This window comes from Fictibacillus phosphorivorans (assembly GCF_007673525.1).
GTDB lineage: Bacteria > Bacillota > Bacilli > Bacillales > Fictibacillaceae > Fictibacillus > Fictibacillus phosphorivorans_C.
On sequence record NZ_VDZU01000001.1, the window covers coordinates 2,008,040 to 2,123,382 of the forward strand.

Below are 115,343 nucleotides of genomic sequence, written 5' to 3' on the forward strand. Positions count from 1 at the left end.
TGCCTAGAATAGTAGTTATTAAGGACATGAAGAAAATCATAACAGAAGATGTCGAGGTTATTCGTAACTGTGATACAGATCCAGAACAATTGGCATCTATTGAGAAACAAATCCAATTGGAAAAAGCAATAAAAGAAGAGTGGAAAGAAAATAGACCTTCTAATGAAGATTTAAAGAAACTTCCTTACTTCGATTGGATGAGTTTTGATACACATAAAAGTAAAAACGCATGGTATAAGGAAAGACGAAGAATAAAACTGGATCAAATTTCGAAACCTGCTGGATACGGTGAAAGTTACAATGTTGTTTATCCTGTTTACGAAGAAAGCCAAACTGAAGAAATTGAGTTTCCGAAGATTTCTAGTGAAACAATTGGTAAGAAAGTAGAGTACATTCCCAATCACCAAGTACCTATGACAATGTTTGATGGGCAATCATTAGGTAGTTTTGAATGGTTTGAAAAAGTAAGTAAAGAATTAAACCTAAAGTATGTAACTAATGGTATTCAAGGAAGGTTACCATACTTTAAATCATTAATTGTTCGATTTGATTTTAAGAAGTGGTGTAAAGAAAACGGTGTAACAGTAATTGTTGATTGCTTTAATGTGTCTCACAAAGTTTCAGAAATTGATATTATTGCAACTGAATCATGCTGGAAAGCTTTTCAAGACTATAGCTCAGGTAAAAAGGAATGCCTGTTTTCTTCAATTGATGAATGGTATGAGTTGATGAATCAATACAGGGTTAATCAGTTCGGAGTAGCAAACTATGCAAAAGATGAATTATTGATGAATGAATTTACTCCATTAAACTACCAGTTCATTTATGCTTTGCCGAAACTTAGTTTTGAAGATTTGAAGGAACTTAGTAAACCTTATGAAAAGCTTCTTTATAAAGTTAAGGAAGGTAAGGATATAGGTTATATTAAAGCGTTCTTGAAGATGATGGATAGCTCAGAAGGAACAGATTACTTCTCTGATAAATGTTTAGACATGATTAGCATTGATGAGAGATTAATACATGATAAAAAGATTGAAAAATTCTTACGTTACCGTGTATCTGATGAGTTAAAGAATTTGATGAAAGGGCGTATTCCTATTCGTGGAGGATACCGATATATTACACAGTGTCCGATAGCGTTTATGGAATGGGCTGTACATCGTAAAGAAGATAGGGTAAAAGGATTTTTGGATACTCCGTATACAGTTTATAAGAATGGTACTACTGGTGAGTATTTGTTGATGAGAAACCCTACTACAAGTCCAAAAGAAACCGTTAGAGCAACTTTTATCGAGTCTGATAATGAGTATGTGAAACATTTAAATTCAATCATAGTGACAGGCATTAATGACTTGCATCTTCCTAAATATACGGCAGACGTAGATGGTGACACCGTTTTGTATACAAAAGAAAAAATTCTCTTGAATGCAATGCTTGATAATGTGCCTCTTATTCATGAAGGAGATAAACAGTTTAGTTCTAATGATAAGGCGGAATACACTGAGTACAATTTAGAGGAGATCATTAATTATGAAAAGCACAATACCTCTTCGATGATCGGCATTCTGACTAACTGGAATACTAAACTTCAAGATCTTGCATTAGCTTATGAAGATTATAAGAAAGCAGATTTAGTTGTAAGTGTTAATAAAATTTATCAGATGCAATTAATTGATGCTGCCAAAACTGGAGAAAAAGTTGAAATAGCTTACCCGATTCAGATGCACGGAAAAAGAATAAAAAAGCCGTATTTCATGATTAATGTATATGGTGGTAAGCGTGAAGACTACAGCACAGATATAAGATCACCTTTAAATCAATATGTGCACTGGATGCAAGGTAAAAAGGAAAAGATTGAATCTACTTTCCTTAAAGACATTGACCCTGAATACTACCAATCAATTGATAATCCAGTGGAACTGTTCCAGTATAGAAAGCAACTGCCTCATAGCGATTACATTAATGAAATAGTGGAAAAGTTAAAGCCTTTGTATGAAGAGTATTCAAATCAAAGAAACAAAGTTAGGAAAGAACTGTTGGACTATGATAAGAAAGCAAAGATGAAACAAAATGCAGAAGAAAGAGATTTGATTCGGTCAAAGTATGCAACGATAAGAAATGATTATAAATTCAAGTGTCGCAAAGTCGAACCGAACTTAAGTATTTTAGCGTCTGCTGCAGTAGAACTTTCATACCGATTAAAAGGGACTTATGACTTTGCTTGGGATGTAGCTTATGAGGGTATGAGATTTAACGCTCTAGAGAATAGGGTAAATCAAAAAACTACGTTATATGATTTGGGTTCAATTGATACTGAATTCGGGATTACAGGTATCGCCCATGTAATTGATGGTGAGATGGTAATTAAACAGGCTGAGTTAAACAGATCTGATGTTAAGTTACTTGAATATCCATTAGTTATTGATACTGGTTTAGAAGATGGTAAGTATTCTGTCCTATCAATAATGGGGAGACATTTTGCTGTTATGGAGATTGAAAATAATCACCCTGAATACATGTGTCATTATTGGTATGAGGTTAAAGAAGAGAAGACCGTGGGTATTGTTGATAGCAAAAACATTCGTTTCTTAACTAGAGGGAAACCGGCTAAAGATGTAATAGGTGATGTACTAGATAATGAATTCACACTAATTACAGTCCCTGAAAAAGGTTATGCTAATGTATATAAGGGTGAGGAAATGCTTTGTAGTATTGCACCTGATTTTATTTCAAAAAAAGGAATTAAGATGGGTATGAATGGGTGGAAGGTTGTTTTCCATTCTGTAAATCCGCCTAAAGAAAATCAGAAAAGTTTCACTGCAAATGTAACTATAAGTGCCTGCTAACCGCAGTCACTGGTGATAGATATTGTCAATTAAATTGTCATTATTTATTACTCCTAATAATTGTTATTGGACACTAACTTAATTGTTGGTGTCCTTTTTTTATTTTCCAATTAACGTTTATTTATTGAATGTTAACTGGAGTATAAAAATTAAGTTCATGTCGTGATGACACAACTTTCAAATTAAATTAAATGACCCGAGAAAAAGAAGCCGCCTTTACTCCAAAGGTTGAAGGCTTCTTTTTGCTTGTGGCTAACACTATAAAATTTGAAGGAATGATATATAGATGATTAATGAAGAAGTAATTTTAACACCAGTTCCAGGATTTAAAGATTACTTAGCGGATACGTTAAACGGCAAAGTATTCAGCAAGAAGTCAAATAAATATTTGTTGCAAAATGCAAAAGGCACTGGCGATGACAACAAGTATCTTATGACTGCCTTAATTGATTCAGAAGGTATCTCACATCCAATGTATTTGCATGAAATTATCATATCTAGCCATACAGGACTATTGAAGTCGCAATGGCGTGCAATTGGACTTGAAGTAAATCATCTTACGAAGGATACCAAAGACTGTAGTATCAGTAATTTAGAGCTTACTTCAAGTAAAGGTAACAAAGCTTCTAAAGATAAATTTATTAATGCTGTTCGTTTATCCATAGTAGTTGCTGAGCAGCTTAGAAAAGAGTTTATCAATTGGACTGGTAGTAAAGTTGAATGGTATAAGATGAAAGCTGAAGAGAACGGTGTAACAGCAAGATCTATCCAGAATATTGTACTTGGCTACACATATAAGGAAGAAACTGAATGATTGATGCTATCGTAAACCGCCTTGTTAAGCTGCCACATATCATCGGTTTGTTTCAAGGTGATATTCAAGATGCAGAAGAACAAATTAGATTTATGCTGACAAATAGCTCGTTGGATGAATCAGAAGTTGACGACTACTTTTTAACTTTACATAATAAGAAATAATCAATTATTGCGTAATTTACTTAAGAATGAAATAATTCTGAAAATGTGCTATGCTGTCTCTTCATCTTAGAATTAACAACGAGGAGACAGGTAGTATGATACGCAATATTCCGAAAGACGGTAAGATTACTTATAAAGATTCATGTGATTTAGAGAAGAAGAGTAATCTAGATCAAGCAATAGCTAAACTTATTTTAGAAGTACACAATAAAACTAAGAATACCGACTTATTGGGTAAAGGTAAATAAATTATGAATAACAACAAGACCGATCAGAACGAAATTAAGAAGAAGCGTAGATCGATTGTACGTACAGACAGAGTTAAGGACTTCTCTTCTATAGAGAGGCTATTGAACAATGAAGAGTTCATGAACAGGTTGCTTAATGGGATTAATGAAGCATATTTAGGTGATAAGAAATAACAAATTTTTACATTAAACAAAGGACATCTGTCATATCCTGTCAAATATATAATGTATTCGTCAGGAAGGGAGGTGTTAAGAATGAAAGAGACATTAAAAGTAAATATCTTGTTTTATGACTTAGATAATAAAGTTGAAATGGATTTAAATGAAGCTCAAATTAAAGCAATAAATCCCGAATTTAGTATCAAATATTTAATTGAAGAAGCACATAATCTCAATGGTACATTATTGAAATTTAATGATGGTATGAAACGAATTGTAAATACTGATATTAACTATGAGGATAAAGATAATCCTATAAGAACAATCATTTTTAAATTCCAGAACGAAGAAAAGGCAATATATTAATAACCTTTTTGTATGAACAAGCATCCCGTTAATCGGGGTGCTTTTTTAAATTTTCCAATCTTCCCACCGATATATTTAAGTGGGGGTGTATGAAATTAACATTTTTAGTGAAATTATACTGGGTCAAAATTATAAGGAATTTTATTCTTTCGCGAAAAAATTTAGAGAAGAAAAAGATATTGAAAAACAAATGGATAGGCTCATTATGCTTAAGGAACTGGAAGATGATGTATTGTTATTGGCAATCGCTAAAACCGAAGCTATAGAATCACATTATGATCATTCTAAATATCTTGCTGCATATGTTGCTTTAATGGCTACATACTTATTAGCGTTTTCTAGAGTTGTTCATCCTATGATAGCGTTCCTTTTAACTGCTGGAATCTTAGCAGGTATTTTATATGGATCAGTTTTAGAAAAGAAAAAAAGAGTAGAAGCTGTTTTTTTAAAGAGTTTACTTACCCAAATAAAAAATGAAAGAAATAAAAAATGACACAAGGAATTAATTATTCCCTACAAGCTGATGAATTGCTCATATTAGCTAGCTGGTCTTTAGAGGGTTTTGAGAAGGGTTATAAACAAAGGTTAGCTCCGGTTCAGAAAGAGTTATTTATGATTGGATTTATAACAGGTGTAATTTACAAACGTTTCACTGAAGAAGAAGCAAATGAAATAATGGATATAGTTATGGAAAGATTAGAATTTTATACAAAATAACTTAAATTTCAGCAGGAATCTCCAATATTTGTATGGAATATATATACAAACGAAATTGGAGGGATATTAATGAAAATAAGCTATGAATACTTTGTAGAAGATCTTGCTGGAGAAGAAGATGTTTCAATAATATATTTCATAAATAAGTTTGTTGAAAAAGAAAATATCAAGTTGTTTTATCCTAAAAATTTGTTTACGGATAAGAAACTAATAGCTCATCTTTTTCTGGATAACCAAATATTTATTTTTGAGAATAATCAAGATTTAAAAATACGAGTTTTTTATTATGATCAAGTGAAAAACTTTGAACTGATTACAGAAGGAAGATATAAGCCTCTAAATTTAAATGTTTTTCTTTCTACTGGAGAAACACTTGAATTTAATAGTGTGAATGACACTAATCAACATTGGGGAAGATCATTTTCGGAAGAAGTTGAAGACATCTTTAAGCTTCTTATTCAGAAAACATCACAACCTAAATCAATCGTAGAACAATGATTAAGCTAAATTTAAAGCTCTTAAATGAGTTGAAACAAATAGCTAATCAACAAGGTGAGTTTCATGTTGAGTATAGTTATAACACATTAAAAATAAGTAATGAGTTTGATAAGCTACGCAGTAAAGGATTAATTAAGATAGAGAAAAATAAGTTTAATGCCACAGGAAATGGCGTTGTTTTAGAGGTTAAAGGTAAAATTCTGAAGGATATATTCACAGTAGTATAGCATCTTCCTGTTTCATTTATTATTTGATGAGAAGGGAGGTATGGAGAATGAGTGATGTAATACAGATTAGACAACAACTAAGAAAATCAGTTTTAAATGAATTATATGATTACCATTTCGAAAATAATGGTGCCTATAAAGATGTAGCACAAGAAATAAGTAGTCATGAAACAAATCTTGCTTATGAGTATTTGTCAGGTAAAGGCTACATTATATTTAAAGCAGCTAATAAAACAATTGCAAATGCTAAAATCACATCTCAAGGAATTGATATTATTGAAAGTGGTTATCCCCTGTCATACAGCTTAAATGAAGCTATAGATCAATTAGCAAGAGATATAGTTAATACAAGAAGTTATAGATAATATTATTAGCATCCGTTGATTCGGGTGCTTTTTATATTGCCATTTATACCACCTTTTGACAGAATAATGTCAAGGGGGGAATTTATGAAAAAGCTACTCATCATTTTAGGAATACTAATAATCATGGCTATTACAAATCCTGATAAAGCTGAGTTTATAAGTTTTGCAGAAGGTTTAGCTCTTCATCAAAGTGAAGGTTTTATTGAAGAAGTTTCTGCTTATTTATTTGCAGAGAAAACCGCAGAAATAGTTACAGAATCACAGAATTATGTAATCTTTTCAATCTATACTTTACCAGGTGTAGATGGTAAGGATATTAATTTTATTGGTCTATTTGATAACTTCTTTCCAATTGGCTCAGTTAATATAAATTTAGATACTGTTGTGGGATTCTGTGGGACTATTTTGCTTATGTTAATCCTTCTTAGAGTGGTTAGGAAGATGATTTCTAAAGATGAAATTGATGAAGAGAAGAATGAAATACAATCTTAATAAATATTTAGCTGTCCTTTGTGGCGGCTTTTTATTATGAATTGGAGTTGATTAAGTGTTTATTATTACTATTATCACTTTAATTGCATTTTCTCTTGTTTGCAGCTTGTGTATTGATTTACATGAAGAGAATAAGCGTTTAAGAAAGTGGCAGCAATCTAGGGTTGAGCATGATCAGAGGTTAAGTGAAGAAGTATTTGATAGTATTCGTGAGAGCTGTGAAGAGATTCAAAAGAATTTAGAAGGACAATTTAAGTATTTTGAAGAAAGAATTGTGCACTTAGATGATGAGATCATAGATGATACTGTAACACTTTTGGAAAGATAAATGATGAAACCTCTAATCGATAATATTCGTAGGTAGATAAAAAGGATAATGGGGGTTATTGGTATGTTTAAAAAGAAATGTAAACAGTGTAAGGTTGTATTGGAAAAAGGTTAAAAGGAATTCTGTAGTGATGAACATAAGGAACAATGGAGGACTGAGAATCTTAGACCGTTCCAGAAGGCTATATTGGATAAAACAGAAAAGTGGGCAAGTAAGCCTAGTAAGTAATTAGGACACCTGTGAGGGTGTTTTTTAATGGTTACAAAACAAAGTAGTAATAAAGGATAAACGTGAATTTTGTAGAATTTTTCACTTTAACGAAATCCTAATAAAGTGAGTGAAAGAATATGCCTTACATGTATAATGTTCAAATTGATTTTTATAATGATTGGGTCTCTTTTTTAAAAAGGAGACTTATTGAAATGGGATATGAACCAAGAGGTACTTCTGAACAAATTAGTCACCAATATTTTAATCTTCATAAAAGATTAGTAAATCCAATTAAACGAAAAGTAATGTATTCTAAAGAATTTTCTTGTCCAGAGGACTTAAAAAAAGGTCTTCGCCTTGTAACAGATAAGATAGAGAGAGGGGAAGATATCCGACTGCACCTAAGTAAGGAAATTTTTAATTTGGATTACAATGATTACTTATTAAATGACTGGGGTATTCATCACATACATCTTGGAACTAAACTGAACAAATATGGCTATATAGAAAGAACTGGTCCCGTATTATTCGTACGTTTTACTGATCAATTTGCTTACTATATAAATGTAATGGGACATGGTAGTTGGGGAAAACAAGAGCTAGTAAGAATATTATCTAGGAACTGGCCAGAATCTATTTCTCAATTTCGTTTAATTGGTATAAGTGGGAGAAATCCCAAAATTAAAGATAGTGATGTTGTAAAGCTAAGGGAAATGCATGTTATGACATTTACTGAGGGACAAGAAGGTGAAATATATGCACCATTTGGAATGGGAATAACGAGCAGTGGAATGAGCGTAGATGCTGTTAGAACATCTGACTACTATTTAAACCGTATTAAAACTATAGAACATTACATAGTGCAGAATTGTTCAAAACTTATTAATCAGGCAAAGAAAATCGGTTACAACTTCAATCATAATATTCACATGGTTTTGGGAATTGAAGGAGAAAATATATATGCTCTTGAAGTTAATTCTAGGGTATTTTTCAATTTAGGGAAGTTATAGAAGTTGATAGCATTTAGAATTAGAATATTGTAAAATTGTAAGGTGGTCGAAACAGTGATTATCGATGATAAAAAAATATTAGCAATTGAATTATTAGCTGATGGAGAATTAACTAAAACTGCAGTATCAGAACGTGTAGGTATTGCTAGGCAAACTTTATATGATTGGTTAGGTAATGAGGAATTTATTGCAGCATTGGACGAACGACTACACAATCGCAAGAAGTTCGTAGAAAAAATGTTCGATGGAAAGTTGGAGTTTGTAGTTGATAAGTTGTATGAACTGGCTACAGATGATAGCAACAAACGTGTTCAAGCTCAAATCCTTTGTTATCTTGCAGATCGAAGTTTAGGTAGAATCCCATCTAAGCATGAATTGACAACTAAAATAGATGCAGGTAAGCCTAATGTATCCACTGATATTCTTGAAGAAGAACACGCTAAGTGGGAGCGAAATATCATAGATGTGGAAGCAGAAGAACTCTAGATAAAATGTTTATTTTACTTGTTTAACTTTATGCATAAAATAAGCGGGAAATAAAATCTATACATACTGTAAAATGTTGTTATATCAACGATGTATAAAATATTGCATAACAAATAAAAAACGACATCACACAAACCTATTGTTAACAAGGGTTTTGGAATTATTTGATTCCCTATAATTAACATTATGTCAACCGATTTTGAATACCGTATTCATAAATTGTATACAAATGTAGGGATACATGGGGGCATTCTAAATTTTGAATTCTCCATTCCCATTGCATTCACCTACACAATTTTTTATATAATTTTTATAAGTTTGGGGGTGTAAACTATAACTCAATTTGATACTCAAGAAAATCGCGATCTACTGCGTAAATATCTATTTAAAGACTTTCTAAAACGTGGATACGATAAGAAGTTAGCAATCGAACGTACTGGTGAATTAATGAAACAACATAATAGAAACTTATTCGGCTCAAATGGTCTTGCCTATTCACTAGGTAAACGATCATTTGAGTTTTTCTGTTTATATTTCCTTCAAGATTTCTTTGTACCTAAATCAACTAACTTGTCTCGTCCTCTCGCACCTGTTCATTATGAAGTGTGGAAAGAACTAGAGAATATATTCATTCATAATACTCACGATAAGCAAGAATTTATTCTCCCTCGTGGATGTGCTAAGACAACTATTATTGATATGGCTTTAAGTTGTTTTTTACATTGCTATAAAGTCAGTACTTTTACAATTGTAATGGCAAATAGAGAACTAGATGCAGTCAACTTTGTAGATCAAACGAAGAAAGCATTACAGACTCCATACATTGTTCATACTTTTGGTACTTTAGTTAATCCACGTAATCGAACAGTTAATAAATTGGAACTTGAATTAGATAACGATACCAAAATACAAGCATATTCATCTGGTTCATCTGTTCGTGGAGCTGCTTATATCTCACCTAATGGAATCTTTAGACCAATGGTTTATATAGCAGATGACTATATTTCTGAGGCTGATATCCTGACAGATGAAAGTAAAGCTAAAAAGTATCTGAAATGGCAAAAGGAAGTAGAAGAAGGTGGAGATGAGGCAGTATATCGTGAAGGTAAACTCATTAAACCTGCTACTAAGTTTCTTGTGTTAGGTACTCCATTAGCTCCTGGTGATTTTATTGATTCAATTAAGAAGAATCCTGAATATAAAGTATTTCACCGTTCTGTTGTAGATTTTGATATAGATAAATACTTTGATGAACATGAAAAATGGCAAGAGTTTAAAAACATTCTATACAATGACAAGTTAGAAGATCCACTTCAATCTGCTATGGATTTCTACAATGAAAATAAAGAGGATATGGACTTTACAACCGTTTGGAATGGTAAGTATGAGTGTTATAAGATGGCTATCAAGTATTTTGAGAAGCGAATAGCATTCATGCAAGAACTTATGTGTATATCTGAAAACATTGGTGATAAGTGGTTTAAATCAAATGCGACACAATCAAAAGAAGATATTGAGAATCATACTTTCACTAAGACAATGCTATGTATAGATACAGCAGGTGTAAAGAATAAAGATAAGAAACGTTCTGACTCATTTGCTTTTGCTGTTGGTTCATCCTCTGATAATGGATTTAAGTATATTCGTTCTGGTCAGTTAAGGAAGTTTAATGAATTTGACGAGTATATTGACCATGTCCTTTATTTGTTAAAGGAATTTAAAGATATTGTTCATTGCTATATAGAAAAGAATACATACAACGGCTTGGACGTTGAAAATATCAAGAAAAAGATTGAAAAAGACAAAGAATTATCATCTAGAGACATTACTTTTATCAATGAGATGCAACGTAAGAATAAAGATGAAAAAATATCAACGATTGTATCTGATGTGAACAATGGTCGTATAATCTTCTGTGAAAATAGAGTAGAAAAAGAGTTTCTTTCTCGAATTATGGACTTTGCTGGCCAGAAATTTAGTTTACACGATGATAGTCCAGACGTTGTAGCAGAATTTGCGAATAGAATTGATGAAATCCAAGTAATCAAGCCTATAAAACTATTCAGCAGATCAGCTTTAGGCTTATAAGGAAGGGGTGAATTAATGGAAATTACACAAGATTTATTAAATAAATGCTTTGAAGCATTTAGATTGCAACAAAAAGAGAAAGAAAAGTATCAACGTTATTATGATGGTAAACACGATATCTTATCTAACTACACTTTCTCTAAAAATCGCGCTAATACTAAAATTGTAGTGAACTGGTTTAAGAAGTTTCTACACGATGAACTAGCTTATTCTCTGAGTAATCCTGTTAATTACATAGATAAGAATGGGAATAAAAATTATAAAGATCGGATTGATACCGATTTCTCAACGTGGGAGAAAGTTCATAACCAAAAACTAATGCTTAAAACAAATACATTTGGTCATGCGTATGAATTACGGTATCTAAAGGATAATGAGTTTAAATCTACGGTCTTAACACCATTGAATTGCTATGTGTTAGAGGGAAATGATGCTGATAGAACTGTCCAACTTGCATTACATCACTATACGGAAAGTCAATTCTCTAAGAAAGAACTTGTTGATGTGTACTTACCGAATAAAGTTGTTTGGCATTTTGAAGTTGATGGCAAGCAACTAAAGAAAATCGGAGATAGTGAGCATGCTTTCTTATCAGTTCCAGTAAGAGTTGTTGAAGCTAATACTGAACGTAAGAGTATGTTAGATGATATTAAAGATTTAATTGATTCTTATAACATTACTATTTCAAATATGGTCAATGAGCTATCTGACTTTAGAATGGCACTTCTTAAGGTAATCGGTACTAAATTTGAAAATGATGAAGATGTTTCTAAGGTTATGGAAAAAGGTGTTATTCAACTTCAAACAGGTACGGAAATTGATTATTTAATTAAGAACTTACCTGATCAGTTTGCTAATAGTACTTTAGGAGAAATCAAAGAGAATCTGTACAAACAAGCATCACATATAGATACAAATGAGAAACTTCAATCTAATACAAGTGGTTCAGCATTACGTGGGCGATTGATTACATTAGAAAATAAGTGTACAACAATCCATACCATGCTTGAACAGTGTATTAAATCAAGATTGAAGGACTATTTCTACATACTGAAGATTAAAGAGAATATTGATTATGATTACAGATTAATCAAGCAGAAATTCACGATGAATGTCCCTACTGACTTGTTACATTTAGCTGATATTGCATCAAAACTAAAGGACATCTTTGCTTTAGAGACACTGTATTCACTATTCCCATTTGTTGAGAATCCTTCTTTAGAGTACCAAAAGTATTTGAAGGAAAGAGAATCAATGATGGATAGAGAAGTTGATTTAGATGCGGTTGAATAAGTATTTACAACTATTACGTACATTAATTGAACAGTTAGTAACTGGTAATATTAATGATCTATTAAGATTGTTTAAGTCTTCGCTTGGAACTGTACAAAAGGATATTAATTCTTTGTTATTACCTTATATTGTTGATGGTAAATTATCAGTATCGAAGAAGCAGCGTTATAAATTGCTTAAGAAACTTGATAAAACTCTTCTTAAACAAGTAAAAGCATTAGGGAAGAAGGATATTGATTTAACAACCAAGATACTTAATGAAGTTACTTCAGAGTCATATTATCGTACTGCTTTTTTGATGGAATCTGGTCAGGATAAACCGATTGATGTTGTAGCACTCCAATCTAACGAAATGAAAGCAATCGTTGATACTCCTGTTAAGGAAGAAATGTTTTCTGATCGTATTTGGAAGAACAAAAAGAAGTTAGTCAAACAAGTTAGATATAGTGTTGAACAAGCTTTAATAAATGGTACCGACCCTAAGAAACTTGCTAAAGAAGTAAAGCGGATATTTGGAGTATCTACATACGATTCTGAAAGACTGATATTTAATGAAGTTGCAAGAGTTCATAGACAAGCTCAAGATCAAGTATATGAGCAGATGAAAGTTAAAAAGGTAATGTTCGATGCAACCTTAGATAAAGTTACAAGTAAATACTGTCGTGAACATGACGGTAGGATTTATGAGTTCGGAAAACATCCTAACATTCCTGCAGATTCTCATGTTGGTTGTAGGTCTGATATTATTCCTGTTGTTGATGGGTGGAAACCTACCGTTAAAAAGGAAAATATCAAGAATGAAGATGGAGTAAAGCCGATTATTGATTACTCCAATTATGAAGAATGGATGAAGAATAAAGGATTTAAGTAAACACCTAATTTAAGGTGTATTTTTTATGGTTAAAAATCAACTTGCACTCATTGGGCATTAGCGTTTTGAGGGCAAAAAGGAGAAAAGAAAGATGAATTTAGAAGATATTAAGAAGTTTTTAGATGAGAACAAAGGGCAAGAAGAAGTAAGTGCATATCTTCAGGGCTTTAAGAAATTTGGTGTTGATGAGGTGCAAAAGTTTGTAAGTGAAAATGAAGAGGCTCGTAAATGGTTTGATTCTGAAAAGGATAAGCATTTTTCAAAAGGTTTGGATACGTGGAGAACTAATAATCTTGAAAAGATTATTTCTGAAGAGATTAAGAAGCGTAATCCTGATAAAACTCCAGAACAATTAGAACTGGATAAATTAAGAGCTGATCTTGAGAAAATGCAAAATGAAAAAGTAAGAGAGACGCTTAAAAATAAAGCTTTAACTGTAGCTGGTGATAAGAAAATTCCTACATCTTTGATTGATTTCTTTATTGGTCAAGATGAAGAAGGGACACTTGCAAATCTAGGACAGTTTGAAACAGCTATGAATGAGTATGTGAAATCTCAAGTTGAAGATAGATTGAAAGGTTCTTATACACCTCCAGGTGGCGGCAATCCAAGTGTTATTACTATGGATCAATTAAAGAACATGTCTACTGAAGAAATTGCAAAACTAGATCCAAAATTATTAGACGATTTGTTAAAAGGATAAGTATTTGTCTTTCAGGCTAGACGTAAAAGAAGCACTATAAATATAAAAAATGATAAGGTATAGGTGATTTAATATGGCAGTAACATCTTTTATTCCACAAGTTTGGGAAGCAAAACTATTAACAAAATACAACAAAGGAGCAATTGCAGAACTTATTACTACTCGTCCTACTAAAATTGCAGGTAATACAATTACTTTCAACAAAGCTACTGACGTAACAATTAAGGACTATGCTGGTTCTGTTGCATGGGATACTGTTAACACAACTTCTGTTGATATCCTTATGAATCAAAAGAAATATTTCTCAATTCAAGTTGACGATGTCGATGCAGTTCAAGCTGCTGGCGAATTAATGCAACCACATGTAAACGGTGCAGCAGTTAGCCTACAAGAAACAACTGATAGCTATGTTCTTGGTTTGTTCACTGGTGCTCACGCTGACAATGTTATCGGTAACGATACTACTCCAATCGCATTGACTAAAGCAAATGTTTATGACTCTATCGTTGATCTTGGTACTAAATTGAACAAGAAGAAAGTTCCAAAAGCTGACCGTTTCTGTGTTATTGATTCTGATGTTCTAGGACTTCTTTCTAAAGATGACCGTTTCACTCGTTCACCAGTTGTTCTTGAAAATGGTGTTGTTGAAGGTCAAAAGATCAATGGGATGCAGATTGTTGTATCTGAAGAGTTGTCTCAAGCTGCTGGTAAGAAGAAGATCATGGCACTACACAAAGAAGCAATCGGTTTCGGCAAGCAAATCGATCAAGTAGAAGCTATGCGTCTTGAAAATGCTTTTGCTGACGGTGTACGTGGTCTTACTGTTTACGGTTCTTCTGTACTTCGTCCTGAGGCACTTGCAGTACTTACTGCAACAGTAGCATAAATACATACTTGGAGAAGGGTTAAATCCCTTCTCTTTTTTTAATGAGGTGATTTGATGTTTTTTAAAAATAAAGAAACAGGTCTAATTTGGGAAGTTACTGATGTAGATCATATTAAACGGTGTAATGCTGACTCTAATTATGAGGAAGTTCCTGAGCCTAAGAAGACAAAGGAAAAGGAAGATAAAACAGAACAACCAAAAAAGAAACCTGTTAAGAAATAGGTGATGAAATGGATACACAAGAAGTAAAAGATATTCTAGGTATCACTAATTCCAAACATGATATATACATTCAAACTTCTATCCCTTTGTTTATAGAATTCATTCAAGAGTACAGTAACAATAGCTTTCTTGATGAAAGTGGAAATGTTGTATTAAAAGGCGGGGCAAAAATTGCACTTGCTAAAATGATTGAATACAACATGAATAAATCAGGTCAATCTTCTCGTTCATTTGGAGAAGTCTCATACTCTTTTGATACAGACTTTCCGCAATCAATACTCAAGTTACTACAGCCTTATTTGAGGATAAAAGTATGAATGAGTATCCTCACACAATAACATTCCAACAAAAAACAAAAATTCCAGATGGTTCAGGCGGATATACAGAAGATTGGGCTACATTCAAAGTAGCCGATGCTTTTGTTCAACCTTTAACAGGGAACAAACTTTTAATAGCACAACAATTACAATCCAAAATAAATTACAAAGTATTCATGGACTTTGATAGTGAAATCAATTCTAAATTAAGGATTGATTATAACGGGAATATCTTAAAAATAGATGCTCCAATAGATCAAGGTGGATTAGAAGAAGTTTTATGTCTGTTGTGTGTTAGTGAGGTAAGTCAATGAAGCTCGATTTTGAATTAAAAGGACTTGAGGCTTTAATCAACAACATCAAAGATTACGAGATAAACAAAAAGACAGATGTTAGTAAGATTGTTAAAGATACAGCGATGAAAATTCAAGCCAATGCGAAACAAAAAACTCCTGTAAAGTCAGGTACTTTAAAGAGAAGTATTTGTGTTGATCTCTCGACAGATGAAATGAGTGCAGAGATTGGAACCTCGCTTGAATATGCTGCTCATGTTGAATTTGGGACAGCACCTAGAACGATTTCAGTTAATGAAGCCAATGTTCTTAGTGACGGGAAACAATTCTTTGGGAAAGAAGTTAAACATCCGGGTAGTAAATCCCAACCATTTCTTTTTCCTGCTTATGAACAAGAAATCCCTGAATATAAGAGTAAACTAGCTGAAGCTTTGAGGGATGTAAAATGAAGACTGCAATACTAAGCTTGCAAACCGCCATTTATAATAGACTGTCTAATGATGCACAATTAGCTGCAAAAATTACTGGTGTTTATGATGCGGTAGATGAAAATACTGTCTTTCCATACGTAACGGTTGGAAATGGGGATACAGTTAACAACTGGTCTACTTCTACTTGGTATGGAGAAGAGTTAACACATACATTACATGTTTGGTCACGTTATAAAGGTAAAAAAGAAGCAGTAGAAATCATGAATTTGATAATAAACGCTCTTTCTCAACCACTATCCATTGATGGTGGTTTTTTAGTGGAGTTTACACAATTAGAGTTTATGGAAGTGCTTAGTGATCCTGATGATATTACAAGGCATGGAGTAATGCGGTACAGATTTAAGATAAGAAACCAATAGGGGGCTATATAATGCGTGGAGTAGATATTTTATTAATGGTTAATACAGGAACAGATGCAGTACCAGTTTGGACTGCTGTAGCTGGTCAACGTAATGCAACTCTGGCAGAAGAAAGCGAAACAATTGACATTACGTCAAAAGATTCTCAAGGTGCTTTTGAATACGATTATGGATTTTATGGATGGACTATTGATGCAGATGGGGTCTATGTCAAAGATGACGCAGGATATCAAGAGCTTAAGGATGCTATCCGTAATAAACAAAAGATAAAAGTTCGTATTCAAGAAGAAGGCGTTGCTACTGAAGAAGGAATGGCTTTAGTTACATCAGCAGAATTTGAAGGTGCTTATGATGCTGAAGTTACATACTCAGTCTCACTTCAAGGAACAGGAAAACTAGAAACGCCAAGTGCGTAATAATTGGAGGAAATAAATAATGAGTTTACAAAAATATGTTGAAGTACAACTTGATGGTAAAACAAAGCTTCTTAGATTTGACTATAATTCGGTTTCCGATCTCGAAGCATTTTATGGAAAAGGTATCAGTTCAATTCTTACTGAGGAGCAAATGGGATTTAATACACTTCGTATTTTCTACACATTTGGATTGAAATGGAAAGATCATGGAATTACTCCTCAAAGAGTAGGAAATATGCTTGGTGATGCAATTGACAATGGAGAATCGTTAGAATCACTTTTCAAACCAATTATGAAAGGCTTAAAACTCTCTAAACTTCTTGGAGATGACTTTGATGTTCCCGAAGATGAGGAAGTAAAGAACCCAAACTAAATAAAGGGATGGATTGGAAAGGGATCAAACAATTAGCGTTTGGTCCCTTAAATTTATCCCATGATATTTTAGGAAAATTAACTCATGGCGAATTCATGGAGCTAGTTGAAGGGTTTGAATGGCGAGATAAATATCAACGTTCAATGATGGCTATCCATGCGAGAACAATAATGTCCGCTCAAGGTAGGAAACCTCTAGATCCTGTTAAGACATTTGATTTAAAGCAGAAGAAAGAGAAAAAGAAAACTACTGCTGAAGAGAGTAAAGGTATTGTTCAAGAATTAGAAAGAGAAATGGGGTGAGTAAGTAATGGCAACTATTGCTGAAATGATGGTAAAAATCGGTGCTGACACCTCTGGTTTAGAAATGAGTACAAAACAAGTTCAAACAGACTTTAAAAAGATGGGTTCAAATGTTTCAATTGCTGCAAAAGATATGGGACAAAGTGTTACTGGATTATCTGGTAAATGGAAACTCATGTCTGACGAAATGAAATCAGCGTACACTCAAGCAAGTGCAAGTTTACAACCGTTTAAGCAAGATATGGTAGAAGTCGAATATGGATTCTTCAAACTTGGTAAAAGTATGAATGATTACAAGGGTACAAATCAAGAATTTATGTCTGAAGTTGAAGAACTGGGGAAACGACATAAAAAAGTAACTGAAAACATGCTAAAAAACAATGATTTCATGAAACAATCCTTTATACAAGGTGTAGGACAAATGTTAGCAAGAAGTGGTCAAAGTGAGAAGATCGCAGCTAATTTTGAACGAATGGGAAATCCCCTTTACACAGTTAATAATGGATTATTAAAGATTGGTAGTAGTTTAGAGGGTGTTGCAAGACAAGGTAATGCAACTGTATTGGCATTGAAACAACTGGGTCCCAATGCAAACATGAAAGAGTTATTAGATATGACTCGTATGATTAATATTGGTTTGTTACGTACTGCATCTTTAGCTTTATTAGCTGGAATTGCATTTGTTGGAATTAATGTAGGTTTAGCTAAGATGGCAGAAAATAATGGATTTACAGAACTTAGTACATCACTAAGCACTTTAGGAAGTACTCTAAATACAGCATTACTACCATTCATTGAATCTTGGGATAAAGTAATTGGTGCAATTGTATTGGGAATAAATAAGGTTGCTGAGTTATGGGCTACTTTTAGTCAGTTGAATCCAGAATTAAGTGCAGCTGTATCTTGGTTTGCTTATCTGTTCGTTGGACTTCTAATATTGCTTGCACCTCTTGCGGTAGGAATCGGGTTGACTGGCGGGCTTACAGCAGCCTTCTCGGCTTTATGGCTTGTAATTAGTCCTTTTGTAATAGGGTTCCTTTCTGTTGCAGCTACAGCAGCAGTTGTAGCTGCAGCAATTGTAGCAGTTGGAGGAGCATTATACATGCTCTGGACTAAGACTACTTGGTTCAAAGATGCGGTAATTTCTGTTTGGGAAGGTATAAAAAGTGCCACACTTACTGCATGGAATTATGTTTACAATAACGCAATTAAACCAGCAATCGATGCAATTTATAAATTTATACAGAGTAAAATGGCACAAGTTAAAGCTTTTTGGGATCAAAACGGACAACAGATATTACAAGCTGGGAAAAACGTTTGGTCAGTCATTTCTAAGGTAGTAGAGGTTGCAGTTAAAGCAATCGGAGCAATTCTACAAGTTGTTTTCCCAGTTGCAAAGGCACTGGTAATTTCAACGTGGAATGCTATAAAAATGACTATATCAGGTGCAATAGACATTATCCTTGGAGTAATTAAGTTTTTCTCTGCATTGTTTACTGGGGATTGGAAAGGTGTTTGGGAGGCTTCTAAACAAATTCTTTCAGGAGCTGTTCAGTTTATTCTTGGCTTTGTGCAAATTACCTTTATCGGTGGTATCACAAGAGGAATTACTGCATTCGGTTCGACTTTGAGAACATTGTTTTCGGGTATCTGGAATACAGCAAAATCTATCTTTACTACTGGAATAAATGGAGTGAAAAATGTAGTTACATCTGGTTTCGATAACGTAGTTTCATTTATTACAGGATTGGGAACTACTTTCTTTAATGCAGGAAAAGGGTTAATTGATATGATGGCTAGTGGAATTAAAGCAGCAGCAGGTAAAGTGCTTAAAGAGATGGAAGAAATTGCATCAAAAGCAAGAGATTTCTTACCGTTTTCACCTGCAAAAACGGGTCCATTGAGTGACTTAGATAAACTAGATTTTGCGGGTCCGATTGGAGATAGTATTTCCAAAGGTATGCCAATTATTAAAGGTTTATTAACTGATGTCCTTCAATTACCAAACATACAAGGTGGTTCATCTGATTCTTCAAGTTCGTCATCAGGTAGAAGCGGTATAGTTCAAAACATCACCATTAACAGTCCAAAAGCTCTTTCTCCATCCGAGACAGCACGTAAACAATTACAAGCAAGTAAACGTTTAGCAATGGACTGGGGGATTTAAATGGAAACATTAACTTTTATAAATGCTAATGGAGACTCTATTACATTCGATGGAGTCTCTTTTTCATTGGTTTCAGTAAATGGATTAGGTGATGTAGGAGCAGATAATCAAACTCAAAAATCACCTTTCCAAGATGGAAGTACTCTAATTCAAACAATCCTAAATGAAAGATTTGTAGAAATTGAATTCATTATCAAAGGATTAGATTATAAACAACTCTCTGAGAGACGAAGAGAGTTTTCAAGGGTAACAAATCCGAAGCTTGGAAAAGGTACTTTAAGATATGACAATGGATACTTAATTAGAGAAATTGAAGCTGTAGCTGAAAGTGTTCCTGTTTTTCCTGATGGTGAAAATCGAGGAAATCGTCATCAAAGAGGGATGCTTACTTTTCTGTGTCCTTCACCTTATTGGAAATCAACATCAATTACTGAAGAACCTACATTTGAACCGTTATTCCAATTTCCGTTTGAGGGTATTTTTGAAATGGGTATTCAACGTGATCAAAGAACTATAATAAACGATGGTGATGCTCCTGCACCTATTTATGTAGAGTTCTATGGAGCAGCTACAAATCCAATCATTACAAATATAACTACTGGTGAGTTTATTAAAGTAAATCAGACTTTAAATGAAGGCGAATTCATGAGGGTTGATACTACTGATGGAAGGAAAACGGTTGAGTTTGTTTCACCTGATGGAACAGTTACAAATGTATTTAACTGGATTGATCTAGATAGTACATTCTTTAAACTCGCTATTGGCGAGAATGTCATTGAATATTCTGCAGACAGTGATATACAAGGGGCAATTGTTAATATAAGATACAGCAAATTATATAACGCTGTATAGAAAGGATGAAAAAATGGCTGAAATATCAAAGTTTTTTAACTCTGCACCTGGAGATTTAAGAACATATCAAGCTAGTGATTTTGCTGATTATTTCGGCAACGTTTTAAGCTCAGGACTGTTACATACTGACAATGTTCCTGCATTAGAAGTTAAATGTGAAGGAACAGATTTGAGGACGTACGTTGAAGTAGGGAAAGCCATTATAGATGGATATGGATATGAGAATACAAGTAATTTGTATCTCACACATGCATTACCAGAAGCGAATTTAGACCGTATTGACCGTATTGTATTGCGATTGGATAAACGGAATCAGAGTCGCTTTATTAAATTGTTTGTTTTGCAGGGAACAGCATCTGCAACTCCAGTTGCTCCAACATTACAACGTGATGAGTTCATTTATGAATTATCACTTGCGCAAATTAGGGTAAGAGCAAATACTTCAACTTTAAATCCTGCTGATTTAATTGATGAGAGATTGGATGAAAATCTTTGTGGTTTAGTCTATTCATTGATTAGTATTCCTACCAGTCAATTTCAAGCTGAATGGGATGCTTTTATGGCAGATATACAATCAGATGGGTTCGCTTCTGCAAGCGAGCTTGCTGCACATAAGGCGGATTGTGTGTCACATATCACCGCACAGGAACGGGCAGACTGGAACGCCAAAGAAACACCGGATGGCGCAAGGAAGAAAGTTGAACAGACAGATTTTAAAGTCTATAAGACTAATAAAGATTCTAACGGCATTTTTACAACAATCGAACACAAACGGCAGGATGATACTTTAGCGGTAAAATCAGTCTTGAGTGGTGGCACCTCTCCCAGTTACACTACACGAACCATCACATATTACGGTTTAAACGGAACAACAGTGGAAAAAACAAGAGTCCTTACACTGTCTTATGATGCTGATGGTGTTTTGATAAGTGAGGTGTAAATATGATCGATATACGTGAGCATGGAGGTATTTTTGGTGAAGGTAAATATAGAAAGGGTAGTGAGATTTTTGCTGGCTACTTAAAACCGGCGAGTTTACCGAAAACAAAGGCGAATTTCCAAATCTATATACAAAGTTCAACCGGGTTGAGTGGGAGTTATGACAATGCTGAGGATATTTTATTAATAACGAATAGTTCTTATTCAAGTTCAAATTTGCGGTTTGTCAATTCTAAAACACTAGAACAAATAAAGGTTTTAAGCCCCTCAACAGATTATAGTGGTAACATCCCTTCAAAACGTTTTTGGCAAACTAGAGTCTATCGAGCAGCAAGGGCAAGGTATTACGCAACTTATAATACTTATAGTAGTGGAATTGAGGAAGTACAAATACAAAGAGATACTGATGCAGCATTAATTGCAACTCTCACCGGAACTGGAATTGATATCGTATTAAAATTAGTAAACGATTATGTTGTTTATTACCATGACTATGCCAATAAAATAGAGAAAATAGACTTAATCAACGATATAAAAACAACGATTAAGCAATTAAACAGTGGAGATGTTATTCAAAAAGTTTTTGGTTGGGATAAATTTATCGTTAAAAATGGAAGTACATCTTATTTACACAATTTAGAAGGGATACAAGTTGGTACAATTTCGTCAGCAATCTCTCTTAATAACGGCCTTTTCTACCATGCTCCAACAAATACTATAAAAGCAATTGGTTTTGAATACGGATCTTCTGGAGGACATTTTTTTTACACGTGGAACGCCGACACATTTGTATTAGTATCAAGGGTTAGGCTGTCAACATATGCATCAGTGTCGGTTGGCATGGGGCAAGCGTATTTTCACAGTAAAACCGGTGGATTGGCTGTGGAAATGGGAGATGCAAATGGCGTTTATTATACAGTTACTTTTAGAGTTAAAAGTGATGGGACATTAGACGACATAGCAAATCTTGTTACAACTGGATGGTTTAATTTCAATAAGATTCCAAGTATAAGATGCGGTACTGCTATTACAAGCATAGCCAATGATGGTTTAGTTAACTATGAGGGCGAAACTAGCAATCAGTATTACTATTTCCCACAAAAAATTTCACCATACTTTACATTGGAGGGTTAGAAATGATTTTCATAAAATTAGACGAATTGAATCATATTCAGTTAATACATCATATGCCATTTGACGAAAAATACGGATTAGGTAAAACAAAAACAGAATTAGAAAGTGAAGGAATCTTTGTTGATTCGATTCCAACCCCAGATACCTCAAACCCAAAGATGATTCCAGAGCTAAAGTACAACGGTAGTGCTCTATATTATGAATATATTGAAAGGCCACTCACACCAGAGGATAAAATACAGCAATTAGAATCTGAACTCGCTATATCAAAAGAGGATAATGTTTCAAATATGTTAGCAATAACTGAGTTGTATGAATTGATTCTAGGAGGAACCGCCTAATGGTAATCGTAAATATATACTATAAACTCATTAAAGCTGGAGCAAAGACAATTGAGCAAGTTCCAGAGATCCACAAAGCAGAGGTTCAGGAGTTATTAGACAATGAATCTGCTACACAAAATTAGAATGATCGTTTACCTTCTCTGAAAGGGGGTGGACAAGGATATGGTAACTGTATACGTGACTTTAATCGTACGAGGGTATAAAACATATAGCCAAGTACCAGTAACACTACAACCGCAAGTAAAATCTGAACTTGAAGCTCTTGAGCTTGGAGAATTAGCACAATAACGCCAATGAGGGCGTATTTTTTATGCCTTCATAATGCGGTTTTGGATCATTATGCGTAATACATAAGTATTTTTAAATATTAGTGTGTATTAAGATAAATTAATGAGTAGCCGGCAGGATATAAAACCAAAAATGTAGAATTTTTATGGGAAATTTATGCTTGAACTAGATTAACAAATACCTCCTCTCTAATTTTTGAGTTATAATTTTAAAGGGGAGGTTAATAATGTTAGATGTTAGAGTAACTGAGTTGGAAAGTAAGTATGAAAGTTTGCAAGACATGGTGAGTATGGTAGATGAATATTCTAGACACATGACATCTCAAATGTGGACGATGTTAGGGGTTTTTTTAACTGTTTTAATTTTTGTGCTGAGCGGAGCTGCTTATTTCCTAATTAGAAATATTGTTAACGACAAAGTCAATAAGGAAATTGATAAACGTCTAATTAATTTAATAAAAAATAATCCACCTGTATTTAATGCTTCAGGTTCGTCCATACCAGACGATAAAAATAAAATTCATCTTAACTCCAATATCCCTGGAATTGAGCAGCTTATACCAGATCAGGTTTTAATATTTGAAGCTACTTCTGAAAAAGCAACATGGAATAGCTTATCAGGAGGTTTAATACCTATATTGCGGTTGAATGAGAACGGAATAGTAGAAATAGAAATTCCCAATTATCATGAAAACAATGGACTAGTACACTGGAAAATTCTGTGGTCAAGAATTGAATATTCTAATAAGTAACAGCAATTAATCATACCAAGAAGAGGGCGATAATTCGTTCTCTTTTTTATTGGAAGGAAGGATTACTTGAAACCAATTAGGATTTTAAACAGCCAATTAGATTTGTTAGCTGAAATAGATGACTATGAATCACTTATTTTTATAAGTAGGTTTCATAAAATTGGCGAGTTTGAGTTTCGTATTAATATCAATAAGAAACACACTGAAAAACTTATCAAAAACAATATCATTTTGCTTGGTGGATCTAAACATAGAGCAGGTATAATAAAGCACCGTCAAATCGAACTGAATGAAGATGGGCAAGAACAATGGTTTATTAAAGGTTATTCATTGCAGCATATTGCAAGTCAAAGAATAAGTGTTCCTTCAATTAATACATCACATGATCGTAAAAGCGGAAATGCTGAAACTGTAATGAAACATTACATTGATAATCATTTCATTAATCCAGTTGACCCTTCTAGAAAGATTGGTTTAATTAGATTGTCTCCAAACTTAAATCGTGGTACTCAGTTATCTTTACAGAGCAGATTTAAGAACATTGCTGAAGAGTTAGAAATTTTATCAATATCTTCAGGTCTTGGATGGGACATAAAAATTAACACACAGACAAAGAAGTTTGATTTTGATGTAATCGAAGGGAAGGACTTAACAACTAATCAATCTATGAATCCACCTGTAATATTTAGTGTAGACTTTGACAATATTCAATCTGCTGAGTATGTGGACTCTGATTTGAATTATAAAAATGTTGCCTACTCAGCAGGACAAGGAGAAGGGGTAGACCGCAGAGTAATTGAAGTTGGATCTGGAAGTGGTCTGGATAGAATTGAAACCTTCATTGATGCAAGAGATGTAAATGAAGTTGGTGAAAATGAAGTTCCAATTCCTGAATCTGAAATTATTGCTCAACTCACTGAAAGAGCTGAACAAGACTTATTAGAGTTCTCTAATGAATCTACTTTTGAAGCTCAAATATTAACCAATGGTCCCTTTGTTTATGAGGAAGATTGGAACCTAGGTGACATAGTAACCATTCAAAATAGAAAATGGGGAGTAACTTTAAATTCTAGGATTACTGAGGTTAAAGAAGTGTTAGAACCTTCTGGCTATCAATTAGAAGCAACTTTTGGTCAATCCCGTCCTACTCTAATAGATCGTATCAAACAAGAATTAAAACAAACTTCAGCAGAAGTTAGGAAATAATTTCGTTATACTTTTAAATGTAGTTGTTTTATGTTACACATTAAGTAACTTTTAAAAGATGGTGATATTATGTTCAAATGGATATTAGGGTTTCTCTTAATTTTAGTGGGATTAGGTTTTGTAGGTTATAACTATGCAATGGATTATGCGTCAGATAAAGTAATGAATCAAGTTTCTAATACATTAGTTGGAAATGAAGAAGAGGTAAATAAGTTACTTAGTGACCCTCAGATTAAGAATTATATCGAAGCTAACGAAGAACCTCCTGAAAACCTGCCATTTACAACCAAGGAAGAAGCAATGAAAGTTGTTTCTAAGAAATACTCTGTAAATGAAATGGTAGAAATGCGTGATAAGGTAAGGGAAGGTTTAACTACTTTTGAGAAAGAAGAAATATACCAAGATTTAAAATCAAAACTCTCTAAAGAAGAACTAGAAGCTTTAAAGATAGTCGCTTTAAAAGAAATGAAAAAGACTCAATAAGAATTTTGAAAGTCCTAATTTAATTCGGGCTTTTTTATTTGTAGAAAGAAGGTAAAAGAATTGGAACCATTAGAAAAATTAGAAGATCGTATGGTGAAAATTGAAGAACGTCAAGCTGCTATTGAAACTCGTGTAGCACTTACTGAAAGTTCAGTGAAAGTTTTAACTGATAACGTTATTGATATTAGAAGCGATACTAAATGGATTATTAAGTTGATAATTGGAGCTGTAGTATTAGCTGTTTTAGGAACAGTATTATCTAAGACTGGAGTGGTATAAATGAAAAATAAACTCAAAAGCCGTCCTTTATGGATAGCTTTTTTTGCGTTAATTGGACTGTTTGTGAATGACGTGGGGCTGCTTACGCCTGAGAAATACAATCAGTATGTAAATGCAATTCTATCGGTCTTAATTGCAGGAGGAATTATTACGAATCCAAGTCTAGGCAAAGGTTATGGTGATAAATAATGATTAAAACATTAACAGTAAAACAATTAGGAAAAGCTCAAGTCATCGTAGACATTGTTGATAAAGGTAATCCTGAAATTCGCCCAGGCGGAGTCATGAATCCGACTGAAATCGCTATTCATAACACTGGAAACAGTGGTCGTGGAGCAAATGCAAAAGCACATAATACATACATTCATAACCATTCTAAATTACCTGTTGCTAAAACTGGTTATGCTTCATGGCATTTCTCAGTAGATGAAGACTTTATCTATCAGCATATTCCACTTGATGAACCTGCATGGCATACAGGAGATGGCTCAGGAGCAAAGTCAGGTAACAAGAATGCACTTGGTATCGAGATTTGTGAACACGTTGATCAAAAAGACTATGCTCAAGCAGAAGAGAACGCAATTGCTTTGACAGTTCACTTAATGGAGTTAATTAAAATTGATGTAATGAAAGTTAAGCCTCACCAATCTTATTCAGGTAAATTTTGTCCACGTGTAATATTGAAACGTGATGGTTCGTTTACGAAGTTCCACAACAGAATTAAAACCGCAGCTCAACCAATTAAGAAAGCAGTTGTTAAGAAACAAGTTAAATTGATTATTGAAACAAATGATGTTAACGCTGAATCTTTGGCTAAAGACTTTAAAGAACGTGGATACAAGGTAAGTATTGAGAATTTGTAATATATAAAAGCCTACTCCATTCGATTAAAGTAGGCTTTTATTCTGTATATTACATTTATTTTTGATTCATTTGCTTATTAGTTTTTTGGTACTCTTTTATTAATTCGACAAAGTTAAAAGCAAAACCAATATTGCGAGGTAATTCAAGATTCGCTAATAAGTCGAGTATGAAATTTAGTCTCTTTCTTTTATTGGTAAGCCCTCTAAAGACATCTGTGTCTTTTATTCTATTTAAAAGTAATTCAGCAACTTCTTTGTCTGAGTCATTTTTAAATATTGGTTTATCCAATATATTCCCTGGATTTCTGTTATAGCCATTTGGAATTAACGAGTTGTAAGCTCTTATAGCATTATCTTCTAAATCATTTAAAGTTTTAAATGAAGTATCTTCCAAAGGAATAAAACTAATATTAAATCTATCTTTCTTTTTATAATCCTCGAATATTATTGGATTCCCTTTTTCAAAAACAAAATGGTTGAATGCCCTCTCAAAAACCCTTTCTGCTTGTCCAATATAGTAAATGTTTTTCGAGCTATTATAAATAATATAAATCCCTTTTAAATTTGCTATTCCTTTACTTTCCCTAGCGGTTTTATTTTTTAATTCAATTAACTCTTCAGGAGTTACAGTTATCATTTTTTTTCTTAACCCATCTAATTCTTTTCTCACAATTTCTTTATTTTTGTTTCTTTCGAATTCAGTTTTTTTCTTATGAAAATATGATGGAGAGATTTCAAAAGGGTCATTATCGCTCAAAATCTGACTTGCCCAATTTCGTTCTTCTTCTGTTAGCATATATAATCACCTTTCAATAAATCAATGAGTGCCAGTATAATCATAATAACCTGAATTAATCTTTTCCATGTTTTTTAAAATTACATCTTTAAGTTCTTTATCAATTTCTTCAGATTCTAATTCAGTAGGAATTTCTATTGTAACCATCCTAGCTTTAGAAAATTGCATTAATGTTACTTTTCTTACTCCATTATTTTTAACCGCGAACATAATGTCATACTCCATAAGATAACCAACCTTTCAAATTTCAGGAACATTCGTTCTTATGTTAACATATTAAGATACTCTTAATATATCTCACCTTACTCAAATATCGCCCATTCAATATCACTCACTCTTGTATCAACTTCTTCTAAGAAACTTGTATGTTCTTCTATTGATTCCCTCAACTCATCATTCTCTGATGATAAAAAGTCATATTCTGATTTAGTTTCCTCAAGTTCTGCTTCTAGATCAATTATTCGATCCTCTAGTTCTTCAATACTTATCTTAGGTTCTGTATCTGCGGGTTCTGCATTCTTCTTAAAGTAATCAATAGTACTGGTTACGATAAAATACGCACCCACAAAGGCAACAATCCACACACCTTTAAGTAACACTTTCTGCCACATATTCATTTGTCCCTTCTAATTTACATTTTTAAGTAAGATTCATCCAACATCTTTGTACCAAATAAAACAAATTATGTAAATATTTTTAAGTGTGTATCCAGTACTTTAACATATTTGAATAAACCTACCTCATATATATCAAGAAAACGAGGAGGTTTATTATGAAAACAGATGATCTTAAAGACAATAAAGTCAGCAGAGTAGCAAGAATGCACTTTTCTAATAAAGAAAAAGTTGAATTATCATCCGATTATTCTCAGAAGCTATGGGAAGACTTAAATGATGGTAAAATTCACGTTAATGGATTTTTAACAATAGGTAAAACAACATACTCTTTATTTCAAGTTACAAAAATTGAATGGGAAGAAGAACCTTTTGAATATAGTTACAATGAATTTCAATTGTTTCCAGAGGGTGAAGAAATTCTAAAACATAAGCTCATTATTGAACCACTAAATAAAAAGAAGTGAAAAGGTGTAAAGTTAATAACAAAGACGATCTTATCGAAGAAATCTTTGACAACTCAGAAAAACGTAAATAAATATATAGGCAAGATTAAACCACTAAGAATCAATCTTCTTGGTGGTTTTTATTGTTTATATAAATTGAACTTTCCCGATATATAACTTGGAAGGATTATAATGACAAATAACAATAATGAAGATAAAGTATCAAAAGGCGGCTTTAACTTTACATTCAGTTATACGAACGAAAAAACTTATGGTGAGTATGTAGAAGAATGTTTTAAGAATGTAGATATTGAAGAACTGATTAAAGAAAAACAAATAGAGATTAAAAAAGACCCTCAATGAGAGTCTTTTTCTTTTACATGGGATATTACTTCAGTAATTTCGCAACCTAAGTAATTACAAATGTCATCAAGTATTTTCATAGATACATACTCATCTTTACTAATCTTAGCGATTGTAGCTGAAGAAGTTTTAATGCCCTTTTGAAGTTCAGTTTTGCTAATTTGTTTTCTATGTAATGTAGCTGCAAGTGGCGCAAATGTAATCATCTTTTTTTCTCCCTCAATCTAAATGTCTTTATTTAATTATATCATATCTTTAGAAAGGTGAATATATTTTTATAAATATAGTTGACAATAAAATTTATATGGTTTATTCTATCTTTAGAAAGTTAAAGAAATATTTAGAAATAAAGAATAAACGATATTAATTCGAGTTGGAGATTGGATTAAATTAACCAAGCACCAAAGATTCTTAATAATAGTTGGATTACACACAATTCAAAAGTCAGAAAGAGGTGTAGTTTAAAATGAATAGACCTGCTAAGTGGAGAAAGTACGTTGATGAAACATTTTCTTATCATGACATGAAAACTTCTTTAGAGAAAGCACTTGGTAGAAAACTTACAAAAGATGAAGATGGATCAATAATGTGGCTTTCAGATGCTGGCTGGTTAACAGTAGGAACACTTGTAAGTATGTTTGAGGAGTTAGCTAATAAAAACTAATTTGAACTTTGGGGGAATTATTATGATAACAGTTAATAAGGAAGTAAAAGTGGAGCAAAACTTTGAAGTGTTCGTTGATTTAAATACAACTTTATCTTTGATGGTGTCTGGTGAAGATGAGAAGAGAGCTTTAGAAAAGGCTCTCTCCCTTATCGATGAACAAGCAATTCAACAACTCTTGTTAACTGTAGTCTCAAATAACGGTAGTGTGATAATGCCGAAAGTACATACATTTGAGACTGATAACATAAGCGTGTTTGGAGAAGATGAGTAAGCTGTCCGAAAGGGCAGTTTTCTGTTCTAGTATTTTATGGTAGGAAATCCACTTTACTAAGTTAATCTACCATATTATAATAGAAGGAATTCAATAGAAAAGTAATGTGGAAACTAACTCTACATAATATAAAAAACGTTGATACCACTGAGTATTTTATCCTTTTTCCTAACGGAGATTTGAAGACGGACTATTATCAATACTTTGGAAAACGTCCGCCTAGACAGCACCAGAGCTGATTAGTGCGTTTTGAAAAATTGGTGTAGGTAGTCGCGAGAGAATGTCGAAGATTGTAGACTCGCGGATAAAAGCCCATAATTTGTGGATTGAGACGCAAAACTCATTTTTGGATTCAAGCAGTAAACTTTAGGATTCAATCGCCCAAAACGATAAGGAAGGCTGACTTTTTTGATTGAGTCAGCTTTTTTTAATGAGAATCATAAGACTAATAGCAATAAAATTAAAAAAATTTCACGTACCGTATATATTTAAGATTTTTTAATACAAAAAACACAAGAAATAAGGATTATGAACCAAACTACACATACTCGCTGCTACATTGATTCAATCTTTATAAAACCCTCACCACCACCAATTACTGAAACAAAGTTTAAAGACCTTATAAACGCGTACATACTATGCCTATCCATTAAATTAAAGGCAGGTTATTTCTATGTACTCTCAATTTAACCATTTAGATAGCATTCAAAAGGCATTACAGAACCTACAACCACACCTGGAAGATCATCATAAAGCCGAAATTCAAAGTCTTCTTCATCAATCGATTGGTCACGTAAACAATATTGATTCGTCCTTTGCTGCGTATGCAGAACTATTCAAGGAAGAATTTTAGAAAAAATAAAATCGACCAGCAGGACTTTTTTATTGCGTCACGAATTCTTATAACGGTATGTTTTTAATGAAACAATGAAACCGTGAAGGGATGGAATAGTAATGACACAAACAAAAGTTACTGTTGAAAAAGAATTCTTAGATTATGTAAAAAAAATGGTTCACATCAATGAAGCGATCGGACTCATGTATTGGGACCTTCGCACAGGCGCACCTAAAAAGGGTGTCGAACAACGTTCAGAAGTAATCGGAACATTATCATCTGATGTATTTGCAATGTCTACTTCTGAAGAAATGAAGAATTATATCGAAGAACTTTCTAAGTTAGATGTACAGGACTCTTTGTCTGATGTTACGAAAAAGACGCTCCAAGAAGTAAAGAAAGATTACGAGCGTAACGCTAAGATTCCTCCTGCAGAATTTAAAGAGTACGTTATTCTTCAATCCAAAGCTGAATCAGTATGGGAAGAAGCGAAAAACGCGAATGATTTCTCCTTATTCCAACCGTATTTAGAAAAGCTTGTTGATTTCAATAAGAAATTCATTGGCTATTGGGGATATGAAGGGAATAAGTACAATACACTCTTAGATATGTATGAGCCAGGGGTTACGGTTGAAATTTTAGATGAAACGTTCTCAAAACTTCGTGATCGAATCGTACCATTGCTTCAGAAAGTAACAGAAGCAGGGCAACCTGATACAAAGTTTTTATTTGAACATTTTCCGAAAGAAAAACAAAAGGAATTCAGTTTGCATGTATTAAAAGACATGGGTTATGATTTTGACTCTGGTCGTTTGGATGAAACGGTTCATCCGTTTGCGATCGGATTGAATCCTGGAGACGTTCGTGTAACGACAAAATATATGGAAAATGACTTCCGAACGGCTGTTTTCGGAACCATCCATGAAGGCGGTCATGCACTTTATGAGCAAAATATATCCAATGAGTTAGTTGGGACACCACTTGCTACAGGTACATCGATGGGCATTCACGAGTCTCAATCTCTGTTCTGGGAGAACTTTGTAGGTCGTCACTTTGGTTTCTGGAAGAATCAGTACAACATGCTTAAGACTGTTTCAGGTTCACAGTTTAACGGTGTAGAGCTAGAAGAATTCTATCGTTCTATTAACGTGGTTGAGCCTTCACTCATTCGTATCGAAGCTGATGAGATGACATACCCACTTCATGTTATTGTTCGTTATGAAATTGAAAAAGGTTTGTTTAACGATGAGATCGAAGTAAAAGACCTTCCACGTATCTGGAATGAGAAAATGCAAGAGTATATTGGTGTAACGCCGAAGAACGATGCAGAAGGTGTCCTTCAGGATGTGCATTGGTCAGGCGGAAGCTTTGGTTACTTCCCATCCTATGCTCTTGGGTATATTTATGCAGCGCAGCTTAAACAAGCAATGCTTAAGGATATTCCTGAATTTGATGCACTTATGGAGTCTGGCAACCTCTTGCCGATCAAAGAATGGTTAACGAAGAACGTTCACCAATATGGAAAGATGAAGAAACCAATCGAAATCTTAAAAGACGTAACAGGTGAGGGACTTAATCCAGATCATCTGATCGCTTATTTCGAAAAGAAATACAGTGATATTTACCGCTTAGAGAACTAATTACACCCTACCGGCGGACTCGAATGTATTTATCGAGAATGCCGGTTTTTTACATAATCTGAAAGTATAACCTGTTTTCAGGATGACATTTATTATTACAAAAAATTTATGATCAACGTATAAGTTCAACTAACGCTGTCCTGAAAAGTTTGGCATGACCCAAGTTTTCTTTATGAAAATGTTTCATTTGTACAGATTTTGTCTAAAACTATATAAAAAGACACTAGGAGGAAATATTGATGGGAGCTGCAACGACACAAGATATCCAGAACTTGTTAAAATTAAGAAAACGCATTGCTGTAGTCGGTCTATCTGATCAACCTTTTCGTACATCATATATGGTTTCAGAATATATGCAGAGTGCCGGTTACGAGATTATTCCCGTAAATCCTAATGTCAAAGAGGTTTTAGGGCAAAAAGCATTTGCAACGCTCGAAGAAATTGATGGCCATGTTGATATTGTCAATGTATTTAGACGCAGTGAGTATTTACCGGAAGTTGCTCGTTCTGCAGCGAAAATTAAAGCTGGTTTCTTTTGGGCACAGCTAGGACTTTACAGTGCAGAAGCAGAAGAGATTTTGCAAAGTGCGACGATTCCTTATATTATGGATAAGTGCATTAAAGTGGAACATGCTATGATACGGTAGTAATGAACCACCCGCAATCATACGGGTGGTTTTCCCATGCTATCTAGTCATGTCACTTTTTTATCAGAAAATATTCTTTTCGACACTAAAGGTTTTCAGTCGATATACCGAGAAATAAGAGGAGAATATACAGACAACAGTAGTATAGAAACAAACGTTCTGATATTATAGTAGTACTGCAGCAACGCGAAAGGAGCAACACAACTTGGCTAGTAATAAGTCATTAATGGAGTATAACGATGATGCCATACAGGTGCTCGAAGGTTTAGAAGCCGTTCGAAAGCGTCCAGGTATGTATATTGGAAGCACGGATGCTAGAGGCTTGCATCACCTCGTATATGAAATTGTAGATAACGCTGTTGATGAAGCTTTAGGCGGATTCGGTGATTACATACATGTGAAAATTCACAAAGACAATAGTGTGTCGGTATCTGATGATGGCCGCGGAATGCCTACAGGTATGCACAAACTTGGAAAACCAACTCCTGAAATTATTTTTACAGTTCTTCACGCTGGCGGAAAGTTTGGTCAAGGTGGATACAAAACATCTGGAGGCCTGCATGGTGTAGGTGCTTCAGTAGTAAACGCCTTATCTGAATGGTTGGAAGTAACGATCCACCGTGACGGCAAGACCTATCGTCAGCGTTTTGAGAATGGCGGTAAACCTGTAACAACTCTTGAAGTGATCGGAAATACACGTAAGTCTGGAACGACCGTCCATTTCAAACCAGACCCGACCATGTTTTCTACGATCAACTATAACTATGAAACATTAAGCGAACGATTACGTGAAGCAGCATTCCTGTTAAAAGGGATCAAAATCGTACTTGAAGATGGACGTAACGGTGAAAAAGAAGAGTTTCAGTTTGATACAGGTCTTGAAGCATTCGTAAAATACTTGAATGAAGATAAAGACTCTCTTCACACGGTTGTGAGTTTTGAGGGGATACAAAATGAGATCGAAGTAGATTTTGCGTTTCAGTATAACGATGGTTATGCAGAAAACGTATTATCGTTCGTAAACAACGTTCGAACTAAGGACGGCGGAACGCATGAATCGGGTGCGAAAACGGCGATCACTAGAAGTATTAACGAATACGCTCGAAAAACGAACATGTTAAAAGAGAAAGATAAAAACTTAGACGGATCTGATATACGTGAAGGTTTAACAGCTGTTGTTTCCGTTCGAATTCCAGAAGAATTTCTGCAATTTGAAGGGCAAACGAAGAGTAAGCTAGGCACAAGTGAAGCACGTTCTGCTGTAGATGCTGTAGTAGCGGTTAAACTGGCGTATTTCCTAGAGGAAAATCCTGCAATTAGTGAAATGCTCATCCGTAAAAGTATTAAAGCCGCACAAGCACGTGAAGCAGCACGAAAAGCACGTGAAGATGCTCGAAACGGTAAAAAGAACAAACGTAAGGATTCGATGTTAAGCGGTAAATTAACTCCAGCTACATCAAAGAATCCTGAACGAAATGAACTTTATCTTGTTGAAGGTGATTCTGCAGGCGGATCGGCTAAGCAAGGAAGAGACCGTAAATTTCAGGCGATTCTTCCGCTAAGAGGAAAAGTAATCAACACAGAAAAAGCTAAGCTTGCTGACATCTTCAAGAACGAAGAAATTAATACGATCATTCATGCGATTGGAGCTGGAGTGGGCTCTGATTTTACATTAAAAGATGTGAACTACGATAAGATCGTAATCATGACTGATGCAGATACAGATGGTGCGCATATCCAAGTGCTATTACTAACTTTCTTCTATCGCTATATGAAACCGCTTATTGAAGAAGGAAAAGTGTTCATCGCACTTCCTCCACTTTATAAAGTAAGTAAAGGGACTGGTAAGAAAGAAGTCATCGAATATGCTTGGGATGAAGACGAGCTTAAAGAAGCACAGAAAAAGATCGGAAAAGGCTATATCATCCAGCGCTATAAAGGTCTAGGTGAGATGAATGCTGACCAATTATGGGAAACTACGATGGATCCTGATACACGTACCTTGATCCGAGTAAGAATTGATGACGCTGCCCGTGCTGAAAAACGTGTATCTGTCCTAATGGGAGATAAAGTAGAACCACGACGAAAGTGGATCGAAGAACACGTTGCGTTTGGCATAAACGAAGAAACTAATATACTAGATAACGAGAACTTGTCAGCATTCTGAGGAGGTTTAAAGATTGTCACTGCTTGAGAAATTTAGAGAGCTGCCGTTAGAAGACGTAATCGGCGACCGCTTCGGAAGATACAGTAAATACATCATTCAGGAGCGTGCATTACCTGATGCAAGAGACGGCCTGAAGCCCGTTCAGCGCCGTATTTTATATGCGATGTTCGCAGAAGGAAACACGAACGAAAAACCTTACAGAAAATCAGCAAAAACGGTCGGTAACGTAATCGGTAACTATCACCCACATGGTGATTCTTCCGTTTATGAAGCAATGGTTCGTATGAGTCAGGACTGGAAAGTAAGAAATGTTCTGATTCAGATGCACGGTAACAACGGTAGTATTGATGGAGACCCTGCGGCTGCGATGCGATATACAGAAGCTAGACTATCTGCAATCGCTTCTGAACTGCTCCGTGACATTGATAAAGAAACAGTAGAATTCGCACCAAACTTTGATGATACAACCGAAGAGCCGGTCGTATTACCAAGCCGTTACCCAAACCTGTTAGTCAATGGATCAACAGGGATCTCGGCAGGTTATGCGACAGATATTCCGCCACATCACCTAGGTGAAGTAATCGATGCGGTTACGATGCAGATTGATAACCCCGACGTTTCTCTTGAAGAGTTAATGACCGTGATCAAAGGGCCAGATTTCCCAACAGGCGGAATCGTTCAAGGTCTTGATGGCATTAAGAAGGCGTTTGAAACTGGAAAAGGCCGCTTTATCATTCGTGCAAAAACAGAGATCGAGAGCTTAAAAGGCGGTCGTCAGCAGATCGTCATTACTGAAGTTCCTTTTGAAGTGAACAAAGCGAACCTCGTTAAGCGCATGGATGAGTTGCGTTTAGATAAAAAAGTAGATGGTATCGCTGAGATCCGCGATGAGACGGATCGCACGGGTCTACGAATCGTGATCGAGCTTCGTAAGGACGGTAATGCAGAAGGAATTCTAAACTATTTTTTTAAAAATACCGATCTTCAAGTCTCCTATAACTACAACATGGTAGCGATTCATAACAAGACACCGAAGCTGATGGGTTTGAAGGCAATTCTTCATTCTTACATCCAGCATCAAAAAGAAGTTGTTACTCGAAGAACACGATATGATCTAAGAAAAGCAGAAGAGCGTTCACACATCGTTGAAGGTTTGATCAAAGCTATTTCCATCTTAGACGAAGTGATTGAAACGATCCGTGCTTCTAAAGACAAACGAAATGCAAAAGACAACATCATCGAAAAGTTCCAGTTTACAGAACCTCAAGCTGAAGCAATTGTTACGTTGCAGCTTTACCGTTTAACGAATACAGATATTACGACGCTACAATCGGAAGCTGAGGAATTAGCGAAAAAAATTACGTATCTTCGTTCCTTACTAGACAGTGAGAAGAAGCTGTTTAACGTTATCAAAAAAGAGATGACTGAGGTTCAGAAGAAATACGCTGATCCACGCCGTACAATTATTGAAGCGGAAATTGAAGAGATCAAGATCGACATGGAAGTCATGATTCCGTCCGAAGATGTTATGGTAACTGTTACAGAAGATGGATATGTAAAACGCTCTAGCGTTCGTTCATACAGTGCTTCAAACGGAGAACCGCCAGGCATGAAGGATACAGATTCTCTTCTCATGGCGTCTCAGCTTAACACAACAGAAACGCTTCTCATGTTCACGAACAAAGGAAACTACGTTTACCTACCTGTATACGAGATGCCTGAGATTCGTTGGAAAGACATGGGGCAGCACTTAGCAAGTCTTGTTGGACTTGATAAAGATGAAAGACTGATCAAAGCATACCCAATAAAAGAGTTTGCAGAAAATCAATACCTTATCTTCTTTACTAAGCAAGGTATGGCTAAGAAAACAGAACTCAAATCTTATAAAGCAACACGATATAACCGTCCATTAATGGCTGTTAAGTTAAAAGCAGATGATGAAGTCGTAGACGTTTCATTAACAAACGGAGAGCAAGATGTTTTCATTACGACTCATTTTGGATTGGGACTATGGTTTGCAGAGGAAGAAATCTCCATCGTTGGACAAAGAGCGTCTGGAGTTAAAGGAATTAACTTGAAAGCTGGTGACCATGTGGTTAGCGGATTTGCGCTGCCAGAAGATCCAGAAAAAGCACAAGTTGTTATTGCCACACAGCGTGGTGCGCTTAAAAAGATGAAGATCTCTGAATTTGAAAAAACATCACGTGCGAAACGTGGACTTGTGATGGTAAGAGAATTAAAATCAAATCCTCATCGTATTGTGGGAATGAAGTTAATAACTGCAGATGATACACAGTTTGTTTTAGAAACAAGTTCAGGTAAAGTTGAGAAGATTTCACCAGCGAACTATAAGCCAGCTGATCGATATAACAATGGATCGTTCGTTGTGGATACAGGTGAAACTGGTCCTATTACTCGAATTAAATCATTGGTTTCAACTGAACAATCAAAAGAGTAGCTCTTGCTGCTCTTTTCTTCTTTTTTTGTTTGACAACTTGGAAGTTTGAAAGTGGTTGATTTCCGTTCCAGGATGCTCGCTTTCCGGGGGGCGTGCGGTGAGCCACCTCGACACTTTGTGTCATTAGGTGTCTCACCTGTCCCGCTGATCCCCCAGGAATCTCGCACCTTTCACTCCAATCACCTTTTTCAATGAAGAAATAAAAGAAAAACGATTAGAGCTATTATTTGTTTGTAAAGAGAAGGAAAGATTAATTGGAAAAGTACACAACCAGAGAAATGAGAGATTCATAACATGAAGAGCAACACACATTTACTTGGAGGCGTTGTAGCAGGGGCTGCTTATAAAGCATTTACCGATGTGCCTCCGGAGACTCTGCAGCATGAGCTGACTTTTTTCGGTGCGGCTGTTCTAGGCAGTTTGCTTCCTGACCTTTGCCATCCAGGATCATATTTAGGTAAGAAAACGGTTTTTCTTTCAAAAACGATTTCTAAGACATTTGGTCATCGTACGATAACTCATAGTTGGATTATGATATTATTATTATTTTTATTGCCGCAATGGATAGACTGGCGATTTGAAGAAACTTTAAGCATCGGCTTGGTAGTCGGAGTACTTTCACATCTCGTTTTGGATGCTGCAACATCGAGAGGTATTCAGCTTCTGTATCCGCTGCCCATTCGTTTTCGTTTTCCATTCTACACAAAAACAGGTTCAAAAACGGAAACAAACATAGCCTCGTTACTTGGTTTAATAGCCGCTGTATTAATGATTCATCTATATATCGTGTCCTTGTTTTAAAGCAAGAATTTAAAAAGGGGTTTAATATACTTCCTCAATGGTAATACAACAAATGTACACACAAAATTGAGGAGTGGTTAAAGAATGGCTAAAATTGCAACAGTACTCGCAAACATGTTTGAAGATGTAGAATATACGGAACCAGCAAAAGCGTTTCGTGAAGCTGGCCATGAGGTAACCGTTATCGGCTCAGAAAAAGGTGCAACACTTGAAGGTAAACAAAAAGAAGCACAAGTAACAACCAATGCTTCAATTTCGGAAGTGTCACCTGAAGATTATGACGCGCTTTTCATTCCTGGTGGATTCTCGCCTGATATCTTAAGAGGTGATGATCAATTCGTTCAGTTTACGAAGCATTTTGCTGACGAAGGAAAGCCTGTATTTGCAATCTGTCATGGACCGCAGCTCTTGATTTCTGCAGAGGTTCTAAATGGCAGACACATTACAGGGTATAAGTCCATTCATGTTGATTTGAAGAATGCCGGAGCAACAGTAAAGGATGAAGAAGTAGTAGTGTGTGGAGGCAATCTAGTAACAAGTCGTCAACCAGATGACATTCCAGCTTTTATTCGCGAATCCTTAAAAACTTTACAATAATATTTTGGATAGAAGTACCGTCTAGAATTTAATTCTAGACGGTTTTTCATGTGTTGAAACTAAAATCAGCACAAAGCGTACAATAGGTATGAAAATATAGATGGGATGAAGGACTATGGAATCAAAAGAGTATTTATTAAAAGAACTTCAACAGATCGAGAAATGGGAGAAAGATCAAAAAGGCTTGTGGTTCTGGGAGCGAATCACTCGGCTGCCGTTCAAGCTGCTAGATAAAGTGACACCTAAGTTTATTCAAAATAAAATTGGGACACTTCTCGATGAAATTGGTGGTTACATACAAAACGGTGGTCAATATCTATCTAAAGAGAAATCTGTATTTCAGTTCTTCGAAAAACAAACAGGTAGAACGATAGTAGAGTTAGCAGACTTTAAAACAATACCTTTAGAAGAAATGAAGAACGTTTCTTTGGAGTTAGCAAACAAACGAAAAAGTGCAGCAACCCTTCAAGGAGCCAGTACTGGAATTGGAGGTATCTTCACATTAGCCATTGATATACCTGCTATCTTAGCAATCTCTTTAAAGACCTTACAAGAAATCGCGATCATACACGGTTATGATCCAAACGATAAAGAAGAACGAGTCTATATCCTTAAATGCCTTCAGTTCTCTACGTCTGATTATGTAGGTAAAGAAGCGATTCTTAATGATCTTGCGGCAATTAGTGAGGACGAGATGAAATCAAGAGAAGTTATTTCTCAAATTCAAGGTTGGCGCGAAGTCACATTAACATTTACAGAGTCATTTGGCTGGAAAAAGCTTTTTCAGATGGTACCCATTGCAGGGATTATCTTTGGAGCTTTCGCGAATCGTTCCATGATCAATGATCTTGCAGAAACAGGAACAATGCTTTATCAAAAAAGAAGAATTGTAGAAAGGTTAAAGATTGATACGACCCCTGGTATTGAATCGAATTAAATAGAATATATGAAAAAAGACATTTCTATAATCTTTAAGAAATGTCTTTTTTGTGATCTGGTTTTACACTAATGATAAACGTATTCCTATTTAGAAGGACAAATGAACGTGTATGTGGAAAAATACATGTATTACACAAAGAAAGAAATGTAAATAGTAGAACGTAAGCAGGAGACGAGAATATGGAACATATTGATAAAAGAAACCGGTTGGAAGAAAAACCTTTTAGTTACCGAGAAACAAAAGATCATAACGTATTTTTAGATTATTACGGTAGACAAGTAAAAATTCTTAAAGGAAAAGAAGCTGAAAAGTTTTTAAATCGAATACGAACAGCTGAAAGTGAAATGGCAGAACAGTTAATTATGGCTAAAATAACCGGCAATTTCAAAAGGGGTAATGAACGAAAATCATGACATGACTTCATTTCCATGAGGTGCATAAATTCTATTAAACAATGATTGTATAGCATTCTCATCAAAGTTTTAGGAGTGAAATAGATGAAAGGATTCAAGTACAAAGACTATGATGGGTTAGGACTTGCTGAGTTGGTTAGAAAAAAAGAAGTTCAGCCCATTGAATTAGTTGAAGAGTCCATTAAAAGAATTGATACTTTAAATCCGAAAATCAATGCTGTTATTAACATGATGTATGAAAAGGCGCGAGTGATGACCGCAAATGAACAAAGTGGACTCTTTGCTGGTGTACCAACTCTATTGAAGAATATTTCTCAAGAGGTGGAAGGTGAGCCAATTACTGCAGGATCTAAAGCTTTTCTTTCTTACCGAGCAAAAACGGATTCTGAATATGTGCGGAAGTTAAGAAAAGCAGGTGTTTTATTTCTCGGACAAACAAACGTACCGGAGTTTGCATTAGTCGCTTATACAGAACCTGTCCAATATGGACCAACACGCAATCCGTGGAATTTAAACCATACGCCAGGAGGGTCAAGTGGGGGCTCAGCTGCTGCAGTCGCTTCTGGTATGGTACCTTTTGCTGGAGCGAATGACGGTGGAGGTTCTATCCGGATTCCTGCCTCCTATTGTGGCTTGTTTGGATTAAAACCAACAAGAGGCAGAACCCCAGTCGGACCTAATCTAGGCCGCTCATGGCAAGGAGCATCAGCTGAACACGTCATAACACGAACCGTTAGAGATAGTGCAGCGATGCTCGATCAATTGCAGGGCCATGAAAAAGCAGGTGCCTTTCATACGCCGAGATTTGAAGGAAGTTTCCTTAACTCAGCTAGCACCCCACTAAATCGAACGTTAAGAATTGCTTATTCTGTCTCATCTCCGATAGGTACTGAAGTTCATCCTGAATGTAGAGATGCTGTTATAAAGTCTGCAAAATTATTACAGTCAATGGGACACGACGTGGAAGAAGTTGATGCACCTGTTGACGGACAAAAGTTAGTGAAGAGTTATCTCATGATGTATTTTGGAGAAACTGCTGCCACTATAACGTCACTGGAAAGTATTCTAGGTCGGAAAGCAACCTACAAGGATGTAGAACCTTCTACTTGGCTGCTTGGGTTGCTCGGAAAAGCAACTTCAGCAGAAGAATTTGTACTCAGTATAAGAGAATGGGACAAAGCAGCATTACAGATGGAGACCTTTCATGAAACTTACGATCTTTATATTACGCCAACCACTGCCTCTCCTCCGGCTAAGATTGGAGAGCTTCAGCCAACCACTTCAGAACGATTTCTTATACGTACTGTCGGTCAAATCGGGTTAGGAGGCTTATTGAAAAAGGCGGGACTCGTTGATCAGATTGCTCGAAAAAATCTGGCTCGAACTCCTTTCACTCAGTTGGCGAATCTAACTGGACAACCGGCTATGAGTGTTCCCCTTCATCTTACAGAAGAGGGACTACCGATCGGCGTGCAGTTCATGGCAGCTAGAGGTCAGGAGAGTTTGTTACTGCAAATGGCTGGAGAACTTGAACAATCTGACCTTTGGATAGATGTGCGTCAAAATCCGTTGTTTTAATACTTGTAATCCTTTTAATCGCCTAGCTCTTGCTAGGCGACTTTTTATTCCCGCGGATCATTTTACTTTCACATAAGTGACAAGTACATGTTCATACAATAAAAGTGGTTCTATGCTCTCTTTCAATTTAAATAATCAATAAAAGGAGGTAACAAGTTGAAAATGATTATAAAGTCAATGAACATACTGGATTCATTGAGAGATCCTTCGAAAGAAGAACTCAAGATAGCACTCATTTCTTTAAATATAGACCTCGAGGATGTCAAAAAAGAACTGAAAACCTCAGAGAGTAAACCGTATTATAGAAAACTTTTATATCAGAACGAAAACGTAGAATTATTGGTAATGAATTGGTCTCAATTAGAGTGTGCCCCACATGATCACGGTTCTTCTCATGGTTGGATCAAAGTGCTTAATGGTTCTTCCGAAAATACTGTTTATGAGATCGGTGAAAATGGGCTACCTTCTGAATTATTTAGAACGACTCATGCTAAAGATAAAATTTTTTTCGCACCCAAAAAAGGCATCCATAAGATGATGGCTGAAGAAAATACCGATCTCGTCACACTTCACCTTTATTCACCACCAATAAGTGGTATGAAAGTATATGATCTTGAAAAATGTTCGGTATGTGTAGTCTCTGATGATTGCGGAGCATGGTGGCCAGATGAGCAGCGTCAAAAGTTAAAAGAGATTCAGTTGAATTCTTGAGTAACAGAAACGAAGTCCAATTAAAGGCAAAGCTTAATTGGACTTTTTCTATTCACTCTTTATTTCTCTTTTCTAAGTCTTTAGCAGTATCACTTAATTCAACCTCTTTTTCATCCTTTAAAGTCCCAAATAATACATCGATAAAGGGAGTTGAAACGCCGTACCAATAGTTTTCGTTTTTATAATGATGCAAGGTATGTGTCTTTTTAATCCATCTGCCAAACTTGGTTTTCGGCTTCAGCGGACGGTGAGCCACATAATGTTTCCATTCATAGACAAAAAACATAAATAAAAGACCGATTGAAAAAGACAAGGTGTACTCGATTGATTGTGTGAGAAGAAAAAGGAGAGTGGATAAAAGAAAGAGGCTAGGAACGCTATACCAAATTGGCAAGAATAATAACTTTAATTCATTGGGCTTTTTATGATGATCATAGTGTAATCTTTTTATTAATTTGAACAAAAATGTATTTCTAGGTGCTTTAATATGAAAGAAAAAACGATGGGTGAGATATTCGCTAAACATGTAAATCAAAATACCAAGTGGAAAGAAAAGTAGAACTTTTGTCGTAAGGCTCATCGTAAATAAGAAGCTGATAATTAGGAAGAAAATAATTATCATAACTAAAATATCAAAATGTAAGAAAAAATCTCGATACATCCCTTTACTCTTCATTATTCCTTCCTCCATTCATCTTTTTCTTCCAAAGATCTAGACTATCTTCCATCATAGTTTGTGTTATCTTTTCAGTTCCTTCAATGTCACCGGTTAATATCGATTCCAAAAGTGCTTCGTAATATTGTTTAGAAAAAGATCGAGAGTAAGAATCATTGAAATATTTGAGTGCCATTCTGTAATAAACATCTTTAAAGCTATTTAAAATCAGGCGATAGATTGGGTTAGGAGATAACTGAGCAATATCTTGCTGTAAATTAAAATCAAAAATGGCATATGAATCTGGTTCATCTTTCAATTCATCCAGAGATGAAAACAAAGATATTAGTTTTACTCGGTTATGATTAACCGCATCTTTTATATATGTTGGAGTTAGAGAAATCCTAAGTTCAAGCATATACACGATAAACTCATCAGGAATTTCGTCTTGCAGTTGAAGGATATTGACGATCGTCATTAAGTTACCTTGTTTCCAATAATCATTTATCGTGGCTGGCATTCCTTTTTGAAAAATGATCCAGCCATCCCGCTCTAATCGTTGCAAAGCCTCTCTAATTGTTGGTCTACCTACACTATAGAGTGATGATAAATCTCTTTCAGATGGAATGGATTCATGAATGCCTAATTTTCCTTGTAGAATGGATTGGATGATTTGTTGTTTAATCCTTTCAGAAGAACGCTTCTTCATGGCAAGTAACACCTCATTCTTGTGGTAATACCAATTATCGATGCTGGTATTACCAAATATATGAATGCAAATGATATTCATGCATTCGATTAAAATTATCATGATGCTGCAAACCACCTGTCCTTAGATGCAGGTGGTTTTTGTGTTTTACCATTTTCCTAATTTGTATAAAACAGAAGACAGTTACAAAAGCTGAGAACATCAATGTTTTAGAAGGAGGAAAAGAGATGAGCCAGCAATTTTTCAAAAGAAAGCGTCACGATTCCACATCATCAACTGAAAATTATGACCATCTTCATGTATCCTCTGATCTAAAGACGAATGTTAAAGAGATTAAGAACATTCTAGGAGAGAGTATCGATGTAAAAATCGTAGAGTTTTTAGAGATGCCTATTCCTTTTGCTATTTGTTACATCGAAGGATTAATCAACAAACAACAACTAGAATTATCCATTATTGAACCTATAAAACGCACACAACTAGAAAATAAAAAGTTACAACCGAAAGACCTTATCCATCAAACGGAAGTTTCTGCAATGATAAGTCCTTGTCCTCATTTCGATCTAATCATTACACCCGTCTTAAAAGGACAGGTCATTATTTTTGTAGACGGTATGAGCGAGGCATATTCTATTCCCCTTGAAACGTGGGAGACACGCGGTGTAGAAGAACCTGAAGCACAAACAATGGTAAGAGGACCACGTGAAGGTTTTATTGAAACACTTCAGACCAATACAACCTTGCTGAGACGCCGGATTTCAAATCCTACTTTGCGTTTCAAGCCATTTGAAGTAGGAAAAATAACGAAAACAACGATTTTAGTTTCATATCTAGAAAGCCAGGTCGATCAAGAAGTCTTACAAGAAGTGATAAAAAGGGTATCAAATCTAAACACTGATAAAATATTCGAGAGTGGAATGCTTGAAGAATTGATCGATGAGAACGGATACTCTCCGTTCCCCACCTTTCAATCTACAGAACGACCAGATGTTGCAGCTGCAGCACTATCTGAAGGCAACGTTGTAATTATGTTTGAGGGTACACCTTTCGTCCTTATCACACCAACAACATTTATATCGTTTTTCCAAGCGGCTGAAGATTATTACCATCACTTTGATCTCTCTAGCTTCATTCGTGTGATTCGAGTTATTTCTTTCATGATCTCGTTAGCACTTCCAGCGGCTTATATTGCAGTCACTACCTTTCATCAAGAGTTGATTCCAACTAATCTTCTAGTCAGTTTAGCGGCTCAGAGGGAAGGTGTACCATTTCCAGCTTTCGTTGAAGCACTCGTCATGGAAACAATCTTTGAAATTTTGCGCGAAGCCGGTATTCGAATGCCGCGTCCTATCGGTTCTGCTGTATCGATAGTTGGAGCAATTGTAATCGGTGAATCTGCGGTAGCAGCAGGACTTGTTTCACCAGCGATTGTAATCGTCGTTTCATTAACGGCAATTTCCAGCTTCGTCTCACCTTATTATGGGTTTAGTGGCGCTGCACGATTGCTTAGATTCGTATTGATGATCTTAGCAGCAACAACAGGCATCTTTGGCATGATATTTTTCATGATCGGACTGCTTATCCACCTTTGTTCACTAACTTCAATGGGGAAACCTTACTTCTCGCCGTTAGCCCCTTTTCAATCTGGGAAACAAAAAGACAGCCTGTTTCGTCTTCCTTTATGGTGGACACAAACGAAGCTGCATAGAAAATGGGTAAAAAAATTATGAGAAGGTGGAATATAGTTGCTGTAATCATCTCATTCTCATTAATACTATCTGGATGTGCTGGTCGGATTGAACTCAATGAACTCTTGATCGTATCGTCTATTGGTGTGGACTATAAAAAAGATAAAACTATCGTTCATTTTCAGGTGGTGAATCCAGGAGGCACAGCAGGTGGACAAGGTGGTGCACCATCAGGGGGATCTGGAGGAGCGGTATATACCTATACGGTAACAGGTGAAACACTTTATGATGCGGTTGAAAATGGAAGAAATATTTTGCCAAGAAAATTACTTTTTTCACATATTACAAGTGTAATAATAGGAGAAAAATATGCAAGAACAAAAGGTATTGCTCCATTATTTGATTTTATGGAACGAAACCATGAAGTTCGGGATAATCTCATCATGTTTGTTGCTAAGAATTCTACAGCAAAAGACATCTTATCCATGTATACTCCAATCTTTAAAAATCCTGGGGAATCATTAAAGAATAGAGTCCGATTAGCGGCTACCTCTACCGGGATATCTGAAGGAATTAAAGAAAAAGACGTTGTTCGTTGGCGATATGGTGAGTTTAGGGACCCAGTCATTCAAGGGGTAGAAATTGTTAAGATTAGCGATAGTCAAAGTGAAACATCCAATTTAGAAAATATTATTGCAAATGATAAGACCTATCGAATATCAGGACTGGCAGTCTTTAACAAAGAGAAGATGGTGACTTGGTTGAACAATGATCAAACGAGAGGTTGGTCAATAATCAATCAAAGAGTAAAGGATATCTTTATTTTGAGTCATAAATGTGATAGTCAGAAAGGTAACGTAGGATTCATGGTAAAAGAAGTTGACTCAAAAACAAAGGTCCATTATGAAAATGGTAAATTGAAATATGTTGTAAATGTTAAAGGGAAAGCCATTTTACAAGAAGTGACATGTGCAGTAGATGTAGGTAATCCAACGACCCTGCTTGATATGGAAAAACGAGTAAATGAGGAGTTAGCAAGTCATATCAAAAGCACGGTGAAAAAAGCACAGAAAGAAAAAACGGATGTTTTTGGATTTGGGAAGTTACTTTATAATAAACATCCTGAAGTTTGGAAGAAATACAAAGAAAATTGGAGAGAAGAGTTCTCCGATGTTGAACTAGAAACGAATGTATCCATAAAACTTGAATCTGTAGGAGCGAGGGTGGAAACCATTCATGAGCAAAAATAAATCCTATCGTATTACACTTACGACTTTTTGGATCTTTTCAATGATGAATTTGGCAACATTCCTTTCAAACAGACAATGGCTTCCTTTTTCTAAATGGATCGATGCTATATATTCACCACTATATAAACTGATGTTTGGAGGATAAACATGAACCATACTATAAATCGATGGCAGCTTGTTTTAATCGTAATCAGTTTTATAATGGGGAGTTCCTTATTAATGGCACCTAATTTAACTGCTTTTTTTTCAGGTCAGGATGCTTGGATTTCCATGATTATTGCGGTAATAATCGGTTTGATCTTAAATGTAACTTGGATAATGATTCTGAAACGTTACCAGTTTCGCTCTATTTTTCGTATAACAGAAGTTGCTGGAGGTAAGGTGGTGGGAACGATATTAAATATCTTAATCATTTTTTTTGCACTCCACTTAGCTTCCTACGTAGTTAGAAACCTTAGTAACTTTATGATTTCAAACGTTATACCAGAGTCAAGTCCATGGACTTTTCAGATCATGATCATCTTACTTGCAGTATATTCCTGCTTTTATGGGTTAAATAACATCGGTCGAGTAAATGAGTTTTTAACCCCTTTTATGATTCTCTTTTTTATTTGCTCGTTAGCCCTTACTACGAATCAGTTCAGATTTTCACATCTGCAGCCATTTTTTGAACAAGGGATGTTAAGAATTTCGCAAGGTGCATACACGACAACGGGATTTCCTTTTATCGAGATTATTCTGTTAGGAAGTGTTCTTACCTATGTAAAGAACAAAAATAAACTCTCTAAAAATTATCTAGCAGGTATCTTGTTTGGTGGTAGCGCCCTGATCTTAACTGTATTTATCGCTGTAGGAGTAGAAGGTGCTTATATGGTAAAACGACAAAGCTATCCTACATATGAGTTGATGAGAGATATATCAATCATCAATATTTTTGAGAGGGTAGAGGTCATTATTGGTGTTGTATGGATATTTGGTATTCTTGTTAAGATTGTCATTTGTTTATTTACAGCATTAAAGGGATTGCAGCATCTATCAAAGTTTCCGAACTATCATCCCTTTTTGCTCCCGGCTGGATTATTGATCTGGGCGTTGAGTAACCATATCCACACGAATTCAATGGAATTCACAGATTTTGTAGGACGAAATTGGACGCTATGGTGGTTTTCTTTATATCTGGTTCTCCTTGTTGTTTTGGGTATAGGTATTTTGCGAAAGAAAGATAAGAATTTAGATCAAACTGCAGATGATTCTTCTCAATAGTATTTTTTATAATAGTGAGAGAATGCAAGCAACGGCCAAATTTTATCATAACTATGGTAATGGATATAAAAAGCGCCAGGTAAGCCGGCTCCTGTTGGATAGCTGGCTTTTTCTTGTTTAGAAAACAGCCAGGTAACTGCTCTTTTCATACTGAGATCAGGTTGATCCGAGATGGCAGTTAATGTGTTAAGCGCCCAAGCTGTTTGAGAAGGTGTACTTTTGTTTAAGCTAACATACTTTCTCTTAGAATCACTTTCACATGACTCGCCCCAACCTCCATCTTCATTTTGAACCGAATGTAACCAGTTTTTCGCTTTTTGAATTTGTCTATCATTTGGATGAACACCACATGCGATTAAACCTGTAACGGCAGCCCACGTTCCGTAAATATAACAAACACCCCATCGTCCATACCATGAACCATCCACTTCTTGATTTGCTCGTAGCCAGCTCACACCTTTTTTTATTGAGAGATGATCTTGTTCCATGCCGTGGTAATTTCCTAAGAACTCTAAAGTCCTGCCAGTTATATCTGGAGTGGAAGGATCAACTAGAGCGTCTTTTGCGTGCTTGATGGGGAGGCTTCCAATCAAATAACGATTTGTATTCTTTTCAAATGCTGCCCATCCTCCATCATCGTTCTGCATAGACAAAAGCCATGCAAGCCCTTTTTCATAGCTTGAATAATAAGAAGAGTGTGTACGACAGTATTGTGCGATTGTACGGAGTGACACTTGGGTATCATCTAAATCAGGGTGTTGCGTATTACCTATGGAAAAGCCCCAGCCACCTGGGGTTGCATCTGGATTATGAACAGACCAATCACCATATTTATTCTGCTGCTGTGTAAGTAGAAATCTTGCGCCTTTTAATAGCTGAGCATTTGTTTGGGGAACACCCGCTTCAAGCAATGTATAAAGAATGAGAGACGTATCCCATGTAGTGGATGGTGAATTCTGCAGATGTAGCGTATCATCTACCTCACAAAACATCTTCATCAACCCGTTCAGAGCGTTTTGAATAACCGGCGATGATCGATTAAATCCTTCTGAAAGCAGACCATACACCATGAAAATCGTGGTTAAGGCATAACTAAGAAGTGTTCCATCAGGTTCGATATGATTTTGTATATAAGACTTAATGTTGTCTTTCTTCGTATTCATGAATGAATCTCTAATGTTCAACAAGGAGAACAGATTTATCCAATCTTTTATGTTAGAACCTTGATCTGATTTTCCTAATAATACTGATAGATCAGGTGTGTAGCTTGAAGTTAGTTTCTTTTTACCTTCAATCATCAACAGAACAGGAGCAAAGTGAGCTCTAGCATAGCTGCTGATATCATAACGGTTAATGGGAGAAGTAAGGGGCAGTGAAAAGAGAATGGCTGGATCGATCGGTAGCTCTGGCCAGTGATATAAACCGTTCATGGCTAAAAAGACTTTTGTTAGAAGGTCGGCATTTTTTAATCCACCATTATTTATAATGAATTGTTTTGCGTTCTGAAGCGGTTCTGCAGTGTGTGAGTGGGGCTTCGAATACAAAAGAGCTGTATAGGCTTGGATAGTTGCTGACGAATTTGCAGGCTCCTCATCAGGATATACACGCCATAAGCCATCGTTAGACTGTTTGGAAAGGATTCGTGCGGCTATCCTTTTAATAAGGTTTTCATTTTTGTAATCTATGGTTCGTAATAAAATGAGCATATACGCATCTGTGATTACAGAATTCTCAAAACAAAAACGCCAAGTCCCATCCGTTTTTTGGAGAGAAAGAAGCTCATTACACCGTTTATAAATTTCAGATTCGATTTCTTTAAAGTTCAAATTCCTCACCGCACTTTATCCATAGTGCTTACAGTGTATGTAGTATATGGGTTATCCTATGAATAGATAAGTGCAATCACTGTTCTTTTTCCGTCTATCACGATAAAATCTTGTTATGAATTGAGTTTTGTTTTTTTAGGAGGAATAAGTTTGAGTAATAAACAGCTCGCAACATTCGCAGGGGGTTGCTTTTGGTGTATGGTTAAACCGTTTGATGAGCTACCTGGCATTCATGGTATTATATCTGGTTACACAGGTGGAGAAATTAAAAATCCAACTTATGAACAGATTAAAACGGGTGAAACCGGGCATCGTGAAGCGGTTCAAATCACATTTGATCCGGAGGTGTTTCCGTATCAAAAATTGTTAGATCTGTACTGGCCACAAATTGATCCAACGGATGATGAAGGCCAGTTTATCGACCGTGGAAGTCAGTATAGAACGGCGATCTTTTATCATACGGAAGAACAAAGAAAACTTGCTGAACAATCTTTAAAGAACTTAGAAGAAAGCGGAAAGTTCAAAAAACCGATCGTAACAGAAATTTTACCAGCAAACGTGTTTTATGAAGCTGAAGAATATCATCAAGATTTTTACAAGAAAAACCCAAAAGCTTATAAAGAAGAGCGCGAAACCTCAGGCAGAGACACTTTCATTGAGCAGAATTGGAAATAAGTATTCTATAATATTATTATGTAAACTTAGAAAAGAGACTTTTTTGAAAGTCTCTTTTTTAGATACACAAGCAAGACCATTTGAGAGGATAAATTATATTTTTTCAATAAACCAGATCAATGCTTGCTTAGCATCCTCAGGAGACATACCGTTTGATACATTTTTCAATGCAGCTCGCAATAGGGAAGAAAGGAGTACCTCTACTCCAGGTGTATCTTCATTCATTATTTCATTAAAGAGTACAGCAATAAGATCTTGATTTAAGCTAACATCAGGTTCGCTTAAAAGTGTATAAACATTTAACTTAACAGCCGCGTTAAATCCTATAATCATAGAAGATTTAAGTGATGATAGTGAATCTTCATGAACCTCAGCAGCAGCCTCCATTCTGCTCGTTATTCTTCGTTCTATTTCTTCCCGGACAACTTTATACAATTCTAACTTGTTACCAAAGTGATGGTAAAGAGCTCCTGTTGTTACACCTGTAGTTTTGGCTAAATGTTGCACATTTACTTTTTCATAGCCTTGCGTACCAAATGCTTTTATAGCTTCCTGTAATATTTTCTCTCTCGCTGATCCTGGAATTGGAATATTTGATTTCATGTAGTTATTTTACCATGTTGACAAGGGGACGTAAATGAATTACGATTTACGTAAATCATTTATGTGTAAAAATATGGTATTGGAGGAATGTTTACATGAAGTTAGTTTTTCATTCTCAACCAGTTAAAGATATGAAGAAAGCGGTCATTTTTTATAGGGATATATTAGGAATGGAAGAGGCATGGAGAGAAGGAGATCATACCGTATCGTTTAAGACAAACACTGAAACCCAGATTCTATTAGAAGATGATGAATTTGAACGTGAATTTGGCCCTGGAAGTGTGTTCTTAGTAGATAGCGTGGATGAATATTTCAAAGAAAACCAAAACTCTCTTAGATTTGTTAAAGAACCATGTGATATCCCACCAGGTCGTTATGCTATTTTCACAGATGATTCAGGAAATCCAATAAGAATTATTGATATGTCAAAACGATAAAAAACATATTGTTAATTCACAAGTTGTTTACTCAATATCCATAGGAGAGTGTAGTTTATCATCATGTATATCTATATAAAGTTTATTGTTGCTAGTAAGTAGCGCATATACTACACTTTCAATAGTAAGATTACGTTTCTTGAGTTCTGAGAGCAGCCATTCTTTAGAGATATTATTTTCTTTTAAGTTGTTCAGTAGGATCTCACCATCCATCATCAACTCGGTGGGTAGCCTTACTTCCTCTTTATAGATTTGTAAGTCTTTGCGAATAACAGCAAGGTGCGCTTCTTTTTTCTTTACAGAGAGAAGTCCGTTGTTCTCAACGAGAGCATAATCAACATCTTCGATTGAAAAGATATCCTTTTGTCTGAGCTGTTGATTCAAATAATCCAGAGTATAACGCATTTTTCTCATATTATGCTCTAATATTTTCCCGTTCTCAATAACTACTGTCGGATCTCCAGCTACGTACTTTCGAGCCCTTTTACTCTTTAAGGAAAGAAAAGCAGAAAGATAGATAAGAAGAACAAAGATAAAAAACACGAGAAAGATATAACGCGCTTTTACTTCTAAGGCAAATGCTAAGTTTGCAGTGACAGAACCGAGCGTGACGACAGCGATAAAGTCAAAGATCGTCATTCTTGATACGGTTTGTTTGCCTAAAATACGAGCAGCAAAAAATATAGAAAAAAAGGCAATTATAGATCGAATAATTACATCAACATAAGGATTCACGTTGGTCACATCCCAGAAACTACAATTTAAAAACTATATTATCTTTTTATCCAACTTGTTGTAATTTAAGACGATTAGTTCACTAAAAGGTAAAAAAACGCACAGGTTTCATACTGTGCGTTTTCGTGTTTACTTCTTGTTCTTCTTATACTGATTCAACACATGAACCATACCTTCTTCAATAAGTTCATTCGCTGGTTTATCAAGTTTTTTTGCTAATGCCTTAATCTCAGTGTATAACGAATGGCTTAAAGTAGTATTCACATTTTTTCGATCATGGTTCTTTTTTCTTATCTCGCTTGAATACATGTGCATACCTCCAACAGGAGACTTCTTAAACTTCTTGATTCAGTCTATCATAATTCAGAGGTGATACGACTATTTTCTTTGTCTCGATACATAAGGATAGATCGGGTCTTTTAAGTGAAATTCATAGGTCTCACCATCAACGATACCAACTACTTTCTCACTATCGTATAAATTCAGTAAGAATTCAGCCATCTCTTTACTTGTATGAAATTTTGGAACAGTTCCTTCATACTGAAAGTCTTCGAGATCCATGGATCGCTTCGCAAATTCTGTCTCAGTAGCAGCTGGAGCCAATACTTTTGCTTGCATGGCTTGTCCTGTACTTTTTAATTCCTGTGCAAGTCCTTCAGTAAAGGCACTCACATAAAATTTGGATGCACAATACGTTACAGCGTCTGCAACAATCGTGTAGCCTCCGCCAGATGATATGTTGATTAGCTGTGTTCCTTCCACATTGGCATAATCTCTAACAAAAAGTGAAGAAAGAACGGTTAATGCTTCAATATTTAAGTGAAGCATCGTTTCAATCTTATCTAAATTTTGCTCTCCGACAGAAGCAAAATTCCCAAAACCAGCATTATTGATCCATGTTTCAATCTCATATTTCTTAAGACTTTCGTAGAAATCATGCACATTCGATATAATTGAAAGATCAACGGTTCGAACAACAACATCCAGTTTTGGATATTGAGAAAGGACGTTTGATTTCAGCTGCTCAAGTTCCTCAGTTCTCCGCGCTGCAATTATTAAATTCTTACCTCTAGCAGCAAATGCAAGTGCTGTTTCATATCCGATTCCAGAGCTCGCTCCCGTAATCACTGTGTATTTCATAAAAATCACTCCTTATATTTTTTTCACTTGGTGATTGTTCTTGTGTTTTATTATACTGATTAGAGTAAACTCTAAGTCAAGGAACTAGATAACTGTTGGGGTGATTTAACATGTATACTATCGGAGAAGTTGCTAAACTTCTTAACGTAACAACACATACACTGCGATTTTATGAAAAAGAAAAGATCATCACACCAGAACGAACAGAACATGGAGATCGACGATATTCAGAATCTCATCTTCAATGGCTTCGTTTTGTTATTAAACTAAAAGAAACGAAAATGCCGCTTGTCCAGATTCAAGAATATGCTTCGTTATTCTTACAAGGGGATCGAACCACTCAAAAAAGATTGGGTTTGTTAAAAAATCATCAGGAACATGTTCAAAATCAGATACACGTTTTAAATGAAATTGATGATATGTTGCGTAAAAAGATATCAGCTTATGAAGAATATCTTCAAAAACGAGATTTCAGCTAAGCATAGAGAGGTGCTAATATTGCAAGAGAAAAGAATTCGAGATTTTGGTGTGAAGATCGGGAAACTTGAGACAGGAATAAACAACTCGATTACAGATGTAGAAGGTGTTTCAGTAGGGCATGTGACATTAAGCGAAGGAAATTGTCAAACTGGAGTTACAGCAATCATTCCTCATGAAGGAAATACATTTAGGGAGAAACTTATTGCTTCCAGCCATGTGATTAACGGATTCGGAAAAACGATGGGAACCATCCAGATGAAAGAGCTAGGCGTATTAGAAACTCCTATCATTCTAACGAACACTTTAGGTATCGGTATAGCAGCAGATGCTGTCATTCAATATATGTTAGAACGAAACCCTGAGATCGGCAGAACAACTGGAACGGTAAATCCTATCGTTGGTGAATGCAATGACATGTTATTAAATGATGTAAGAGCACAGTTTATAAAGAAACATCATGTAATAGAAGCACTACAAAATGCCGGGAAGAATGTGTTAGAAGGCAGTGTTGGAGCTGGGACAGGTATGCTATGTTATTCGTTAAAAGGTGGCATTGGAACCGCTTCTAGGTGTTTTTCAATCGACCAAAAGATGTATACGATTGGAGTACTTGTTTTATCAAACTTTGGGATATTAAGCGACTTGCAAATAAACGGGAGAGCACTAGGACAAGAACTAAAGGAAGCTTTACTAAAATCGTGGGAAGAAAAAGACAAAGGTTCTGTAATGATTATTGTTGCAACTGATCTTCCGGTTTCCGAAAGACAGCTGAACAGAATCATTAAAAGGTCAGTAGTCGGGTTATCGAGAACAGGTTCATTTATTACTCACGGAAGTGGGGAAGTGGTCATCGGTTTTTCAACTGCAACAAAGATTCCTCATTTTAAACCAAAGCATATCACTAGCATTCCGACAATACATGAAGAAGATTTAAATCTAGCGTTTAGAGCTATTGGGGAAGCGACAGAAGAAGCCGTGTTAAACTCACTTGTAACTGCATCACATGTAAAAGGAAGAGACGGAAATGAACGGCCAGCGTTTAAAGATCTTTTAGAAGAATTTAATATTCAGCTAGCGTAATCCTAATTCCTGTACATATAGGACTTCATAAAAAATCCCTATCGAGGCTAAGTCAATAGGGATTTCTCTATTTCTTATACAAACAAACTCAAAAGTAAGATAAAACCTAGTCCGGCAACTGAGATAATGGTTTCTAATAATGTCCAAGTTGCAAATGTTTCTTTCATACTCAAGCCAAAATATTCTTTGAACATCCAGAAACCAGCATCGTTCACGTGTGATGCTATTAAACTACCAGCACCTGTAGCAAGTACCACTAACGCAAGATTAACATCGGTCTGGCCAAGTAAAGGAATAACTAGACCCGCTGTTGTTAAGGCAGCTACCGTTGCAGATCCTAACGAGATACGAAGAATGGCTGCGATAATCCATGCCAGTAAGATTGGAGAGAATGTTGTATCCTTAAACAATTCAGCTACATAATCACCAACCCCGCCGTTGATCAATACTTGTTTGAAGGCTCCGCCTCCACCGATGATTAGAAGCATCATTCCGATATGAGTGATAGCTGTTGTACATGAATCCATAACCGTTTTAATAGGTATATTTCTTGCTAATCCCATCGTATAAACCGCTACGAGTAAAGAGATCAACATGGAAGTTGAAGCGTCACCAACAAAGCGGATCACTTCAAATGTCTTCGAGTCCGCAATCCCCATCGTGTTTTGAACAAGTGTGATCACCGTTGCAATCGACATTAAAATGACGGGAAGCATAGCTGTAAACACCGAGATACCAAAAGAAGGTGTATCTTCTAGTTTGAATACTTTTTGTTCGCCTAATGAAGCAATATTTCCTGTTTTATTGAATGAGTCAGGAACAATCTTTTTTGCTAATTTCGTAAACACGGGTCCAGCCAGAATAACAGTTGGAATCGCAATGATAAAACCGTAAAGCAATACTTCACCAATATTAGCACCAAATTCTCCTGCAATTACCGTTGGACCTGGGTGAGGAGGTAAGAAACCATGTGTTACTGAAAGAGCTGCTACCATTGGAATTCCCAGATAAAGAATAGAAACGCGTAATTGTTTTGAAATGGCAAATACGATTGGAATTAATAAAACAAGACCTACTTCAAAGAATAGAGCGATACCAATAATGAATGAAGCTACAACAATCGCCCATTGAATTTTCTTTTCACCGAACTTCTCAATTAGTGTAATTGCAATTCGTTGAGCACCACCGGCATCAGCAATTAGTTTACCTAACATGGCACCTAGACCGAAGATTAGTGCCAAATGACCGAGTGTTCCGCCTAAACCTGCTTCAATCGATTTAACGATCTCTCCTAGTGGCATACCTAGTGCTAATGCAACACCAAATGATACGATGATTAAAGAAATAAATGTGTTTAACTTGAAATACATGATCAATAGTAACAATGCTAAAATTCCACAAGCTACGATAAATAATGGCATGATAGATCCCCCTAATATTAATTTTCTCTATGAATCAAGCTTCTTTGATATGTTGCAATACGTGAATAATCTTCTTCTAGTTTTCTAGATAGACTAATAAAGATGGGTAACAATTCTCTATACTCTTTGACCGCTTCTTGATTTGGAGTGTGGGTATGATTACTTCCAATCATGTCAGAAGCCGCTTCAAACGATTCTATTCTTCCTGTTGCATACAACCCTAGAATACATGCCCCTAAGCAAGAACTTTCGTAAACTTCTGGAACGGCTAACTCTGTATCAAAAATGTCTGACATCATCTGACGCCATGTTTCTGATCGAGCAAAGCCACCAGTCGCTTGAATTCTGCTAACAGGTTCATCCATACATTCGACCAACGCTAGATACACGGTATAAAGGTTATAGATCACACCTTCAAGGGCTGCTCTAATCATATGTTCTTTTTTATGAGACAACGTTAGACCGAAGAAAGATCCTCGAACATCTGAATTCCAAAGTGGAGCACGTTCACCAGCAAGGTAGGGATGAAACAATAAACCATCTGCTCCTGGTCGAACACGTTCTGCAATCTTTGTGAGTATTTCATATGGATCGATTCCTAATCGCTTTGCGGTTTCAAGTTCAGATGCCGCAAATTCATCCCGGATCCAGCGCAGGACAACACCGCCGTTGTTTACAGGTCCACCGATAACCCAATGATTCTCTGTTAATGCGTAGCAAAAAATTCTTCCTTTTTCATCCGTTTGCGGCTTATCAATAATGGTGCGAATAGCTCCGCTCGTACCAATGGTTACGGCTATTTCACCTTTACCAATCGCATCTACACCTAGGTTTGATAACACACCATCGCTTGCTCCAATGATAAATGGGGTTTTCGGATCAATTCCTATCTGTTTCGCTATGTCCAATTGACAATGATTAAAGATCGTTGTCGTTGGAACTAGGGTAGAGAGTTGGTCACGATTAATCCCAGAGACTCGTAATGCTTCTTCATCCCAATCCAAATTATTCAGATTCATCATCCCCATAGCTGATGCTAGCGAATGATCTACAACATATTCATTGAATAAGCGGTGGAATATGAACTCTTTTATTCCAATATACTTTTTAACTCTTGCTGCAATTTCAGGCTGATCATTTACGATCCAGGCGATTTTACTTAATGGACTCATCGGATGAATAGGAGTTCCTGTTCGCTTATAGATCTCATGTCCGTTATATTGCATTTTAATTTTTCTAGCCCATTCTTCACTCCGGTTATCTGCCCAGGTGATACAAGGAGTTAAAGGCTGATCATCTTCATCTATTGCAATCACACTATGCATTGCAGAACTAAAAGAAATGAAAGAGATAGCATTAGATGATACTGAAGATTTCTTTATTACATTTGTAAGGGTTTGCAAAACCGTCTGTAAAATTTCTTCTGGGTCTTGTACCGCTGTAGAAATATTAGGCGTATGAAGCGGGTACCCAATGTTTTCTTGTGAGAGAATTTCTCCGCTTTCATTAAACAAAACTACTTTTGTACTCGTAGTTCCGATGTCGACTCCTACCATATAGCTTTTTCTATGTTGTGTACCGTCGATATCCGTCATTGATCTACTCCTTTTCTTGCTCCCGTGCTTTCGATAACATTTGTTGTGACATCCATAAATCATCTACTTTTCCTTGAACATCATCAAAGTTTTGATGAAGCGATTGAATCATGATCTCTCTATTTTTAGAAGAAATCGCATCAATGTAGAGTTCATGGTTCTTCATGATTCGAGAAAGGTCATCGTATTTTTCGTTAAAATGCATGCGCATGGATAGTAAAATGAAGCTTTCCATAACAGGTTTTGTATTGTTCCAAATCATCGTGATGTAAGAATGATCAATTGAACGAATGATTGTTTCATGAAACAAGACATCTTGAAGAGCAAACTCGTCAGCATCTTTGTACTTTATTGCGATCTGCATCATTTCTAAGATTTTTGTAAGTTCTCTAACTACTGAAGTAGTATCGTTTTTTACGAGGCGTTCAAAAACAAACGTCTCAATAAGCAGGCGAACATCATATATTTCTTCTATTTCTTTTTCCGTTAAGCCGACCACAACTGCACCCATGCGCTCTAAACGTATTAAGTTTTCATTTGATAGAACTTTAAGTGCTTCTCGTATAGGAGAGCGGCTTACATGATATTCAGCTGCTAATTTATTTTCAGAAAGAGTGGTACCGCTTTCAATGAGTCCCGAGATAATCCTCATTCTCAGTTCACATGCGACACGTTCCCCGGTTGAAGCTTTAGAAAGCCACTTATCAGGATAAAGAAAATCATTAGAATCGTTCAACATAATAACCTCCTTTTGTAGAGCGAGTATACTTGTATACAAGTATTATAGTACAGTGATTATAAAATGCAAGCGCTTTTATTTTTGTTTAAAAACGAATATTTAGCATGAGTCCCGGATTAAAAGGGAGGAGTAGGGAAGTTAACATAATAAAGAAAAGAACAATCTAATAATCCGAATTGTTCTTTTCACTCTTTATTCAATTAGTAAGGGGACTTTTTCTTTATTCATTTCAGTTTCGTGAAACTCATTGTATCGCGGGTGCATTTTTAATAGTTCATCAACGGTTACAATCTCATAACCCATTTCTTTAAGCTTAGGAAGAATAATCTTTAATGCAGCAACAGTTTGACTGCGATTACCTCCAGAATCATGCAAAAGAATAATATCTCCATTTTTTAAATTCGTTAGGATGTGTCTGGCGATCCTTTGAGATCCTGGATTTGTCCAATCTCGGGGATCTTGATGCCAAGACCATAAGATAACCTTATATCCCTCTTTTTTTAAGACTTTTAAACTGTTCTCTGTAACGGTCCCACCTGGAGGACGAAACAATTTTATATAATCTGAATGATGAGCAGGATCTAGAAGGTGCTCAGTCTTTCTTGTTTCAACCACAACTTTATGCCTTGAAATCGTGTGGAAGCTAGGGTGATTATACGTATGGTTACCGATTTCATGTCCTTCTTTTAGCTCTCTTTTTACGATTTCTGGGTACTTCTCAACCCGCTTTCCAATAAGAAAGAATGTTGCATGTACACCTTCCTTTTTAAGAACATCTAAGATTTGAGAGGTATATATGGGGTCTGGTCCATCGTCAAATGTAATTGCAACTTGTTTCTTTTTTGAAGGAACTTCCCAGATCACATCTCCATACTTTTCAACTTTGAAACGATTTACAACACCAGCATCTACTTGAGGTCCAATAAACAGAATTTGAAATATAAGCACGGAAACAATCACACTTACAATGGTAGACATAATGAACCCTCATTCTAAAATTTGTTACCTGTAGTATTTGTAAGGAGAAACTTATTTATGACAAAGCTGTATTTGTATGTAAGGTTGACTAAAAGAGGGTTTCCGTTTAAGAAACTTGCTAACAGGAGAAGAGTCTTTGCACCAAAAAAAAGCTGTTCAAAGGATTCCTTTGAACAGCTTAAGCGTTGTAATCTACAATCCGCTTGGAGAAAGTGAGATCGCTTTTAGAGCATGATCTAAATCATAGATTAGATCATCTACTGTTTCAATTCCGATTGAAAGTCGGATTAGTTCTGGACTTACGCCTGATTTTCTTTGTTCTTCTTCAGATAGTTGTTGATGAGTGGTGCTAGCTGGATGGATGATCAATGATTTTGAATCTCCCACGTTTGCCAAGTGAGAGAAGATGCTAACATTTTCGATCAACTTTTTACCTTCTTCTACACCGCCTTTAACCCCGAATGTTAGTATCGCACCGGCGCCTTTAGGGAGGTATTTTTGGGCAAGTTCATAGTAAGGGCTGCTTGGAAGTCCTGCGTAGTTTACCCAATCAACAGATGGATGACTCTCTAAGAACTTGGCTACTTTCAGTGTGTTTTCAACATGTCGTTCTATACGCAGAGCGAGTGTTTCCAATCCTTGAATGAATAGAAAGGAGTTGAACGGCGCGATAGACGAACCCAGGTCTCGAAGCAGTTGAACCCGTGCTTTTAATATATAAGCAAGTGGACCAAATGCATCCGTATACACAATCCCTTTATAGCTTGGATCTGGTTCAGTCAAGCCAGGGAATTTCCCATTGCTCCAATCAAATTTTCCAGAATCTACGATAACACCACCGACTGAAGTACCATGTCCGCCGATGAACTTTGTTGCAGAATGGACGACAATATCTGCTCCATGTTCGATTGGACGACAAAGGTAAGGAGTAGCCAACGTATTATCTACAATAAGAGGAACTCCCGCGTCATGTGCGATGTCAGCGATCGCTTGAATATCTGCAACATCGATTTTCGGATTGCCGATGGTCTCGATGTATACGGCTTTTGTTTTTTCTGTAATAGCATCTTTAAACGATTGAAGATTATCAATCTCAGCGAATTGAGTCTGGATGCCGAGTTTAGGGAGAGTGACAGAGAATAGGTTATAAGTTCCACCATATAGAGAGGTAGAAGCGACGATTTCATCACCAGCGCCAGCAATATTGAATATAGCATTTGTAATGGCAGCCTGGCCGGATGCAAGAGCAAGTGCGCCAACACCGCCTTCAAGCTTTGCGATAGTCTGTTCAAAAGCATCTTGTGTTGGATTCATCAAACGCGTATATATGTTACCGAACTCTTTTAGAGCAAACAAGTTCGCTGCGTGCTCTGTTGAATTGAATTGATATGAAGTGGTCTGGTAGATGGGTACAGCTCGAGCTCCTGTTGTAGGATCTACTTTTTGACCTTCATGTAAAGAAATCGTTTCAAACCCATACTGTCTTTCAGCTTTTTGATCAGTCATATTCGAATCTCTCCTCAACGTTATTTTTTATATCCAATCGCATTCAGTTTCAACTTACCCCAGAAAAAAAGACCTCTTCCAAAAGAAGAGGTCCCGATGATTTCACCCGATCGAAGTCTCATCTTTCAGAACATAAATTGTTCTGCTGAAATTAGCACCATGCGTTTCCGCTGGTTGCCGGGCATCATAGGGTCAGTCCCTCAGCCTCTCTGGATAAGAAGATTTGAATATTGAATTAAGATTTATAATACATAGGTCCAAATCAATAGTCAACAGAATTTTTTAAAAATTTCGGATTTTTATTTTCTGGATTACTTTTTACCGCATAGATAATACCGACCGCCCAAAAAGCAACAAGAACAAAGTAGATTGAGAACAACATGTTATTTGATACACCAAGAGTATGAAGAAGAGTTCTCGTGTTGGTAATAATGATCAGTCCTCCTACCAATACCCCTAATATGTGAGATGGAATGAGACGAACTAGCCATGCAGCAATTGGAGCCGCAACCACGCCTCCTAACATTAATGCTCCTACCCATAACCATTCTACTTGTTCCCAACCGAGAGCGATGAAAAATCCGATTGATGCAGATACTGCTACAGCGAATTCGCTCGTATCCACAGAACCGATCACTTTTCTAGTTTTCATATCTTGTTTTGCTATAAGGACTGGAGTGGTGACTGGACCCCAGCCACCACCACCTGTAGCATCTAAAAATCCTGCTAATAATCCAAGTGGAATAAGTTGTTTTTTCGTAAAGGGTTTACCTTTCGCTGTTGCTTTCTTTTCTCCAAGTTTAAACAAAAAACGATATAAGATATAAATTCCAAGGATAATTAGAAAGATTGAGATATAAGGCTTTATTACATCTCCAGGCAGGTTGCTTAAAAAACAAGCCCCTACAAATGCTCCGATAGAACCCGGCAGAATTAAGCGAAGAACGACTTGCCGGTCAACATTTCCGAATTTAATGTGTGAAGCGCCGGATGCCGCAGTGGTTACGACTTCAGCAAGATGTACGGATGCAGATGCAGCTGCAGGAGCAATTCCGGCAACTAGGAGTAATGAAGTAGATGTAACGCCATAAGCCATCCCTAGTGAACCATCGATCAATTGTGCAACAAGACCAATTAAAGCCAATACGATTAACTTTTTCATATTCTTCCTCCTCAAAATAAAAAGGCCCTTAACAAGTGATGTTAAGAGCCTTCGGTTTACCGATCAGCGATACGGATTAAATTTTAATTTATACTATATGATTCTAAAACATAAAAAGTCAACTATTTGTTGAAATTTTTTGTAAAAATAGAAAAATGAAAAAATAGGTCTTGATATCCACTTCAGATATGTTATGATTTTATAAAATTTAAACTCTTATCCAGAGTGGTGAAGGGAACTGGCCCGATGAAACCCGGCAACCTGCGATTTGTAAGGTGCTAACTCCAGCAGAATGTATTTACATTTTGGAAGATAAGGTAATATGTTTACCTCCACTATCTTTCCGAAATGGGAAGGTTTTTTTTATTGTTGTTTTCATATTCATTGTTGCTTTTGAAAGAGTTGAATTCCGTTGCAGATACTCGCTTTCCGCGGGGCAGGCGGTGAGCCACATTCGTACGTTCGTATAAGTGTCTCATCTTCCCGCCTGTCCCACAGGAGTCTCGCATCTTCCACTCCAATCAAAAGTCAAAGAATAAATAGTAAGACTTACAAAACAACAATTTTTAGGAAAGAGCCTTTAAAAGATAATGAATGTTGTAAAGGGAGGCAGTGGAGTGGCAAACGAAAAGAGTGCAAGTGATTATCTTCCTCAGCTTGAGAAGATGCTGAGCAGTATTAAATTTGGTTCGATCACTTTAATCGTTCAAGATGGAAAAGTGATTCAGCTTGAAAAGAACGAGAAGGTAAGAATTAAATAGTTCGCTGACTAGAAAACTAGAGGCGGTTTTAACGATAGGGCTAAGCTCTAAAAACGTTAAAGCCGCTTTTTTTATGTTCAAAGGAGGTAGCGAATTGCTAACGTATGCAACTTGGAATGAGAAATTACCAGATTTTAATCATGATAATTCGACAAAAGGTGCTCTAGATGTGTTGGAGTGGGCTTATGGAACATACGGTGAAGACTTAGTCTACGCATGCAGTTTTGGTATAGAAGGCAGTGTTCTTGTTGATCTTGTTTCTCAAGTGAAGCCAGATGCACAGATCGTGTTTCTCAATACAAACCTGCATTTTCAAGAAACCTATGACGTAATTGAAGCTGCAAAGAAAAGGTATCCTTCACTTCGAATCAAGCTAAAGACACCAGCTCTCACTCTAGAGGAGCAAGCAAAAAAACACAGTGATGCTCTTTGGAACGTGGACTCTAATCTATGTTGCACGATCAGAAAGGTGATTCCTTTAGAAGAAGAGTTAAAAGGGGTAAAAGCTTGGCTCTCTGGTCTTCGTAAGGAGCAGTCAGTTGCTAGGAGCAATACCGAATTCGTCAACAGAGATGAACGGTTCAAAAGTATTAAGATTTGTCCGCTCATTCATTGGACGTGGAAAGATATTTGGAGGTATGCCCATAAGCATGACTTGCCGTATAACAAACTACATGACAATGGCTATCCAAGTATAGGCTGCGCCCCATGTACACAGGCAGCTATTAACGCAGATGATTTTCGTTCTGGGCGATGGTCAGGAACTGGAAAACTAGAATGCGGGCTTCATAAGAATAAATAGAGAATTATTAGGAGGAGAGAAACAATATGAGTACGATTCAACCGCATGGAGGGCAACTGATCAATCGATTCAAGCCTGATACACCATATCAGCACATTAAAAAAGAAATCATTCTTGATGCAACAGCACTTAGCGACCTTGAATTGATCGCGATTGGAGCATACAGTCCATTAACAGGTTTTTTGAACCAAAAAGATTATCAATCTGTTGTCCATGATATCAGGCTTAGTGATGGAACGGTTTGGAGCTTACCTATCACGTTACCGGTAGATTCTGATACAGCATCTACACTTAAAAGAGGTGAAGAAGTTCGTTTAACTTACGATGGTGTAACCTACGGAATCCTTAAGGTAGGTGATGTTTACACTCCTGTAAAGCAAATTGAAGCGGAGTGTGTTTATAAGACATCCGATCATAATCATCCAGGAGTTAAGAAGATGTTCGAACGACGTTCAGTTTATATAGGCGGCGAGATTACGTTAATTAGACGTATTAAGAAAAATGCGTTCAACGAGTATCATCTCGATCCTAGAGAAACAAGAAAACAGTTTAAGGAATTAGGTTGGAGTACCGTTGTAGGTTTTCAAACGAGAAATCCCGTTCACCGTGCTCATGAATATATTCAAAAAGCTGCACTTGAAATTGTAGACGGTCTCTTCTTAAATCCACTCGTTGGTGAAACAAAGTCTGATGATATACCAGCTGATGTTCGAATGGAAAGCTATCATGTTCTACTAAAAAACTATTATCCTAATAACCGTGTGTTTCTTGCTGTATTTCCTGCAGCGATGCGCTATGCAGGTCCTCGTGAAGCCATCTTCCATGCGATCGTCAGAAAAAATTACGGCTGCTCTCACTTTATCGTAGGTCGTGACCATGCTGGAGTAGGAAATTATTACGGGACGTATGAAGCACAAGAGATCTTTTCCCAGTTTACAGAAGAGGAGATCGGCATCCAAACTTTGTTTTTTGAACATAGCTTTTATTGCAACAAATGTGAAGGAATGGCTTCTTCGAAAACATGTCCACACCCTACGGAAGAACATGTCATCTTATCAGGAACAAAGGTAAGAGAACTTCTTCGAAATGGAGAACTTCCCCCTAGTACGTTCAGCCGAAGAGAAGTAGTAGAGGTATTAATAAATGGACTAAATCGAAATGATAAAAATTATAGAATAGGAGATTTAAATGAGCAATCAACACAATATAATTTGGCACGATAGTTCGATTACAAAAGAAGCTAGGCGCAAACAAAACAACCATTCAAGTTTTGTACTTTGGTTTACAGGACTTTCAGGATCAGGAAAATCAACGGTTGCAAATGCATTAGCGCAAGTGCTTTTTGATCAAGAAATAAGAAACTATGTGTTAGATGGAGATAACATTCGAAATGGATTAAACCGTGATCTTTCTTTCTCAGATAAAGATCGAAGTGAAAACATACGACGCATTTCTGAAGTGTCAAAGCTATTTGTAGATAATGGAACAGTCGTACTTACAGCTTTTATCTCACCGTTTATACAAGATCGGGATATCGCGAAGAAAATCATTTCAGAAGAAGAATTCATAGAAATTTTCGTTTCATGTCCGATTGACGAATGTGAAAAAAGAGATCCAAAAGGTTTATACAGCAAAGCGCGAAAAGGTGAGATTCCTGACTTTACTGGAATTGATTCACCTTATGAAGAACCGGTTTCACCTGCTCTTACCATACATACAAACGAACAAAACGTTTCCGAAAGTGTGGAGAGCATCTTAAATTATTTGAAAAAAAGGAAGCTGATTTAACTAAATAAAAGGAGACTGAGAGAATGGCATATGAAAAGACGTGGGCAGAAAATTCGAAGATCAATAAAACAGAACAAAAAAAGCTTGTAAAAGACGGATTGAAAATATTTGAAGATATCCCTCATTACGCAAAAAACGGCTTTTCTTCTATTCCAAAAGAAGAATGGGATAGTTTCAAGTGGGCGGGCCTTTATCTGCAGCGACCAAAAGAAGACGGCTATTTTATGATGAGGGTTAATGTTCCATCAGGGATTTTAAGTTATGAACAAGTAAAAGCATTAGCACATATTTGTAAAGATTATGGAAGAAATGTATTCGATATCACGACACGCCAGGCTATTCAATTTCACTGGCTGACAATTGACCAGATTCCCGACATCTTTAATCGTTTAGAATCAGTCGGGTTATCGAGCGCTGGTGCATGCGGAGACATTACACGAAACATCATGGGCAATCCGATAGCAGGTATCGATCCACACGAACTCTTTGATACGACTGAGATCGTAAAAGAAGTATATGAGTTTTTTCAGCATAATGAAGATTTCTCTAACTTGCCGAGAAAATACAAAATGTCAATTAGTTCTAATGTGAACAATAGTGCACATGCTGAAATCAACTGTGTGGCCTTTACTCCCGCATATAAAGTAATTGATGAAAAGGAAGTTCCAGGGTTTCATATCAAGATTGGCGGAGGTCTTTCTTCTCGTCCTTTCTTAGCACAGCCACTCGATGTGTTCATTGAACCTGAACAGGTTAAAGACGTTTCTATCGCGATTACTACCATTTTCCGTGACTACGGTTATCGGGAAAAACGTCACCTTGCTCGTCTTAAATTCTTAATGGCAGATTGGGGACCTGATAAATTTAAAGAGAAACTCTTAGAATATACCGGACCGCTTCACTCTAAAGGAAAAGATGCTCTTAAAACATGGAACGGCGGTTACTTCTATGGTGTTCATCCTCAAAAGCAAGAAGGATTAAGCTATATCGGTTTTAACGTACCTGTTGGTAGACTTCATGCTGACGAAGTTTTAGAACTCGCTAATATTGCGAAGAAATACGGAAACGGTGAAATCCGAACGGTAAATTCTCAAAACTTAATTATTCCTAATGTGAAACACGAAAACGTTGAGTTGCTATTAAAAGAAAGCATCTTCAAACGTATCACTACTCAGCCTCTATCTTTCATAGGTCATTCTGTTTCTTGTACCGGTATCGAGTATTGCAACTTGGCACTCGTTGAAACGAAAGAACGGATGCGTAGAATTGCAGAGAACCTCGATCAGAAAATAACTCTAGATGTTCCCGTTCGCATTCATATGGTTGGCTGTCCTAACTCATGCGGACAGCGTCAGATCGCAGATATTGGTCTTCAAGGTGTATTGTTAAAAACGAAAGAGAAGAAGATGGTTCAAGCCTTTGAGATATATGTAGGTGGCACACTTGATGACGGCGGAAAATTTAATGAAAAGCTGAAAGGAAAGTTTCATGCGGATTCGCTAGACGAAGTACTATTACGATTTCTTACCATATTTAAAGAAACGAAACTTCCATCAGAGAGCTTTTTTGACTATATAGACCGTGTCGGGTTGGAACATCTTCAAATAGAGCTGGACCGAATTGCAGAAGAATTAGAAGAAAAAGTCTCATAAAATGGAGGTCTCGCTATGTATTTATACCGGTTCGAAGTGATTTTGAAATCAGAGGTTATTCCTGTTGTAATAGCAGCTTCAACAGATGAACAGGCTTTTCAATTAGTTGACATCGAGCTCGAGAAGTATTTTTTGAAACAGCCTGAAGTTGATGAGATCTCTCTTTATGAAAAGAAACGAATTCGAACGGGGAACGGCTTTGTGCTGTATGAACGTGAAACGATATTAAATCCTTAAAGGAGTGATGATGATGGGAAAAGTGTATCTTGTCGGAGCTGGTCCGGGTGATCCAGGGCTGATAACTGTAAAAGGTCTGCGTTGTATACAAGAAGCGGATGTCATTTTATATGATCGATTAGTGAACAAAGAACTGCTCTCTTATGCAAAACCTGACTGTGACTTAATCTATTGCGGTAAACTGCCAAACTATCATTTCATGAAGCAAGAAACGATCAACAGTTTCTTAGTTAAACACGCTCAAAAAGGAAAAGTTGTAACTCGCCTTAAAGGCGGTGATCCCTTCGTGTTTGGAAGAGGAGGAGAAGAAGCAGAAACACTTGCAAGAAGTCGCATTCCTTTTGAGGTAATTCCTGGGATAACATCAGGGATTGCAGCACCAGCTTATGCGGGCATTCCTGTTACACACCGAAACATCGCATCAAGTTATGCGGTCGTCACAGGTCATCGCAAAAAAGGCAAAGAAGATGAACTGAAATGGGAAAGTCTAGCGAACGGTATTGATACGTTAGCGATCTATATGGGAGTGGGCAACCTAGGTTATATTTGCAAACAGTTAACGAAGAATGGAAAAAGCAAAGACACACCAGTTGCTCTCGTTCAATGGGGTTCCTTAGAGAATCAACGAACCGTTACAGGTACACTTGATACGATTGAGGAAATCGTACTTACTGAACATATTGAGAATCCGAGTATGATCATTGTTGGTGAAGTCGTTCGTCTTCGCAGTGAACTGAAATGGTTCGAACAGCTGAACGATGAACAGAGTAAGCTTGCTGACGTAAGAGAGGCTTTGTAAATGAAGGCATTGCTCTTTATCTGTCACGGTACAAGACTTGCAAAAGGACGAATAGAAGCAGAAGAATTTGTGAGACTTTGTATGTCACAAGTGGATGTGCCCATTAAAGAGATTTGTTTTCTAGAGCTTGCTGAACCCTCTATCGCTCAAGGATTTGAAAGGTGTATACAAAAAGGAGCAACGAACATCTCTGTGATTCCTGTGTTCTTATTAAGTGCAAACCATATAAAAATAGACATACCAAAAGAACTTCAGCACTTGCAAAATAAATTTCCAGGAGTTGATGTAAATTACGGGCGTGCCTTCGGTGTACACGATGCCATTACGCATTTGTTGTGGGAAAAGATCACCAAAAATGCAGTTAATTTAAGAAGAAATACACAAATCCTGCTTGTAGGCAGAGGAAGCACCGATCAGGATGTAAAACGGGACCTAGAAGCAATAGCATCTAACGTTCAAAATCATTACGGAATCCCTAGTATTCAAGCTTGTTTTCTAACTGGTTCAAAACCTAACTTCGAGGAAGCACTCTGGTGCAGCAGCGAATCATATGAGCAAGTTATCGTTGTGCCTTATCTTCTATTTTCAGGACTCTTAATAAACGGAATGAAACATACGATAACTCGCTATCAGCAACAAACCACACAAAACGTAACTCTTTGTGACACTCTTGGCTACCATCCTATTCTTAAAGACGTGCTTCTCACGCGTATCCATGAAACAATTGAAACAAATAAGTATGCATTTTCTTAAAAAGAGAGGAATGCTATGTATCCTATTCACATAAATTTGACTGGCAGAAAGGTTGTAGTAGCAGGCGGTGGTTTGGTAGCCTTTAGAAAAATAAAAGGTTTAATAAATGAAGAAGCAAAAATAACTGTAATCAGTCCAGTCGTTGTTAACGAGATTCAGGAATGGCATGCTGAACAAAAGCTGATTTGGATTGAAAGAAAAGTTGTACGGGAAGATTTGGTCGAAGCATTTCTAATCGTTGCTGCGACCAATTGTACAGAGAGTAACTCTTGGATTGCAGAACAAGCAAGTCCAAAACAGCTTGTGAATGTCGCTGATCAACCGCACCTTGGCAATTTTATTGTTCCTAGTGTTGTAAAAAGAGGTAAGCTCATACTCTCTGTTTCCACCTCTGGAGCTAGTCCGAGTCTATCTAAATCTATAAAAAAAGAGCTTCAGCAAAAATACAGTGAAGACTATGAAAGTTATTTAGATTTTTTATTCGAATGCAGATCCATCATTAAGAAGGAATTTCCGCAAAATTGTCGAAAGGCCTTAATAACAAAGCTAACAGATCAGTCCTTTTTATATGACGAAGAAAAACAGCGCTCGTATAAACAGGAATTATTAAAAAGAATAGAGCACAATTTAGTAAATGAACCAATAAATGAATAAATCCTTATCAAGAGAGGTAGAGGGAGCGGCCCTATGAAACCTCAGCAACCAGCAGCTACAAGCTGAAAAGGTGCTAATTCCTGCGAGTTCACTTGTTGAACTTGTAAAGATAAGAAGACCCCGACGCTTAGAAAAGTCTTCTTTTATAGAAGGCTTTTTATTTTTATAGAGGAGGCTATCATGAGTTTAATCACAGACTTACAACAAAACAAGATACTGATCGGTGATGGTGCGATGGGAACGCTTCTGTATTCGTATGGATCTGATTTTTGTTATGAAGAGTTAAATCTTTCTCAAGAAGAGCAGATCTATAACATCCATCGCGCTTATTTAGATGCAGGTGCTGATATCATTCAAACCAATACGTATGCAGCGAACTATTCGAAGCTCGAACGCTACGGACTTCAAGATCACGTGAAAGAGATCAACAAAGCGGCTGTTCAAATTGCCAGAAAAGCCGCTCATAACAAATATGTTGTAGGTACGATCGGTGGAATACGCGGTATTAAACCGAATAGCATTTCACTGGATGAGATCAAGCGCAGTTTTCGTGAGCAGCTGTATTGTTTGTTGATGGAGAATGTTGATGGCATCCAATTAGAAACCTATTATGACCTAGAAGAACTAGAAACCGTTTTAGAGATTGCTAGAAAAGAAACATCACTTCCGATTATTGCTCAAGTGTCATTGCAAGAAGTCGGCTTTATGCAAGACCGAACCCCCATTTCAGAAGCTTTGACCTCTTTAGAGAACATTGGTGCTGATATTGTGGGATTAAACTGTCGTCTTGGGCCGTATCACATGCTGATGACGCTTGAGGAAGTTCCATTACCAAATCGGGCTTATCTTTCAGCGTTCCCCAATGCATCGCTTCCTTCCTATACAGATGGGCGTTTTAAGTACGAAGGGGACGCTGATTATTTTAAAGAATGTGCCCATTTGTTCAGGCAGCAAGGAGTTCGCCTACTAGGCGGATGTTGTGGTACGACGCCTGCTCATATACACGCCTTCTCTACTGAACTTAAAAACTTAGAGCCTGTAACAGAAAAAGAAGTAAAACAAAGAAAGCGAAAGATCTTCATTCAGTCAGCATCAAAGCCTAAATACATACCATTAAGTGAAGAAGTAACGAAGAAGCAATCGATTATTGTTGAATTAGATCCACCACGTAAATTAGATACGTCACGTTTTATGGAAGGAGCAAAAGCGTTAAAAGAAGCGGGGATCGACGCACTTACACTCGCAGATAATTCGCTTGCTTCGCCACGTGTATGTAACTCTGCATTAGGGTCAATCGTGCAGTCCCAACTTAACCTTCGTCCGCTCGTTCATATTACGTGCCGCGACAGAAATTTAATCGGCCTTCAATCTCACCTGATGGGGCTTCACACGCATGGCATCCATGAAATACTTGCAGTTACAGGAGATCCCGCAAGCGTTGGAGATTTCCCAGGTGCATCGTCTGTATATGATGTCACGTCATTTGAACTGATCAAGCTCATCAAGCAGTTTAATGAAGGATTATCACTATCAGGGAAAGAGCTTGGAGAAAAAACATCCTTTACGGTCGGGGCGGCTTTTAACCCTAACATCCGATCCATTGATAAAGCCGTTGAGCGGTTAGAGAAAAAAATCGCATACGGCGCAGATTACTTTATCAGTCAGCCTGTATTTTCAGAGCAAAGACTAATTGAAACGTATGAGGCTACAAAGCACATTGATAAACCGATCTATATTGGAATCATGCCGTTAACCTCTTCCCGAAACGCAGAGTTTCTTCATCATGAAGTTCCAGGCATCAAACTGTCTGATTCTGTGCGTGATCGCATGGGCAAGTATAAAGATGATCCAACACAGGCATGTAAAGAAGGTTTATTGATCTCCAAGTCGTTATTAGACACAGCCATGGAACTCTTTAACGGGATCTACCTGATCACGCCATTTATGCGTTACGAACTAACTGTTGAATTAGCACAATATGCACGAGCTAACTCTCCATCACTTTTAGCCAGGAGGTCACAGAATGCCTAAGTCATCAATAAAAAAACAGTTGGAATCAAAGATATTAATCATGGATGGTGCGATGGGAACGATGCTTCAAGAAGCGGAACTCACACCAGAAGATTTTGGTGGCGAGGATTTTGACGGTTGTAATGAGTATTTAAACATAACGGCACCCCATGTGATCGAATCCATTCATTATAAATATCTTGAGGCAGGTGCTGATATCATTGAAACGAATACATTCGGAGGTACGAATCTCGTACTGGATGAATACGAACTCGGTGATAGAGCTTATGAGATCAATAAGCTTGGAGCAGAAATTGCAAGGAAAGCCGCTGATGCTGTTTCAACAGAACAGTGGCCGCGTTTTGTTGCCGGCTCACTCGGGCCGACTACAAAAACCCTCAGTGTTACGGGCGGAACTACGTTTGATCTGTTAAGAGATGCTTATGCTGAACAAGCACGAGGATTGATTGACGGAGGTGCGGATCTTCTCCTCTTAGAGACAAGCCAAGATATGCTCAATGTAAAAGCTGGCTTTTTAGGGATTGAGCAAGCTGTTGAACAAACGGGAAAAAGAATACCACTTATGGTTTCTGGAACGATTGAACCGATGGGAACCACACTTGCGGGTCAGTCGATTGAGGCTTTTTATATTTCGTTGAAGCATATGAACCCGATCGCAGTAGGATTAAACTGTGCGACAGGACCTGAATTTATGCAAGATCACATACGTTCCCTGTCGAATCTGTCTACTACAGCAGTGAGCTGTTATCCGAACGCAGGACTGCCAGATGAAGAAGGAAATTATCATGAAACGCCAGAATCATTAGCCGCTAAGCTATCCGGATTTGCTCAAAAAGGGTGGTTGAATATCGTTGGTGGCTGTTGTGGTACGACACCTGCACATATCGAAGCACTTTCAAAAGTTATGAAGAACTATCCACCACGTCACCTGCAAGTATACGAAACTCATATGGTCTCTGGAATCGAACCCTTTATCTATGATGATCCAACGTTAAGACCGATCATGGTAGGAGAAAGAACAAATGTAATCGGATCACGAAAATTCAAACGGTTAATTGCTGAGGGGAAATTTGAAGAAGCGGCTGAGATTGCAAGGGCTCAAGTAAAAGGTGGTGCACATGTACTCGACGTTTGTTTAGCTGATCCTGACCGGGATGAATTAAGCGATATGGAAGCGTTCATGAAAGAAGCGGTTAAGAAAGTGAAAATTCCATTTGTCATCGATTCTACAGATGAGAATGTTATTGAGCTAGCGTTAAAGTACTCACAAGGTAAAGCCATCATCAATTCCATTAACTTAGAAGATGGCGAAGAACGGTTTGAAAAGGTGATCCCGCTTCTTCATAAATACGGAGCAGCTGTAGTGGTTGGAACGATCGATGAGATTGGAATGGGCGTTTCGGCTGAGCGAAAATTGGAAATCGCAAGAAGATCGTATGACCTATTAGTAGAAAAATATAAAGTCTCTCCGTCAGACATCATTTTCGATCCGCTCGTTTTTCCAGTGGGAACAGGTGATGAACAGTACATTGGCTCAGCGAATGCAACGGTTGAAGGCATTCGCCTGATAAAAGAACACTTTCCACAATGCTTAACCATTTTAGGAGTCAGTAACGTATCATTCGGATTGCCACCGGTCGGACGCGAAGTATTAAATGCAGTGTATCTCTACCATTGCACAGGAGCGGGACTTGATTACGCGATCGTAAATACTGAAAAGCTAGAACGTTTCGCTTCTATTGCACCGGAAGAAATTGAGATGGCAGAAAATCTATTATTTCGAACAACAGAGGAAGCATTATCTACTTTTACAGATTTTTATAGAGGCAAGAAGAAAGAAACAAGGTCAAAGCTGCCTGATATGAGTTTAGAAGAGCGGCTTCACTATTATATCTTAGAGGGTACGAAAGAAGGACTAATTCCTGACTTAGAGATTGCATTACAAAAGTATGCTACTCCATTAAGTATCATTAATGGCCCTTTAATGGATGGCATGAAAGAAGTGGGCAGACTTTTCAATGAGAACCAGCTAATCGTTGCAGAAGTCCTGCAAAGTGCGGAAGTTATGAAAGCATCTGTTGCTTATCTAGAACCTTACATGGAAACGAATGATGAATCTGCTTCAAAAGGAAAGGTGTTACTTGCTACAGTTAAGGGTGATGTTCATGACATCGGTAAAAACCTGGTAGATATCATTCTAAGCAATAATGGATTTAAAGTAGTAGACCTAGGGATTAAGGTAACGTCTCAAACGTTAATTGAAGCGATCAAAAAAGAACAACCAAATATTATCGGACTTTCTGGATTGCTGGTAAAATCTGCTCAACAGATGGTGTTAACGGCAAACGATATGAAAGAAGCGAACATTTCAACACCCATTTTGGTAGGTGGTGCTGCATTATCAAGAAAGTTTACAGACACGAAGATATCGAAGGAATACGAAGGAATGGTTCTTTATGCAAAAGATGCGATGGAAGGTCTCTCAATTGCAAATCAGATTCAAACCCCAAAAGAGTTTGATCGACTATCGGTAGAATTTGAACAGAGAAAAAAGACAATAGCACTGCACTCAGAAGTAAATGAAGGTTCCGGAGGGATTACAACTGCCGTTAGAGTCCGTTCAAAGGTTTCACAAACTGCTCCTATTTTTGTTCCTAACGATACAGAAAGACATATTTTGAAAAACTACTCACTCCCACATATTCAGCCTTATATCAATCTACAGATGTTGCTCGGACATCATCTTGGCATAAAAGGCAAAATCACTAGATTGCTTCAAGAAAAGGACGAGCGAACACTTGAAATTAAATCATTGATCGATCATCTGTTAAAAGAGGCGAAAGAAAAGAATTTGATCAAACCTTCCGCTCTATATCAATTCTTTCCTGCACAAAGTGATGGAGAACGAATTCTGATCTATGATCCGATTGATCAAAGGACGGTAATTGAAACGTTTGAATTTCCAAGACAAAACAAAGAGCCATATCTTTGTATTGCAGATTATTTACGCTCAAAAGAAAGCGGGGAGATGGACTATGTTGGATTCTTTTCTGTTACAGCAGGGACAGGTATTCGTGAACTAGCTGCAGAATATAAGAGAGAAGGACGATTTCTTGAAAGTCATGCACTTCAAGCTTTAGCTTTAGAAACGGCAGAAGGTTTCGCTGAACTTCTTCACCAGCAGATGCGAGATCGATGGGGCTTCCCAGACTCGGTAGATTTTACAATGAGAGAACGATTTTCCGCTCGTTATCAGGGTCAAAGGTTTTCATTCGGCTATCCCGCTTGTCCAGAATTAGAAGATCAGCAAAAGTTATTTAAGCTGATACAGCCAGAAGATATTGGTATTCAACTGACCGATGGGTGCATGATGGAGCCAGAAGCCTCCGTATCTGCAATAGTTTTTGCTCATCCAGAAGCACGATATTTTAATGTGTTAAGTTAAAAAAAAGCACCTGATTAAAGTTTCAGGTGCTTTACATTGTTAATGAGTTTTTTTTAGTAATTAAGTTTTTTTAAAGTCTACTTTGTGAGCAGATGAAGGAAAAGTAAACCACTCGGCTTCTGCATCTGCTTGAAAATCCTCTTTAAGCGATTAAGCGAGCTGTAAACCAGAGGTACCGCTTCCGACAATACAAATCTGCTTCTTCAGGTCATCGCTCCTTTAATTTATTGTTTATAGGCAACTCATTGAACTCGTAACGCTCTCAGTCTATTTTTGTTTCCGTGTTCTGTAAATGCGATTTTTTGATTAATTTTAAATAAGAATAATAAGTAGATTTAGATATCTTAAGAAAGCGGGGAAGCGGTATGTTAAAACAAATTGAACATTCATTATCTGAATTGTTTTCATCTGGGAAAGCGATGTATGGCTGTTCATTGTATGATTTTCGTACGAAAGAGAGCTTTACTCACTATGAAAATGAAACCTTCTATGCTGCTAGTATTATAAAGGTTCCTATAATGGCGGCTGTCTTTGCACATGCATTTGAAGGGAAATGTCGTTTGCAAGATAAAGTTCAAATTCAAGAAGAAGACTTTGTACCTGGGGATGGTATTTTGAAGTATTTGTCTGCAGGTATGGAATGGACGATTTATGATCTCCTTGTGCTAATGATTATTGAAAGTGATAATACTGCAACAAATATCTTGATTGATCTTATAGGTCTAGAGAACATTTCAGCACACATGTCAGGATGGGGATTAAAAAAGAGCCAACTAAAACACAAACTGCAAATTTCACCCGACAGAAAGCCTAGTGAATTGAACGTTATAACACCGAATGAAATAAATCAGTTTTTAACCCAATTAGCATTAGGTAGAGTTGTATCAATTAAGGCATGTGATATGATGATCAAGATTCTAAAACAACAGAAGATGAACGATTTACTTCCAAGTTTACTTCCAGATGTAGAAGGTCCTATTGGAATGATTCCGAATTGGGAAGCAGCTCACAAGACGGGCGATGTTTCAGGGGTGGAACATAATGTAGGGTTATTCTATTTTCCAGGTCATACATATGCAATTTCTGTATTGAGTAAAAACGTTCCACACCGAACTGAACCTAGGCGGATTATGGGTGAAATCGGACAATTATTATTTAATGTTTCAAGATAGTAAAAAAGCTAATGGATGCTTCTCATCCATTAGCTTTTTTATGTTAACAAATTGAATCTGTAGATTTAGGATTCTTCAATCCGAACATTGGTCGAACGAACAGAGCTAAATACGTACCTAACATAGCCATAACTGCCCATACCCAGCCGTGTAGGCTAAATGAAGCTATTCCGCTAAAGTAAGCACCAATGTTGCAGCCGAATGCTAAGCGAGCACCGTATCCCATCAATAATCCACCAATTATGGATGCGCCAGCAATACCGGGTTTGATCTTTCCAGGTTTAAACGTTCCTTGGAAAGAAGCTGAAAGAAATGCGCCTAGAATAATACCAAAGTTCATTACGCTGGTTGCATCTGTAAGAACACTTTTCGTAAGAGCTTCGCCATTCTTTCCGTCAAAATAACCCCAAGTGGATACGTCAACACCTGTTGCCATCATAGCTTTACCGCCCCATAATGCAAACGCTGATGTAATACCCCATGGACTTCCTTTAACAGCTAACGTTAATGCATTTAATAAAGCGAGAACAATAGCTGCCGTGAATAATGGCCAAGAACCACGAAGTACTTTTTTCCATCCCACTGTAGTAGGAAGTGGCTTCATCATAGGCGGCTTTTTCTTTTTAGCTATTTGAACGGTTATCCAGTAGATTAGTGCAAATAATCCTAATTGAATAACTAAAGCGCCAAAAAAGCCAAGACCTGGAACCTGGTTTAAAGAAAGTGGCGGAAGAGAAGGCAATCCCATCCAAAATGCGAAGTGGTAAGCTCCAAGAACAGATCCTGCAATAAATGAGATAAGGGTTAAAATCATTGATGAAGATCCGCCACCTAAAGAGTAAAGTGTTCCTGACGCACACCCGTTTCCGAACTGCATCCCAATACCAAAAAGAAAGGCACCAACTAAGATACTAATGCCAACTGGTGATACATTTCCTGTGGGTTCAACACCAGTAAAACTAAACCCAGTACTAAAAATAATGGCAAATAATACGGATGCAACTGCAAGCATCAGCATATGTGCTTGAAGTCCTTGAACATTACCTACTGAAACCAATCTGCGAAAAGCTGAAGTAAAGCCAAAGCGTGCATAAAGTAAAGCTCCACCAAGTGCTAATCCGATGATAAAAAGGCTGCCTTGTGTCCAGTTAGCAACTTTAACTATTAAAAAAAACAAGATTACTGCTGCAAGTCCTCCCAAAAATACGTAAGTTCTTTGCATAGGCTGTAATTTTGCAACTACAGTAGTGGGCTGAAACGCAGGTTGTTTATTTGAAGAAAGATATAATTCTGTTTGTTCCATAACTATAAACCCTCCAAATCCTATGAGTTATGTCGGAATTATAGCATTATACTATGAATCCATAATTATGAAAAGTTATTTTAACTTATTCCACTATTGTCCATGTCGGAAAAGTAAAGTCTTTCATTTAATAATAAGAATAGATAGGGAAGGGGAATGAAAATGGCTAAAAGAAGAAATACATTTCATAATGATTGTTTTTCATGTGATGATTTGAATAGAGCAGGTCTGGGATCTGGAATAGCAGCTAAAGAATCATCTTTCCAAGCGCTAACTACAACAACTACAACTTTCCCAGTTTTAATAACACTAGACGATGCTGTAACAACTACAGGCATAGAATTTTTGAGAAATGGAGTTGCTTCAGGACTCCAAACAACTACTGGTGGAATCTACGATATTGCGTATATTGTTAGTTCAACTGTTACTACAACCACTGGGGTTGCAAATACATTGTTATTCGAGCTTGTTACGAGTACAGGGAGGGTAATTGCTGATTCAACAGCAACTCAATTCTTTCCAGCAGCTTCAGTAGCAGGATTTTCAGCAAATACAAATTTAGAGTTAGCTCTAAATGTAAGATTGATGCCAGGTGAATCCGTTTCAATAGTCTTGCGATCAATTACTCCGTTAATTTCAGCAGGGACGATTACAATTAATACAGCATCATTGTTTATTTCACCAACACCAACTATTGAAGAATTTAGAGAAGAGTCTTCAACGAATTGTTGTATAGAGTCAAGTATTCATCATTGTAAAAAAATAGTTTATTTGGTGGTCAAAAAAATTCTCGAAAAAGATAAAAATATTCGCTGCGTCTTAATGTAAATTTTAAGATGTGGCAATTACATAAATGTACCCATTTTTTTTCATTTTGTCTCACTATCTTAAGTAATCTTTGGTTTTGAGACTTGTTTCATTATGGCTTACATAGCTGCCGAGAATAGATATTATGTCTACAAGAAAGAAAAAATATAATTAGCTACTGACACTTACCTTACTTCTCTCTTCCTTCCTCTAATTTTATTCCATATTAAAAAGCCCGCTTATTCAACGGGCTTAATTTTTTGCATTTCAGTTTTAAAGATATCATCATTTTTTATCCAGCTTTGATATGTTGCTATTTGAATACCAATAACATTACAACTCGTGATCAGACACTGTTTGGATTTATATGTGTTAATAAAATTTCTCTTTCTCTTAGCTACAGCTTCTTTTGTTCTTTTGTGAAAGTTGTTTGTTAAATTAGTTGCTTCAATATGTTTATCCTTGAATAATTTAAATTTCCTCTCTAAATATAAGTTTTTATCGCAATAGATATAATTATAGAACTCTTTTAATGTTTTTCTGCCACTAATATAGAGTCTATAATATTGATGAGTTTGTTTTATTCTAGGCTGCAACCCTAGGTTTTCTAATATACTGCTTAATCCAATCATAAATGCAAGTGATCCTCCAACAAAACTTACCATATTACCTCTAGCGTATATATTACCATCACCATCAAAATAACCTCTTACAAAATGGTGTAAAAACTCATTAGGTACATAAGGAAACTCAAGTATATTTGATTTTTTTGGTAACATACCATGTACACTCATTAAGTCATCTTTAATTATTTTACTTGAGATTTTTAACAGGTGTACACCTGTTCGGGGGTTAATTGTTATTGGATGTGTAGATTGAAGATCTTCCCTAATATCTTCGAGAATCTTGGGGTCTTTTTGTGAAAAGCTAATCATCTGCGCTTTTTGAGGCATGTTTCCATCTGCAGCGAAAAAGCCTAGTACATATGCCATAGATGCTGACCATGTTTTGAAGTAATTTTCATTCACTGTATAACGTCTTAACCAGCTGCTGTGTGGTTGTCTTTCAACGTTATGTTGCTGCAGAACAGAATTGATATATCTTGCTGTCACATTTGCCTGTAATGCGATCTCATTGGAGGTCATTCCCATTTGAAAACATTCAATAATGGTAGGAATACTCATGGTGCACTTCTTTTTTCGCATACCAATCAACTCCTTTGTTCACTTAATTTAATTATACCGAACATTTGTTCTCTAGTCGAGTTTTTGGCACTTTTCACAATAAAAAGACGCTATCTTGAATGACAGCGTCCTTAAAAATTTCTATTTCATTAACTTTTTTATGATTTTCAAACCATGTTTGGCGTTCGGATATCGAAAACTAAAGTCGAATTTGTTCGTCTGGTTGAGCACACTTTTGTTATGAGAAAAAGCAACAAAACTGGACTCACCGTGATAACTACCTATCCCGCTCTCTCCTACTCCACCAAACGGCAGATAAGGTGTTGCGATATGCATTAAAGTATCGTTGATTGATCCACCACCAAAAGAGATGTTATTCACTACTTTTTCTTCGATCTCTTTGTTAGTCGTAAACAGGTATAGTGCAAGTGGTTTTGGACGTTCTACAACAAATTCGATCACTTCATCGATGTTTTCATATTCCAAGACTGGAAAGATCGGTCCAAAGATCTCATCACTCATAACTGGTGAAGAAGTATCGAATGGTGCTATTAGAGTTGGTTCGATCTTTTCACTTGTTTCATCGTATCGACCGCCGAAAAGTATTTCTCCTTCTGATAAGTAACTTTTTAAACGATTAAAATGACGATCATTTACGATCTTACCGAATTCTTCATTCTGAAGTGGGTTTTCGCCGTAAAATTCTTTGATGACTTCTTTAAATGTATCAATGAATGGTTGACGTATATTTTTGTGTAGATAGATATAATCTGGAGCTATACACGTTTGACCAGCGTTCGTGAACTTACCAAAAGCTATACGCTTCGAAGCAAGCTTAAGGTCTGCTGTTTCATCTACAATACAAGGGCTCTTACCGCCTAGTTCTAATGTGATAGGAATAAGTCTCTTACTAGCGGCTTCCATCACGATTTTACCTACAGGAACGCTGCCTGTGAAGAATATATAATCTAATGGTTGATCAAGCAATATTTGATTGGTTTCAACTCCGCCTTCTACGACTGCGATAAAGTCAGGATGATAGTATTCTTTGATCAGTTCATCCAATAGTTTTGAAGTTTGTGGCGTAAGTTCGGATGGTTTTAAAATGGCCGTATTACCAGCTGCGATTGCACCGATTAACGGAGCAAGTTGAAGTTGGAACGGATAGTTCCATGGTGCGATTATTAATGTGACTCCATAAGGTTCAGCAATGGTATAACCCTTTGAGCCAATATGGGTTTTTGCTGTTTTTACTTTTTTAGGCTCCATCCATTTTTTCAGATGTTTTTGAGTATGACGAATCTCTTCTAATAAAAAGCCGATCTCCGTTGTGTAGGCTTCTGCTTCTGATTTATTTAAATCTGTCTTTAATGCATGAAGAATCTTCGCTTCGTTGTTTCGAACAAGCTTTGAAAGGTTGTTTAAAGCTTTCATACGAAAGTCATATGATCGAGTTACGCCGCTTCGAAAGTAAGTTCTTTGAGCATGTACAAGTTTATCAATTGATTCCTTAGTGCTTTCTTTCATCGTGTTTGGCTGATTCAAGCTTTACGCCTCCTACAACATAAAATTAAGTGTTTAAACTTATGAACATGTATTAGTGAAATCACTATAATATGTTTATGATAGGTAGTCAATGATTTTGACTTTAATCATTCATTATAATGTTACATTACTAAAATAACCTATAAGAAAGAGAACTAAACAAAAAGACCCTCTCCATGTAAAAGAAAGGGTCTGCTTAATTGTATTTTAGTCTTGCTGAACGGCAGAAATTTGCCACTCGACACCATATTTATCTGTTACTTGGCCATACGATGGGCTCCAGAACGTTTCTTGAAGGGGCATTGTCACTTTTCCCTCTTTAGAAAGTTTCTCAAAAACTTGTTTTGATGAATCTACAGAATCGATATGAATGGCTATGGTAACTTGATTTCCGACTGTATAAGGCATCCCTGGAAAATTATCGGAAAGCATCATTACGGTATCGCCTACTTTAAATTGAGCATTCATTACGCGGGCTTTCGCTTCTTCTGGAAGTGGATGATCAGGATCCTCTGGCATCTCTCCGAATGTTTGAAGTGAAATAAGTTCTGCATTAAATGCATCAACATAAAATTGCACTGCTTCTTTACCGTTACCATCAGTTACTACGTAAGGATTCACTGCTACAATCATTTTTAGCACCTCATCGTCTAATTTTTTCGACCACAGAACGTTTGTTCGTTTTTATTGTATCAGACTTTATTTTTCATTGCTACAATTTTTATATTTCTACTAAAACAGATCTACACCTTCTTTTACATATAAAAAAGAGAACCATTTAGGCTCTCTTCTATCTCATTATTTTAGATCAATACTATAGATTCCAAATCCGTTTGCATCAGTTTTATTTGTATATTGAATCTTACCTGTCTCACTCGTATATTTTTGACCATTCGGTGAAGATAGGAACGTTACGTTAGCGTTACCGCTGATTGGAGCTATGGACCAGTTGTTATCCGCAGTTGGTGTGATCTCTTTCATCTCTGTAATATAATCCATTAAGATCTGACGGTTCTCATCAGCAGAATCAACTACATATTCGCTGCCTTTAACTCCAGGGAAGTTTCCGCCGCCACCCGCTCTATAATTGTTCGTTACTACGATGAAATCTTGGTTAGGATCGACTGCTTTTCCGTCGTAAGTTAGATTCACGATACGGTTGCTATCAGCATTGATCACTGTTCCGTTTTTGTCATATTTAGGAGCTTTTGTTACATCTACCTGATAATTAACGCCGTCGATTACATCGAAGTTATAAACAGGAAAGCCTGAATCTAATAGTTCCTGTGCTTCTGTTTTGTTTGGATCGATCGTCTTAAATTTTCCAGCGGACATTTCAAGCCATTCTTTTACAACTGAACCTTTTACTTTAAGTGCTTTTAACGTGTTGTCATAAAGGTAGAGGTCACCGGCACTGCGAATCGTAAGTGGTCCCTTTTGAATCTCAGTAAATTCACCTACACCGTTTCTTCCTGCTTTAAATGGTGCGCCAACTGATAGGATAGGAAGATCTTTGTACTCTGGCTTGTTTAATGAGATGTATTTTTCTACATACCATTTTTGAGCGTTCGTTACCACTTGAACAGAAGGATCATCTTGAACGAGTGCGAAGAAGCTATGAATATCGTCCGTCGTTGAACCGATTGGTGTGTTTACGTACTTGATTGTTGCATCATGTACATTCTTTACAGTCTTAACTACTTGTTCGTCTGGCTTAACCGCAGCAGCACTTCTTACGGAAGATTGAGAGGAAACCACTTTCCATCTTCCACGATCTTGTTGAAGTGTTAAGTCGATCAGACCGAGCGATCCTCCGCCATAACCTGCTTGTACAGCTGGCACCCCGTTAATTGTACCTTTTGCATTATCAACGCCAGGAAGAACATTACCTTTTGCGTCTTTAAACAATGCATCTAATGATTTCTCATCAGCAGCCGGGAATATCTTATGTGTGTGCGAAAACGTAAGAGCATTAATTCCTTTTACTTTGCTGAGTGCATAAATCACATCTTCTGTGTTCGCTTCACTTCCGTTAAAGCCTGAGTGAGCTTGTGCGATGATAATATCTGCACCTTTTTTCTTCATCTGCGGGATAAACTTTTCTGCACTTTCAATGATATTCTTCGTAATTACTTTCCCATCAAGGTGTGATTTATCCCATTCGTTGATTTGCGGTGGCACGAAACCAATATAGCCGATCTTAAGAAGCTTTGATCTGCCGTACTCATCTCTAACGAACTTCTTTACAATTTTATAGGGAGTGTATTTGTTCACATCATTTTTAGGATTGTTATCATGGTCATCTACGTATACGTTAGCGTTTACAAAAGGAAAATTAGCATCATCGTACGTTTCTGCCAAAAAATCTAGTCCATAATTGAACTCATGGTTTCCTAGTGTTGCCATATCATAATCCATAAGATTCATAGCGGCGATGGCCGGATGAACTTCTCCATCTTTTAGCGGTGCAATCTTTGCTTTGTATGTACCAAGTGGCGTACCTTGGATCAGGTCTCCATTATCAACTAGCACACTGTTTTGACTGTACTTTAAGTCTTCTCGAGCCGTTTTAACAAGTGTAGCAGTCTTTGCTAGACCAACGTTTTCAGATGTTGCATTTTTGTAATAATCAAAGTTTAGTAGGTTTGTATGAATGTCTGTTGTTTCCATGATCCTGAGGTTAACTTTACTTTTGTGTTTTGCTGGTGTTTTAGCGGTGGCTTGGCCTGCTAGAGGTGAACTTAAAAGACTGATAGCTAGAGTAAGTGAAGCTACTTTCTTAACATTTTTATTCACATCAATAACCCCTTTGTTTCATATGATTGAGACTTTTTGGTCCCAAGGAAGATTATAGTCTTCCTTTTCTGATAATACTAGCTTGTTTTTTCAAGATTCTGTGCTTTCTTACACAACATGTATATTTTCATCGTATACATATAGTATAGTAGTTATGTAGTACCCATTAAATTCCATTAAACGAATTGAAAGGAATGAAGAAAATGGCAAAATCAAAAGCAAAGAAAATGAGAGAAAGAATAGTTCGTGAAGGTAAACGAAATCCTACTCATGATCGAAGCGCATTTGCTCATCAAGAGATCTATAATTGGATGACAACAAAGACGACAAAATCGAAAAGAGAAAAACTTAACAACATCAAACATAAGAAGCGGCTATCATCCACTGGTTACAATGAGGATCATAGCCGCTCTTTCATTTATACTGCTTGCTTCTGACTTTGTTGAACGTGAGAAACGATCACTTTTTTAGACTTTGTGTTAAATAGTAGATTCAGTAGAACAGCCATCAAACTTCCAGCTACGATTCCGTTTTCAGTAAGAATTTGAATACTTTCCGGAAGTCTGCTGAACAGTTCAGGTTCTACGGTTACCCCTAAACCCATTCCTACTGAGCAAGCAATGATAAGAAGATTTTCTTGTTTAGCAAGGTTCACTTCACTTAACATTTTGATACCAGATGCAAACACCATTCCAAACATGGCAACCATTGCTCCTCCCATTACAGCTGTTGGGATTAAAGTCGTTAGTGCAGCCACTTTAGGAATTAAGCCAAGGAAAATCAGCATCCCCCCTGCAACATAAATTACCTGCTTTGCTTTTACCCCAGATAACTGAACAAGGCCAACGTTTTGTGAATATGTCGTATAAGGAAAAGCGTTAAAGATTCCACCTAGAATAATGGCAAGACCCTCTCCACGATAACCTTTCGTTAAGTCTTTTGGTGTTAAGTTTCTGTCGCATATCTTTCCTAACGCCATAAATACACCTGTTGACTCAATCAAACTTACGATAGCCACTAAGATCATGGTAATGATCGCACCAAGTTCAAAGGTAGGAACTCCAAAATAAAAAGGCGTTGGCATATGAACCCATGATGCTTCCATTACTGGCGTGAAGTCAACTAAACCTAGGAATACAGAAACTATAGTTCCCGTTATGAGACCGATTAAGATTGAGACAGAACGAATGAAACCTTTAGAAAATCGATATAAAAGTAAGATAAATGCTAACACACCAAAAGAGAGCAATAAGTTTTGTGCTGAACCAAAGTTCTCACTTCCCGCTCCGCCTGCCATGTCTTTGATTGCAACGGGTATTAATGTAATTCCTATAATCGTTACAACAGTTCCTGTCACGATGGGTGGGAAAAGCTTAAGAATTTTTCCAAACGCTCCGGCAAAAATAACAACGAATAAACCTGCTGCAATGATGGAACCGTAAATGGCACTCATTCCATATTGTCCACCTATGGCAATCATCGGTCCTACAGCTGTAAAGGTACAGCCTAGAACAACGGGAAGACCCACTCCGAAAAAGCGATTCTGCCAAACTTGGATAAGTGTAGCTAGTCCACAAGTAAGAAGATCGATAGCTACTAAATAAGATAACTGTTCAGGTGATAATTTCAGTGCACTTCCTACGATCAAAGGTACGATCACTGCTCCTGCATACATAGCAAGAACGTGTTGAATCCCTAAAGAAAATACTTTACCCTTCTTCATGATGACATCACCTCAGATTGGATGAACGATATCCCGTTCGTGTTCATTTCTTTTATTCTTGCGATTGATTCAACGCGATATCCTTTTTCCTCAAGTTTTTCACGACCGACCTGAAATGATTTTTCGATGACGATCCCAATTCCAGCGATCGTAGCATGAGCTTGATCAACGAGGTCCGCTAGACCAAGTGCTGCTTCACCATGCGCTAAAAAGTCATCGATAATTAACACATTGTCACCAGGCTGAATGAATTTCTTAGCAACAGAAATTTCGTTTTGTTCTTGTTTTGTGAAAGAATAAACACCTGATGTTAAAAGACCCTCAGTTAATGTTAATGATTTCTTTTTACGAGCAAAGACAACAGGAACATGTAATTTCAGTCCTGCGAAAACGGCAGGTGCAATACCAGAAGATTCTAACGTAACGATTTTTGTTATTCCTTCATTCTTAAAACGATCGGCAAATTCAGTTCCAATTTGCAGCATGAGATCTGGGTCGATCTGATGGTTCAAAAACGAGTCCACTTTTAAAACGGACGGTGACAATACGATTCCTTCATTACAAATTTTCTTTTCTAAAAAATTCATTTTTCCACCCCATTGTATTAATTTACACAAAAAAACCGGAGAACGCCTTCCCTCTGAACGAGTGAAGCAATTCTCCGGTTAAATGAAATCGGAACACATAAATAGCCCAATACATCTATAGAAAGATGCATGGATAGTTTGCGTCACTCGTAGTCAAACCCTTAACGGGGGTTTGGTAGAAACTTGCAGGCCATATCCCTGCGATTATACGAGCTGTATGAAGTTAACTCACATTATACGTTAAAGGACTGAAAAAGAAAACCACTTTAAGCGACTTTACGATTTTTACTGTTTTTAGGCGTAAATCTATTGAAGACAGGATATACAAGGAAACCTAAGAAAAATAATCCGATTCCTAAAGTGAAAGTCTTCGCATCGGATGTTCCCGAGATGATTACCCAGCTGGAATAGATAAATGCTAATAAGGCAATCACTCCGTCTCTTACGCGTGATCCTTTTATCTCGTTATAAGTTTCTCCACTATAGACAAGCTTTAAAAAGTAAATGGAAGAGATCAAGTACGGAATTAAATATGCGAGCGTTGCTGAAGTAGTTAAGAATGTATAAGCTTCACCAATCGTACCTGATATCGTAGAGAAGATAAAAATTTGAGACATGATGTTGGTTACAGCTAATGCGTTCACTGGACTTCCGTTTTTATTCACTTTAGCAAAGATAGCGGGAAACACACCTGATTTGGCTGCTTGATATGGAACTTCTGAACTTAAGAGAATCCAGCCGATCGTTGAACCGAATAAAGAGATAACAGCTAACAAACCCATTAAGGAAGCCCCCGTATTCCCAATCAGAACGGATAATACATCAACGAATGGTTTGTCTGAACTCATTAGAACTTCTCGTGGAAGAACATTCATCGTAAGTAGTGTTGTAATCATATAAATGCTTAATGCTATAAGCAGACCCACAATCGTTGCTTTTTTTACATCTCGTTGTGAAGAAGCTCTTCCGGATAAAACTACAGCTGATTCAATCCCAACAAAGGCCCATAATGTAGCAATGGCCGCCATATTGATCTGACTTCCAAGACCATGAGAGGTCCCTTCATTGTCTACAATTGGGAAGTATGCATCAGCAAAGATGGTTGACTCTACTGCGAAGAGTGCAGCCACAATAAATAACATAAATCCGATTACCTTAGAAGCAGTTGCAACAAAATTAAGTTTACCTGCTCCGTTCATGCTCTTTATTAGAATAAAATGTGTAAACCACAAAAGAACGGTGCACACTGCAAACGTAATAAACTTACCTAACTGAATATCTTGATTAAGTACTGTTCCAATAACATTTGAACTTCTCATCATTGGGAAAAATGTTGATAAATATCCAGCAAAACTCGTGATGATAGCAACGTTGCTGATCCAATTCGCGACCCAGTATCCCCACACCATGCTAAATCCTGCTACATTACCTGCTTTTGGATTGGAGAACAAAGCTCTAGCATAACTTTGAGGACCTGCTGTTAATTCTGGTTTTCTTATGGCTAGTGACCCAAAAACTAACGCGATCATCAATACGCCAAATCCTGTAACTGCCCATGCCGCTGTAACGCCAATTGGACTAGCTGTTTGAGCTAATGTGTTCGGTAACATGAAGATTCCCGAGCCTACCATGTTTCCAACGACAAATGCAGTTAGCAGCCACACGCTCCAATTATTACTTTTCATGATGTAAGTACCTCCTGTTGATAAAAGCCAATAAAAAAACACGTATGGAAACGCCCATACGTGAATATAATCAGCATCCTCCTAAAATCTCTCATAGCTCAACGCAGAAAGTTCTGCGACAGTTCTGCACTTGTTCAATGCAGCCCCAATAGGTTGTTACGTGGATATCAACCCATTTCGGCATCAATTCCTTTTAAACTGTTGTCAAAAGCACCACTTGCCTCTAACAGTTCTACTCATAATTCATGCGACCTCTACCTCACAGAGATTAATGTGAGGACTTTTATTTAATTAATTTATTGTAACGTTTTGTAGATTAACAGATTGTTCTTTGTGCGTCAATGTTTATCCATTATTTATAATCTGAACTATGCCGGATGGTTTCGTAAACTCTTTTGCCGATTAATGCGTATCCTTTTTCGTTAGGGTGAAGTTTGTCAGAGAAATAATCGCGTTTATTCTTGTCGATGAAGAGGTCATCCGTGCGTATAAAAGCCGTGTTTTTATTTTTCTTTGTCACTTCAATCGTGGATCGATTCCAATTTGATACAGCCTTGTTGACAACAGCCATATCACTCCATTCAGCTTTAGGGTTATAGATCCCTAATATATAGATGGTCTTCGGATTTTCTTTATTTTGTACCTGTTGTATGATCTGGTTCAGGTTCTCCTTATAGATTTCCTCGTTTGCTGCAAGCTCTTCTTTGTTGAATTTCGTTAATAGATCTGTGCTCTTCAGAAAATCATTCGTTCCAATATTGATGAAAATCACATCAGAACTTTCAGCTGTCTTTGCTATCTCAGGATTTTCCAACCGCTTACGTAAGTCTGTGCTTGTATCATTCGGAACTCCAAAGTCATGTACAACAAGATGTTTGTTTAAATCCTCTTCATACCGATCTTCAACATCTCCTATATACCCATTATCTTTTGTATCACCTAATCCGTATGCGAGTGAATCTCCAAGAGCAGTAACTTCCATTTCTTTGGAATTAAAGGAGTAAACTCCAAAAACAACGCCTAACACAATGATGATACACGCTGCTATTATCAATGATATTTTCTTCATGTTCTACCTCCGACTTTCTAGTTGTTTATTCTAAGTATGTATCAGGGGGAAATTCTTTAGACCCTTAAGCATTATTGGTATTCATACCTGTTTTGGTTAGCTTTTAAACAAAAGATGGTTACACATGTTGAAAATCTGGTCAAAAAAAAGACAACAGAAATAGCTCATGTTGTCTAAGTAGATTATGTTAATTTTTGTGATATCAAGTCAGCTACAAGAATATAACGCTCAGGTGATGCACCTATAAAATCAAATGGATAACATGTGGATACAGTTAATGTTGCTCTCGGTTTAGGTACGATGACGGTCCTGTCATCTTTATCAACAATGCGCACATGTTTAATTCTATAAGTAAAGGTACCTGCTGACGTTTCTACGATCAACTTGTCACCCTTTCCTACTTCACCTAACTTGCGGAAAACAGTATCTCGATGTCCTGAAAGAACCGAATTATCCTGTTCTCCTGGTAAGACACTTTTTTCAAAATGACCTACACCCCTTTCTAACTCCTCTTCATCCGTTCCATGAAAAATAGGGAGTGTAGCATTTAATTTTGGTATAAGCAATTTCCCGATATTCTCACCTTTATTTGGTCTTTTCGAATAAAGGGATTCTTGATTTAAGTTTTCTTGCTGTCTTGAGGGTTTTTCCACACTCTTTACAATCTTTGTCTGACCAGTCTGAAAGAGCAAATACCCTTTTATAAATGTATAAGCATTTGTTGTACTAAACCAAACACCGAGTAAAATTAAAACAAAAGAAAAGATCAGAAGTATCTTACGAATGCTACCTCTACTTCTCATTAGATTCCTTTGACGCGAAATCTTCTAAATAGGTATATGCCTGCCGCTAAAACAACTAATCCATATAAGGAGTACTCTAAATGGTTTGTAGCGGTTTTAGGAAGTTTTCCGCCTTTCACTGTTTTTACAGGTGGACTCGATTTCGTCGGTGCTGCAGAAACAATCTTTTCAACTTCTTGAATATCTTTTCCTGTTTCTTGTATCAGTTCAGATCCAAACATTTCGGCTGTAATGCGGATATCTGCTAATAGTTTTCCATTCAAATTGTATACTTCCATGATAAGATCATTTCCATTTGTCGTTTCCATCTTCATTAATGCATCCATTGAAACAGGTTGTTTTTGTCCATCAACAACTAGATAATACTTTGTCTCAAGTTGTAATAGTTGTTTCATCTCAGAAAAGATGGAAAGAAGTTCAGCAACTTGTTCGGAAGTAAGTTCGTCTGCTGTTTCAAAATCTTCAAACGCCATCATTCTTTCCGCAAGAGTCATCATCTGATCAAGGAACGCTGGATCCTCCCAATTCAGAGTCTCCATATGAGCCAATAGATTTTCTATTTCTGTTTCTGTTAAATCAATCTCTGTAAATAGATCCTCGATATCATCACCCATATAGTCATCGCCATTTATATAAAAATCAACGGCTCCTTCAAGATCTTCAATGTATTCATAGTTTTCTCTCGAATCATCATTTTCTTTTAATAAAGCATCCAGTTCCGCAAGGGAAGCTAGGTTGTAATCTTTTAATAGCTGTTGAAGGTTTTCATCATTAATTAGAGTTCCTTCCCAGTCATCTCCATTAATATAATAATCAACCGACCATTCCAGGTGTTCGATATATTCATAGTTTTCACGTGAATCATCGTTTTCTTTTAATAAAGCATCCAGTTCTTCAATGGATTTTAAATCATAATCACTTAATAATTTTTGAAGGTTTTTATCGTCTATAGGTGTGCCGATCATAAAATCAACTTCGTCGAACAATTCCTCTTCAAAAATAATGTAAGTTCCATCAAGAACATCTTGTCCTTCCTCAATAGATCCATATTCCACAAGAAGTTCATTAAGTCTATCGCGGCTGATATCAAACTCTTTTAACACAGATTGAACACCTCTTTCTGATAGAGGCGTACCAAGTTCATCTACCGATTCAAAATCTCTTAGTGTCCAATCTTTGCTGTTTAAATAAGCAACAAAATCCTTGGAATTCCACCCAATCTCTTGTAAGAACGCTTTATACTCTTTGTCGTTTGCATTAATCGCAAACGCTGACAATGGCAAAATGCCGAGGCTAATTGTGATAGCCAATAAGAAAGTTACAACCTTTTTCATCCCTGACCCCCAGAAAACTTGTTTAATATAATTTCTAGAAAATTATACTGCCAAAATCTTCTTTTGCATACAAGTTTTTTTATTTAATAGGGGAATCTAGTGTTATCTATTTTTTCAATTATAAATTCCTTAATATTGTTAGTGTTTCCAACTAAAATAGAATGTTCATGATTTCTTCATTGTAAATACCGTCAACTTTGTTTACGATAAAAGTAACTTCTTTTTATTTAGTAAAAATTCTACGAGGTGAACAATGGGTAAACAAAAAAAGAATAAGGCTTATGTAAACAGCTCAAAGAAAAAGAACAACTCTTCTCCTGTTTGGCTTTTTTGGACGATTGGTATTCTGACTCTTGGATTGATTGTTTTTCTGTTCAGCGGTGCACTTGATAATAATGATACGTCCACAGCAGAAATTTCCTATGAAAACCAGCCTTACTTAGGTGAGAAAGATGCCGCTGTTAATATTATTGAGTTTGGAGATTACAAGTGTCCTGCATGTAAGAACTTTAATGAGTCATTCTTCCCGCTTATTGACAAAGAACTGATTCAAACAGGTAAGGTGAAATTCTATTTCTTAAACTATCCGTTTATTAATGTAGATTCAGAACGATCTGCTATTTTTGGAGAAACCGTCTATAAAGAGTTAGGAAATGAAACGTTTTGGGAGTTTCATAAAACGCTATACGAAAAGCAGCCCGACGATCAAAGTCTAGAACGACAAGATATTTTTACCGAGAAATTCTTAACAGAAACACTTGGTGAAGTGACTTCAGATGAAGATGTTAAGAAAGTAACCGAAACATGGAAGAACAAGGATAATGAAAAAGCATTAAAAACAGATGAAACACTTGTAAGTGAACTTGGTGTAACTAGCACACCTACATTGTTTGTTAATGGTAAAAAGTTTGAAGGTACATCTTTAGAAGATTTAAAGGAAATGGTTGATGATGCTGCGAAGGAGAGTAAGTAAAGGTGGGTAATAAACCTTTGTTGATCGCTTGGATAACATCAATCGTTTCCTTGGTAGGAAGTCTATTTTTTAGTGAAGTCATGAAGTTCGTGCCATGTAATTTTTGCTGGTATCAAAGGATATTGATGTATCCGTTAGTAATTGTGCTAGGTGTTGCTTTTTATCAACAAGATCATAAAGTCACACGATATGTCCTTCCTCTATCCTTTCTGGGCATCATCGTTTCTGGCTATCATTATGCTCTTCAAAAAATACCTGCATTAAAGGCTTTTGAGGTATGTACATCAGGTGTTCCATGTTCAGGTCAGTATATCAACTGGCTAGGATTCATTACGATTCCACTTCTTGCGTTCGTTGGATTTATGATTATTACGATCTGTATGTTATGGATGAGAAAGCAATCGAATTAATCGGTTGCTTTTTCTTTTGCTCTGACTATAAAAAAGAGCCTGTCCAATAAAAAGGACCGGCCCATCACTTGAATAGAATTATTTTAGATCTACGTTATGATACACTTGCTGCACGTCTTCTAAATCTTCTAAAGCATCGATTAATTTCTCAAACTGAACCTGTGATTCTTCAGTGAGTTCCACATCGTTTTGTGCAAGCATCGTAAGTTCTGCAACAGAAAACTCTGTAATCTCTGCATTCTTAAACGCTTCTTGTACAGCATGAAACTGATCAGGTTCAGCGTATACGATAACAGATTCATCTTCTTCGATTACATCACGAACATCTAGATCTGCTTCCATCAACAATTCCAATACATCATCAGCTGACTTTCCTTCTAAACCAATTACAGCGGTTGCATCGAACATGTATGATACTGCACCAGAAACACCCATGTTCCCATTATTTTTATTAAAAGCAGAACGAACTTCCGCTACTGTACGATTTACATTATTCGTTAAGGTATCCACAATAATCATCGATCCGTTCGGACCAAAACCTTCATAACGAAGCTCGTCGTAGTTCTCGTCTGAACCGCCTTTTGCTTTTTCAATCGCACGGTCGATGATGTTCTTAGGTACGCTATATGTTTTTGCTCGTTCTAAAACAACTTTTAATGACTGATTAGATTCCGGATCAGGCTCACCCTGTTTTGCAGCCACATAGATCTCACGACCAAACTTAGCGTAAATTCGGCTAGTATTTGCGTCTTTTGATGCCTTTTTCTCTTTAATATTATTCCATTTACGTCCCATATTGCTCACTCTCTTTCAACTATAAATCTATGTAGAACATTATACATCAACTTAACTAATATTTAGTAGTATAAGAATTAAAACGAAAAGCAACCCGGTAAACAGGCCGCTTTTATCTATTGTCCATATTTGTAGATTCTCTCTGGTCTGCCTACACCTCCATAAGTGATGTCTGCTTTTGCTTTTTGTTCTGAAACGAGATATTCCAGGTATCGCCTTGCTGTTGTTCGGCTAACTCCGGTACGCTGTCCGAGGTCTTCTGCAGTAAAGCCTTTTTTGTGCTGCATCAATATGGTCAATAACTTTTCTAGTGTAATAGGATCTATCCCTTTTGGAAGTAAGAATGGTTCAATCTCAGCCTTTTCACGTTTTAACAAAGAATCGATTATGTTTTGATTGATTTCTTTATCCGCTGACAGTTGTGTGATAGATTGCTTATAATCGTTAAATTGCAATAAAGTATCTTTAAACCGCTGAAAGATTACGGGCTTTACTATATAATCAAAAATACCATCCTCTAGAGCGTGTTTTAAGGTTTTCACCTCGGTTGCAGCTGTTACCATGATGACTTCCATTCCCCGAAATTCACTTCGAATCCACCTTAGCAGGTCGAGTCCATTCATATCTGGAAAATATATATCTAAGATAACTAAATCAGGTTTTAATATGGAAATCTGTTCTTTTGCTTCTTCCTCGTTTAATGCAATGCCACATACAGAAAAGCCTTCTACTTTTTCAACAAATTTTCGGTTGATCTCAGCAATACGAATGTCGTCTTCTACGATAAAAACTTCCCATGAGCTCATGATGTCTATCCTCTATTCTTTCGGGATTATAACAGTGAAAAGCGTTGTGTCTGCTTTTGTTCTCTCATAAAATATTTGACCGTTTAATACTTCTACAGCTTGTTTGATCAGAAATAAACCGTATCCACGATCTTGTCCTTTTGTAGAGAATCCCTTTTTATATAACATATTAGCGATATTTTCAGGAATTCCTCCTCCATTATCTTCAACTTCAATGATCAGCTGTTCTCCAAAATCAGAAAGACTGATTTTTACTATTGGGTCATGCGCTCTCGACTCCATTACTGCATCCATTGCATTGTCTACTAAATTTCCAATAATGGTAACAAGTAATTGTCTGTCCATCGAGTCAGGTATATCTTTTAAATGACTGGCAGAATCAATTGCAAAGGCAACTCTCAGTTCGTTCGAACGATTAAACTTACCGATTAACAAACCGCCTATATAAGGATCAGAAATATGATCCATGATAAATTGTGTAAAGTATTGATGAACATTTGACTCTTTCGTAATAATGTCTTGTGCCTCTTGATAAGAACCTAACTGAATCAGACCTGAAATTAAATACAGTTTATTTGAGAATTCATGAGTTTGAGCTCTTAAGCCCTCACTATAGCTTTTAACTTGGGCGAGTTCCTCATTTAATCGATAAAGCTCATCTCTGTTTCTAAATGTTGCGACAGCACCTATTACTTGGTCATGATTATCTAATATAGGAATTCGATTTGCGATAACTTTCGTGTTTCCGAGTTTCATCTGTTCGTCAAATTCATTTTGACCAGAAGCAATGACATCAAGTAATCTTGTATTCGGAATGGCTCTTAACACATTTTTCCCGATTAAATTTTCACTTCCAGTTTCAAGCATCTGAAGAGCAGTATGATTTGCGAGTGTTATTTCACCTTCCCGATTAACAGCGATCACCCCTTCTCTAATCGCTTCTAAGATCGCGCTTTTTTCTTTGTATAACAATCCGATCTCTTTTGGTTCTAATCCATGGGTGGCTCTTTTTACTCCTTTTGCAATCATTACAGAACCGAGTGTTCCTAGCAGCAAAGTAATGGTACCTATAATGATAATCTTTAATTTATACGGCCAAATATCCTCTTTGATCTGATCGGTAAGAAAACCCACTGAAACTAATCCAATGATTTCGCCATCATTATTTCTAATAGGTGATTTTCCTCGCACTGCTGGACCAAGAGAACCTGTTGCTTCAGTTATACTCGGTTCACCTGATAAGGCTTTTTGGTTGTCACCACCTACCATTTTCTTTCCAATTCGTTCTTTAATGGGGTGTGAATAACGAACACCTTCTTTGTTTCCAACTACGATGTAATGAGCTCCCGTTTTCTTTCTAACCTTTTCTGCATAAGGCTGAATCGATTTTGAGGGATCATCACTTTCAAACGCATCAATAACAAGCGGGTTGTTACTTACCGCATAAGAAACACTTAGTGCCCTTTCCCCAATTTGACTCTTCATCGTGTCTTCGAACATATTTTGAAAGATAACCGCTAATGTGGCAATAACTATAAAGATTAGGGAACAGCTGATGAGAATTAATTTTGTTTGCAGTTTCATAGTTTCCCTCCGTAAAAATAGAAAAGACTTTCTCAGAATAGAAAGTCTTCTCTACCTCTCTTCTTTTATCCTTCAACGTTTACAACAACATTTTTTCCTTTTAACCGCAGAATAAAAGGTATGAGAATCCATAGAACGGCGCAAATCAGGAAAAATGCAGATATAGGTTGTTGAACAAATACCAAAAAATCACCATTTGATGTTGTTAAAGCACGTCTCATGTTGTTTTCAATCATTGGCCCTAAAACTAAGCCGAGTACGAGAGGAGCAATAGGATAATCATTCTGTGCTAATAAATATCCAGCAAGTCCAAAGCCGATCAATAAAAACAGATCGAACGTGGTTACTTGTACAGCGTAAACACCAAAGACAGAGATAGCAATAATAATAGGCAGCAAGTATTTAGCTGGTGTTTCAATAATTTTTGCAAAAACCTTAACAAGCGGCATGTTAAGGATAAGAAGCATCAAGTTTCCGATAAACATTGAAGCGATTAGCCCCCATGCCACGTCTGGGTGATCACTAAACAATAAAGGACCTGGCTGAACGTTATACATAATAAGAGCTCCCATAAGAATCGCTGTCGTTCCAGATCCCGGAATTCCGAGTGTTAATAATGGAATCATTGCTCCTCCTGAAGCTGCGTTGTTTGCTGACTCAGGAGCCGCAACTCCGGCAATCGCACCTTTTCCAAACTTTTCAGGATTTTTACTTATCTTCTTCTCAGCGATATATGAAAAGAAAGAAGCGAGTGTTGCGCCTGCGCCTGGTAAGACACCAATAAAGAATCCTAAAAAAGAACCTCGGGCAATGGGTCCGGCACTTTCTTTAAGGTCTGCTCTAGAAGGGATGACTCTCCCAACTTTCGCAACCTTTTCCGCGTCTTCTTCTTTATGCAGAACCGTCTTAAACACCTCACCTAATGCAAACAGACCGACAGCAACCGTTAAAAATTCAAGTCCGCCAAACAGAACAGGAATATCATAGGTGAATCGAGCAACGCCAGAAACAGCATCGATTCCGATCGTGGCGATCAAAAGTCCGGTTACGGTCATCATCCATGCCTTCGTGATTGATCCTCCCGCCAAGCCACTAACTGCGGCAAGGCCTAACAGCATTAAAGAGAAATATTCTGCAGGTCCAAATTTCAACGCAATCTCTGATAGTGGATCTGCTAATAATACCAATCCGATGATGGAAACAATTCCGGCAAAGAAAGAACCGATTGCTGCGATCGATAATGCAGCACCTGCTCTGCCTTGCCGAGCCATTTGATAACCATCAAGTGTTGTAACAACAGATGAAGATTCACCAGGTGTGTTTAATAGAATGGATGTAGTAGATCCACCATACATAGCTCCATAGTACACACCCGCTAAAAGAATGATAGAACTTGTAGCTGCTGCAGAAGGATCCATTCCGCTAGTAAAAGTAGCTGTTACAGGAATTAAGAGTGCAACACCACTCATCGGTCCAATACCAGGTAAAACGCCTACTGCCGTTCCAATTAATACTCCGATAAAAGCAAAGAATAGATTATGTGGCTGTATCGCTGTTTGAAATCCTTGCATCAAAAAATCCATAACTCCCATTCTAAAATCCTCCTAACTAAACCAAATTGGCATTCCAGGCAAAGAACCTTCCAACACAACAACGAATAAGTAATAGACAAAGAATGAGAATGCCAAAGCAATGATTCCATTCTTTATCCAACTTCCTCTTTCCATAGCTTGAAAAGAAACATACAAAAATAAGAAAGTACTTAAAATATAACCTAGTGTTTCGATGAAACCTGCGTACAGAAGGCTTGCAGTTAAGATAATGATAAACCTTTTAATCTGTAAGCTTTCTTTGTTCTTTTTTTCTTTTTGTATATTTTTAAACGATTCAAGAAAGAGTTTAACGCTAAGTAATATAAGAATAAGTCCTAAGAGAAAGGGAAAAACGTTAGGTCCGACTTCACTTCCATAAGCACTTTCCGAAATGTTGCGGCTTTCTATTAAAAAAGCTGCTCCAAGTAAAGCAAATAAGATGCTTGCATAACGATCAAATTTTCTTGTTTGCAAAGTACTTCCCTCCTTTTTTGAAAAAAGGAGAAGTAAAAATACTTCTCCATGTCATATCTATTTGTTCATTCCTAGTGATTTCAACAAGTCTTCTACTTGTTTTTCTTGATCTTTTAAGAAGGTTTCAAATTCTTTACCATCTTTAAATTCCGCTTCCCAACCGTTCCGCTCTAGCTCGTCCTGCCACTCTTTACTTTCATTTAATTTCTTTAATGTTTTATCCCAATATGCCACTGCACTATCAGACATCTCTTTCGGTCCGAAGACACCTCTCCAAATCGTGAAGTCTGCATCGATTCCAGCTTCCTTAAATGTCGGAACATCTGCCAGGTCACCTTTTAATCGTTCCGTTGAAGAAATACCAAGCACTTTCACTTTCCCAGCTTTTAAATATTCACCTACCGCAGAAGCATCGGTTGCGATATAATCTGCATTGCCTCCCAATAGGGCTGCAATTGCTTCACCACCGCCATCGTATGAAACATACTTGACTGTTTTAGGATCAATGTCAGATTTGTAAGCAGGTAGAACAGCTACTAGATGGTCCATGGATCCTGGTGCGGATCCTCCAGCTGCTGTGACAGACTTTGGATCTTTTTTAACAGCTTCCATCAATTCTTTTAGATTGTTGTATTTTGAATCTTCTTTTACAACGATTGCTCCAAAGTCTTTAGTTAATTGTGCAAGCGGTGTTGTATCCTTAAAGCCGTACGGACTATTTCCTTCTTTTTTTAAGTTATTGATCAAGATCGGCGGAGAGTTTACATAGAGTTTGTAATCATCTTTCTTATGCTGTGTCGCAAATTCTGCAAGATAGGCAGCTCCACCTCCTCCAGGTTTGTTTTCAACAGTCATCGTTTGGTCAACTGTTTTCGTTTCACCTAAAATTTTGGTCAACGAACGTGCAGTAAGATCCCAACCACCTCCAGCACCCGATGGAGCAACTACAGTTAATGGTTTTTTCGGATAATCAGATTCTCCTGCATTTGAACCTGAGCCTCCGGAACTACAAGCTGTAAGTGAAGAAAGTATGACGCCTGCTACAAGCCATTTTTTCCATTTCTTCGTTTTCATTATTCAAATCCCCCTCTTTAATGATAGCGCTTTCATTTGCTTTTCATTATCCTACCATTCACAATTTTAAATGGAAGTTTAACCGCATAAAATGCATTTTGTTCATATTGTTCACGCAAAAAAAAAGACCACTAAAAGTATCTTAGTGATCCGTTCATCTATAAGGTATTAACGTCTAGAAGAATTAATATTTCTTCCGTAAAAAATCTCGTCCATTTCTGCATTTATCAACCCTGTGATGTGTTCTTGAGTTTCACTATCAATTTCATCCTTGGTATAACCGAAAAGATAGTTATTCAGTTCAAAATTCTTTAATTTGCACTTCGTATGAAAAATATTCTCCTGATAAATATTTGTATCTATCATTGTATACGCCTTTTTAATATCTGAAGAAAGATAGTTTTGTATTGAATTGATGTCATGATCAATAAACAGCTTGTGACCTTTTATATCTCGTGTAAATCCTCTAACCCGATAATCCATCGTCACAATATCCATATCAAATGAGTTAATCAGATGGTTAAGTGCTTTTAGCGGTGAAATTTCTCCACAAGTAGAAACATCGATATCAGCTCTAAACGTACTGATTCCTTCTTCAGGATGAAACTCAGGATATGTATGAACGGTTAAGTGACTTTTATCAAGCTGCATCACAACAGACTCTGGCATTGCTGTAGAATTTTCATCAAATGTATCAGTTGGTACTTCAACAATAGGACCTTCCGAGACAAGTACAGTAACACTGGCTCCTTGAGGCACATAATCTTGTTTGGCTATATTTAGCACATGAGCTCCAATCGTATCGGAAACAGTTTGCAAAATATTCGTTAGCCTTTCCGCGTTGTATTGTTCATCAATATACTCAAGATAAGCTTCCCGCTCTTCTCTCGTTTTCGTATAACAAACGTCATACAGATTAAAGCTAAGCGATTTAGTAAGATTATTGAACCCATGTAATGTTATACGTTGATCTGGTGAGATAGACATATGTTAGATTCCCCTTATGTTTAGACATTCAATATTCATTTCAACGATGGAAATATATCTATAATACCCATTTAAACGACTTAAAAAACGGTTTGAGATTGAAATGGCATCAACAGCACTTTAAGATGGTTTGTTTCTGGCTGTAAATTAAGTATTTAATTAGTGAATCCAAAAGTTTTGACACTCAATCCACAAGTTTCGGGTGTGAATCCAAAAGTTTCTTACATCAATCCACGAGTTTTTGCTGTTTATCCGCGAGTTTACATTCCTCGACACTTATCGACACACGCGATTCAGCTTGAACTAACACGAAACATAAAAAAAGATCCTCAAAAGCTTAGGATAGCTTTTGAGGATCTTTACATTTAGGCTTTCTCGACTTCTGTCACTGGAACAACCTTTTGGCGAATAAGTGGTAGCATCGTTAATATACCAATTGCAAATAGAAGTGCTGCCCCTTCAAACATCAATACAAGTGAAAATGTTTCTTTTAGCCAACCGGTAATAGACATCGTGAGAACCATCGCACCCATAAATAATGGATTTAATATTCCGTTCACACGGCCGATGAATTTAGCCTCTGTATTTTGGAGAATAAGTGTATTGATACCAATATGAACGCATGGCATGAATAGACCACTTATGAACTCGGCAGATAAGGTTAACCAGAAATGTTCGGAGAATCCCATAATCATAAATCCAATCGCACTTGCTCCCATTCCTAGAGCCAATAATAACTGTGGCTTTACTTTGCTCGCGATACCGATGGTTAAACCTCCACCTAGTATCATTCCAGTACCGAAAGCGGCCATGAGCCATTGAAGTTCCTCTTTTGGAAGACCAAGTTGCTCTGTAACTAAGAAAACGGTTAACGGCTGTGTTAAGCCTAGAGCTAATCCGGCTACGGCGAAACATGCACCTAGTAAAGTTAAAGAACGTCTGTTGAGCACATAGCTGAAACCTTCTTTCATCTCTAACCAAATGGATGGTTTCTCTTCCGTTTTTTCTACTTCTTCATCAGGAGGAAGTAATAGAAGAATTACGGCAGACAATACGAACGCGATTCCCATGATTGCAATCGCAGCTGTAATTCCAAATTGCTGGTATACGTAAGTACCTAGAATTGGTCCTAGAATCATAAATACAGCAAAAAGTGTTTGATACATTGACATCCCTAACTGAACCATCTCCTCAGGTACATGTATCTTAAATAACTTCATACCTGATGGCTGAGAAAATTGAGACAAAATCGATGAAACGAGTGTTGCAAAGAATATGACTTTCCAGCTTCCAAAAAGCAACGTTAATAATACGACAAAGATAGATACAGCGCTTAATAGATCACACCAAATCATCGTCTTTTTGGGTTTCCATCTATCAGCGAATGTTCCTCCAATGAAAGAAAACAAAAAGATTGGAGCGAATTCTGCTACAGATATTAAAGATACCGCGATTGGATTTTCGTTCGTTTTTTCTATCACGTACAATAGAATCGAATAGTTACGAACCCATATCCCTATCTGTAAAAAGAGTACCGAAAAAAGAATGGTACGAATTACTTTGTTTTGAAAAAGCATACCCATTGTGATCTTGGGTTTGTTTTGATCTTGTTCCACTTTATTAATCCCCCTTATTCGAAGAGACGTTATTTCCACTCTCCAAACCAATGTTTCCATTTATTTAAAATTATATCCTTTAATGGCGGAGAATCAATTCCTTTTTGTTTCTTAAATTCATTATAACTAGCAAAACCTATGAGAAGGATACCTGTTAATAATAAGTATACCCACCATGGCATGTTCCCCCAATATGGGCGAGTTTGAACCAAGACATTCAGAAGTAGTACGATCAATCCAGTAAAGAAATAACTTTTTTGTTTTGAGATGAATCCATAAATGATACTAGCAAATGATAATGAACCAAGGATAATCGCATCCATGACTTGATAGCTCTCTATCGCATCGATCATCAATGTTATCCCTATTACACCAAGTAACACATATTGAACCAGATTAGCTAGATGGTCCGAAATGTCCCACATTTTTCTTGTGATCACATAACTTAATAAGATCCAAGGCAGTACAATAAGTTCAGTCTGAATAATCTCTGGGATATCAAATTGATCAAGAAGTGAATAATAAGAAAACAGGACAAGTATGCTAGAACACGTTTGGAGTATTCTCTTTCCGATCAAAACATTCAAGAATCTATTTCCTTGAACGTAAAAAAGAATAGCAAGTATGAATAGACCAATCGTTGTTAACATATTCTCCGATCGCACCAATCCTGTGAGTACATGAATCAATCCAAAAGCTGCAAAAAAATCAAATTGAACATAATCAGAATCACTGTATAGCTTTTTAAAGAAATACATACCTGCCAGTGATATCAGTATGCCTGAGATGAACCAAGCAATTGAATACATTTCAGCGGCTATTCGATTTATCAACAGCCATTCTTCTAAATCGATCATTAAATAGATCAACATGATTACTGATGCGTATTTCCAGTACCGTTTTAACGATTGGTAGAACACTATAAACCCGATTAGTGCTGCTGCATGAATTATAAGAAATACCTCATCAGATCCTCTAATCGTTATATACTCTCCTAAGAAAATGACGGAAAAAGGTACAAGGAAAAATCGTAATCGAGTTTTCCATTGATTATTTAAAATAAAATAAAACCCTGCTAGAAGAATGCTATAAAGAACAGGTCCCTCATTTGTCAGCCATCCGTTAATTAAGTAATGAAAACCAATAGCTAAAAATATCAAACTAGCATAAAGATTGTACCTAATTTCGTATTCTTTTTGAGCACGGTATACGTATATTCCATAAAGGATCGCAAGTAAAATGAACGGAACGGGTGAAGTTGTTATGAGTAAAGCATAAAAACCTATGTTTAAGGTGATTAAGTGCGATATAGCTTTCGTTGGATAATCACTGATTGAATCGAGTTTTTGGAATACCTCGCTACTCATTAATAACATAAAGGAAATGAGGATGAACGCATAAACGGATTCCTCAGTACCTAATGTAAATCCAAGTAGTTCCGCTAAATAAATCAATGCAAAGAATAATGCAATCTGTATACCAGAGAACCCAATCGACCAATTAAAATGTTTAGTGAAAAACCATAACACTATCATTAGGAAAATGGACGATGAAATTTTTAGCCACGTAAAATTACCTTCTACTAAGATGACCAAAAAATTCAGAGTCGTCGTTATGGTTGTAATTGAAATAAATGAAGTTGCAAGCAGTTTCTGCTTTCTTTGCCAAAGATAGATAATTAAAGTAACGACACTTCCGAGAAGTAAAGAATATGATAATGTCGGTGATGGCAAGAACTTCATCCCCAACAAACAGAAAGCAAAAAAAGTAAAAATCGGTACAAGCCAGGTGGCTAACATTCTTTCTTTTCCATTCTCAATTAAGAAATGACGAACAGAAAGTATGATTAAAATGACGGAAATCATACTTCCTTGGCCATAATGAGCGAGCTCCAAGGACACGAGGAAACTTATAAGTAATCCTCCACCGCCGACTAATAGACTTGCTCTCTTTAGTGGTTTGAGATACTGTCCGATAGAATAAGCTAATGCGCTTGAGATACCGATTGCAAGTGTCCAATAATCTTCAAAGCGATCACCGGTCACATGATACACTTCCATAAACGCACAGAAAAGGTAGAACGGTGCCAAATATTTAAAGAAAGAAAACGTAGAATTGTAGCTTAAGAATATAAAGTTACCAGCTAAAACAAGATACCCTAATAACAACCACACACTGCCTTCTCCTACAGACAATAACACACCTTCAACGGTTATATATAAGAAAGCAAATATAGAGATTACTCCATTAGCAAGCTGGTAGTATTTTTTTAATACTGTATCTGAAAAATTAGCAACCACCACTAATATGAGGGGTATAAGTACGATCAAAAACAAACGATATTCTATTAATAGAGAGTTTTGAATCAATTGATAAAGACCGTACGTGATAAAACCGATAAAGAAAAGTTCATATTCTTTTCTTTGATTGACCATTCTCATCGATAAATATAATACGGCAGTTAAGATGATATTGAAGCTTTGATAAAGTTGATTTTCAAATAGAATTAATATGAACAGCGTCGATAGAATCAAGTTAACTTGTATAAACAAAGGCAAGATTTGAAGAAATATAGATTGCTTTCCTTTTTTGAAATGATACAAAGAAATAAATCCTACATTTCCTAATGCATAAGCGAAATAAAAAGCTTCCTTTGTTAAGCCCAACGAAAGGATTAAATACGCATACCCAATTGCGATAGCAACATAAGTAAGCCAGCTGAATAACTTGGATTTAAAGTACATACCAAAATAATAATAGATAGGGGTACAGACGACAGTCGTCATAACGCCTAATATATATCTTCCCTCGCCATAAAAACTGAGCCAACTCCCAAACAATTCAAAATAACCTGCCGAGAGTACGGTAATTGGAATAAACAAAGCAAACAGAACAAAGAACGTAAACGCCGTTTTTCTAATCTGAAGTATTTTTTCAGAAAGTACGCCAAGACCACCAAATAATAAGGCGATCCCTCCAACTAACATTGTTTTTGTAATCGAACTGAACACATCCCAGTTGCTTGTAGCTAGAGTAAGTCCTCCTAATAAAAGCAGAATCACACCCGCTGCCATTATAGTTGTAATATTTCTTTCTCTTCTCTGTTCAGGTGTGATTTCCACTTTCGGCTTTGTTGGTGGAGAAGTTATTGTTTTTACTGGCTGTGGATTTTGTTTAGGTTCATCATTCGTAACTTCTGCTGTATGTAAAATCGATTCATTGATTTCTTTATTTCTAACATCTTCTCTATATCTGTAATAGCCATCAAGCACGTTTAAATAATCCTTCTTTTTTACATACCCTCCTTCTCTTAATTCGTTTAGATCTTTAATGAATCTGGACTGGTCCATTATACGGCCCCCTAATCTTCTCCTTTGTTGAATGTATGTAACATAAAGAAAAGAGATAACATGTAGTTACCTCTTTCTTAACTTCTGTATCAACGTCATAATTTTACATTAATTACCTTTATGTGTCACTAACAACTACTAGTGAAAAAGTTCTCCTCACACCCTTTTCTTTCTCATCATACTCTGTATTACATCACGAAAGGGCTAAATACCCATTTCAAGGGGAGGAATACAGATGGGCGTTGAACTAACAGCGCTGCATTGGATTTATGTTGTTTTTATCGGTTTAATCATTGGTTTCATGGTTAAGAGACGCGATACTACATTAATAAGTATTCTCGGTATCTTCTTAATCTCTATTACTGCGACTGGTTCATTAACGGGGTCTGTCAGCAGTATTTTTAATAGTTTTATTTATGCGATCACTGAGCTTCTGCCTACAATACTTGTAATATCCATAATCGTTGCGATGAGTAGAGTTCTAACTTCAACAGGCATCAATGATGTGATGATCTCTCCATTTTCAAAACTCATTAGAACACCCGGACTCGCTTATTGGACGATAGGTATTCTAATGATGATTATTTCTTGGTTTTTCTGGCCCTCACCTGCAGTGGCACTCATGGGTGCTGTGCTTCTTCCCGTTGCCATTCGGGTTGGTCTTCCTGCACTTGGTGTAGCCATGGCTATGAACCTGTTTGGCCACGGTATTGCTCTATCAGGAGATTTCATCATTCAGGCAGCACCTAAACTAACCGCTGATGCCGCAGGTTTACCTGTAAGTGAAGTAATTCATGCGAGTATCCCACTCGTGTTTGTGATGGGTCTTGTGACGACAATAGCGGCTTTCTACTTTTTAAAGCGAGACTTGAAATCAGGGAAATTAAACGCAAGTACAGGTCTTACTGCTAACCCAGTAAAAACTACAAGTGATCAGGAGTTAAATTTGTTATCGAGGAAGCAAAAACGATTCTTTGCTCTTTTTATCCCTGTTATGTTTTCACTGGATGTAGCAGCGATGTCTATTTTTCAACTACAAGGCGGAGATGCAACTGCACTGATCGGCGGTACATCCGTATTAATTCTGCTTTTAATTACGATGGTTAGCCACAAGAATAAGGGTTTAGAGAAAACAACTTCTTATATGATTGATGGATTTCAGTTCGGATTTAAAGTGTTTGGTCCAGTCATTCCGATTGCTGCCTTTTTTTATCTAGGTGATTCAGGATTTGCTAAGATTATAGGTGAGTTCCTTCCGAAAACATCTCATGGCATCGTTAACGATCTTGGTGTAGCACTTGCGTCTGTGGTTCCGTTAAGTAAAGAAATAGGTGCCATAACATTAACAACTGTGGGAGCTATTACCGGTCTAGATGGCTCAGGATTTTCAGGGATTTCACTGGCAGGATCTGTCGCAAACATATTTGGCACTGCAATAGGAGCAGGAGCAGCGACATTAACAGCACTTGGTCAGATTTCGGCAATCTGGGTTGGCGGAGGTACACTCGTCCCTTGGGCGTTAATTCCAGCTGCTGCAATCTGCGGAGTTGATCCATTTGAACTTGCTAGAAGAAACATAAAACCTGTTTTTATCGGATTAGTTGTAACGACCATTGTGGCGATCTTTTTAATTTAATCACAGAAAAAGAGGAGCTGGCTGGATTGCCTTTTCCTCTTTTTCTAATTATTTTATAAAATTGTTGGTTTGGGATGTTTATTTCTCTTTTTGTGCAAGTTGATGGAATCGGGAATCAACTACTTTCAAAGAGAATCATTAAACACGAGGATAGTGTTAAATATTTGTAAATGTCTCATGAGCAAATTCAATGAATCGAATCATATCCTCTTGTGAAGCAAAACCAGCTTGAGCAGATTTATCATTTCCGCCGCCCTTACCATTAAAAGAACTAAGGTTTTCTTTGAAGAATGAGCCGCAAGAAACATGTGAAGAACCATCATGCATGAAGATGATACGATTTTCTAATGTGGAAGCAAGTAAGATCAATAAAGGTTCCTCACTCGCTATTTTTATAGCAAGATCTTTTGTGTCATTAAAGCTTTTATCTTCAAAAACATGTATGAGCAGTCCTGCTTTTGCTTTTGAGATAATTTCTTTACTTAGAAAATGATTATTCTCCTCTTTTAGTCGTCTGTTCTCCAAATCCAATTCCTTTTTGTTGTGCTCCCATTTTTCAAGACGATTCATCACTTCATCTCGACCTGTATTAAATTTGCCTGAAATCAAAGCAAGCAGTTTCAAAGCTTCATTGTAGTCTACTAAAGCACGTTGACCACATTTAAAATACAATCGTGTGGCACCTTTTTGTTTTTCAGCTTTCAATAGTTTGATGATTCCGATCTCAGCGGTTGAACGAACATGAGTACCTCCACATGCATTGTGCTCGATGCCTTCAATTTGAACAATTCGAATGTTCTCCTTAACTTTCGGCATCTTTAATAATGACAATTGTTGAAGTTCTTTATCGGAAACAAAGTATGTATGCACCGTTCTGTTTTTATAAATTTCCTGATTAACGGCTTTTTCAATGTCATCCATTTGATGTTGACTCAGTGCGTCTGTTTCAATATCAATCGTTGCGATCTCAGAACCTAAATGAAAACTAATGGTACGTGCATGATACAAAGAGTAACAAACTGCAGATAGCAGATGTTGTCCAGTATGATGCTGCATGTGGTCTAACCGTCGATCCCAGTCTAACTCACAGGTTACCGAGGAAGTTTCAGGTAGACTCCTCACCTTATGTAACACTTCATCATTTTCAATAAAAACATCAAGCACATCATGTCCGCCAATCGTACCAGTATCAAATGGCTGACCACCACCGGTTGGATAAAAAGCCGTACTTTCTAAGATCACAAAAAATTCTCCGTTTTTCTCAAAAGTTGTTTTTACCGTTGTTTCCCAATTTGTTGTATACGGTGAAATATAATATAGTTTTTCAGTCATAACTGTTCATCCCTTCTTACTCACTATTCATAGTTTAAACGAATTGGAGAGATGAATAAAACAAAAAGGAGAAAACCTAAATGGTTTCCTCCCTATGAGATGAGACGTATTATATGAATTATTTAGAATCTGTATAAATGTGGATAGCATCTCGTAAAAATGCAGCAGTTCCTGGCTGTTCTTTATCATAATAGGCAGTGAAACGTTCGTCGTCCACATACATCTGTGCAAGATTCGCATGTGCTTCTTTGCTATATTCATGCCAGTACAGCATCAGCCACTCCTTATGAAGCTCAGCTGCCTTTTGCGCTGAATCTCCAGCAGGGTCTCCTGTTTTAAATGCTTCAGCAAGTAACGTGTGAATCTCCTCTGCAAGTTTCGTAGCATGATCATGCTCGCTTTGAGTCAAACTCAAGACTTTTTTATTTGATTGATCGATAACTTGATCTCCATACTTTTCACGGATCTCTTTACCAAATTTTTGTTCGTTTTCATCAACCATCTGTTTTTTAAATCCTTCAAATTTCTCTTGATCTTTCATCGTTATTCTCCCTTCGTTCGCAGCGATCGTCTGCTCTACATTCAAAATCAGACGGTCTAACTGTTCTCGTTTGTTCAGGAGTTTTTCACGGTGTTCACGTAGTGCTTCAGCTGGTGAGAAGCTTTGAGATGTGACGATTACTTTAATTTGATGCAGCGGGAGGTCGAGCTCTTTATAAAACAAAATCTGTTGTAGTCGATCCACTTCTGCTTCACCATAAATTCGATATCCTGACGAGTTTATTCTTGCCGGCTTAAGAATATCTATCTCATCATAATATCTTAATGTTCTGGTGCTTACTCCTGCTAGTTGGCCAAGCTTTTGTATGGTGTATTCCAATGTGATCACCTCCTGACAGATTTAACTTTATACCTTTACGCTGCGTGAAGGTCAATGGGCTTTTCATATATTTTTTTAGTTTTATTTTAAATAAAATCATTTATCAACACCCATAAAATGGTAAAATTAAGTTGGAGGTAAATGCCATGAAAAAAAGTAATACGTGGTCACTAGTCTTACTAATGTTAACGGAGATTTTATAGGTTACTCTGAATGGTTTGTTCTAGGGGGATTTCTCATTATCCTGCTTGGGCTACTTTATGTTTTGTAGCATTTTTTCAAATTGAAAAAGGAAACGCAAAATTTGTAAATCTTGCTCTCTCTATCCTTGTGATATTTATCATCACCTGGTATAGACCTTTTGAGATTATAAGAATAATTAGTTGGCTGAAAAAAATCTCTTAAATTTTATAAACCGTTTATACAATGATGAAAACGCATATTTTAATTAATATGCGTATTATTTCTTATGACATTTTAAACCTTATTTTCGTCCTAAAAGCTGCAATAGCCGCAATTACGATTGCTCCAGCGGTATCGGCAAGTAGATCAACCATCGTATCAAAATTTCCGCCGCCTTGTAAGGTCATTCCAAAGAATTGATCCATGCTGAATTCATAGATCTCCCAAACAACCCCACCAAATACAGAGAATGACAGGACAAATAAAAACACAAGCCAATAAGAAATCTCTTTCCTAGCTTTTTGGTGCGTCATTCTCTCATAAAGAGCAATGGCTACAAACGCCAATAACGCTCCACTTAAAAGGTGTAAGAAAGTATCCCACCATCCAAAACGATAGAAATCTAAGATAGATCCTAAATACTGCGATGCAAACAAGAAAGCAAAATACGAAATCATGATAGGCATATTGAATTTAATCTTGGTGAAAAGAATTAAACCTAATGGAATTAGCCCGCAGAATATACCACCGAAAGCCACCTGATAACTGTGTGTCTCATCTTTTGAAAAATAATAAAAACAAAGGTAAGCCATAAATATGACATATGCAGCACTAAGAACAAGTAAAATTTTTCGTTTCAATCTATTGTCACCTCACGAAATTTTTTCAACAACGGACGAAGATATCCTACTATTTTTGAAAATATCTCTGATTAACAGGTTTAACCTTATGATTGTGATATATACTCTGTTTTACTCCATAAAAAAAAGACACAAAAATGTGCCTTAAGAATTCTAGAGTACAAATTAGACTTATGTATGTTACGCTTAATCTATGTCTTTTATAAATGCAATCAAACGATTGACCTCTTTAAATCCTACACTTTTATGAAAGTGATAACTCGTGTCATTGGACTGTTCAATATCTGAACCAACCTGGCTACAACCTTTTGTCTTTAACCAGCTTTCTCCTTTTTTAATTAATTTTTTTGAGATACCTTTCTTTCTATACTCAGGTTCTACATAAATCCCTTCAACAAAACCAGTTGGACTGTTAAGTGAACCTTCAACGTAATCAGTTCTAATTGAAATATGAATAAATGCAATAGGTTTAGCATGCATGAGATACACAATTACTTTATCCTTTTCAGAATTTAAAAGTTGTTTGAATTCTTTTCTCAATTCATTAAATTCACTATCAGGCCATAGTGCTAAAGCCAATTCGGTCAATGAATCTAGAACATGTTCATTTGCATCCTTAATTGATTCCATATTAAACGCTCCTGTTTTCAATTTTTAGACATTCTTATTTCGACAACCGCACATGTGATATCCTTTATTTTTTTATAAATACCATGAATAATAGTAAGGAACTTCTTTTCATTTTTTCTCAAATTGCTTTATAGTCTTAGATAATTATAGGGTTAATTTGGAAAAGAGGAGATATTTATGAAGTATGCGATTAAGCTAATCTTCTTTTTTATAGGACTATTGATCTTTAGTTATGGAATTGCCATGGCCATTCAAGTGAAATATTTAGGAATCAGTCCATGGGACGTGTTAAATCTTGCTTTGTATGAGCGGTTGGGTTTTACGATCGGTACATGGAATATTATAGTAGGCTTTTTCTTAATAACTTGTACTCTTATCATTAATCGAAAGTATATTAACATTGGAACTTTTTTAAATGCAGTATTAGTTGGGATTTTTGTAGACTTCTTTTTATTATTTCAGTTACTTCCTAACTCAATGAACACATACATTGATATATTAATCTTGTTCTTTGGCATTTTGTTAATGGGAATTGGTGGGGGTATGTATTCAGCAGCAGGAATAGGAGCTGGTCCAAGAGATGGACTCATGCTATCTATATCAGATTTAACTGGATTATCTATTAGTAGAGTAAGAATATTCATGGAGTGCCTTGTCTTAGTGGTTGGTCTAACTATAGGTGGGCCAGTATTTATTTTCACATTTATATATACGTTCATCCAAAGTCCTATCTACCAAAAATCCTATTTGGGTTGTAAGAAGTGGCTCGCAAAGTATATGTATAGATTTGACGAAAAAAAGAAGTTTGTTAGTTAACGCAAGCAAACTTAAGAAGAAGGTTTTGCAATGAAGTATAGAAGTTTAAATCAACATAAGAGTTTTCAACTTTTAGTAACATTGAGTCTCGCCTTGGTAGGCGGCCTCTTATTCAACGTATTCAGTTTGCCAATTCCTTGGCTTTTAGGTACTATGACTGCGGTATTAATTGTGAATCAACTAAGTTGGACTCAGTTATACTGGCCAGTTTTTTTAAGAAATACGGGTTTGATCATCGTTGGTTATTCAATCGGTTTAACGTTTACTAAAGATACGCTAAAGCTTATGATCAATCACTTGCCATCCATGGCATTCATGACGATCTTATTATTATTAATCTGTTCGGGAATGGCATTTGTAATATCTCGTTTTACGTCCATCAATTTCCCGACTGCTCTTACCAGCTCAATTCCTGGTGGTCTATCACAAATTATTACATTTGCAGAAGAGACTAAGGGAATTGATATTACAACCGTTACGTTCTTTCAAGTCACACGTCTCATTGTAATCATTTTCGCTGTTCCATTTCTGATATTCAGTCCTATATTTTCCTCAGGAAGTCCGGCTATTATTCCTGATGTTATTTCAGAAGGAACCTCTTCTGCCTTTTTCCCGCAGATTATTCTTTTTGGATTATTTTCTGTTGGTATGGCTTTATTAGGGAAAAAAATAAACCTTCCTACAGCTTTTCTACTCGGTCCAATTCTAGGAATTGCTGCTTTAAATATAGTTGGTTTAACAGGGCCGACTCTTCCAGCTTCAATACTTGATATTTCTCAATTTTTAATCGGAGGCTATATTGGATTATTGTTAAAGCCTGAAAAGCTAAGAAAAAAAGCTAGTATGATCCCAATAGCGTTGATTAGCGGATTTTTGCTGGTAAGTTTCGCACTTCTTCTGAGTCTTTTGTTGATTTATCAATTTAACTTTTCGTTTATAACTAGTTTCCTGAGTATGGCACCTGGTGGAGCTGATCAGATGGGGATTATCGGACATGAGCTGAAAGCGGATGTTACGATGATTACAGGTTATCAACTTTTCCGCATTCTTTTTATCTTTTTTGCAGTACCTCCTCTTTTAAAATGGGTTTTGCGGGCTCAGATGCATAACTTGCTCTCAAAAAACGATTAATATTTCACTTTATTAAACACTTAAACATCCCATGTGTGAATGATGGGATGTTTGTTTTTTGAGGAACTATTAAGATTTTTTATTTTCTAATTCGAATGACTTTTCCTTTATTTGCTTGTAACATACTTTTTGTTTCTACTTTTAATAGTGAAAACTGAGAGCCGCCTCCTGTGTATATATAAGGAAGATGTGTTACTTTTGGATCAACTAAAAAAAGGGCTTTGAATCCAAATGACGGAACTCCTCCTGCAGGAAATCCGGTATGAGCTAATATTTCATCCTCTGTTGCGAGACGAGGGCGTTCAATATCCAAAGCTTTTCCCACACGTGTGGTGCTCACCCGATCTTCACCTTTCACAATGGCTATGATTAGCTGTTCTTTATTATCTAAAAGGCAAATGTTTTTTACGAAAGCATGCTGAGATACATTTATGGCTTTAGCAGCTTCCTGTACAGAATGACATGATTCTGTTAAAACCATATGAATGGCATCTATATTATTCTCCATTATAAAACTACTTATCGCACTGTGATAATCTTCCACATGTATATCCCCTTTACTGACGAGGTAAAGCTGAAATTACAGCACCGACTGCTTGGATCCAACTTCCTACAAATATTAAAGATTCACTATAGCTTTTATCTTCGTTTGGATGATCAAGTTCATATTTACCACCTAGTGCTTGTAATGCGTTGCCCGCAAATTGTAGTAAATTTGAGATGATAGGTATCCCTTGGTTCGAAGACGTATCTTCTAATTCGTTATCTAGTTCAACGCCAAGAACAATTCCTGCCCCAAATGCTTGAAGTAGGTTCCCTTTAATATTCAGGACTTGGGAAGTATCATCTTCTAATGGTAAGACCATACCCGCAATTACCGTTGTATTTCCAATGGCTTGGACTTCATTTCCGATCCTCTGAAGAGTAAACGGAATTTGCCCATCAGCAATTAGACCATTTCCCGTTGCTTGCAGTACATTTCCTATTAAATCGAGATCTTCCTGAAACTGATCGCTCAAGACCGAAATCGGTGTGTTGGCAATCGCTGATATGACTGTTCCAATCGCCTGTATAACACCACCAATTTGTTGTTTTTGCTGATTATCCATTCGGCAACCGTCCATTTGATAAGATGATGTAATGTATTCGTGGACGAGAATAAACGTTATTTTGGCTTAGGTGCTAAATTTAACTGTTTCCATACTTCAGCTAAATCATCACCAATGTCATTGACGACTTCATTCGTATTAAAGTAATTATTGTGTGAAAGTGGTGTAGAACTGCTTATAAATCCGCCGCTATTTATTTCTTTATCAACGGCAATTGCTCGATCATAAGAATCATTGATCGTTTTAAGCGGATAACCGAACACGTCATCTTTATCGTACATATTTACCCATTTCCCTTGAATTTCAGGGTAATGTTCCTTTAAATGCGGCGATGGAACTTGGATGGGCTTATCAAAATCAGCATACCTAAGACTCCATAAAGCCAATGGGCTTCCTAATGTATAAAAGCTGGTTAGAGTTTCCCCTTTTTCTAATGGAGTCGTTTGCATATTTCGTATGACATCTTCAGGTATTTCTTCAGGAATAAATTGAAGATCATAAAAGTAATTACTTGAAATCACGGTACCTAAACTATGTGCAATAACAAATAGTGGTGCATCTTTACCAGCAACTTTACTTAATTCTCGAAGGCCATTTGCATATACCTCATGTACTTTAATATAGTTCGGGTTGTGATTCACTACAGGTTGATAAGCGATGGCATCACCAAAAAAGTGGATGACAAATTGCCTTAACTGCTTAAAATCTAGATCATCTTCTATATTAAGTCTGTTCCACAGGTACGATTCCTTTTCGTTAAAGACACTTCCCCAATATATGGGTTGGATGATCAGCTCATCTTCAGGAGTTGTATAATATGGTTTTATTTGCTGAGAGAACCTTTTGGTAAGCATATCAATAAATAAATCTGAAAAATCCTCGTTTTGATTACCGATCCCATGAAGAATAGCCACTGCGATTTTTTTAGTCACGATGATCACATCCTTTATTAAAGTGTTCTTACCAACAGAAGAATACGTTTCTAACTAAATATCAATACTATTGTTAGATTGTGAGGGATTGCTTATGAAAGCTAACAAGATCCATGTTTCTTTATTAATCATCGTTTTCTTCTTTTATCTTTGGTCACTTATTAAACCTGCACACTATCCAATATGGATACTAGAAGTAGCTCCATCTGTAATAGCTTTAATCTGTGTTTTCTTCCTCTATAGAAAGTTAAGGTTCACTACCCTTACATATTGCATCATTGCAATGTTGACAATTTTGACGTTCATCGGCGGACATTATACTTACGATGACGTGCCATTATTTGATTGGCTGCAGAATCATTATGATTTGAGTCGCAATCACTATGATCGTTTCGGTCACTTTATGAAAGGTTTATTGGCGATTATTATACGCGAGATCCTTCTTATAAAAACACCTTTACACATTGGAAAATGGGTTCAATTTATTGCAATAAGTATCACGTTAGC

127 protein-coding genes and 5 riboswitches (2 of these 132 running past the window's edge) are annotated in these 115,343 nt (G+C 36.7%); of the genes, 83 read left to right on the forward strand and 44 right to left on the reverse strand.

From position 1 onward, the window contains the following. From FS458_RS10005 to FS458_RS10170, 40 genes are all read left to right on the forward strand, one after another. Positions 1–2,846, forward strand: the 3' portion of a protein-coding gene (locus FS458_RS10005; RefSeq protein ID WP_144700169.1) for a hypothetical protein. The gene continues 457 nt to the left of window position 1, outside the view; only the last 2,846 of its 3,303 coding nucleotides appear in the window; its start codon lies off the left edge, out of view; the stop codon is at positions 2,844–2,846. A 286-nt stretch (positions 2,847–3,132) separates the two neighbouring features. Continuing rightward, positions 3,133–3,660 (forward strand): hypothetical protein, encoded by a 528-nt coding sequence (locus tag FS458_RS10010; protein ID WP_144700171.1) that lies wholly within the window; start codon positions 3,133–3,135, stop codon positions 3,658–3,660. Next, positions 3,657–3,824 (forward strand): hypothetical protein, encoded by a 168-nt coding sequence (locus FS458_RS20690; protein WP_186320511.1) that lies wholly within the window; start codon positions 3,657–3,659, stop codon positions 3,822–3,824. Before FS458_RS10010 ends, FS458_RS20690 begins: the two co-directional genes overlap by 4 nt. A gap of 95 nt (positions 3,825–3,919) precedes the next feature. Beyond that, a complete protein-coding gene (locus tag FS458_RS20695; RefSeq protein ID WP_186320512.1) occupies positions 3,920–4,072 on the forward strand; it encodes a hypothetical protein in 153 nt (50 codons plus the stop codon). Between the two features lie 3 nt (positions 4,073–4,075). After that, entirely contained in the window at positions 4,076–4,246 is a 171-nt protein-coding gene (locus FS458_RS20700; RefSeq protein WP_156499156.1) for a hypothetical protein, read from the forward strand. An 81-nt stretch (positions 4,247–4,327) separates the two neighbouring features. Beyond that, positions 4,328–4,597: a hypothetical protein gene (locus FS458_RS10015; protein ID WP_144700173.1), complete on the forward strand. Its 270-nt coding sequence runs from the start codon at positions 4,328–4,330 to the stop codon at positions 4,595–4,597. 85 nt (positions 4,598–4,682) lie between these two features. After that, positions 4,683–5,090, forward strand: coding sequence for a hypothetical protein (locus FS458_RS10020; RefSeq protein WP_066394471.1), 408 nt, complete (start codon positions 4,683–4,685; stop codon positions 5,088–5,090). Continuing rightward, on the forward strand, positions 5,087–5,314 hold the full coding sequence (locus FS458_RS10025; RefSeq protein ID WP_144700175.1) for a hypothetical protein: 228 nt from the start codon (positions 5,087–5,089) through the stop codon (positions 5,312–5,314). The genes FS458_RS10020 and FS458_RS10025 overlap by 4 nt, the downstream gene beginning before the upstream one ends. 69 nt (positions 5,315–5,383) lie before the next feature. After that, positions 5,384–5,812: a DUF3908 family protein gene (locus FS458_RS10030; RefSeq protein ID WP_144700177.1), complete on the forward strand. Its 429-nt coding sequence runs from the start codon at positions 5,384–5,386 to the stop codon at positions 5,810–5,812. A 274-nt stretch (positions 5,813–6,086) separates the two neighbouring features. Beyond that, positions 6,087–6,404: a hypothetical protein gene (locus FS458_RS10035; protein WP_144700179.1), complete on the forward strand. Its 318-nt coding sequence runs from the start codon at positions 6,087–6,089 to the stop codon at positions 6,402–6,404. Positions 6,405–6,488: 84 nt separating this feature from the next. Continuing rightward, positions 6,489–6,896, forward strand: coding sequence for a hypothetical protein (locus FS458_RS10040; RefSeq protein ID WP_144700181.1), 408 nt, complete (start codon positions 6,489–6,491; stop codon positions 6,894–6,896). A gap of 55 nt (positions 6,897–6,951) precedes the next feature. Further along, entirely contained in the window at positions 6,952–7,224 is a 273-nt protein-coding gene (locus tag FS458_RS10045; protein ID WP_144700183.1) for a hypothetical protein, read from the forward strand. Between the two features lie 422 nt (positions 7,225–7,646). After that, the gene (locus FS458_RS10050; protein WP_186320513.1) at positions 7,647–8,444 is read left to right on the forward strand and encodes a hypothetical protein; all 798 of its coding nucleotides are present in this window, start codon (positions 7,647–7,649) and stop codon (positions 8,442–8,444) included. Between the two features lie 54 nt (positions 8,445–8,498). Further along, on the forward strand, positions 8,499–8,930 hold the full coding sequence (locus FS458_RS10055) for a phBC6A51 family helix-turn-helix protein (RefSeq protein ID WP_186320514.1): 432 nt from the start codon (positions 8,499–8,501) through the stop codon (positions 8,928–8,930). A gap of 447 nt (positions 8,931–9,377) precedes the next feature. Next, complete coding sequence (locus tag FS458_RS10060) at positions 9,378–11,018, forward strand: hypothetical protein (protein ID WP_222122226.1); 1,641 nt, start codon at positions 9,378–9,380, stop codon at positions 11,016–11,018. A gap of 15 nt (positions 11,019–11,033) precedes the next feature. Continuing rightward, positions 11,034–12,311, forward strand: coding sequence for a phage portal protein (locus FS458_RS10065; protein WP_144700188.1), 1,278 nt, complete (start codon positions 11,034–11,036; stop codon positions 12,309–12,311). Beyond that, positions 12,298–13,182: a minor capsid protein gene (locus tag FS458_RS10070; RefSeq protein WP_144700190.1), complete on the forward strand. Its 885-nt coding sequence runs from the start codon at positions 12,298–12,300 to the stop codon at positions 13,180–13,182. The genes FS458_RS10065 and FS458_RS10070 overlap by 14 nt, the downstream gene beginning before the upstream one ends. Before the next feature lie 91 nt (positions 13,183–13,273). Next, complete coding sequence (locus FS458_RS10075; RefSeq protein ID WP_144700192.1) at positions 13,274–13,885, forward strand: DUF4355 domain-containing protein; 612 nt, start codon at positions 13,274–13,276, stop codon at positions 13,883–13,885. A gap of 73 nt (positions 13,886–13,958) precedes the next feature. After that, positions 13,959–14,771 carry a hypothetical protein gene (locus FS458_RS10080; RefSeq protein WP_144700194.1) on the forward strand — a complete coding sequence of 271 codons (813 nt, stop codon included), beginning with the start codon at positions 13,959–13,961 and terminating at the stop codon, positions 14,769–14,771. A gap of 54 nt (positions 14,772–14,825) precedes the next feature. Then, positions 14,826–14,993: a hypothetical protein gene (locus FS458_RS20705; RefSeq protein ID WP_186320637.1), complete on the forward strand. Its 168-nt coding sequence runs from the start codon at positions 14,826–14,828 to the stop codon at positions 14,991–14,993. 8 nt (positions 14,994–15,001) lie between these two features. Next, the gene (locus tag FS458_RS10085) at positions 15,002–15,310 is read left to right on the forward strand and encodes a phage head-tail connector protein (RefSeq protein ID WP_144700196.1); all 309 of its coding nucleotides are present in this window, start codon (positions 15,002–15,004) and stop codon (positions 15,308–15,310) included. Then, positions 15,307–15,624 carry a phage head closure protein gene (locus tag FS458_RS10090; RefSeq protein WP_144700198.1) on the forward strand — a complete coding sequence of 106 codons (318 nt, stop codon included), beginning with the start codon at positions 15,307–15,309 and terminating at the stop codon, positions 15,622–15,624. Before FS458_RS10085 ends, FS458_RS10090 begins: the two co-directional genes overlap by 4 nt. Continuing rightward, on the forward strand, positions 15,621–16,052 hold the full coding sequence (locus FS458_RS10095; RefSeq protein ID WP_144700200.1) for an HK97-gp10 family putative phage morphogenesis protein: 432 nt from the start codon (positions 15,621–15,623) through the stop codon (positions 16,050–16,052). Before FS458_RS10090 ends, FS458_RS10095 begins: the two co-directional genes overlap by 4 nt. Then, positions 16,049–16,453: a DUF3168 domain-containing protein gene (locus FS458_RS10100; protein ID WP_144700202.1), complete on the forward strand. Its 405-nt coding sequence runs from the start codon at positions 16,049–16,051 to the stop codon at positions 16,451–16,453. Before FS458_RS10095 ends, FS458_RS10100 begins: the two co-directional genes overlap by 4 nt. Before the next feature lie 11 nt (positions 16,454–16,464). Continuing rightward, positions 16,465–16,869 (forward strand): phage major tail protein, TP901-1 family, encoded by a 405-nt coding sequence (locus FS458_RS10105; protein ID WP_144700204.1) that lies wholly within the window; start codon positions 16,465–16,467, stop codon positions 16,867–16,869. A 19-nt stretch (positions 16,870–16,888) separates the two neighbouring features. After that, complete coding sequence (locus FS458_RS10110) at positions 16,889–17,242, forward strand: hypothetical protein (protein WP_144700206.1); 354 nt, start codon at positions 16,889–16,891, stop codon at positions 17,240–17,242. 8 nt (positions 17,243–17,250) lie between these two features. Continuing rightward, on the forward strand, positions 17,251–17,544 hold the full coding sequence (locus FS458_RS10115) for a hypothetical protein (protein ID WP_144700208.1): 294 nt from the start codon (positions 17,251–17,253) through the stop codon (positions 17,542–17,544). Positions 17,545–17,551: 7 nt separating this feature from the next. After that, complete coding sequence (locus tag FS458_RS10120) at positions 17,552–19,711, forward strand: phage tail protein (protein WP_144700210.1); 2,160 nt, start codon at positions 17,552–17,554, stop codon at positions 19,709–19,711. Further along, positions 19,712–20,563, forward strand: coding sequence for a phage tail family protein (locus FS458_RS10125; protein WP_144700212.1), 852 nt, complete (start codon positions 19,712–19,714; stop codon positions 20,561–20,563). A 13-nt stretch (positions 20,564–20,576) separates the two neighbouring features. Continuing rightward, positions 20,577–21,503: a hypothetical protein gene (locus FS458_RS10130; protein WP_144700214.1), complete on the forward strand. Its 927-nt coding sequence runs from the start codon at positions 20,577–20,579 to the stop codon at positions 21,501–21,503. 2 nt (positions 21,504–21,505) lie between these two features. Continuing rightward, positions 21,506–22,636, forward strand: coding sequence for a hypothetical protein (locus FS458_RS10135; RefSeq protein WP_144700217.1), 1,131 nt, complete (start codon positions 21,506–21,508; stop codon positions 22,634–22,636). Between the two features lie 2 nt (positions 22,637–22,638). Then, positions 22,639–22,977 carry a hypothetical protein gene (locus tag FS458_RS10140; protein WP_144700219.1) on the forward strand — a complete coding sequence of 113 codons (339 nt, stop codon included), beginning with the start codon at positions 22,639–22,641 and terminating at the stop codon, positions 22,975–22,977. Next, positions 22,977–23,102, forward strand: coding sequence for a CD1375 family protein (locus tag FS458_RS21030; protein ID WP_260858554.1), 126 nt, complete (start codon positions 22,977–22,979; stop codon positions 23,100–23,102). Before FS458_RS10140 ends, FS458_RS21030 begins: the two co-directional genes overlap by 1 nt. 40 nt (positions 23,103–23,142) lie before the next feature. Next, on the forward strand, positions 23,143–23,268 hold the full coding sequence (locus FS458_RS20890; protein ID WP_255552098.1) for a CD1375 family protein: 126 nt from the start codon (positions 23,143–23,145) through the stop codon (positions 23,266–23,268). Positions 23,269–23,494: 226 nt separating this feature from the next. After that, positions 23,495–24,019, forward strand: a complete 525-nt coding sequence (locus tag FS458_RS10145) for a hypothetical protein (protein WP_144700221.1) — start codon at positions 23,495–23,497, stop codon at positions 24,017–24,019. A gap of 66 nt (positions 24,020–24,085) precedes the next feature. After that, positions 24,086–25,225, forward strand: a complete 1,140-nt coding sequence (locus FS458_RS10150; protein ID WP_144700223.1) for a siphovirus ReqiPepy6 Gp37-like family protein — start codon at positions 24,086–24,088, stop codon at positions 25,223–25,225. Positions 25,226–25,294: 69 nt separating this feature from the next. Next, positions 25,295–25,708: a hypothetical protein gene (locus tag FS458_RS10155; protein WP_144700225.1), complete on the forward strand. Its 414-nt coding sequence runs from the start codon at positions 25,295–25,297 to the stop codon at positions 25,706–25,708. A 60-nt stretch (positions 25,709–25,768) separates the two neighbouring features. Next, entirely contained in the window at positions 25,769–25,987 is a 219-nt protein-coding gene (locus FS458_RS10160; protein WP_144700227.1) for a hemolysin XhlA family protein, read from the forward strand. After that, on the forward strand, positions 25,988–26,176 hold the full coding sequence (locus FS458_RS10165) for a hypothetical protein (RefSeq protein WP_144700229.1): 189 nt from the start codon (positions 25,988–25,990) through the stop codon (positions 26,174–26,176). Further along, the gene (locus FS458_RS10170; RefSeq protein ID WP_144700231.1) at positions 26,176–26,850 is read left to right on the forward strand and encodes a peptidoglycan recognition protein family protein; all 675 of its coding nucleotides are present in this window, start codon (positions 26,176–26,178) and stop codon (positions 26,848–26,850) included. Before FS458_RS10165 ends, FS458_RS10170 begins: the two co-directional genes overlap by 1 nt. A gap of 55 nt (positions 26,851–26,905) precedes the next feature. On the opposite strand, the gene FS458_RS10175 is transcribed toward FS458_RS10170, so the two are convergent. The 3 genes from FS458_RS10175 to FS458_RS10185 form a co-directional block, all read right to left on the reverse strand. Further along, on the reverse strand, positions 26,906–27,646 hold the full coding sequence (locus FS458_RS10175) for a GIY-YIG nuclease family protein (protein ID WP_144700233.1): 741 nt from the start codon (positions 27,644–27,646) through the stop codon (positions 26,906–26,908). Positions 27,647–27,667: 21 nt separating this feature from the next. Beyond that, positions 27,668–27,856 (reverse strand): hypothetical protein, encoded by a 189-nt coding sequence (locus tag FS458_RS10180; RefSeq protein WP_144700235.1) that lies wholly within the window; start codon positions 27,854–27,856, stop codon positions 27,668–27,670. Between the two features lie 92 nt (positions 27,857–27,948). Continuing rightward, positions 27,949–28,263, reverse strand: a complete 315-nt coding sequence (locus FS458_RS10185) for a hypothetical protein (RefSeq protein WP_144700237.1) — start codon at positions 28,261–28,263, stop codon at positions 27,949–27,951. 155 nt (positions 28,264–28,418) lie between these two features. Here FS458_RS10185 and FS458_RS10190 point away from each other — a divergent pair, with 155 nt between their 5' ends. Both FS458_RS10190 and FS458_RS20710 read left to right on the forward strand, forming a co-directional pair. Beyond that, positions 28,419–28,727 carry a hypothetical protein gene (locus FS458_RS10190; RefSeq protein WP_066394380.1) on the forward strand — a complete coding sequence of 103 codons (309 nt, stop codon included), beginning with the start codon at positions 28,419–28,421 and terminating at the stop codon, positions 28,725–28,727. A 171-nt stretch (positions 28,728–28,898) separates the two neighbouring features. Further along, entirely contained in the window at positions 28,899–29,069 is a 171-nt protein-coding gene (locus FS458_RS20710) for a hypothetical protein (RefSeq protein WP_186320515.1), read from the forward strand. On the opposite strand, the gene FS458_RS10195 is transcribed toward FS458_RS20710, so the two are convergent. Further along, positions 29,063–29,275 carry a helix-turn-helix domain-containing protein gene (locus tag FS458_RS10195; protein ID WP_144700239.1) on the reverse strand — a complete coding sequence of 71 codons (213 nt, stop codon included), beginning with the start codon at positions 29,273–29,275 and terminating at the stop codon, positions 29,063–29,065. The genes FS458_RS20710 and FS458_RS10195 overlap by 7 nt on opposite strands. A gap of 260 nt (positions 29,276–29,535) precedes the next feature. Here FS458_RS10195 and FS458_RS10200 point away from each other — a divergent pair, with 260 nt between their 5' ends. From FS458_RS10200 to FS458_RS10265, 13 genes are all read left to right on the forward strand, one after another. Continuing rightward, positions 29,536–29,733, forward strand: a complete 198-nt coding sequence (locus FS458_RS10200; protein WP_144700241.1) for a hypothetical protein — start codon at positions 29,536–29,538, stop codon at positions 29,731–29,733. A gap of 22 nt (positions 29,734–29,755) precedes the next feature. After that, positions 29,756–30,007 carry a hypothetical protein gene (locus tag FS458_RS10205; RefSeq protein ID WP_144700243.1) on the forward strand — a complete coding sequence of 84 codons (252 nt, stop codon included), beginning with the start codon at positions 29,756–29,758 and terminating at the stop codon, positions 30,005–30,007. 673 nt (positions 30,008–30,680) lie between these two features. Then, the gene (locus FS458_RS10210) at positions 30,681–30,860 is read left to right on the forward strand and encodes a hypothetical protein (RefSeq protein ID WP_144700245.1); all 180 of its coding nucleotides are present in this window, start codon (positions 30,681–30,683) and stop codon (positions 30,858–30,860) included. 101 nt (positions 30,861–30,961) lie between these two features. After that, a complete protein-coding gene (locus FS458_RS10215) occupies positions 30,962–32,482 on the forward strand; it encodes a carboxypeptidase M32 (protein ID WP_144700247.1) in 1,521 nt (506 codons plus the stop codon). Between the two features lie 239 nt (positions 32,483–32,721). Next, entirely contained in the window at positions 32,722–33,129 is a 408-nt protein-coding gene (locus tag FS458_RS10220; protein WP_144700249.1) for a CoA-binding protein, read from the forward strand. Between the two features lie 226 nt (positions 33,130–33,355). Beyond that, positions 33,356–35,296 carry a DNA topoisomerase IV subunit B gene (gene parE / locus FS458_RS10225; protein WP_144703474.1) on the forward strand — a complete coding sequence of 647 codons (1,941 nt, stop codon included), beginning with the start codon at positions 33,356–33,358 and terminating at the stop codon, positions 35,294–35,296. 13 nt (positions 35,297–35,309) lie between these two features. Continuing rightward, on the forward strand, positions 35,310–37,754 hold the full coding sequence (gene parC, locus FS458_RS10230) for a DNA topoisomerase IV subunit A (RefSeq protein WP_144700251.1): 2,445 nt from the start codon (positions 35,310–35,312) through the stop codon (positions 37,752–37,754). Positions 37,755–38,048: 294 nt separating this feature from the next. Continuing rightward, complete coding sequence (locus FS458_RS10240; protein ID WP_144700255.1) at positions 38,049–38,555, forward strand: metal-dependent hydrolase; 507 nt, start codon at positions 38,049–38,051, stop codon at positions 38,553–38,555. An 84-nt stretch (positions 38,556–38,639) separates the two neighbouring features. Continuing rightward, positions 38,640–39,152 (forward strand): type 1 glutamine amidotransferase domain-containing protein, encoded by a 513-nt coding sequence (locus FS458_RS10245; protein ID WP_144700257.1) that lies wholly within the window; start codon positions 38,640–38,642, stop codon positions 39,150–39,152. A 115-nt stretch (positions 39,153–39,267) separates the two neighbouring features. Beyond that, positions 39,268–40,089, forward strand: coding sequence for an EcsC family protein (locus FS458_RS10250; RefSeq protein ID WP_144700259.1), 822 nt, complete (start codon positions 39,268–39,270; stop codon positions 40,087–40,089). 182 nt (positions 40,090–40,271) lie between these two features. Then, positions 40,272–40,505: a hypothetical protein gene (locus FS458_RS10255; protein ID WP_144700261.1), complete on the forward strand. Its 234-nt coding sequence runs from the start codon at positions 40,272–40,274 to the stop codon at positions 40,503–40,505. Positions 40,506–40,589: 84 nt separating this feature from the next. Next, positions 40,590–42,083: an amidase gene (locus tag FS458_RS10260; RefSeq protein ID WP_144700263.1), complete on the forward strand. Its 1,494-nt coding sequence runs from the start codon at positions 40,590–40,592 to the stop codon at positions 42,081–42,083. A gap of 162 nt (positions 42,084–42,245) precedes the next feature. Then, positions 42,246–42,794: a cysteine dioxygenase gene (locus FS458_RS10265; protein WP_144703477.1), complete on the forward strand. Its 549-nt coding sequence runs from the start codon at positions 42,246–42,248 to the stop codon at positions 42,792–42,794. Between the two features lie 52 nt (positions 42,795–42,846). On the opposite strand, the gene FS458_RS10270 is transcribed toward FS458_RS10265, so the two are convergent. Both FS458_RS10270 and FS458_RS10275 read right to left on the reverse strand, forming a co-directional pair. After that, positions 42,847–43,470, reverse strand: coding sequence for a sterol desaturase family protein (locus FS458_RS10270; RefSeq protein WP_144700265.1), 624 nt, complete (start codon positions 43,468–43,470; stop codon positions 42,847–42,849). Beyond that, positions 43,460–44,158 (reverse strand): GntR family transcriptional regulator, encoded by a 699-nt coding sequence (locus tag FS458_RS10275; RefSeq protein WP_144700267.1) that lies wholly within the window; start codon positions 44,156–44,158, stop codon positions 43,460–43,462. Before FS458_RS10275 ends, FS458_RS10270 begins: the two co-directional genes overlap by 11 nt. Positions 44,159–44,385: 227 nt before the next feature. Here FS458_RS10275 and FS458_RS10280 point away from each other — a divergent pair, with 227 nt between their 5' ends. The 4 genes from FS458_RS10280 to FS458_RS10290 are packed head-to-tail and all read left to right on the forward strand — an operon-like array spanning position 44,386 to position 48,359. After that, positions 44,386–45,888 (forward strand): spore germination protein, encoded by a 1,503-nt coding sequence (locus FS458_RS10280; RefSeq protein ID WP_144700269.1) that lies wholly within the window; start codon positions 44,386–44,388, stop codon positions 45,886–45,888. Further along, complete coding sequence (locus FS458_RS10285; protein WP_186320517.1) at positions 45,885–47,096, forward strand: Ger(x)C family spore germination protein; 1,212 nt, start codon at positions 45,885–45,887, stop codon at positions 47,094–47,096. The genes FS458_RS10280 and FS458_RS10285 overlap by 4 nt, the downstream gene beginning before the upstream one ends. Continuing rightward, a complete protein-coding gene (locus tag FS458_RS20715) occupies positions 47,083–47,241 on the forward strand; it encodes a hypothetical protein (protein WP_186320518.1) in 159 nt (52 codons plus the stop codon). Before FS458_RS10285 ends, FS458_RS20715 begins: the two co-directional genes overlap by 14 nt. Before the next feature lie 2 nt (positions 47,242–47,243). Beyond that, positions 47,244–48,359 carry a GerAB/ArcD/ProY family transporter gene (locus tag FS458_RS10290; RefSeq protein ID WP_144700273.1) on the forward strand — a complete coding sequence of 372 codons (1,116 nt, stop codon included), beginning with the start codon at positions 47,244–47,246 and terminating at the stop codon, positions 48,357–48,359. On the opposite strand, the gene FS458_RS10295 is transcribed toward FS458_RS10290, so the two are convergent. After that, positions 48,353–50,185: a terpene cyclase/mutase family protein gene (locus FS458_RS10295; protein WP_186320519.1), complete on the reverse strand. Its 1,833-nt coding sequence runs from the start codon at positions 50,183–50,185 to the stop codon at positions 48,353–48,355. The two genes, FS458_RS10290 and FS458_RS10295, sit on opposite strands and share 7 nt — an antisense overlap. 150 nt (positions 50,186–50,335) lie before the next feature. Here FS458_RS10295 and msrA point away from each other — a divergent pair, with 150 nt between their 5' ends. Then, positions 50,336–50,860, forward strand: a complete 525-nt coding sequence (msrA, locus tag FS458_RS10300; protein ID WP_144700277.1) for a peptide-methionine (S)-S-oxide reductase MsrA — start codon at positions 50,336–50,338, stop codon at positions 50,858–50,860. Between the two features lie 93 nt (positions 50,861–50,953). Here the strand turns inward: msrA and FS458_RS10305 are convergent, their stop codons facing one another. Beyond that, entirely contained in the window at positions 50,954–51,463 is a 510-nt protein-coding gene (locus tag FS458_RS10305) for a TetR/AcrR family transcriptional regulator (RefSeq protein ID WP_144700279.1), read from the reverse strand. Between the two features lie 95 nt (positions 51,464–51,558). Between FS458_RS10305 and FS458_RS10310 the strand changes: the two genes are divergently transcribed. Next, positions 51,559–51,900, forward strand: coding sequence for a VOC family protein (locus FS458_RS10310; protein WP_144700281.1), 342 nt, complete (start codon positions 51,559–51,561; stop codon positions 51,898–51,900). Between the two features lie 27 nt (positions 51,901–51,927). On the opposite strand, the gene FS458_RS10315 is transcribed toward FS458_RS10310, so the two are convergent. The 3 genes from FS458_RS10315 to FS458_RS10325 form a co-directional block, all read right to left on the reverse strand. Next, on the reverse strand, positions 51,928–52,635 hold the full coding sequence (locus FS458_RS10315; RefSeq protein ID WP_144700283.1) for a DUF421 domain-containing protein: 708 nt from the start codon (positions 52,633–52,635) through the stop codon (positions 51,928–51,930). A 129-nt stretch (positions 52,636–52,764) separates the two neighbouring features. After that, on the reverse strand, positions 52,765–52,944 hold the full coding sequence (locus tag FS458_RS10320) for a hypothetical protein (protein ID WP_144700285.1): 180 nt from the start codon (positions 52,942–52,944) through the stop codon (positions 52,765–52,767). Between the two features lie 69 nt (positions 52,945–53,013). After that, positions 53,014–53,775 carry an SDR family NAD(P)-dependent oxidoreductase gene (locus FS458_RS10325; RefSeq protein ID WP_144700287.1) on the reverse strand — a complete coding sequence of 254 codons (762 nt, stop codon included), beginning with the start codon at positions 53,773–53,775 and terminating at the stop codon, positions 53,014–53,016. A gap of 110 nt (positions 53,776–53,885) precedes the next feature. Between FS458_RS10325 and FS458_RS10330 the strand changes: the two genes are divergently transcribed. Together FS458_RS10330 and FS458_RS10335 are read left to right on the forward strand one after the other, a co-directional pair. Beyond that, positions 53,886–54,254: a MerR family transcriptional regulator gene (locus FS458_RS10330; protein WP_144700289.1), complete on the forward strand. Its 369-nt coding sequence runs from the start codon at positions 53,886–53,888 to the stop codon at positions 54,252–54,254. A gap of 16 nt (positions 54,255–54,270) precedes the next feature. After that, entirely contained in the window at positions 54,271–55,335 is a 1,065-nt protein-coding gene (locus FS458_RS10335) for a P1 family peptidase (RefSeq protein WP_144703480.1), read from the forward strand. 74 nt (positions 55,336–55,409) lie between these two features. Here FS458_RS10335 and FS458_RS10340 read toward each other — a convergent pair whose 3' ends face one another. The 6 genes from FS458_RS10340 to FS458_RS10365 all read right to left on the reverse strand — a co-directional run bounded on the left by FS458_RS10340 (position 55,410) and on the right by FS458_RS10365 (position 62,736). Then, entirely contained in the window at positions 55,410–56,756 is a 1,347-nt protein-coding gene (locus FS458_RS10340) for a GntP family permease (protein ID WP_144700291.1), read from the reverse strand. 17 nt (positions 56,757–56,773) lie between these two features. Further along, positions 56,774–58,312, reverse strand: coding sequence for a gluconokinase (gene gntK, locus FS458_RS10345; RefSeq protein WP_144703483.1), 1,539 nt, complete (start codon positions 58,310–58,312; stop codon positions 56,774–56,776). Between the two features lie 43 nt (positions 58,313–58,355). Beyond that, positions 58,356–59,090: a GntR family transcriptional regulator gene (locus FS458_RS10350; RefSeq protein WP_391503395.1), complete on the reverse strand. Its 735-nt coding sequence runs from the start codon at positions 59,088–59,090 to the stop codon at positions 58,356–58,358. Positions 59,091–59,282: 192 nt separating this feature from the next. Next, entirely contained in the window at positions 59,283–60,068 is a 786-nt protein-coding gene (locus FS458_RS10355) for a polysaccharide deacetylase family protein (RefSeq protein WP_144700292.1), read from the reverse strand. Positions 60,069–60,260: 192 nt separating this feature from the next. Continuing rightward, positions 60,261–61,574 carry a homocysteine synthase gene (locus FS458_RS10360; RefSeq protein ID WP_144700294.1) on the reverse strand — a complete coding sequence of 438 codons (1,314 nt, stop codon included), beginning with the start codon at positions 61,572–61,574 and terminating at the stop codon, positions 60,261–60,263. Positions 61,575–61,689: 115 nt separating this feature from the next. Further along, positions 61,690–61,794, reverse strand: a riboswitch (SAM riboswitch). Between the two features lie 42 nt (positions 61,795–61,836). Further along, positions 61,837–62,736, reverse strand: coding sequence for a sulfite exporter TauE/SafE family protein (locus tag FS458_RS10365; RefSeq protein WP_144700296.1), 900 nt, complete (start codon positions 62,734–62,736; stop codon positions 61,837–61,839). Positions 62,737–62,949: 213 nt separating this feature from the next. Continuing rightward, positions 62,950–63,055: riboswitch (SAM riboswitch) on the forward strand. A gap of 298 nt (positions 63,056–63,353) precedes the next feature. On the opposite strand from FS458_RS10365, the gene FS458_RS10370 reads away from it, so the two are divergent. The 12 genes from FS458_RS10370 to FS458_RS10425 all read left to right on the forward strand — a co-directional run bounded on the left by FS458_RS10370 (position 63,354) and on the right by FS458_RS10425 (position 76,830). After that, positions 63,354–63,497, forward strand: a complete 144-nt coding sequence (locus tag FS458_RS10370; protein WP_260858557.1) for a YezD family protein — start codon at positions 63,354–63,356, stop codon at positions 63,495–63,497. A 94-nt stretch (positions 63,498–63,591) separates the two neighbouring features. Further along, positions 63,592–64,299, forward strand: coding sequence for a phosphoadenylyl-sulfate reductase (locus tag FS458_RS10375; RefSeq protein ID WP_260858558.1), 708 nt, complete (start codon positions 63,592–63,594; stop codon positions 64,297–64,299). Positions 64,300–64,325: 26 nt separating this feature from the next. After that, the gene (gene sat, locus FS458_RS10380; RefSeq protein ID WP_144700302.1) at positions 64,326–65,522 is read left to right on the forward strand and encodes a sulfate adenylyltransferase; all 1,197 of its coding nucleotides are present in this window, start codon (positions 64,326–64,328) and stop codon (positions 65,520–65,522) included. After that, positions 65,488–66,087, forward strand: a complete 600-nt coding sequence (gene cysC / locus FS458_RS10385; protein WP_144700304.1) for an adenylyl-sulfate kinase — start codon at positions 65,488–65,490, stop codon at positions 66,085–66,087. The genes sat and cysC overlap by 35 nt, the downstream gene beginning before the upstream one ends. Positions 66,088–66,110: 23 nt before the next feature. Continuing rightward, on the forward strand, positions 66,111–67,739 hold the full coding sequence (locus FS458_RS10390) for a nitrite/sulfite reductase (protein WP_144700306.1): 1,629 nt from the start codon (positions 66,111–66,113) through the stop codon (positions 67,737–67,739). Positions 67,740–67,754: 15 nt separating this feature from the next. Further along, complete coding sequence (locus FS458_RS10395) at positions 67,755–67,976, forward strand: DUF3906 family protein (protein WP_066394287.1); 222 nt, start codon at positions 67,755–67,757, stop codon at positions 67,974–67,976. 13 nt (positions 67,977–67,989) lie between these two features. Further along, positions 67,990–68,775 (forward strand): uroporphyrinogen-III C-methyltransferase, encoded by a 786-nt coding sequence (gene cobA, locus FS458_RS10400; protein ID WP_144700308.1) that lies wholly within the window; start codon positions 67,990–67,992, stop codon positions 68,773–68,775. Continuing rightward, positions 68,776–69,528 carry a sirohydrochlorin chelatase gene (locus FS458_RS10405; RefSeq protein ID WP_144700310.1) on the forward strand — a complete coding sequence of 251 codons (753 nt, stop codon included), beginning with the start codon at positions 68,776–68,778 and terminating at the stop codon, positions 69,526–69,528. It begins immediately after the preceding gene. Positions 69,529–69,543: 15 nt separating this feature from the next. Next, positions 69,544–70,182, forward strand: a complete 639-nt coding sequence (locus FS458_RS10410) for an NAD(P)-binding protein (protein ID WP_144700312.1) — start codon at positions 69,544–69,546, stop codon at positions 70,180–70,182. Position 70,183: 1 nt separating this feature from the next. Next, a riboswitch (SAM riboswitch) is annotated at positions 70,184–70,298 on the forward strand. 64 nt (positions 70,299–70,362) lie between these two features. Further along, positions 70,363–72,213 carry a bifunctional homocysteine S-methyltransferase/methylenetetrahydrofolate reductase gene (locus FS458_RS10415; RefSeq protein ID WP_144700314.1) on the forward strand — a complete coding sequence of 617 codons (1,851 nt, stop codon included), beginning with the start codon at positions 70,363–70,365 and terminating at the stop codon, positions 72,211–72,213. After that, the gene (metH, locus tag FS458_RS10420; RefSeq protein WP_144700316.1) at positions 72,206–75,658 is read left to right on the forward strand and encodes a methionine synthase; all 3,453 of its coding nucleotides are present in this window, start codon (positions 72,206–72,208) and stop codon (positions 75,656–75,658) included. Before FS458_RS10415 ends, metH begins: the two co-directional genes overlap by 8 nt. 365 nt (positions 75,659–76,023) lie before the next feature. Next, a complete protein-coding gene (locus tag FS458_RS10425; RefSeq protein ID WP_144700318.1) occupies positions 76,024–76,830 on the forward strand; it encodes a serine hydrolase in 807 nt (268 codons plus the stop codon). A gap of 43 nt (positions 76,831–76,873) precedes the next feature. Here FS458_RS10425 and FS458_RS10430 read toward each other — a convergent pair whose 3' ends face one another. After that, on the reverse strand, positions 76,874–78,133 hold the full coding sequence (locus tag FS458_RS10430) for a YeeE/YedE family protein (RefSeq protein WP_260858559.1): 1,260 nt from the start codon (positions 78,131–78,133) through the stop codon (positions 76,874–76,876). 162 nt (positions 78,134–78,295) lie between these two features. Here FS458_RS10430 and FS458_RS10435 point away from each other — a divergent pair, with 162 nt between their 5' ends. Then, complete coding sequence (locus FS458_RS10435) at positions 78,296–78,961, forward strand: hypothetical protein (RefSeq protein WP_144700320.1); 666 nt, start codon at positions 78,296–78,298, stop codon at positions 78,959–78,961. A 218-nt stretch (positions 78,962–79,179) separates the two neighbouring features. Here the strand turns inward: FS458_RS10435 and FS458_RS10440 are convergent, their stop codons facing one another. The 4 genes from FS458_RS10440 to FS458_RS10455 form a co-directional block, all read right to left on the reverse strand. Then, positions 79,180–80,145 carry an LAGLIDADG family homing endonuclease gene (locus FS458_RS10440; RefSeq protein ID WP_144700322.1) on the reverse strand — a complete coding sequence of 322 codons (966 nt, stop codon included), beginning with the start codon at positions 80,143–80,145 and terminating at the stop codon, positions 79,180–79,182. Positions 80,146–80,265: 120 nt separating this feature from the next. Next, a complete protein-coding gene (locus FS458_RS10445; RefSeq protein ID WP_144703491.1) occupies positions 80,266–81,651 on the reverse strand; it encodes an aldehyde dehydrogenase in 1,386 nt (461 codons plus the stop codon). A gap of 225 nt (positions 81,652–81,876) precedes the next feature. After that, positions 81,877–82,302 carry a VOC family protein gene (locus tag FS458_RS10450; RefSeq protein WP_144700324.1) on the reverse strand — a complete coding sequence of 142 codons (426 nt, stop codon included), beginning with the start codon at positions 82,300–82,302 and terminating at the stop codon, positions 81,877–81,879. Between the two features lie 165 nt (positions 82,303–82,467). Further along, entirely contained in the window at positions 82,468–84,465 is a 1,998-nt protein-coding gene (locus FS458_RS10455; protein ID WP_391503396.1) for a bifunctional 2',3'-cyclic-nucleotide 2'-phosphodiesterase/3'-nucleotidase, read from the reverse strand. A gap of 203 nt (positions 84,466–84,668) precedes the next feature. On the opposite strand from FS458_RS10455, the gene FS458_RS10460 reads away from it, so the two are divergent. Beyond that, the gene (locus FS458_RS10460; RefSeq protein ID WP_144700328.1) at positions 84,669–84,902 is read left to right on the forward strand and encodes a hypothetical protein; all 234 of its coding nucleotides are present in this window, start codon (positions 84,669–84,671) and stop codon (positions 84,900–84,902) included. On the opposite strand, the gene FS458_RS10465 is transcribed toward FS458_RS10460, so the two are convergent. The 6 genes from FS458_RS10465 to FS458_RS10490 all read right to left on the reverse strand — a co-directional run bounded on the left by FS458_RS10465 (position 84,884) and on the right by FS458_RS10490 (position 91,666). Continuing rightward, complete coding sequence (locus FS458_RS10465) at positions 84,884–86,188, reverse strand: nucleobase:cation symporter-2 family protein (RefSeq protein WP_144700330.1); 1,305 nt, start codon at positions 86,186–86,188, stop codon at positions 84,884–84,886. The genes FS458_RS10460 and FS458_RS10465 overlap by 19 nt on opposite strands. Next, entirely contained in the window at positions 86,185–86,775 is a 591-nt protein-coding gene (locus tag FS458_RS10470; protein WP_144700332.1) for a xanthine phosphoribosyltransferase, read from the reverse strand. Before FS458_RS10470 ends, FS458_RS10465 begins: the two co-directional genes overlap by 4 nt. Positions 86,776–86,905: 130 nt before the next feature. After that, a riboswitch (purine riboswitch) is annotated at positions 86,906–87,007 on the reverse strand. A 34-nt stretch (positions 87,008–87,041) separates the two neighbouring features. Further along, positions 87,042–88,463, reverse strand: coding sequence for an amino acid permease (locus tag FS458_RS10475; RefSeq protein ID WP_391503407.1), 1,422 nt, complete (start codon positions 88,461–88,463; stop codon positions 87,042–87,044). An 83-nt stretch (positions 88,464–88,546) separates the two neighbouring features. Next, a riboswitch (Lysine riboswitch) is annotated at positions 88,547–88,725 on the reverse strand. An 87-nt stretch (positions 88,726–88,812) separates the two neighbouring features. Further along, positions 88,813–89,529: a GDSL-type esterase/lipase family protein gene (locus tag FS458_RS10480; protein WP_144700335.1), complete on the reverse strand. Its 717-nt coding sequence runs from the start codon at positions 89,527–89,529 to the stop codon at positions 88,813–88,815. A gap of 182 nt (positions 89,530–89,711) precedes the next feature. After that, entirely contained in the window at positions 89,712–90,332 is a 621-nt protein-coding gene (locus FS458_RS10485) for a class D sortase (protein ID WP_144700337.1), read from the reverse strand. After that, complete coding sequence (locus tag FS458_RS10490; RefSeq protein WP_144700339.1) at positions 90,332–91,666, reverse strand: processed acidic surface protein; 1,335 nt, start codon at positions 91,664–91,666, stop codon at positions 90,332–90,334. Before FS458_RS10490 ends, FS458_RS10485 begins: the two co-directional genes overlap by 1 nt. Before the next feature lie 253 nt (positions 91,667–91,919). On the opposite strand from FS458_RS10490, the gene FS458_RS10495 reads away from it, so the two are divergent. After that, on the forward strand, positions 91,920–92,639 hold the full coding sequence (locus FS458_RS10495) for a DsbA family protein (RefSeq protein ID WP_144700341.1): 720 nt from the start codon (positions 91,920–91,922) through the stop codon (positions 92,637–92,639). A 2-nt stretch (positions 92,640–92,641) separates the two neighbouring features. After that, entirely contained in the window at positions 92,642–93,049 is a 408-nt protein-coding gene (locus tag FS458_RS10500; RefSeq protein ID WP_144700343.1) for a disulfide oxidoreductase, read from the forward strand. A 78-nt stretch (positions 93,050–93,127) separates the two neighbouring features. Here FS458_RS10500 and FS458_RS10505 read toward each other — a convergent pair whose 3' ends face one another. The 9 genes from FS458_RS10505 to FS458_RS10545 form a co-directional block, all read right to left on the reverse strand. Next, complete coding sequence (locus tag FS458_RS10505; protein WP_144700345.1) at positions 93,128–93,844, reverse strand: YebC/PmpR family DNA-binding transcriptional regulator; 717 nt, start codon at positions 93,842–93,844, stop codon at positions 93,128–93,130. A gap of 116 nt (positions 93,845–93,960) precedes the next feature. Continuing rightward, positions 93,961–94,650, reverse strand: coding sequence for a response regulator (locus tag FS458_RS10510; RefSeq protein WP_144700347.1), 690 nt, complete (start codon positions 94,648–94,650; stop codon positions 93,961–93,963). A 12-nt stretch (positions 94,651–94,662) separates the two neighbouring features. Then, entirely contained in the window at positions 94,663–96,234 is a 1,572-nt protein-coding gene (locus FS458_RS10515) for an ATP-binding protein (protein WP_144700349.1), read from the reverse strand. A 65-nt stretch (positions 96,235–96,299) separates the two neighbouring features. Beyond that, positions 96,300–97,826 carry a tripartite tricarboxylate transporter permease gene (locus FS458_RS10520; RefSeq protein ID WP_144700351.1) on the reverse strand — a complete coding sequence of 509 codons (1,527 nt, stop codon included), beginning with the start codon at positions 97,824–97,826 and terminating at the stop codon, positions 96,300–96,302. A gap of 12 nt (positions 97,827–97,838) precedes the next feature. Beyond that, positions 97,839–98,300, reverse strand: coding sequence for a tripartite tricarboxylate transporter TctB family protein (locus FS458_RS10525; protein ID WP_144700352.1), 462 nt, complete (start codon positions 98,298–98,300; stop codon positions 97,839–97,841). A gap of 57 nt (positions 98,301–98,357) precedes the next feature. Next, positions 98,358–99,374 carry a Bug family tripartite tricarboxylate transporter substrate binding protein gene (locus tag FS458_RS10530; RefSeq protein ID WP_144700354.1) on the reverse strand — a complete coding sequence of 339 codons (1,017 nt, stop codon included), beginning with the start codon at positions 99,372–99,374 and terminating at the stop codon, positions 98,358–98,360. Between the two features lie 168 nt (positions 99,375–99,542). Beyond that, a complete protein-coding gene (gene speD / locus FS458_RS10535) occupies positions 99,543–100,361 on the reverse strand; it encodes an adenosylmethionine decarboxylase (protein ID WP_144700356.1) in 819 nt (272 codons plus the stop codon). A gap of 365 nt (positions 100,362–100,726) precedes the next feature. Then, positions 100,727–101,944, reverse strand: coding sequence for an MFS transporter (locus tag FS458_RS10540; RefSeq protein ID WP_144703494.1), 1,218 nt, complete (start codon positions 101,942–101,944; stop codon positions 100,727–100,729). 62 nt (positions 101,945–102,006) lie between these two features. Continuing rightward, positions 102,007–105,327: a hypothetical protein gene (locus FS458_RS10545; protein WP_144700358.1), complete on the reverse strand. Its 3,321-nt coding sequence runs from the start codon at positions 105,325–105,327 to the stop codon at positions 102,007–102,009. A 235-nt stretch (positions 105,328–105,562) separates the two neighbouring features. Between FS458_RS10545 and FS458_RS10550 the strand changes: the two genes are divergently transcribed. Beyond that, positions 105,563–106,963, forward strand: coding sequence for a hypothetical protein (locus FS458_RS10550; RefSeq protein WP_144700360.1), 1,401 nt, complete (start codon positions 105,563–105,565; stop codon positions 106,961–106,963). A gap of 156 nt (positions 106,964–107,119) precedes the next feature. On the opposite strand, the gene FS458_RS10555 is transcribed toward FS458_RS10550, so the two are convergent. From FS458_RS10555 to aac(6'), 4 genes are all read right to left on the reverse strand, one after another. Continuing rightward, a complete protein-coding gene (locus tag FS458_RS10555) occupies positions 107,120–108,295 on the reverse strand; it encodes an alanyl-tRNA editing protein (protein WP_144700362.1) in 1,176 nt (391 codons plus the stop codon). Positions 108,296–108,413: 118 nt separating this feature from the next. After that, positions 108,414–109,175, reverse strand: coding sequence for a MerR family transcriptional regulator (locus FS458_RS10560; protein WP_144700364.1), 762 nt, complete (start codon positions 109,173–109,175; stop codon positions 108,414–108,416). Positions 109,176–109,642: 467 nt separating this feature from the next. After that, a complete protein-coding gene (locus FS458_RS10565; protein ID WP_144700366.1) occupies positions 109,643–110,218 on the reverse strand; it encodes a hypothetical protein in 576 nt (191 codons plus the stop codon). A gap of 186 nt (positions 110,219–110,404) precedes the next feature. Beyond that, positions 110,405–110,848, reverse strand: a complete 444-nt coding sequence (gene aac(6') / locus FS458_RS10570; protein ID WP_144700368.1) for an aminoglycoside 6'-N-acetyltransferase — start codon at positions 110,846–110,848, stop codon at positions 110,405–110,407. A 177-nt stretch (positions 110,849–111,025) separates the two neighbouring features. Here aac(6') and FS458_RS10575 point away from each other — a divergent pair, with 177 nt between their 5' ends. Continuing rightward, positions 111,026–111,664 carry a YczE/YyaS/YitT family protein gene (locus tag FS458_RS10575; protein ID WP_144700370.1) on the forward strand — a complete coding sequence of 213 codons (639 nt, stop codon included), beginning with the start codon at positions 111,026–111,028 and terminating at the stop codon, positions 111,662–111,664. 30 nt (positions 111,665–111,694) lie between these two features. Next, positions 111,695–112,795, forward strand: a complete 1,101-nt coding sequence (locus tag FS458_RS10580; RefSeq protein WP_144700372.1) for an AbrB family transcriptional regulator — start codon at positions 111,695–111,697, stop codon at positions 112,793–112,795. A gap of 79 nt (positions 112,796–112,874) precedes the next feature. Here the strand turns inward: FS458_RS10580 and FS458_RS10585 are convergent, their stop codons facing one another. Genes FS458_RS10585 through FS458_RS10595 form a run of 3 tightly spaced genes read right to left on the reverse strand, consistent with a single transcriptional unit; the run spans position 112,875 to position 114,836 of the window. Continuing rightward, positions 112,875–113,339, reverse strand: a complete 465-nt coding sequence (locus FS458_RS10585) for an aminoacyl-tRNA deacylase (RefSeq protein ID WP_260858560.1) — start codon at positions 113,337–113,339, stop codon at positions 112,875–112,877. Between the two features lie 13 nt (positions 113,340–113,352). Continuing rightward, positions 113,353–113,904: a DUF6944 family repetitive protein gene (locus FS458_RS10590; protein WP_144700374.1), complete on the reverse strand. Its 552-nt coding sequence runs from the start codon at positions 113,902–113,904 to the stop codon at positions 113,353–113,355. Between the two features lie 56 nt (positions 113,905–113,960). Next, a complete protein-coding gene (locus FS458_RS10595) occupies positions 113,961–114,836 on the reverse strand; it encodes a chemotaxis protein (RefSeq protein WP_144700376.1) in 876 nt (291 codons plus the stop codon). Positions 114,837–114,930: 94 nt separating this feature from the next. Between FS458_RS10595 and FS458_RS10600 the strand changes: the two genes are divergently transcribed. Beyond that, positions 114,931–115,343, forward strand: partial view of a DUF2238 domain-containing protein gene (locus tag FS458_RS10600; protein WP_144700378.1) — the 5' portion only. Its footprint extends 196 nt past the window's final position; the window shows 413 of its 609 coding nt (coding positions 1–413); its start codon is at positions 114,931–114,933; the stop codon falls past the right edge of the window.

What these genes read in the sequence shown, in the direction of transcription:
- FS458_RS10010 (WP_144700171.1), top strand. Translation starts at nt 3,133, where the DNA reads ATGATTAATGAAGAAGTAATTTTAACACCAGTTCCAGGATTTAAAGAT.
- FS458_RS20690 (WP_186320511.1), top strand. Translation starts at nt 3,657, where the DNA reads ATGATTGATGCTATCGTAAACCGCCTTGTTAAGCTGCCACATATCATC.
- FS458_RS20695 (WP_186320512.1), top strand. Translation starts at nt 3,920, where the DNA reads ATGATACGCAATATTCCGAAAGACGGTAAGATTACTTATAAAGATTCA.
- FS458_RS20700 (WP_156499156.1), top strand. Translation starts at nt 4,076, where the DNA reads ATGAATAACAACAAGACCGATCAGAACGAAATTAAGAAGAAGCGTAGA.
- FS458_RS10015 (WP_144700173.1), top strand. Translation starts at nt 4,328, where the DNA reads ATGAAAGAGACATTAAAAGTAAATATCTTGTTTTATGACTTAGATAAT.
- FS458_RS10025 (WP_144700175.1), top strand. Translation starts at nt 5,087, where the DNA reads ATGACACAAGGAATTAATTATTCCCTACAAGCTGATGAATTGCTCATA.
- FS458_RS10030 (WP_144700177.1), top strand. Translation starts at nt 5,384, where the DNA reads ATGAAAATAAGCTATGAATACTTTGTAGAAGATCTTGCTGGAGAAGAA.
- FS458_RS10035 (WP_144700179.1), top strand. Translation starts at nt 6,087, where the DNA reads ATGAGTGATGTAATACAGATTAGACAACAACTAAGAAAATCAGTTTTA.
- FS458_RS10040 (WP_144700181.1), top strand. Translation starts at nt 6,489, where the DNA reads ATGAAAAAGCTACTCATCATTTTAGGAATACTAATAATCATGGCTATT.
- FS458_RS10050 (WP_186320513.1), top strand. Translation starts at nt 7,647, where the DNA reads ATGGGATATGAACCAAGAGGTACTTCTGAACAAATTAGTCACCAATAT.
- FS458_RS10060 (WP_222122226.1), top strand. Translation starts at nt 9,378, where the DNA reads ATGAAACAACATAATAGAAACTTATTCGGCTCAAATGGTCTTGCCTAT.
- FS458_RS10065 (WP_144700188.1), top strand. Translation starts at nt 11,034, where the DNA reads ATGGAAATTACACAAGATTTATTAAATAAATGCTTTGAAGCATTTAGA.
- FS458_RS10070 (WP_144700190.1), top strand. Translation starts at nt 12,298, where the DNA reads ATGCGGTTGAATAAGTATTTACAACTATTACGTACATTAATTGAACAG.
- FS458_RS10075 (WP_144700192.1), top strand. Translation starts at nt 13,274, where the DNA reads ATGAATTTAGAAGATATTAAGAAGTTTTTAGATGAGAACAAAGGGCAA.
- FS458_RS10080 (WP_144700194.1), top strand. Translation starts at nt 13,959, where the DNA reads ATGGCAGTAACATCTTTTATTCCACAAGTTTGGGAAGCAAAACTATTA.
- FS458_RS20705 (WP_186320637.1), top strand. Translation starts at nt 14,826, where the DNA reads ATGTTTTTTAAAAATAAAGAAACAGGTCTAATTTGGGAAGTTACTGAT.
- FS458_RS10085 (WP_144700196.1), top strand. Translation starts at nt 15,002, where the DNA reads ATGGATACACAAGAAGTAAAAGATATTCTAGGTATCACTAATTCCAAA.
- FS458_RS10090 (WP_144700198.1), top strand. Translation starts at nt 15,307, where the DNA reads ATGAATGAGTATCCTCACACAATAACATTCCAACAAAAAACAAAAATT.
- FS458_RS10095 (WP_144700200.1), top strand. Translation starts at nt 15,621, where the DNA reads ATGAAGCTCGATTTTGAATTAAAAGGACTTGAGGCTTTAATCAACAAC.
- FS458_RS10100 (WP_144700202.1), top strand. Translation starts at nt 16,049, where the DNA reads ATGAAGACTGCAATACTAAGCTTGCAAACCGCCATTTATAATAGACTG.
- FS458_RS10105 (WP_144700204.1), top strand. Translation starts at nt 16,465, where the DNA reads ATGCGTGGAGTAGATATTTTATTAATGGTTAATACAGGAACAGATGCA.
- FS458_RS10110 (WP_144700206.1), top strand. Translation starts at nt 16,889, where the DNA reads ATGAGTTTACAAAAATATGTTGAAGTACAACTTGATGGTAAAACAAAG.
- FS458_RS10115 (WP_144700208.1), top strand. Translation starts at nt 17,251, where the DNA reads ATGGATTGGAAAGGGATCAAACAATTAGCGTTTGGTCCCTTAAATTTA.
- FS458_RS10120 (WP_144700210.1), top strand. Translation starts at nt 17,552, where the DNA reads ATGGCAACTATTGCTGAAATGATGGTAAAAATCGGTGCTGACACCTCT.
- FS458_RS10125 (WP_144700212.1), top strand. Translation starts at nt 19,712, where the DNA reads ATGGAAACATTAACTTTTATAAATGCTAATGGAGACTCTATTACATTC.
- FS458_RS10130 (WP_144700214.1), top strand. Translation starts at nt 20,577, where the DNA reads ATGGCTGAAATATCAAAGTTTTTTAACTCTGCACCTGGAGATTTAAGA.
- FS458_RS10135 (WP_144700217.1), top strand. Translation starts at nt 21,506, where the DNA reads ATGATCGATATACGTGAGCATGGAGGTATTTTTGGTGAAGGTAAATAT.
- FS458_RS10140 (WP_144700219.1), top strand. Translation starts at nt 22,639, where the DNA reads ATGATTTTCATAAAATTAGACGAATTGAATCATATTCAGTTAATACAT.
- FS458_RS21030 (WP_260858554.1), top strand. Translation starts at nt 22,977, where the DNA reads ATGGTAATCGTAAATATATACTATAAACTCATTAAAGCTGGAGCAAAG.
- FS458_RS20890 (WP_255552098.1), top strand. Translation starts at nt 23,143, where the DNA reads ATGGTAACTGTATACGTGACTTTAATCGTACGAGGGTATAAAACATAT.
- FS458_RS10145 (WP_144700221.1), top strand. Translation starts at nt 23,495, where the DNA reads ATGTTAGATGTTAGAGTAACTGAGTTGGAAAGTAAGTATGAAAGTTTG.
- FS458_RS10155 (WP_144700225.1), top strand. Translation starts at nt 25,295, where the DNA reads ATGTTCAAATGGATATTAGGGTTTCTCTTAATTTTAGTGGGATTAGGT.
- FS458_RS10165 (WP_144700229.1), top strand. Translation starts at nt 25,988, where the DNA reads ATGAAAAATAAACTCAAAAGCCGTCCTTTATGGATAGCTTTTTTTGCG.
- FS458_RS10170 (WP_144700231.1), top strand. Translation starts at nt 26,176, where the DNA reads ATGATTAAAACATTAACAGTAAAACAATTAGGAAAAGCTCAAGTCATC.
- FS458_RS10175 (WP_144700233.1), bottom strand. Translation starts at nt 27,646, where the DNA reads ATGCTAACAGAAGAAGAACGAAATTGGGCAAGTCAGATTTTGAGCGAT.
- FS458_RS10180 (WP_144700235.1), bottom strand. Translation starts at nt 27,856, where the DNA reads ATGTTCGCGGTTAAAAATAATGGAGTAAGAAAAGTAACATTAATGCAA.
- FS458_RS10185 (WP_144700237.1), bottom strand. Translation starts at nt 28,263, where the DNA reads ATGAATATGTGGCAGAAAGTGTTACTTAAAGGTGTGTGGATTGTTGCC.
- FS458_RS10190 (WP_066394380.1), top strand. Translation starts at nt 28,419, where the DNA reads ATGAAAACAGATGATCTTAAAGACAATAAAGTCAGCAGAGTAGCAAGA.
- FS458_RS20710 (WP_186320515.1), top strand. Translation starts at nt 28,899, where the DNA reads ATGACAAATAACAATAATGAAGATAAAGTATCAAAAGGCGGCTTTAAC.
- FS458_RS10195 (WP_144700239.1), bottom strand. Translation starts at nt 29,275, where the DNA reads ATGATTACATTTGCGCCACTTGCAGCTACATTACATAGAAAACAAATT.
- FS458_RS10200 (WP_144700241.1), top strand. Translation starts at nt 29,536, where the DNA reads ATGAATAGACCTGCTAAGTGGAGAAAGTACGTTGATGAAACATTTTCT.
- FS458_RS10205 (WP_144700243.1), top strand. Translation starts at nt 29,756, where the DNA reads ATGATAACAGTTAATAAGGAAGTAAAAGTGGAGCAAAACTTTGAAGTG.
- FS458_RS10210 (WP_144700245.1), top strand. Translation starts at nt 30,681, where the DNA reads ATGTACTCTCAATTTAACCATTTAGATAGCATTCAAAAGGCATTACAG.
- FS458_RS10215 (WP_144700247.1), top strand. Translation starts at nt 30,962, where the DNA reads ATGACACAAACAAAAGTTACTGTTGAAAAAGAATTCTTAGATTATGTA.
- FS458_RS10220 (WP_144700249.1), top strand. Translation starts at nt 32,722, where the DNA reads ATGGGAGCTGCAACGACACAAGATATCCAGAACTTGTTAAAATTAAGA.
- parE (WP_144703474.1), top strand. Translation starts at nt 33,356, where the DNA reads ATGGAGTATAACGATGATGCCATACAGGTGCTCGAAGGTTTAGAAGCC.
- FS458_RS10240 (WP_144700255.1), top strand. Translation starts at nt 38,049, where the DNA reads ATGAAGAGCAACACACATTTACTTGGAGGCGTTGTAGCAGGGGCTGCT.
- FS458_RS10245 (WP_144700257.1), top strand. Translation starts at nt 38,640, where the DNA reads ATGGCTAAAATTGCAACAGTACTCGCAAACATGTTTGAAGATGTAGAA.
- FS458_RS10250 (WP_144700259.1), top strand. Translation starts at nt 39,268, where the DNA reads ATGGAATCAAAAGAGTATTTATTAAAAGAACTTCAACAGATCGAGAAA.
- FS458_RS10255 (WP_144700261.1), top strand. Translation starts at nt 40,272, where the DNA reads ATGGAACATATTGATAAAAGAAACCGGTTGGAAGAAAAACCTTTTAGT.
- FS458_RS10260 (WP_144700263.1), top strand. Translation starts at nt 40,590, where the DNA reads ATGAAAGGATTCAAGTACAAAGACTATGATGGGTTAGGACTTGCTGAG.
- FS458_RS10265 (WP_144703477.1), top strand. Translation starts at nt 42,246, where the DNA reads ATGATTATAAAGTCAATGAACATACTGGATTCATTGAGAGATCCTTCG.
- FS458_RS10270 (WP_144700265.1), bottom strand. Translation starts at nt 43,470, where the DNA reads ATGAAGAGTAAAGGGATGTATCGAGATTTTTTCTTACATTTTGATATT.
- FS458_RS10275 (WP_144700267.1), bottom strand. Translation starts at nt 44,158, where the DNA reads ATGAAGAAGCGTTCTTCTGAAAGGATTAAACAACAAATCATCCAATCC.
- FS458_RS10280 (WP_144700269.1), top strand. Translation starts at nt 44,386, where the DNA reads ATGAGCCAGCAATTTTTCAAAAGAAAGCGTCACGATTCCACATCATCA.
- FS458_RS10285 (WP_186320517.1), top strand. Translation starts at nt 45,885, where the DNA reads ATGAGAAGGTGGAATATAGTTGCTGTAATCATCTCATTCTCATTAATA.
- FS458_RS20715 (WP_186320518.1), top strand. Translation starts at nt 47,083, where the DNA reads ATGAGCAAAAATAAATCCTATCGTATTACACTTACGACTTTTTGGATC.
- FS458_RS10290 (WP_144700273.1), top strand. Translation starts at nt 47,244, where the DNA reads ATGAACCATACTATAAATCGATGGCAGCTTGTTTTAATCGTAATCAGT.
- FS458_RS10305 (WP_144700279.1), bottom strand. Translation starts at nt 51,463, where the DNA reads ATGAAATCAAATATTCCAATTCCAGGATCAGCGAGAGAGAAAATATTA.
- FS458_RS10310 (WP_144700281.1), top strand. Translation starts at nt 51,559, where the DNA reads ATGAAGTTAGTTTTTCATTCTCAACCAGTTAAAGATATGAAGAAAGCG.
- FS458_RS10320 (WP_144700285.1), bottom strand. Translation starts at nt 52,944, where the DNA reads ATGTATTCAAGCGAGATAAGAAAAAAGAACCATGATCGAAAAAATGTG.
- FS458_RS10325 (WP_144700287.1), bottom strand. Translation starts at nt 53,775, where the DNA reads ATGAAATACACAGTGATTACGGGAGCGAGCTCTGGAATCGGATATGAA.
- FS458_RS10330 (WP_144700289.1), top strand. Translation starts at nt 53,886, where the DNA reads ATGTATACTATCGGAGAAGTTGCTAAACTTCTTAACGTAACAACACAT.
- FS458_RS10340 (WP_144700291.1), bottom strand. Translation starts at nt 56,756, where the DNA reads ATGCCATTATTTATCGTAGCTTGTGGAATTTTAGCATTGTTACTATTG.
- gntK (WP_144703483.1), bottom strand. Translation starts at nt 58,312, where the DNA reads ATGGTAGGAGTCGACATCGGAACTACGAGTACAAAAGTAGTTTTGTTT.
- FS458_RS10350 (WP_391503395.1), bottom strand. Translation starts at nt 59,090, where the DNA reads ATGTTGAACGATTCTAATGATTTTCTTTATCCTGATAAGTGGCTTTCT.
- FS458_RS10355 (WP_144700292.1), bottom strand. Translation starts at nt 60,068, where the DNA reads ATGTCTACCATTGTAAGTGTGATTGTTTCCGTGCTTATATTTCAAATT.
- FS458_RS10360 (WP_144700294.1), bottom strand. Translation starts at nt 61,574, where the DNA reads ATGACTGATCAAAAAGCTGAAAGACAGTATGGGTTTGAAACGATTTCT.
- FS458_RS10365 (WP_144700296.1), bottom strand. Translation starts at nt 62,736, where the DNA reads ATGAAAAAGTTAATCGTATTGGCTTTAATTGGTCTTGTTGCACAATTG.
- sat (WP_144700302.1), top strand. Translation starts at nt 64,326, where the DNA reads ATGAGTACGATTCAACCGCATGGAGGGCAACTGATCAATCGATTCAAG.
- cysC (WP_144700304.1), top strand. Translation starts at nt 65,488, where the DNA reads ATGAGCAATCAACACAATATAATTTGGCACGATAGTTCGATTACAAAA.
- FS458_RS10390 (WP_144700306.1), top strand. Translation starts at nt 66,111, where the DNA reads ATGGCATATGAAAAGACGTGGGCAGAAAATTCGAAGATCAATAAAACA.
- FS458_RS10395 (WP_066394287.1), top strand. Translation starts at nt 67,755, where the DNA reads ATGTATTTATACCGGTTCGAAGTGATTTTGAAATCAGAGGTTATTCCT.
- cobA (WP_144700308.1), top strand. Translation starts at nt 67,990, where the DNA reads ATGGGAAAAGTGTATCTTGTCGGAGCTGGTCCGGGTGATCCAGGGCTG.
- FS458_RS10405 (WP_144700310.1), top strand. Translation starts at nt 68,776, where the DNA reads ATGAAGGCATTGCTCTTTATCTGTCACGGTACAAGACTTGCAAAAGGA.
- FS458_RS10410 (WP_144700312.1), top strand. Translation starts at nt 69,544, where the DNA reads ATGTATCCTATTCACATAAATTTGACTGGCAGAAAGGTTGTAGTAGCA.
- FS458_RS10415 (WP_144700314.1), top strand. Translation starts at nt 70,363, where the DNA reads ATGAGTTTAATCACAGACTTACAACAAAACAAGATACTGATCGGTGAT.
- metH (WP_144700316.1), top strand. Translation starts at nt 72,206, where the DNA reads ATGCCTAAGTCATCAATAAAAAAACAGTTGGAATCAAAGATATTAATC.
- FS458_RS10425 (WP_144700318.1), top strand. Translation starts at nt 76,024, where the DNA reads ATGTTAAAACAAATTGAACATTCATTATCTGAATTGTTTTCATCTGGG.
- FS458_RS10430 (WP_260858559.1), bottom strand. Translation starts at nt 78,133, where the DNA reads ATGGAACAAACAGAATTATATCTTTCTTCAAATAAACAACCTGCGTTT.
- FS458_RS10435 (WP_144700320.1), top strand. Translation starts at nt 78,296, where the DNA reads ATGGCTAAAAGAAGAAATACATTTCATAATGATTGTTTTTCATGTGAT.
- FS458_RS10440 (WP_144700322.1), bottom strand. Translation starts at nt 80,145, where the DNA reads ATGCGAAAAAAGAAGTGCACCATGAGTATTCCTACCATTATTGAATGT.
- FS458_RS10445 (WP_144703491.1), bottom strand. Translation starts at nt 81,651, where the DNA reads ATGAAAGAAAGCACTAAGGAATCAATTGATAAACTTGTACATGCTCAA.
- FS458_RS10450 (WP_144700324.1), bottom strand. Translation starts at nt 82,302, where the DNA reads ATGATTGTAGCAGTGAATCCTTACGTAGTAACTGATGGTAACGGTAAA.
- FS458_RS10460 (WP_144700328.1), top strand. Translation starts at nt 84,669, where the DNA reads ATGGCAAAATCAAAAGCAAAGAAAATGAGAGAAAGAATAGTTCGTGAA.
- FS458_RS10465 (WP_144700330.1), bottom strand. Translation starts at nt 86,188, where the DNA reads ATGAAGAAGGGTAAAGTATTTTCTTTAGGGATTCAACACGTTCTTGCT.
- FS458_RS10470 (WP_144700332.1), bottom strand. Translation starts at nt 86,775, where the DNA reads ATGAATTTTTTAGAAAAGAAAATTTGTAATGAAGGAATCGTATTGTCA.
- FS458_RS10480 (WP_144700335.1), bottom strand. Translation starts at nt 89,529, where the DNA reads ATGAAGAAAATATCATTGATAATAGCAGCGTGTATCATCATTGTGTTA.
- FS458_RS10485 (WP_144700337.1), bottom strand. Translation starts at nt 90,332, where the DNA reads ATGAGAAGTAGAGGTAGCATTCGTAAGATACTTCTGATCTTTTCTTTT.
- FS458_RS10490 (WP_144700339.1), bottom strand. Translation starts at nt 91,666, where the DNA reads ATGAAAAAGGTTGTAACTTTCTTATTGGCTATCACAATTAGCCTCGGC.
- FS458_RS10495 (WP_144700341.1), top strand. Translation starts at nt 91,920, where the DNA reads ATGGGTAAACAAAAAAAGAATAAGGCTTATGTAAACAGCTCAAAGAAA.
- FS458_RS10505 (WP_144700345.1), bottom strand. Translation starts at nt 93,844, where the DNA reads ATGGGACGTAAATGGAATAATATTAAAGAGAAAAAGGCATCAAAAGAC.
- FS458_RS10510 (WP_144700347.1), bottom strand. Translation starts at nt 94,650, where the DNA reads ATGAGCTCATGGGAAGTTTTTATCGTAGAAGACGACATTCGTATTGCT.
- FS458_RS10515 (WP_144700349.1), bottom strand. Translation starts at nt 96,234, where the DNA reads ATGAAACTGCAAACAAAATTAATTCTCATCAGCTGTTCCCTAATCTTT.
- FS458_RS10520 (WP_144700351.1), bottom strand. Translation starts at nt 97,826, where the DNA reads ATGGGAGTTATGGATTTTTTGATGCAAGGATTTCAAACAGCGATACAG.
- FS458_RS10530 (WP_144700354.1), bottom strand. Translation starts at nt 99,374, where the DNA reads ATGAAAACGAAGAAATGGAAAAAATGGCTTGTAGCAGGCGTCATACTT.
- speD (WP_144700356.1), bottom strand. Translation starts at nt 100,361, where the DNA reads ATGTCTATCTCACCAGATCAACGTATAACATTACATGGGTTCAATAAT.
- FS458_RS10540 (WP_144703494.1), bottom strand. Translation starts at nt 101,944, where the DNA reads ATGGGTATGCTTTTTCAAAACAAAGTAATTCGTACCATTCTTTTTTCG.
- FS458_RS10545 (WP_144700358.1), bottom strand. Translation starts at nt 105,327, where the DNA reads ATGGACCAGTCCAGATTCATTAAAGATCTAAACGAATTAAGAGAAGGA.
- FS458_RS10550 (WP_144700360.1), top strand. Translation starts at nt 105,563, where the DNA reads ATGGGCGTTGAACTAACAGCGCTGCATTGGATTTATGTTGTTTTTATC.
- FS458_RS10555 (WP_144700362.1), bottom strand. Translation starts at nt 108,295, where the DNA reads ATGACTGAAAAACTATATTATATTTCACCGTATACAACAAATTGGGAA.
- FS458_RS10575 (WP_144700370.1), top strand. Translation starts at nt 111,026, where the DNA reads ATGAAGTATGCGATTAAGCTAATCTTCTTTTTTATAGGACTATTGATC.
- FS458_RS10580 (WP_144700372.1), top strand. Translation starts at nt 111,695, where the DNA reads ATGAAGTATAGAAGTTTAAATCAACATAAGAGTTTTCAACTTTTAGTA.
- FS458_RS10590 (WP_144700374.1), bottom strand. Translation starts at nt 113,904, where the DNA reads ATGGATAATCAGCAAAAACAACAAATTGGTGGTGTTATACAGGCGATT.